The organism is Sulfolobus sp. E5-1-F (genome assembly GCF_009601705.1).
Classification (GTDB): domain Archaea; phylum Thermoproteota; class Thermoprotei_A; order Sulfolobales; family Sulfolobaceae; genus Saccharolobus.
The window spans coordinates 746,917-862,259 of sequence record NZ_CP045687.1; the positions used below are offsets into that span (position 1 = coordinate 746,917).

A 115,343-nucleotide genomic window follows, 5' to 3' on the forward strand; every position below is an offset into this window, starting at 1 on the left:
TAAAAAGTGAATAATATAACCTAGAGGGCCTTTTCCTTCCCAAACTCCAAAATGAGAAGAATGAGCAAAAGAACTAAAATACACTCCTCTTCTAATTCTAAAATCGAAAAGTTTAGAGTCATAGTTAATAGCATAAGCATCAACATCTTTTGGTTTTATTCCTTGTTTTTTAAGAAATTTAAACGCCTCCTTCAGCGAATTAATTGGTGGTTCAAAAATAGAGTGTTTATGTCTAGTAAATCTTTCCTCTTCAACAGCAAATACAAGTTTACCATCTTGAATTACTGCAACAGCATGATCGTGTTCTGGAGGCCAGTTAAAACCAATAACAATCATATTAAGTAATGGTAAATTTAATACTTTAAATTTTTCTATGAAATTTACTTTGTATAACTCTTCTTAAAAACAGCGAAATTAATGTTTATGGTTACGATATAGGAGATTCTTTGCCAGATAAGAGTGTGGACAACAATTTACTTAATTTGAAATAAATTGTGTAACTTGTTTTGAGCATGAAATAAATGGGAGTGTTCTCATGCAGTCATCTTATTCGATATCTAATTGTAAAATTATATCAGACTAGTAATTTTTATAATTACTCATCTTGATCTAGAGGTAACTACGAAACTGGAACGTACAAAATAGTCTAAGAAGCTTTATGTGCGAGAACTGCGAGTTTTTTGAGCGAGCGAATAGCATGCAGCTCGCAGTTCTCGCACAACTAATACTTATGATTTTAAGAAATTTAAATCTTAAAAGAAAGTACGAGCTAAAGGATATTGCACTAGCGTTAGCAGCATACTCCTTGGGAGTTCAGATCACGAAAATAGGAATCCCACCATCAACACTATACTACTACTTGAGGAAAGTGGGAATAAGGAGGAGAAGGGAGAAGAGACCAACATGCCCATCATGCAACTCCAACAGAGTAGTCAAGAACGGCTCATCCAGAGGGAAAGAAAAATACAAGTGTAAAGCGTGTGGAAGAACGTTTTACAACACGCTGAAGCACAGAATGAATAAGGAACAAAGGGAGAGAATCTTAAAGGAGTACTTGAACAAGATGAGCATGAGGGCAATATCAAGAGTTGAGGGAAAGCCATTAACTACGGTCTACAGCCTAATGAAGAGGATTGGAGCAAAGGCCTTCACGAGCTTAATAATATTGAGGGGTCAACTCAAGGGTTTCATGGCTAAGTCTACAGTGTTTGACGAGTTCTGGACTTATCTTCGTGTTAGGCATGGGAAGGTTAGAGCGGATCTCTGGATTTGGACTGCTCTTTCTGATGGGGTACCTTTTTACGAGTCTGGGGATAGGGATTACAAGACCTTCCGTCTCCTCTTGAGCTGGTTACCTAGGAGTGGGGTAAATTATACTGATCACTACTGTGTTTATCAAGTTCTTGATAAGCGCGTAGCTAGTAAGAAGTACACTTACATTGTGGAGGGTCAAAATTCTTGGTGTAGCTCTTGCTAGGTTAGCTAGGGATACTAGGGTTAATAGGAGTCAGAGGATGGTGGATTACAGTTTGGCCTTGTTGAACGTTATGTATCCTCACGTGTTCTCAAGGGAGATAACGCCCTTAAACGAGATCTACTTGAAGGGAATACAGTATATTAGAGATGATCTGATATAATTTTACAACTGAATATCGAATAGGATGACTGCATGAGAACACTCCCAACAATATTATATCAGCTATAAGTTGTTAACTTTATCTTCTTTTATAAGATTATAAATTAATTAACCAAATTTATTAATCTCAAAGTTTTATCTAATATGGAGATTAACAGATACTGGTCATGAATTAAAAATGATTTGACAGTTAACCTAATTTTTATTATCTATTTCAATAATGTATAAAATTTATAGTTGAAATAAGAAAGATTTATAATACCGTTTTTAAAATTAATTGCAAGGTCTCTTTCTAGAGATCCACGTATAATATCTCCTATCTTATAATTTATTTCCCCAAATCTTGGTTTTATCTGATAAAATATTCTGAAATATAAATCTACATCTTCATAGCCATTTATATATGTTTCGTCCAATAGTTCAGCTCCGATTTTTTTAACAAAACTGCTAGAGAAAACAATAAAACTACCTCCATTAACTATTTTATATATTTTCCTACATATTAATTTTAACTTCTTTTCTATTCCTTTTCTTCCAATGTCACCAAATATATCGTATTTTATTCCAAATCTCCTTCTAATATTTGATAAGTAAAATATATAACGCAATTCTAAGGGGTTGTAGCTTATTCCGGCGTATACACTATATAACATATGACTTATTAACTTACATATATATACTGGAATAGAATGATAATCTGATTGAGGAGTAAAGACAACCTCTACACCTTTAACCTTTTCCAATTCCCTAACCAAAACATCGCTTTTATCTATCATAATCATGTCGTCGTTAGATACTACTATCCATTCTGGATCTAATTTTAGAGCTTCACGTATTCCCATATTGACAGAATGTGCAAAGTTAAAATACTGACCCCTACTCTCTACAAATACAATTGATAAACCATCAAAGATTTTCCTTGCTTCGTTAGCATATTTTCCCTTAATGTCAGCAGTAGGTATAACCACAGCTACTCTTGGATCTCCATCTATAACATGAATATTAGTCTGAGCCCTTGGTCTATTTCTACTCCATTTAATTATATCTTCAACGGAATCAAAACTATCTAGGAAAGATTTTATAGAATTTGGATCCTTACTAATAAAAAGTTCATCTAAATCATTAGTCATATAAGGTAATCTGTTATAACTTTAATATATTTACAGCATTTCATGAGACTTTAAGGGAATTTAAGATTTTCATCAGACTCTTCGTCCTATCTAAATTATTTTTAGCAACTTCCTCAATTTTGAGTGTGGTCAACAATTTCATGCATTTGAAATATTTGCATTTATTATCACTCCCCTATCCACTAAATACACTTGTGAGTATAAAGAATGTTGTAGATTAGGAAGAAGGTAGAGAGCCAACTCGTTAACCTATTTGAACTCCAAGGGAAATGAAGGTCCATAGAGGAGAGCCTATGCTTTAATGTCCTTGCTCAGCGTAATCCCTCCTACCAAACGTAACCCACTTGTGCCCAACATTAAACCAGTCAAATGCATTATAAGCTGGTAAACCATCATGCAAGTAAACTACTCGATCAACCCTCTTAAAGTACTTACTAATCTCCTCAATCCCCCTCATGTTAACTAGGACAACTAACACGTGAAAACCACTCCTCAAGCTAGTGACCATGAAGAAAGGAATAGTTACAACATCCCTAACGATCTAAACGTAATAATAATTACCCCTAACGCAAAAGTCTCGTCAATGGCGTAAAGACTCAAGGATACTACATACTTAACCCTACCAAGCCTCTTATAATAGTAAAGCAAGGTGGAGTGTGGTATACTCCAAGAGGATAAGCCAGCTAGATAACTCGCTAAGCCTAACGCGATCTCCTCCCTAACATGAAATCTTGGCTTAAAATTAATATTATACTCCATTAGGATTAAAATAAGCTGGATGAGCAAGGGGATATTCCATGTTCATCATGTGCTCATCAATAAAAATCCCGTGCTCACCCAAAAAGGTATTACGCTAAATAAAAACAATTTATTTCTGTAGTAGAAGCAACTTATACAATTAATTTCAAATTAATTAAATTGTTGACCACACTCCTCTTGTTTTTACATAAATTCAACATATATCCTCACCCATAGTTTTTGTTAAAAGTATTAAGCACATTAATACTAATACTTTTCAATTTTCGTCTTATTATAGATTAGATAAAAATGTCATAATAAATCAGTAATACATAATTGTTAAAGTTATTATTGTTTAATGAATAAAAGATTTACTAGAAATAATATCCCAAGGTAAATGGTATTCCTTTTACTAAAGTGGGAATAAGTAGTTTAATCTTTTCTGATGTAGTTAACCCTGGCCTTGTTTTTCTCTCCTTAGCGATTATCTCATATTTTGTACCTTTTAATAATTTAGCATTCTTCCCGTACTTATACCACTTCCTTATGAACTGAGGAAGAGAATCGTCCTCTATATGATAAACTGCATTTGGAATAAATTGTACTTTGCCCTTGTATATTTTCATTACTTCATAATAGATTACACTATCCTCAAAAGCATTAAGCCTTTCCGCTAAACTTCTAGGAATATTTTCATAAGCCTTTAACAACAACTCTCTTTCATACATTCTGGGAATGATCCCACCTTTAATCACATCTAAGTTTTCCCTCCACTTCTTGTGAGTTATTTCCCTATCGATCGACATTATCTTATGAACTAAACCCTTACCTACTGTAATCTCACCTAAAGCAATAACTTTCTCTTCAAAACCTTTGAAGTTCTCAGAAAAATACATATCAGAGTCTAGGTTAACTATGTAATCACCTTTAGCAATTTTAGAACCATCAATTCTAGCAATTAACCTACTTCCCTTAACTTGAATAACCTTAGCTCCTTCTTTTTCAGCAATCTCAGCCGTATTATCGGAGGAAAAGGAATCTACCACGATTACCTCATCAGCGATCTTTAATGCACTTCTAACGACAAGGTGAATAGTACGTGAAGAATTGAAAGTAGGAATGATAACTGAAAGCTTCATTGAAATTAAGAAAGAGAAATCAAGTATTAATGCTTAACTAACTGTAGTAAGTTTTAATAAGTATCTCGTATCATTAAAGTATTTGTAACTTACTACTAAATTGAGTAATATCATATTATATTGCTTAAGGTATTAATTTTTACACATTCTAGATCATAATAATTAACAACGGACTCAAAAAATTTTTAGTAGGCAAATTCAATCAAGACTTCTCTAGTTATTTTTGGCTGTGTATAATTAAGTTAGAAAGGGAATGTTGCCTTGATATGGCCGTAGATTTAGTTAATTTGATATATATGATCACTTATACTTTCTAACTAATAAGTTATATCAAATTCAACATTTAGGTTGTTGGGAATAAATTTCCTTTAAATGTGAAACAAAACTGATGTGATATAGCTTATAGAATTCAACTTTTTTATATTATTAAAAGCTTATTAAGTATTTTATAATTAAAATATATAAAATTAATAATATTTCTATAATGTCTAATTCTACTAGTTCCTAGACTCTTACTACCTAGATCCTTGACCTTATTCTTCAAGATTTTTATCTCCCCTTCACTTTTATATAGTCTTATTAAAAGATCTATGTCCTCAACTCCATTTATATATAGAGGATCTAGCAGATAGTCAGTATTAATAAATCGTGAGCTAATAGTCATAAAAATTCCCCATTTTCCTTTTGGATAAATTTCCAAAACAGTTTTTGAAAGACTGAAAATCATTTTAGTTTTTAAATTATTTTCCCCTATGTATAAATAAAATGGCAATCTAAATCTATTTAAAATAGATATTCTATCGTAAAATAATTTAACGACTTCATTACTACCTTTTATTAAACGAATCATATTTGGTAATATCCATGACAATTTTACTACTTTTACTATTTGATTTTTACCTTCTCCTGCAATCATAGCTTTTACCTTTCTATTATCTTCATTGAGAATTTCGGACATCAATGAATCAACATTATCCACTTTAATGTCATCATTTGAGATAATTACATATTTCGGCTTATATTTCATTGCAATCTTTACACCTTCATTAACGCTTTTAGAGAAATTAAAATACCTTCCTCTGCTTTCCACAAAAATTAAATGATATTTCTTAAAGGTTCTTTTTATATAATTACTAAACTGGTTATTTACATCAGATGTAGGAATAACAAAAACTACTTCTGAATCTCCTTCAAATTCGTATATTTTCCTCTCTGCCTCTGGTCTATTCTTAAGCCACTCTACTATATCTTCCACGTCTTCGAATTTGTAATAAAAACTTAAGATTTTTTCATAATCATTACTGTAGTATAGCTCCTCAAAGTCACTATTATAATGCATACATATTTCCTCAAGTTTAAGTAGATTAAAATCTTTCTACGTACTTGTCCAATGTACTGGTTGAATTTGTACAAAGAGTTAAGAAGTGTTAGAGGTACATATTCTGTATCTATATCAATTGAAATAAAGAGTATAAAATTTATTAGAAAAAATATTCAAGAAATCAAGCATTACATAATTACTACAAAAATTTACTTGATGAGTTTTAGAAACGTATCTAATTCTAATTTAGCTACTAAGTCCCAGCTCTGATGAAGTTTAAGAAATTCTCTTACTTTTTCATTGTCAAACATAGAATTATATTCCTCTTCTTTCATGTTTAAAATCCTAAGTATTCGTTGTGCTATTCCATTAACATTTTCCTCTAAAAATACTGGCTCAATGTCTTTGTAAAGATATTCTAGTGTGGGTAACTTTAGTCCTATATAAACAGTTTTTAAAGATAGCGCTTCAAGTATAGCCATCGAATATGAATCTCCTAATGAAGGGATGATTACTCCTTTAGATTTGGAAATTTTTGGATAGTAATTCTCTTTATTTAGATATCCTATGAATTCTATATATTTATCTAAATTGAATTTTTTAATTAATTTAGTTAAACGGATGACATTACGATCATTGGTATTTCTATCTGCAGTTATCAATAGTTTTACTTTTTCTTTCTTTACTACCTCTTTCCATATAAATGGAAGAAGAAGAAATCCTTTTGGCGGGCTCAGTCTAGCTGCATAAATAAAATAATCCTCTTTTTTAGAAGAATCTATTATGGGAACTGTCACTGCATTACCTGGAAAGATTACATTTTTCAATATATTCTTCTTCCTCGTTAAAATAGTGTATTCAGGGTTCATAGGATTAATAGTATTTATAAAAGTAATCCTCTTAATAATATAATGAAAATAAATATTCCTTAATAAAGATCTTTTAATGGTATTTATAAGTACAGTAGCTACACTTAAATCTGGATTAGCAGATCTTTCGAATTTAAAATCTTTAATAATATCGTGCTGAAACCAAAAACCTTGAATGATAAAACCTTTATGTTTGCTCTTTAATTTACTTAATAAGAGTAAGTCCTCAATAATTTCAGCTTGAGAGTAGGCTAATTCAACATTTCCAAATCTTTGGGATATAAAATTTATTAAATTTAAAACTGAATATTTTTTTCTTTCTTCTAATAATTTAAGTATAAAATCAGGTATATTCAAATTTAACTCGAATATCTTCTCCTTTAGCCTTCTGCAATAGTTAAGGTTAACTAATGCAGGGTAGATGTTCCATCTAATTGACGGTATAAAAATAAAATCTATTTTACTTTTAAATCTTTTTAATAATTCTTCGTTTCTAACACTTCCACCTCCTTGATTTATAAGTTCTCCAATAACAACAATTGTCATTAAGGATAAACAAAGTTATAGGCTTAAAAAATTGATCATGTCTAGATATTACAATGTCTTTCATTAAATCTAAAGAAAAGCTTTCCTATATTACTTTTTTCATTAAATATTTTTCCCCTAATATATATATAATAAAGGAAAAAAACACAGGTAATACTAACATCATCTCTATCTGTTTAATACCATTATCTAAGGTTTGTTGTACAAATCCATTATAAAATATTAACTTAGTATTAGTAATATTTACCTTAAATAATATATAACCAAAGTAGTTGGATACATTAAGAATCTTTCCTCCTTCTTCAATCTGCCAACCTTGAGAATAAGGTAGAATGAGATACAAATATACGCTTTTCCCAATATAACTAGAATTTATATATGCAACATACTCAATAGGTGATATATACTTAACGGGAATTGGTTTAAGGAAATATGAAGCATTATTGGAATATAATAGTTGCGTAATATTATAATAACTTTCACTAACAAATAACATGGAAGATTTAATATTTGTAGAATAGATTTCATATAAAGAATTATTATATAAAAGTTTTATTAAACCAGATTTAGCGTATTCTTCCAAACCTTTATTTAGCTGGTCAATTGAGAAACCACTAGGCTCTGGAACTAAAGGTCCAGAACTAGTAGCTGTCTTTTCCACTATTATATCATGAACATTAAAAAGATAAATAAAATTGTTAAAATAACTAATAGCTTTAGGTGCTACATTCCCATAGTAAACATTATAGTAGAAATCATTTATTAGTGCGTACATGATTGATGACGGACTATAATAAATTCCACCTAAAATAACTATAGGCTTTAGAAATAATGGAAATATACTTGGTCCATGATACCATGCCTCTGCATTTTCAAGAAGAAATATTGGAAATATTATTACAGACATATTGTAGTTGCTATTTCCATTTAAATAATTAGTAACGCTTAGAAATTCTGTTGGCACGTGAACTATAGATTGACCTCCACCCTCTGTTAAAACATTAAAAGGGACAACTATAATAGCTAAAGCTACTAGAATAATTGATAATAGTTTGTAAACTCTTCTCTTATTTCTGACCATGTCAAATAATGCATAACTGCCAAAGCCTACAGCATATGAAAAAGCTAACCCTTCAAACGGTGATACTAATATATATTGTGTTCTTATATCTGTTAAAATTGGAAATTCGAAAAATAACTTTTCCCAAAAATGCTGAAAAGGTACATTTGGCATAGAATATAAGAAGGCAAAAATGAAAGATAATGAAAGAAAAAGCAAAATTTCACTGTTTTTACTTGTCTTCCTATTCATAAGGGAGAATAAATATAGTATTGGGATAGCAAAAGACGCAATATCAATATAAATAGGTGGAGAACCAAAGATATAATTTATACCTCTTAATGTAGCAAATAATGGAGAACCGTAAGAGTTTGATACCCAATAATAATATGAAATAAAAATGAATGACTTACTTGATGCAAATGACTTATATATAGTAAGTATTTCATTATGTTTTAGAAGAACTCCTAAAGCTAGGGTAATACCAAGAAGTGAAACTTTAAAAAATTTCTTTTCCATTAAACTTTTTATAGAATAAAACACAAGGATTGTGCCTATAAATATTGCTGTAGATAATGCATAAACTGGTATAGCATAATAATATATTAGAACCAAGGAAGGAATTAAAAGCAAAAAGAACTCTAATGTTCTTAAGAAATTCTTAGAGTTAAAAAATTTTATGAGCAAGAAAATGAATAATGGAATTGCTATATAATATATATAGATTTGTTCAAACAAATCGTCAGATATTCCCCCGGAATTTGGTCCTAACGCGAAATATAAGGTAGCTATAATCGAGGCTAATCTTGCAATTTTTGAAAATTCTCCTATAATATCTATTACCACTTCGTAAATAAGTATTGATCCAATGTAAAGAAAGAAAAATTCGTAAAATATGCTGGAATAAGGAAGATTAGAAAACAAATATATTGGAAAATTAACTAAAAATGTTTCTAGAGAAAATCCTCCTATTGTATATGTCCATGGAGAAAAGCCATATACTGAAAATTCTAAATATCTTAATTCTACCAACTGATTATTAAACGGAAAGATATTACTATCAATAGCGTATATATTCCCCAACCTCGTAAAATCAATAATTAAGATTAAATCTAGTAGTGCTAATATAATGTAATCAACAAACTTGGCATTTCTTTCACTGAGGAACTTTAACACAATAGGATATTTTAGATTTTAACTATAAAACTTATGCCAAATGATTAGTGAGTTAGCTTTAGAATTTTCACAAATTTAACACTAGCCTATAACTTAGTAGAGTGTGGTCAACAATTTAATTAATTTGAAATTAATCGTATAAGTTGCTTCTATTATAGAAATAAATTGTTTTTATTTAGCGTAACACCTTTTTGGATGAGCACAGGATTTTATTGGTGAGCACATGCCTAACAGATGGACTATTCCCGTCTAACCCAGGTTATTTTGATCCTAATGGAGTATAATATTAATCTTAAGCCAAGATTTCACGTTAGGGAGGAGATCGCGTTAGGCTTAGCGAGTTATCTTGCTAGCTTATCCTCTTGGAGGACTACATTACCGCACTTTACCTTGTTGTACTATTATAAGAGGCTTAGTAGGGTTAAGTATGTAGTGTTCTTGAGTCTTTACGGGACTAAGGTTGTTTGTGTTAGGGGTAATTATTATTACGTTTGGATCGTTAGGGATGTTGTGACAAAGGCTATTCCCTTCTTCATGGCTTGAGGAGTGGTTTTCACGTGTTAACATGAGGAGATCGCGAGTAAGTACTTTAGGAGGGTTGATCGAGTGATTTACTTGCATGATGGTTTACCAGCTTATAGTGCCTTTGACTAGTTTAATGTTGGGCACAAGATGGTTTGGTAGGAGGGATTACGCTGAGCAAGACATTGAAGTATAGACTCTCCTCTATGGACTTTCATTTTCCTTGGAGTTCAAATAGGTTAACGAGTTGGCTCTCTACCTTCTTCCTAATCTACAACATTCTTTATACTCAAGTGTATTTAGTGGATAGGGGAGTGATAATTATAAATGCAAATATCTCAAATGCATGAAATTATTGACCACACTCTAAGCATTGCTAGAAAGTTTTTAAAACCTATTATAAAAATAAAAAGGTGAATGAATCCGATAATTAACGCCCTTAAGAATCTCAGCGTGGCTACAGTTAACATCATTGTTGCACTCATATTCTTTGTGATAACTGCTAAGATTACTAACCCAGCGTTTTTCGGTAAAGTAGCAATAATACAACTTCTTGAAGTAGTCACGGTATCATTCTTTGCCTTGATTAATGCGAATATAATAACTAGGGAAGTAAGTTATATGTTTGCAAAACATGAAATAGACAAAAAACTCATTAGCACTGTCTTACTCACACCTTTAGTCGTCTCTCCAGTTTTTCTCATCCTTTTAATCTTTCCTAACTACGTTAAGCTTACAATACCTTACCTAATACTCTATCTCTTTACCTCATATGCCTCAAGTATAATGAGTGGGCTTAATAAGTATACTGAAGGGGCAATCTCTGGCATAACTTTCTTGATAATTAGGTGGGGAATCTCAATAATTGCTGTTCTTCAACAGAATATTTACTTATTTGTGGAGATTTGGTTAGCTGGTGCAATTTTCTCCTCTATGTTTGATGCTTTAGTTATTGCGAGAAGTATAGGAGGACTGCAATTCGCATTCTCTTTCTCAATTTTTAAGAAGATTTTCAAGGAGGGATTAACACTTTACTTTTCCTCAATGGCAGGATTTTTAGCTGGGCAAGGTGATAGGGTTTCTACAGCTTATCTACTAGGTTCATATTACCTTGGTATTTATCAATTTGCAGCTTTAGTTGGTGGTGTTCCTAATATGATAATGGGAGCATTAACTAACGTTTTATTACCTTCAGCCTCATACTATAAAGCTTTAGGAAAAGATGAGTTAACAATCTCTAGGTTATCTTTTAAGGTTACTGCGTTTATTACTTTCCTCCTAGTCACAGTTTCAATTCCTTTTGCTTACTTTTTCATTCCTAGGTTTTTCCCAGACTACACAAATGGATTAGAGGCAATGACTATAATACTTTTGGCTACTACATTACCTCAACCCATTAGCGCTTTAACTTACTTTCTAATAGCGTTTAAAAAGAGCTTGAGACCATTTCTATATCTTTCCGTAATTAACACTTTAACCACAGTAACAACTTCGTTCTTACTTATCCCTAGAATTGGAATAATGGGTGGTGCAATATCCCAGCTTATAGTAGCATCAATTTCTTCAGCCTTCACTTTATACTATGTACTATCTAATAAGGTATTTCACCCTACTAGGAGAGAAATTGCTGTTTTGTCACTTATACCAATTATCTTTTCTTATGAGCTTTTCATTGACCCTCCCTTCCTAGACCTGATAGTTCTTGTGTTCTTAATCATTTTCTTTAAAAAGGTTTTTACAGCAGAGGAGAAAAGAGTTGTTGAAACATTTTCGCCTAAGGTCTTTAGAGTAATCATGAGAATTCTTTTATAACTCTGGAAATGTTATCTTCTACATATTCCTAGTTATGTTTCTCTAGATCTAAAAATTCTTTATTCTTAGTACCACTTTACGTGAATTTACCTTAGACCTTAAATACTAATATTGATTCTCCTCGAAAAGATTTAAGTAATTGTAAATAGTTGAAGTGTATATAGTATAAATAATTTATACCTTTATCTTGCATTGGTAAAATTAAACGTCACATAATATACGTCATTTTCAAGAAACTACTATCCTAGGAATGCTGGTTCCGTTTAATAAGGATAGAAACTCTCCTCCATCATATTTAATCAAAAAAGAAAACTATTTTAAGTAGAATGTGGTATTGTAAATATGATATTTAGTTATGGTAAAAGTAGGATTGAAATACCAGACGAGTATGGTTATGTTTATTATGCTACCTTTATTGCTGGAGAATGGGATTTTCTGAGAGTTAATAATAATGACGTAGTCCTTGATGCTGGAGCTTTTATTGGAGATTTTACTATAAAAGTTGCAAGAAAAGCTAAGGAAGTTGTTGCTGTAGAACCTTTACCTTGGGCTTTTAAGTTGTTGAAAAGGAACGTTGAGCTAAATGAGTTGAAGAATGTAGTTCTAGTTAATAAAGCACTATATTTCACCGATGGTTTGAAGGTTAAAATAAGAGATAATGGAGTCGGTAGTAGAGTGGATGAAAAGGAAGGAGAGATCGAAGTTGATACAGTAACAATAGATTCCTTAGGAAAATTTAGTGTGGTAAAGATGGATATAGAGGGAGCTGAAAGTGAAGTATTTAAAAGGGAGGAGTGGCTAAACTATGTAAGACTTTTGGGTATTGAATTACACGGTGAAGGAAACATAGTAAGAATACCCAGATATCTTACGTCGAAAGGTTTTAGTATTAAGGAAATGACTAAGACTGATCTTATTAAAAACGCTATAAGAAATATTGTAACTCATCCTCTGGATTTCCTAAAGGCTGAAACTAGAACTAAGACTATTATGAGAACTATGAGTAGGGAATATAAAGTTCCAGCATTGTCTAATGAAAACCTTGTGAGGATAGTTTACGGTAAAAGAATTGTAAATGCAAGAAGTACGGTTATTTAATATTTCAAATTCTTGTTGATTCTGAGTTAGTTCTTAGCAACTATAAACATATGAGAAGCAAGGCTAGGGAACTTAGAAAATAATGAATCGACTTTTGCTAAAAATCCAGAGATACCATCACCCTCAACCCCATTTATTTCTAAAATTTTAAAATTAAAAAAGGATAAATAGTTGATCATAGCTCTTAAGGTAAAAGACTTTATATGACCGTTAGTTTGAGTCTTATATTTAATCCTTCCAAATCCACCCAAAAACGAGACGTCGTGGGAAAAAGGTTGATAACCCAGTAATAGAACTAGTCTATTTATCCATGATGAAAGGTTTGGAGTACTTAAAATAAGGATACCATCTTCAGATCTTAGTAATCTTTTTATTTCACTCATCACTAAATCAGAATTGTAAAGATGTTCTATAACTTCTTCGAAAATTATGACATCTATTGAAGAATTCGCTAAAGGAATTTTATCGGTATTTACATCAAGTATGAGGGGATTAATTCCTTTTTCCTTTATTTTATCCTCTGCTGCAGTAGCTATTTCTACACAATAAGCTTTATTAAAACCAAACCAAGAAACGTAATTATATAAATTCTCACCAGTCCCGCAACCTATTTCTAGGATAGATTCTTTCTTCCTAGCATATTTCCTAATCGCTTCTTCTGTTAGTTCCACCCTTTTCTTCATGTGTCGAGTCAACTCAATCTTAGCATAATGTTCTTCATAAAACTCTTTTAGTACGTCTCTTTTCTTATTCAAGGCGTATATAGAATATAAATTTGTATTTATAAACTTTTATCCAGTTAACTTTACAGCTATTACTTTTGAGGAAATTCACCTCAAATTTATGCCGTAAATTAGTGGACTCACAAGAATAAACGTTGTAACACTAGAACAATTAATACTTCTTTCGAAGAAACCTAATTTTTGGAATAAAGTACAAGTTAGAAAACTTAGAATCAGTAATAGTAATCTTATCAAGAGTTAAAATAATTAAACTAGAATAACAGTATATTATTATTAGAGATAATTTAATATGATTTTACAATAAATGTCGAATGGGATCACTAATGAGAACACTCCTTGCTGTCATTAGCTTACGCAGTAGTTTCCTGAAAATGATGTGTAGTATATAACGTTTAATTTTTCCAATATAAGGTGTATTTATGCTATTTACGCTTTAACTATTTACGATTACTTAAATCTGAAGAGAATCTATGTTAGTATTTAAGGTTTAAGGTAAATTTACATATTTAAATTAAGTTAGAAAACTCAATAGGAAAGGCTATTGAGGTTATTACATAACCTGTTGTCTAACTGACTTATTACGTAAAGATTATTGACGCATGATCTTCTTTCTATATTTCTAAAATGGATAATAGATTCCCGTAAAAATTGCTAAATATTATACTAAGATTGAGAAACGTTGTGACTCTCCTTTAGCTTAGAGTCCTATTTAGTAAAAGCAACCTCTACCATTTCCTTTACTCTTTCAAAATCACTGTTCTTGGTAAATATAATTCCTTTAAATTTAATAGAAGATATTGTCAGTAACGTCTATATTTTTACTAACAGCTAGGTTGATCGCGTTGAAATAGTCTTCATAAGAATGAATAACTAATGATGCATGTTTACTAAGTAACTCTCCTAGTATTTAAATAACTTGAAGCGTCCTAATGTTCTGTTCTTTTGAGAGGCGTTAGTTAACTTTACATATTTTTCGTAAATAAACTCTGCAAAGTTGTGAAGTACACTTTTAGTGATGACGATATCTTGAATTGAAAGTATTTTCTTACTTACTTACTTATTATTATGTTTGTATTGATGAAAATCTTCTTTCTCTCGATCTCTTCCTCTACAGACGGTTCACCTAAGAATTCAAAGAGTTCCTTTTTTGAGAAACTCATGCTTTCTCCTCTCAATGACGGTATGTTTATAACAGATAATAAAGAAAAGGCGGATGAAAAAGACCTTTTTATTATTGCAGTGCTTTATTGAGAAAATCGCTTCCTAAATAAACTCTGCCCTTATCGTCAACTTTTCTTACTTCCATTAAAAGGAGATGTTGTGTATAAAATATATAGAGAGGATAGCCCTTCATGTAAGTGATGAAATAGATCAAAGGCTTTCCCACTGGGTTAGGTTAATAATCTTTCGTTCGTACGTAAGTATTAATTAGAACCTTTGGTTCAATTTGCCTTTAACGTTAAACACTTCGTTCTTCGAAATGATGTGGTAATTACTAATATTATTCTACAAAAAGAAGTATCTAGTGGGATTCTTATCAAATGACATAGTAGTAAAGTGATTCATTTACCTCTAGGCTTTTTTCACTAGACAATTGTTTTTTATTCAGTAATGTTAGAAGCATAATTTATGTTTAAAAATGCGTTAAAGCTCAATAAAATCCGTGAGATCTACGGTTTTAGATTTACCGAAAATTTATATATTTTCGTTTCTATACTTTTCATATGCAGGATAGTAAAAAAATATATGATTTATCAACTAGGATCGCTATTGATAGTTATTTTAAGGGTTTGTCTAGTACTCAACTGGTTAAACTTGCTGAAAATATTTATTACCATTACGATAGTTATCTTGATAAGGGTAACGTTAACGCTAGTCTCCCTAATTTTGACGTTAACCTCCAATACGATAAGGAAACGCTTGCAACAATATACTCTATTGCGAGTTTTATTCTAGATAATTTACGTTTAAATAATGTAAGTTATGGAGTTTTAAGTGGAATTTCAGATTTTAAAAGGTTGAGTGCTACGATTCCCCTTAAGGTTAAGGTTAAAGAATATAATAAAGGGTTATCGAAGTCTTCTGAGTATTATTTCGTGGAGGAGGGTGATAGTGTCTATCACATTTCTAGATACGCTAACGTAAAGGAAGGTGGGGGTGAGGCTATTACTTATTGGATTCCATTTGACGTAATAAAGAATAAGACCATTATTGAAGTTCTTTCTTCAAACAGTGGTCTTTTCGATTCAGTTAATGTATTTAGTGGTGAAGAGTTTGCTAAATATAACAATTTCTTTCTATTTTTTAAAAATTCTAGTAGAAAACCTTTATCCTATTTAAATAGATTTAATTTTGCTTGGTTATCGAGACAAGAAATTAACTTCATGAAAAGCGATTGGAAGAAGTATTATGTACCCATGTTAGCTGAAATTAGCAACTTAGTTAATAAATGGGCGGTAATATATGCAAAACAGATTGGTTTTTCGACACCTTATTATGGTCTTCCGAATTTATTAGATGCTACAATTAAGGGGAACGCATCTTACCCTGTAGCTTATTTAATACCTTACTCAAAGAAAGCGAGGGATTACTCTCTACAAGGATTAACAAAGGAGATTCATCAAATTTGGATTGTATTGAAGATATTGGAAGCACGTGCTCATCAGCTTAACGAACTTAGATTAGACTTTAAACAAAGCTCGTCTGTTCCGATTTTTGTTTATGGTAATTATTCTGTCTGGCATGAATTTGATCTTTACCCTCACACAATGTGTGATGGGGAATTATGGTACAATAAGGTTCAATGGGTACAAGGAATTTATGAGAAGGTTGAGAGATGTGTGGAAGGTGGTCAAAGTATTCCGCTTAGACCAGACATTGCAATTTTACGTAATGCTAGAAGTTGTAAGGATCTGGAAAAGGGTTTGAAGGTTGATGTGATTATTGAAGCTAAGAATTTGGAATTTTCAGTATGGGAAAAGAATATTGATACTCAAATTTTGCCTTATAAATGCATATTTGATCCTAAATTAATGATCGTTGCTTCTTTACACTCCGTTCCACAAATTGTGAAACAATATTTAAATAAGCAAGGTATTTATCTCATAGAAAATGTTTACCCCGGTGGTAATGGAATGGAACAAATTTTGAAAATGATACCATAATATTGAGAGATAACAAATTCTCTAGATAGAGGAAGGTCACATTAAAAATTGTGATTATTTTTCTTCTTTATATATATATTATTAATTATTGCAGTGATATACGTACATATACACACATATAAGTATATATAATTACTATGTAAACATTAAGAAAAAATTTGAGGAAAATCTCTCACTGTAAAGTATTTGATCACTCTTCCCCATTTCATTAAAATGCTAAAAAGGAGGAAAAACAACTATTTTTCCAATTTTTCTTTCTTACATCGACATAATTGTATAGGAGGCATTCTGTTCAAATGTTCTATTTCATCCGTTATTCCGCCGTTTTTGGCTATTTCTCTATAGACAAACGCTGAGGGTCTCCAATATAATTTTTTAGTGTTATAGTCTACTTTTAATAAACCAAATTTCATCGAAAAGCCAACACCCCATTCGTAGTTATCTGTTAAAGACCAGTGCAAATAACCCCTAACGTCAGCTCCCTCATTTATTGCTCTATGAGTTTGATAAATGTGAGAAACTAAAGAGTATGGTCTTAAATAGTCGGCGTCATCGGCAATACCGTTTTCTGTGACGTAGAGGGGTATGTGATATCTGTTCCAATATTTAACAAGTACGTCGTATAATCCTTCTGGTGCCATTTCCCAACCGTTATCGCTACACGGAAAACCAGCAGCGCTTATGGAGTTCCTTTCACATCCATGACCATATCCGCTTACTCTTGTATACCCTTTTTCAGTCTTTTTTACAACAGCTCTTGTATAGTAGTTTACTCCTATCCAATCTACTTTATTTTTTAGATCATCTCTTATTATTATAGTTATTTCTTTCCCTTGTTGTTTATTAATTTCCCCTCTTATTATGGCGTCAAAAAATCTCCATCTATTTTCATATTCCGCTATTTCTACTGCTTCAATATCGTTTTCACTTTCCGGTTGAAATGAAGTGTTAGCGTAAACTATTCCAATTGGTTTCCTTGAAATGTTTTTTATGGCATCGTATGCCCTAGCGTGAGCTTGAACGAGGTTGTAATAAGCCTTTTCCCTAAGTTCTAAACTCTGTTTCACTGAGGGAATAAACGAATTTCCCCAAATCACGTTTGGCTCATTGATCGTAACGTATAAGTCTACTAAGTCGTCAAATTTCCACGCTATGTAAGCTGAGAACCTTGCAAATTCGTAAACTAAACGTGGACTTAACCATCCTGTAGGTCCAGTAAGGTCTCCATTTCTGATTCTGATTGGATCGTGTAACCATAGTGGTAAAGGCCACACGTATATGTTCAGTATAAAGAAGATTCCCCTATCTTTAATATCTTTGAATATTTCTCTATAATGATTTATTGCGTCATTACTGGCGTAGTGATCCATTTCTCTCAATATATTCTCATTTATTTCTACTTCCGTTATATCTTTTTGATTTTCTGTAACAGGTTTAGGTAAAGGTTTAGGGAAGATTCTTGACCATTCAATACCTAATCTGACTATTTTTAAATGCATTCTTTCAGCATTATCGTGAAAAATTCTATAATTCTCCCAATAATTAGGTCCATCCTCTGGAAAATCTCCGCTCACTAATCCAGAAGCTATATTCTCTTTATCGTGGACCCAAACATACCAATCGCTATTAGGATCTTTAGAACTTGAACTACCCATCTCAAATTGAAATCCAGATTGAGACCAGCCGAACTTAAAATTGGTAGGAAAACTTATCACTTTGTTCGCCTTACGATTATTATCTCTAAATTAATATTTAAGCTTATGAGAAGAAGTGTACTAGGGATTAGAGTAAGGAAGAGGAAAACGTAATTATTATTATTATTAGTATAAGCATAAGCTAATTCTCCCCTTTTACATTTTCTTTGTGGGATATACTAGTAGAGGAGATATGAGAAAAAAGAGGTACAGAATCTAAGGGGTTTAGGTATTACAAATAAGCCCAAACTTAAGGGGGAAGAAAACAGACGCTGAGAAACTTGAAAACATGGTTAATAAGGCTGAAGAATAGAAGGAGCTAGTCTCACTCTACCTCTTATATACAGATAAAACAAGAGAATTGAGGGGAACTCTCTTCCTCGTTACAAACGATGTAAGTGATGAGGGGTTGGAGAAGTTCTCAAATGGTGTCTCAGTGTTGCTCGCTATTCCAGAGTAGGGAGACTAGCTGGAATTGGTGTTGTAGGGGGATATTAAGTGTTTTTAAGAAAGTCCTTTATTGCCTACTGTGGTTTTGATCCAGTGGTAGGGTTGGGATCAGAAAGGATTTCTAAGAGGGGTAATAAGTATTTGCGTTCTACTTCCTTACTTTGACTCAGTGCTCTCGTGATCCAATTCTCAAGTTTCACGAGTCGCATGAGGCTTAAGGGTAGGCTAGGATAGTGCGTTTAGTATAATGAGGTGAAGTGACCTTCTCCTAATCACGTGAATTGAAAGAAGGCGTGGCAATTGTTAACACTATGCTTAAAGTTAGATCGAGAAATGTTTATTACTGAACTGCCCTTGTGCATAAAGCTTCTTAGACTATTTTGTATGTTCTAGTTTCGTGGTTACCTCTAGATCAAGATGAGTAATTATAAAAATTTCCAGTCTGATATAATTTTACCGTAATATATCAAATAAGATATCCGCATGAGAACACTCCGCGTAATATTAGATATAAATACATGTACGCACAAGATAATACACATGAAAGTGAGGCTAACTAGTGCGATGTCAACTTATGATGTAAAAACTGGGAATTACATGGTACAACTTAATTTTGGAGAAGTAATTAAAAATGAACCACAAATAGCAGCCAGACTTCCCTCAAGCGATGTGGATTCTTCATCTTTAAGTGAAGTGGCAGTAAATAAGCTTATTCTCATAGTTAATTTGGAGGAAGCTAAATACTTCAGAGTAGGGTCTACATGAGAGTTAGAAATTAAAGAGACTGGTTAAAACCAGCTGATGAAAGGGGATGAATAGGTGTCAATGCAAACTGAAGTTAGATCTAAGGGAACAATTATATCTCCACAACTTAATTTTATAAAGCCTAATTATCAAAATCCTAGTCCAAGTACAAATATTCCAATTTTTTATGTCTATAATATTGGGAGTCCAATTTCCTTAAGTCAGGAGTTTGATGTAACTATTCCACGTCATTCCGTTATCAATTTTGATAAAAAACTAATTTCCTTAAGTCATGAGTTTGGTATTAGTGATAAAGATGTAATTTCGATCTTAATAATGTTTCTTCATACTGTAGAGAGTGCGTGCAAAAAATACAATTGTGAAATTAGTGATTTAGGTTACGACAATGACGGTATTTATATTTTCATTAAGAGGTGTAACAATAATAAATGGGATAAGATAATTGAGGTAGTAGATATTAAATATATAGCTCTACTTAATCAGTTTGGTAAAAAAGCTGAAGATGCTAGAGGAGTACTAGGGATAATATGCGAGGATGGAATCAATGAGTAGATTAGATCCCGTAGATTATTTAAATAAACTAAAAAATTATCTAATCAAAGTTCAATGTAGTAGTTTCCTAAAAATTACGTGTAATATATACGTTTAATTTTTCCAGTATGAAATCTAAGGCGTATATATTATACACGCTTGGTGTATTAATGATTATTTAAACAACATAGACGTATTTGGAAATTAGACTCACAACGTCTAAGGATAAAGCTACTGGTCTTTTTTACTAGGTGTAACAGTAGAAGAAGAAGGAGGAGGGAGAAGGAAAAACTCGTCTAATTGCTAACTATCAATAAAACATTTCTCAATGAATTCGATAGCTGACTCTATTGCATTTTGTATATAAGTGGACTTATCATAAGGAGGATTATTAGAAGTTGTAGCTCTACAATCGAGTATATCACTAGGTCCTCTACAATTTAGTATATCACTAGGTTTTGCAATTTTCAGTTCATATACGCTCTTCTCGCCTTCTTCACTACTTACCCAATTTAACTTATCGTAAAAATCGGAGGAGTAAAAGTAAGTTAGAAGTACTATGTTGTCGTTAATGACTTTAAAGGATATATAGGACTTCCTTCTATCTTCTTTATTGTTACCATCAATTACATTATACCCAGTAGTAATGGTACCCCTTCCACGTCTGTTATCCCGGGAACTTCCTCTTCTAGGTAATCCCAAAATGTCTGTATGGAGATTTCCTCCGTGACACTTCTGACAGTCTTGATTAAAACTTCCCCATATTACTTTTTTCCAATTCGCTTTCTGTACACTGCTCCAAATTTTCTCTAAGCATAGGAATCGGTTTTGAGAATTACAACTTAAGATTTTATAACCAAGGCTTTTAGCTGATGCTACTTTTGTGTATGATGTTGGGGTGCCATTAGGAGGTATTAAATAACCATGTGTTCCAGCCTCTCTTATAATCTCTTCCAACTTCATGTTAGCACATTCAGGGTTCTGGCATCTAAATAATTCTATTACATTTTTCTTTAGATTCTCCGATATATAATTACTGTAAATATTCCTAATTATAATACTACCTAATCCTCTATCATTTCCAGAACCGACTCCACCGAAGATAAACCCAAAAATGAGAGGTATTAAGTCCTTCTCAACTTCTCCTCCATCTTTTCTTGAGTAAACTATAAGTTTTAGAGTAAAGGTCTCATTAACGAAGAAGGTATCGTTTATAATTCTCTTAATGTAGTTTTGAAGCTCTACACTTTCATCGAGTATTAATTCCCTATTTTTGGTAATTTTGTATATTATATCAGATTCCCCTTGTTTGCTCCTCGGTTGTATATATAAAAAGTATCTAGTTTTATACGCACTCTTAATTTTTTCTATTACCTTCTTTACGTCGTTACTACAATTAGCTAAACATTTATTTAATAATGTTTCGGCTTCAGTGTTCTCAGCTACTTTACGTAGTATTTTCCTTAGAGTGATCTCCGATCTGAGCATATTTGGTAATATTTCCTTAAAGAACGAAATCACATCATCAACTACTTTACGGTCATAAGGAGATGGTAAAGACTCTGGAATAACTCTAATAATATAATTAGATGCGACGTTTTGTGAACCTAAGACCTTTCCAACCTCTTCATCTAAACTTTCGTAGTCTTTGCTACCATCATTTATTAGAACTCTATACCACCACCTCCATAAAGCTTTGAACTCAGTTGGTCTAGGAGGTTCTATATACTGGGAATCTACATCATAAGGGCTACCATTATATCCTCCCATATGAGGAGATATAAGCTCAATATCAAATTCAGCAACTTTTTCCATAAAATAAATTCATCAATTACCATTATTTAAAGATTCATTGCTTGATCCTTCTTTATACACTGAGTTTTCCTTCTTCTTTAAGATTAGGAAGGTTTGAATAATAATAATAGTAGCGTAGTAATAAACTTAAAAAAGAAAAAAGAGAGACATAACAATCATAATAACTACTACTATTATTATTATGTCATCACTGTCATATCAAGGATTGAGGGTAAGGTATTGACCACAGGCTAGTGAAGAGGGTTTAAGTCAAAAGCCTTTGCGGTTGGGAATCTTGAAAGGTTAGCTTAAAAGTTTTGTGACTGAATGTGTAGTGTTTTGTAAGTTAGACTTACGTTAGGCATGAAAAGAGGAGGGAGTTTGGATAGGTTTATCACGTGGAATGCTGTTCTTTAACACTAAGAATTGTGATTACAATACTTTCCGTAGTATGCTACTATTAAAGAGATTACTACAGTGACCACTACTGTGTTTATCAGATTTTTTACAATTGTATAATAATAATAAGAAGAAGAACATTGTTGACTGTCAAGCACTCAACTGGTTATGTATCACTGATGATAATAGTTTTTCTTCCATCATAATGTAAACTTCACTGCTCGTTTTAAACTGTTGTCAGCGATAAAGAGCGAAGCTTCACCGCAATATAATCTCGAAAAGTGATAGATTATGCATTCCTATCCTTTAACGTTCATTTAGTGCTGAGAGTCTTTATGTAGAGAATTTTTAACTTCACCATAATATAATATACAACCATTATATATATAGTTCACATAATACGTTACATACCATGTCTCAATAATGTTATAAATTATGTAGTTATTCTCGTATATATGTTAAACACTAGTATATTTGATATCTTTTTGTATAAAAACTTTATAGTCATATGAAGCTTAACACTTTTAAACAATAAAACGTTCATAATGTTATGAGTAGTGGAGGATCAAGCAATAATACACAAGAAGAGTGGGAGGCTCATCATTTATTTGTACCAGTTGTAAAAAAGGAGAAGTATGAAGATCTTGATAGGGAGTATGAGAATTCCAGTATTAATATTGGACAACCAACAGATCCTAAAGTTTCAGATGTAATATCTAGTAGGGGAAGGCCGATGATCGCTAATATTCTCACACTTGTAGGTTTTGCTACGGCCAGTGAACAAAGCTACACATTGGTATTTACTGGAGATCCTTGTGACTATGTGAGGGGAGTGATTCTACCATTAAGAGATGGAGATAAGGTAAAACTTGATAAGTCAAAATATTCAGCAATTATAATTACAATAACAAATTCAAATTATGATAAACTATATATTTTGAACCGAGAAAATAGTTTATTAGATAAATTGAGAGATAAAAGGTTAATTCTAATTTTATCTAAAAATCATGAGTTAAAAGAAACTAGAATAGGTAAAGTGGATAGAGATAACTTATCTAACTTTCTCAAGAAGTTTTATGGAGGTAATACAAGTGTCAATCTGAATGATCTTACAAACAACAATAAGGAACTGGAAAAGATGGCTAAACCGTTCACTTATACTTATATTAGCTAGCAAAAAATTGCCGAGTAGTGAAAATAATGAATAATTATTATTCAAAGTCATTTCCTTTTATAATCAAAGCTATTACGAATATTCATGTTGGTAGTGGTGGTTCTATAGAAAGTGGAGTTGACCTTCCTTTTCAAAGGGATGAACTAGGATTTCCCACTATTTACGCATCCAGTTTGAAGGGTTCATTTAAATCACACCTCCTAAAAGTTATTAGTGATAACTGGTTAGTTAAGAAAGGATTGGGTTTTGAGGAGGGTGATGAAGAGGAAGAAGCTTCAAATATTGGGTTTCTTGACGCACTTCTTCTAGGCATTCCTGCTAGGTATATAGGTGATGGTTCAGATAGGTATTGGGTTTACGTTACAGCTGAGTCGATAAAAGAGAAGTTATGTAATTATCTTAAAGCGTTAAGCGAAATTTCGGATGTGACAGAAGAAGATGTGTGCAAAAATTCAACTACTAATAATAATGCGACGCCAGTTATTTTAAATGAGGAATACGTAACTGATTACTCGAAAATTGTCTTCGAGGGCTATGAAATTTACGTCTTGAAGGATCTTATTGCAAAGGCTATAATCGAGAAATCTATGATTAAGGCGAGGAGAATAAAGATTGATAGGACAACGAAAACTGTAGTTAGAGGAGGTTTGTGGACTGAGGAATACGCTCCATCAAATACCCTCTTCTTCTCAGCTTTTTTAGTTAAGCCGGATAGACCCTCTAATCATTTATCCTATATGATATATAAAAAAGTGAATTACTTAATTATTGGTGGAAAGGAAACAATAGGAAAAGGTATTGGTGAGATAATATGGATTCCAAGGACAGTAATAAGTTAGCTATCGAAGTAATGAACATTATCTTAAGTAACGTAAACAATCAAGCGATCTTACAAGGATTTAGAGGTAGAGCAAGGTCTCTTATCGATTCCTTATTAGAGGATTTTTTCAGTACTTTTGGATTTATTATTGCGAAAGCGGAAATACATTCAGAGGAAAGTCGTGAAATACTCCTTAAGCTAAATTTCTTAGATATGGAAAGGGTTAAAATGGCATTAGAAGATGTTAATAATTTAGGAAAAGAGAAGGCGGGATATCTTTTATACTTGATCGTCATTTTATACTTCTTAACTAAAACTGAAATAATAAGTGAAAAGGATATCGTGAACATGGCAATTTGTAACAAAACCACTATGGATATTTACGAGAGAATTTATGAGAATAGTGTAGTTATACAGAACTTAATAAGGAGATATTTAATAGCTGTGAAGAACCTAGCCACGGGTTTGATCGGGGAGGAATAAACATGATATTACTTTCTGCTGACCTCTCTCTTTTTTGCCCAGAAACTGGAGGATATAGTAGGAGACCACAAAACTACTTCTACAAACAGTTCGTTAGACCTACGGAAATAAAGGGACTGTGGAGATGGTGGAATAGAGTACTATATAATGGCGTAAGCTACGTTAAAAACGAGAAGATGTTATATCCCTATAATCAAATAGATGAAGAGTTCGGAGAAGTTTTAGGAGGGGTTGAAAATAAGTCCTTGTTCACAATACGAGTAGAGGAGAAACAAGAGGAAGTATCGCCTTTAGAAGTTAAGTTTGACTTAAACGTTTACGTAGATGAGGATAGAATGAGAGACGAAAATAAAGTGAGATTTGCAATTCTCTCCCTTTATGGGAGAAGAACTAGAATAGGAATAGGGAGTATTCAGATCAAGAATGTGAACTGTTACAGCGAACTCTGCTATGAAGAAGTTGCAAAAAAGATTTCTGATCTTCAACAAAGTTTGATAAATGCTGATGATATTGGAAAAGTTGTAAAAGAAATAGGAGAGGTTTCAAATTTAGTGGAATTTAAATCCTCGAGAAGTAGTAAATACCCTCTATGTTATTTCCTAGACTATGAGAACTTTCAAGTTTCTTTACAGAATTTCGTCTCTGATGATAACAAGAAATTATTGGCTAGTACTTATTATAACATACTTTCTAAAGAATTTGAGTGTAATGAAGAGGAGAGTTCATCGCGTTATTTAATGAACAAAATTTATCCCTTTAGAATAAAAATATTAAGAAATAGAATAGTTATGTATTGTCTTTCTTACACGAGGTGAAGCTATAATGTTACAAGAGATAATAGGGAAATTAAATTCTCAAAATACCCGATATAACCTTTACTCTTATTATATATTTAAGAGTATAGAGTATAACCTTTATGGGGTTATAAATAGGGAGCAAAAGGTAAAATTAGCTAAGGAATTCGGAAAATTTTCTATCTTGAATGGTGACACTATTGGAAAAATAGAGGAAATGTTTGAGAAAATATACCTAGCCTTGAAAAGTAGTGGTTATTCGATAATAGACGTTAAGATCGTTACAAGTGCTAGGACTCTTATTGGTGTTTCGGGTAACTTTTTGCGTAATATATTTGAAATTGGTCTTAACTTTGATTGGGTATATAACGTCCCTTACATTCCTGGTTCAGAGATAAAAGGTGTTATTAGAAGTAGTATTGATGATGAGGAACTGGAAAGGGAAATATTTGGTTCTGAAGAGGAAGGGATAAGTCAAGTTGGATTTACTGATGCTTATCCAATAGAGCCAGTAGGTGAAGAGTTGCTAGTCCCAGATGTTATGACACCCCATTATGTTGGTGCAAGAGATGAAACTGAGGTAAAACCTAGGCCAATTATCTTCTTAACTATTCGTGAAGGTGTAGTGTTTAGGTTTCTCATATATTATAGACAACAGGAATTAGGTAGGGAGATTTGCAGAAGGTTACGCATTGCAGTATTGCAAGGTTTAGGTGCTAGGACCTCTACTGGTTACTCATATTTTCAGTTAAGGGAAATATCGTTTAGATGAGAGGTGAAAGTAAATGGTTCGCAGGAGTAGTAGAACACAAAGTAGTGGAAGGTTACCTACATTATCTGAACTATTAGAACATAAGTTATCTGCACTATTTCACGATCCCCCTAATAAAGCATGGATGGTAGCTAAGAAAAAAGTGAAGGGAATGTCACATTCGAAATTTGGGATTAGATTGTTTAACGTAGTTACTTCTGATATGTTTCTATTTGAAAAAGGTAAAGTCGATAAGGCTGACAAATTTGCGTCAACTATGGACAGATATTTAGGGAATATAGCTTATAGGGGTGGAAGATGTTTTCCAACATCAAACATAGAGTTAAAAAATATTATCTATCCTTCTTATAGAATTGATATAGATGGCGATAGGGAAAAAGATCTGCTTGAGATATTGAAAGAATTTCATTGTTTAAGTTCTTACATAAGTAAATTAATTAGTCCTAACGACTTATTAACTTTTTACCAACTAGTTTATCTTATTTATGAATTATTTTGGATAGATAAAGGCTTTCAAAACTCCCCAGCAGATACTAGAACTCCAACTCATTCAATATTTGATCACGTTTACGCAACTGCATCAGCGATAAACTGGATTGATAGTGAGAACTACCTTTTCTTAGTAGGAATTGACGTTGTTGGTATTAATGATTTTATAAGTAAAGGTAGGAAAACAAGAGACTTCTGGGTTTCAAGCTACTTGGTTTCAGCGTTGTTGTGGCATGTAATTTTACACTTTGTTGAAGAGTATGGACCGGACGTAGTTATTTTTCCTTCTTTAAGATTTAACCAATTTTATGCCTACTACATGATAGATAAGTTGCAGAGAATTAGCGGAAACGATCCAGAAAGAGTTACAGTACTGAATTATGTTAAAGGGTTAGTTAAAAAGTACGTTTTTAACAATGATGATTCTTTTGAAGAGGATAAGTTAGGGATCCCACCTTATCCTATAATTCCAGGCAGGATTACAATGATTTTGCCGGATCTAAAATTCGTTAATGGTAAGACTGACGCGATTAATGATGAAATGGATATTGAAACGGATATTGAAAATGAATTTGAAAGTGGATGGAATATTCTGATAAATAACATTTGTAAAGTAGCAAAAGAGAAAACGGATGATCCTTTCTGGAGAATAGTTTTCACTACAATAACTACCTATGGGGACATTGTGAGAACCACACCTATAAGAATAAGAGTTAAGGTAGTTAAAGAAGTAAAAAATAGAGTCAGTCTGAGTAATAATTATTTAAATTGGAATGTTTATGATAATTTATATCGGGAATTAGTGGAAAAATTTAAGAAATCAAAACTAGTTAAAATATCACCGGAAAGTAGTTTAGATGTAGAGAAGATTATTAGTAAAAACAAAAATCTTTCCGGAAGAGGTTTCGAGTATTGTACCTCATGTAACTTATTGCCAGCTGTTTTCATAATGCCTAAAAGTAAAGAGGAGGTTAGTGATATAAGTGAAGAAGATTATGAAACTTTGCAAAAAGAGATTTCACCCGGTGAAAGATTATGCCCATGGTGCTTAATAAAGAGAGCGATCGCAACTGAACCCAGAGTTCTAAAAGTACTTCTGACTCGAAGAGATCTAGATGATAGCGAAATAAAGAAATTAAGAAAGAATATATTCATTCCTTCTACAAGTCATATATCCTCAATTCCACTATTTGAGGAATTGATCAGAAGGGGAAATGAGATCTGCAATAATAATGATAGAATTTCTGAGGAGTTATGTAATAAGGGTGGAAAACCAGAATTAATTTCCTTGTGGAAATGGTTTAATGAAGCTGTAGATAAATCTAAAATTAAATTACAAGTAAACCCAGAGGAACTGTGGTTTTCTGAAAATCCAGAGTTTAGGAGATTATTGAGAGAGAAATATTCAGTATCTACACCATCACCTTATTACGCTTTAGTTAGGGCTGACAGTGATTATTTAGGAGATCTACTGGAAGGAAAACTCACTCCTTATTTAGCTGGTATTATTGATTCAGATTATTTAAAACTGAACAATGAAAAAGAAGACGTAATAAGAGAATTTCTTAAAGAATACTTAATGAATTCAGCAGCGACTTTTAATCAGAAATTACAAAGTTATATAGAGATGTTAATTTTGGAAGCAGAAGACTCTTCTTCATGTGGACAAGAGCCCAGGGCTAATTTATTTAAATGTCTTAGTTCTAATTGCTTTAGTAAACTATCATCCGACGATGCTAAAATAAGTGATGCTATAAAAGAATCAATTAAATACTTTGCAGAAATTCTAAATAACAAAAGGATAATATTATCACCGGCTTTTCATGTCTCAATTTCAGCAGCTTTGAATAGGGCGTTGCTTTATGAAATATATTTGGTAAATAAACATAAAGGCTTTGTTATTTACGCAGGGGGAGATGACTTACTAGCCATGTTACCAGTATCTGAAGCTTTAGATTTCGTGATTGAGAGTAGAAAAGCTTTTGCAGGTATAAGAAATTCTGAAAACGATGAGGATTCAGTTATTACTCCACATCAACAAGGTTTCATGAAAATCAATAACGCAGTTTTCACTGCCCCTGCAATTATAGGAAGAACATACTCCATAGTCCTTTCACATTATGCTGATCCATTACAATTAGTTATCAGAAAGTCTTACGAATTAGTGGAAGACGAAAAGGAAATGATAATGACGATGGATAAAAATGGACAGGCTGTTCTGAAGAAAGACTTAACTTTTATTTACTATAACAACTCTCTGGCAATTATTCCTAATTCCTTTGAGAGGCCTATTCAAAATGTTGGTGAGGTATTGGAATTCATGAAGAAATTAAGGAACGAAATAAAAGATGAGAAGGGCAAGATAAGTAAAAGTCTCCTTTACGACTATGAGGATTTCAAAGAGTTAATTGGAAAACTAACTGATGAAGGAAAGGAGCATTCTCTAAATTACATAAAACATATTATAAATTCTAATTCCAGGATAAAAGGGGAAACAAGTGAAATAGTTAATGATATCGAAAAACTTTTAGATTACCTTACCTTTGAGATTAAGAAACTTGAAGGAAATGAATCCAATAAAGGAGGTAAAACAACTGTTTTAGATGAGGTAATTAAAGGGGTTAGACTATTGCTTAGTGGTGAGAAGTCGTGATAATGATTAAGATAAGAATGATCGAACCAATAATTGTTAGAGGTTCTGGTGAGTTTGGGCCATATGTGATAGGAAGCAGAAACTTTGCTGAATCGCTATTCATTCCAAGACCATCAACTATTGCAGGTATGTTGGGGAGTATATTTTTTCACGAGAACGATAATGGAACGTGGCGTGAAAAATTAAAGAAAATATTTGATAATCAAGGTATCCAAGGATTAATAGGGCCTTTAATTGTAACAGATAAGCTACTCTACCCATTTAGATTTGGCGACTCCCTAGCACTTGTGGAGAATAAAAAGGAATTGTTAGAAGTAGTTAACAGTATAATTCAAGAGACTCACGATTATTGGGAGCCTGAACTTTACTCGCTCTTTAGAAAATACTCTATAGAGAGATACTTTAAATCGATAACTAAGGTTGGAATTGCTTTAGATAGAGATAAGAAAATAACAAAGGAGAGTTACTTATATTACGAAAAATATGTTATGCCTAAAGAAGGTTTGTATTTTAGTGTTATAGTCCTAGGGGATGATAAAAACTTGTCATCATTAGATGGGAGAATTGTGAATTTAGGTGGTGAAAGAAGGGTAATTCAACTGCAAGTCACTTCACCTACAGTTTACGCTGATAAGGTTAACGATATAAATTACGTTGAAAACAAATGCGCTAGTTACGATTATTACTTAACCTTAACTCCATTAATCCTTAAAGAAAATGTTAATCCGGAGTTAATTTTAACTGGTAAGGTTGAAAAAATAAGCTTAGGTTATGATATTTCTCACGGAAAAAGGAAAGAAATGGTAAATACTATACTTGAGGGTAGTATTGTGAAGAAGGATGTCGTATTGTCAATGATAGATACAAACTACTCCTTCTTAGGTTATAACACCGTACTGCCGTTATTAACAGTTTCAGATGATCCGTGAAAAAGTTATATGATTTTATGAGCATTTAAATACAATACTAAGGTTAAGAGAGATCTAGTAAAGTCTTAGAATATATATCTTGTTGCATAATAACAACAACAGTATAAGCTTATGTAAAGAAAGGTTACATAAACCCAATTATTCTCGAAAGCGGTAGAGGAAGGTTTAGAGAAGAACAAGTTGACAAATCGGGAGTTCTCATGCAGTCATCTTATTTTCGATATATAGTAGTTTTCTTATTTTCCCTCCCTTACTAATACTAATCAATAGCTTTATCTAGAAAGTTTTTAACATTTAGATCATTTTATTAAAAAATTGTAAAGGCAAGGCTAAGAACTTTGTAAGGCTAAGACACTCATAATTGCCTTTAACTCCACTAGGTTAGGTATCAAGTAATGCATTACCTTGTGGTCTTAAAATCTTTTTAGAAAGAAATTTAATGCTTCGTTTTTATATAATATTAACTTATGATCCAAACGCCAGCCGGTAATACTGTTACCAATCCAATGGTACTATCTACTAGTAATACTAGTAATAATAATAGCTACACTCAGCCAGAATTCATTTATACTTCTCCTATTGTCCTAGATAACGAGGCTGGTATTATAGTACGCTTTAGCAATAACTGGAGTAGGATTGAGTACCATGATGCGAGAGTAGTAGTTTACAGAGACGATAAGGGAAAGATTAGCATCTTAGAGGTTGAGTATATTGATGAGGAATAGAGAAACGGAATATCAATTGTTTGAAGTAATAAATGTAAAGCCCTTAATAGTTAAGTTTAGTGTAAAGGATGAAAATATTACTTTGATGTTCTATCTGATTCCTAACTTGGTTAGGATTGAAAAAGACCAAGTTGTCTCAGTTGTTAGTTCTGCAATTTTCTCAGTATTTTCAGATAAGCCAAGATTTGATGATATGTGTGATCCTCGAAAATTCATTAACAAAACCCCAATTATTCCGGAAATTACTACAATAGATGAGGGTGGAACAGAGATTAGAGTAAACGATAAAAAAATTATTAAAATTAAAGCCAAAATAACTAACATAAATGTTTATTCAGATTTAAGAGATAATTTAGGGAATCCTTGTGTGAACGTCTCATGGATTCAATCGATAAATGTAGAATAAACTGTAGCTTCGTTGAAAATGAGTCAAAAAGAGATTTCTTGGAAGATAGAGAAAGCCCACCAAACATAAGATCGTAAACATCCCCCAGCGATCACAAATTAGTCTCAAGAATAGTCAAATTCTAGTCTTATATGTTAGGAGTTGGTATTGTTTGAGTTATTACTTTCGCTCGTCTCTATACTTATATATTGGTTTTTAAGAGTTTTATTCATGGATGTTTTCATTCAAGTGCTTAATGATGTTGTTACTGATTACGCTAAGAGTTTGGTGGAGAAGTCTAGGCAGGGTAAGAAGTTGTCTGAGCAAGACTACTTATTTCTAATGATGTATTTGAGTAGTAAGAGGATCGATGACTTGAGGCAAGATATGGATAAGAAGCTCGACGATCTGAAAAGTTACGTTGATAAGAGGTTTGACGATACTAAGGCGGAGATCACGAGCGTCAAAGAAGAAATTAAGGGCTTAAGGGATTACACGGAGAGGAAATTCGAGGAATCGAGGGCCTATACGGACAAGAAATTCGAGGAGACTAATAAGAAAATTGAGGACTTGAGAAGCTACGTGGACAAGAAGTTCGAGGAATTAAGAACATATACTGACAAGAAGTTTGAAGAGACTAATAAGAAAGTTGAGGACTTGAGAAGCTACGTGGACAAGAAGTTTGAAGAGACTAATAAGAGGTTCGAGGAGACTAACAAGAAGTTCGAAGATCTTAAAAGTTATGTTGATACTAAATTCGAGGAGTCGAGAGCTTATACGGATAAAAAATTTGAGGAGACTAATAAGAGGTTCGAGGAAATGGACAAGAAGTTTGAGGACCTCAGAAGCTACGTGGACAAGAAGTTTGAGGAGTCGAGGGTTTATACGGATAAGAAGTTTGAGGAGATGAAGTTGTATGTTGATTCTCAGTTTGTTAGGTTTAAGGAGTATGTTGATAAGCAATTTGAGCATATTGATAATAGGTTTGATGATCTACGTTCTGATATGAATTCGAAATTCGGTGAGCTAAAGAATGATCTGAACTTGATCATAAAGTTATTAGTTGGGAAAAGGGGAGGAGAGGAAGAGAGATCATCATGATCTTTCTTTCTCTAGTAGTCTTTAGAAACTTTAGGAGTTAAAATTGGTCCTACATCACATTGAGTTCAGAATAAAATCTATAATTAGTAAATGGAGACATTACTAAGGAACTTGTGTGAGAACACTATACTAATTCCTAACGAAGCGTAATATTTAACTTCAAGATAAGATTCAAAATTTCTATATTATTTATCTTATCTTTTGAATAATTCTCTAAAAACTTGTACATAGATTTATTGAATTATTTTCGTTCGGGACACTCTCTTGGGCCTATAGAAGCAAACTGAAATTACGAAGGAGATCTTAATCACCTACGAAAGATCTCATTATTATTTAAACTTAAATATTTCTAGTAATAATATATACATATGACTAAGGTTGTACATTTTTCTGCAGTAGGGACTTCTTTACTAAGGAATGCCTCTAGTGATGAAGATATTAGGAATGAGATAAAAAAACTAAATATCGAGGGATGGGAATATTTAAAATTTGACGATCCCAAACAAGATAAAATTACAGCTAATTCCTCCGAACTCAAATCGAAACTTCTCCTTTTTATTAATAAAAAAGGAAATAGCGCATCTGCTGAGATCCAAAGCATTGAACAAGCAGTTGAAAAATTTGGGCATAAGCCTGATGATACTCTTATACTTCTGTACTCTACAAATTCCGCTAATGCTCAACTCGCTGCTGAAACTATACAAGAATATTTTAATAGTAAGAAATACGAAACTCAAAATATAGTAGTCCAATCTATCAATAGTGAAGATGAGTTCGATAAAGGTCTGGCTGATTTATTGGATAAGGTAGCCTCTAAAATGATTGAGTGGAAAAATCGCGGTAGTGATATTTACGTAAACGTTACAACTGGATTTAAGGCTGAGAGTATATTCTTAGCCTTGTCAGCATTTATGATAGGTGGTAAAGTATATTATAGGTATGAGACGTTTAATGATATTATTTTACTTCCTTCGCCACCAATTATACCAGATCAAAACATTGTTAACAAACTGTCCCAGATATTAAACAGTAGTACTTATATAATATCGAAGAGTAATAGATATAATCTATCCGATGAAGATATAGAAAACTTTACAAAAAACGGAATACTAAAGGAGAAAGATAAAGATGCATACGAAATTCGAGAGTGGGTTAAGAAATTCATAGACTTTGCAAATAAGATAAAAAAGGAGACTCATTAACTTCTCCCATTATTTAAAGAAAGTCGATAATTAGAAATTTTGAGTTTTTCTAAGAATAAGAAGACTTTATAATGGAATGATCACTTAAAGAGCTACAAATTAAATAGCCCGGAGTTTTTATATAGTCATCTTATTCGACATATCGTAGTAAAATTATATCAGTTTTCATAATATACTGTACAGCCCTCAAGTATGTGCTGTTCAGTTATCTCCCTTGAAAATACATGACGTTCAATAAGGCCAGGATGTAATCCACAATTCTCTCACATAAACCTTTCAAGATCTGTCTTAGATTTCTAATGCCTTTAGCTTGAGTGAACTAATAAGTTTGTATTTTTTATTAGTGTCCAGTTGTTCTGTTCTGTAATGCCCTAACTCTTTGCGACAGTTCAATATTTCCATGATCCGAGTTTCCTTGAAGAAACGTCTTGAAATGGGAACTATCAAGGACGATTAGTCGTCAATTACTAGTCTAGAGTTTTTTATTTGTGCTAGTTCAAATCCTGAGTTAGAGAGGATATACTTACGAGATCATGAAGAGTGTTTCTTTTATAGAGAATTAGTGCAAGTCTTAATTGCTCAGGGAATATCTCAATAAGTGAAAGATTAAATTCAAAAACAACATCGCTAGCTATTCAATAAGTTTTAGTATTATTCCTCTCCTAGATAGAAAGTCTGAAGCTTTCTTGAATTCCTTATCAGCAGTTACGAATTCATCTACTTGAAACAATATTACGTAAGCTAGATGAAGTAGATCTAAGGTCTTTAGTCTAACTTCATTAGCTATAAATAATGCGTGGTAAATTAGTTCATTTAGTTTACCTAATGGTGTATCTATGACGTTGTTTATACTCTTTATACTAATGTTGAACTCGGTAAGTAGCCTAATTGCGTAAGGGAGTGGATCCTCATTCAAATTCCTTGATAAATAACTTATCAATTCCACTAAACCCAATTCCGATATTATCCCTCCAGTCTTAAGTTCATTTATTGCAAGATCTCGTCTAGGATCCTTCAATAATGGAAGTATTACCACGCTAGTATCAAAATATTTCAATACCTATCCCTTTCTGAAAGGAAATCTTCCAATCCTTTTTCAATTATTGGCAGTTTAACCTCTTTAGACTTTCTTATAATATTTTTCCATTTATTAGCCTCATTTAGACCTTGCAGTATTAGGAAGTTTAACGCTTCATTTCTAGATGAAAAAATCCCTCTAGATACCAGCTCATCAATTTCCTTTACTATTTCCTTTTTCAACCTAACGGATATTACTTCACTCACGTAGTATACTATGAATAGTACACTAATAAAGCTTTCCCTGTTATGACGCATAGGGTTTTAACTTTATGGGGGTTAAGGGGGCGAAAGTCCCCTTCCGTGAGGGATAGCCCCCTTATAGAAAGATTTTTATAGTTTTTGAAAAATACATGTAACTATGCGGAAAAGATTGGACAGAAGTGCACATTCAATTTACGTGCTTTACTACCACTATGTCCAAGTAGTCAAGTACCGCAGGAAGGTGTTCGACAATGAGGAGATCATAAATTTCTTGAAAGAAACAATTCATGAAATAAGCAAGACATTCGAAGTAGAAGTTATAGACATTAGCGTTGACAAGGATCACTTCCACATGTTGTTCAAGGCTAAGCCAACCCTTAACCTACCAAGGTATATAAACGCTATAAAGACAATAACCTCAAGGGAGATACAGAGAAAATTTCCACAAGTTAAGGAGAAGTTATGGAAGGGACACCTATGGTCCCCATCCTACTTCTTGGCAACTAGCGGACAAGTTACGTTAGAGGTTCTGAAGAACTATGTGGAGAGCCAAGGGAAAGAGTAACGTAGTACAACTATCCTTCAAGTACAAGATTTACCCGTCTAAAGAAGTAGAGGAGAAACTCCTCAGAGTAATGCAAGTTGAAGCAAAAGTTTACAACACGCTATTAGACGCAGTTACAAAAGCGAGAAGAGAGGGAAAGAAGATAACCCCAAGTGACACCCAAGCAATGATCAAGGACTTGAAAGTGGAGGGAAAGGAACTGGTATACTCAAAGGCCCTCCAAATGGTAAACAATGTATTATGGTATAATATTAGAGCACTTCACGAACTCAAGAAGAAAGGAAAGAAAGTATGCTTAGATATAAGAAGATCCTCAAGGTCATAAACTACAACCAATCTGGTTTCAAGGTTGAGGGAGATAAGCTAATTCTCTCAAAGATAGGTTCCGTAAAGGTACTCTTTCACAGACCCTTAGAAGGGAGAGTAAAGGGAGTGCTTATAGTGAAAAATGCTACAGGCTGGTATGCTGTATTTCAAACTGAGGTTGAAAAGAAACCCATGCCAAGTAACGGTAGGAGAGTTGGTGTTGACGTTGGTGTTGAGAAACTAGTTACAACATCAGATGGTATTGTTATAGAAAATCCAAAAGTGTTCGACAAGATCGAGAAGAAAATACGTCTTGTCCAACGAATATTATCTAGGAAAAAGAAAGGTTCTAAAAACTATGAAAAGACTAGGGTTAAGCTCGCAAAACTTCACGAACACGCAAAGAACGTTATGAACGATTACATACACAAGATAACTAAATGGCTAGTGGAACAATATGACGAGATTTACGTTGAAGATCTAAACTAAACAAATGGTAGAGAGACCAAAAAGCAAGACCCTTAGGAAGCATATTCTTCACTCAAACTTCTCCCTCTTCCTTCATCACCTCTCCTACAAGGCTGAAAGAGCTGGTAGGAGGGTGGTGAAGGTAGACCCAAGGAACACGTCAAGGATGTGTGCTAAATGTGGTTATGCGAGAAACGACCTTACTCTTGCTGACAGAACATTTGTTTGCCCCAACTGTGGTTGGGTGGCAGATCGTGATTATAATGCTTCTCTAAATATTCTTTGTGCGGGGTCGGGACTGCCCTTAGTGCCTGTGGACGGGAAACCTCTACTATACATTCCCTTCTCAGAGGGAGTGTATAGCAAGTTTCCCGGAAGAAGCAGGAAATCCTCATCGCGAAGTGGGGATGCTTCGTCCGCAAGGGCGGAGTAGTTCACTTGAAATATCTCGATTTGAGCATGAGGTCCTGTGATGAGCTATCTAGAGTCATAATCCTTATCATCCCTCCAACGATCATAACACAAACCTCAAGAACTCACGAACAGCTTTTCTCCTAGAAGTATGACCACGCCTAAGGGAAGCGTTACTCCTAGGAGGAACAATTACCTCAACTCCAATCTCGTAAATATCGTTGGCGTCATATGCCTTGTCCCCATAGAACCTCTTCACAACCTTCCCTTCAAATCCTTCAAAGTATTAACAGCTGACTTCACTATTTGTAACCTCAACGTTGAGGTTGTCTTTCTCTACTATTACCTCGATGAACTTGGAGTCCCTCCTCTTACCCCACTTTGCAACAACGTATTGCCCACCAGTTGTTGCGCTTATTCCAGTGCTATCAGCTATGATCTTGATTTCGTCGCTAGGTTCAGGGAAGTTTATCTCCATGTTTCTCACTCTCTCTCCCAAATTGTTGAGTAATCTGGCTTGTTGGGATTTAGCTGTCCTAGCGCTCTAAGTACTCCCTCTATTGCTCCATGAAGAGGTGGAGGAATGCGAGGAACTCGTTGAACTCCTTTGGGGCCTTATACGTCTTCTTCGCATACCGTTATCCTCAGCTAATAATTCCCATCAGTTTTGAAGATGTAGAAGGGGAATATTAGTTTATACCTTGTGATAACGTTCTCATCGTACTTGCTCTAATTTCTCATTTACTTTCTCTTACCTGAACTATAAATTTTTGTATAATTTTGAAATAACCCAGAGTGTGGTCAACAATTTAATTAATTTGAAATTAATCGTACAAGTTGCTTTTATTACAAAAGTAAATTGTTTTTATTTAGCGTAATACCTTTTTGGGTGAGCACGGGATTTTTATTGGTGAGCACTTGATGAACAGATGGAATATCCCCTTGCTCATCCAGCTTATTTTAATCCTAATGGAGTATAATATTAATCTTAAGCCAAGATTTCACGTTAGGGAGGAGATCGCGTTAAGTCTAGTTATCTAGCTGGCTTATCCTCTTGGAGTATACCACACTCCACTTTGCTTTACTATTATAAGAGGCTTGGTAGGGTTAAGTATGTTGTATCCTTGAGTGGTCTTTACGCCATTGACGAGACTAAGGTTGTTTGCGTTAGAGGTAATTACTATTACGTTTGGATCGTTAGGGATGTTGTGACTATTCCTTTCTTCATGGCTTGAGGAGTGGTTTTCACGTGTTAACATGAGGGGGATTGAGGAGATCGCGAGTAAGTACTTTAGGAGGGTTGATCGAGTGATTTAATTGCATGATGGTTTACCAGTTCTTTGACTGGTTTAATGTTGGGCATAAGATGGTTTTGTAGGAGGGATTACGCTGAACAAGAACATTAAAGGATAGACTCTCCTCTATGGACTTTCACTTGGAGTTCCAATATGTTAGCGAGTTGGCTCTCTACCTTCTTCCTAATCTACAACATTATTTACACTCAAGTGTATTTAGTGGATAGGGGAGTGATAATTATAAATGCAAATATTTCAAATGCATGAAATTGTTGATCACACTCTTCATTAAAAAGGGAAAGTAGTTTAGAAAGAACTTAACTAGTTATTAATTAGATCTTTGCTTTCAACTAACCTTTCTCCTCTATAAGGTGATACCCCTATTATTTTAGCAAAAATCTCCATAACGGAACAAACTTTATACCGTTCTCTTCTCCTTCATATTCCCACGTGACTATAATCTTCTCCCTTGCCTTAACCTTCTTAATACCCTCAATTTCACGTTTAGGTATTTCATCCTTCCCTGATGCGTAAGTAACTTGAACAGCAGTCTCGCCATCATAAAAGTCAATCTCATAATTCTCTGCCTTAAAATAATACAATTTTTTCCACTTTCTAATTAAATATAATGCGACTAAGTTCTCCATAAGCCTACCCTTTGAGTCTCCAAGGGCTATTGTTGAGATAAAGCCTGGGTCTACAACATAAACCTTTTTTGGTGAAACCATACTCTCCCTAGGTCTTTCTGTGAATCTCTCTGCTGTAAAAATTACATAAGCATTTTGAAGACCGTTAAACCACTGTTCTACAGTGTTAGTACTCATCTTTAACGCCTTTGAAATTCTAGATATTGATATCTCTGAAGAGAAGTACTTTAGTACATTAATAGCAAAAGCCTTGAACGTCTCTATTCTCTTTACTTTTATCCTCTCCACAACATCTTTGTACATTATGTCAGAGAATATGGAGAAAATATAGTCATCAGAAATCTTTAGTACTTCTGGAAAACCACCAATTTTCATGTAGTTCTCCAACTCCCTCTTTATAGTAGCTTCAGAAAGAGTAGTATAAACACCCCCAACTTCCTTCACTTTAATCCCCTTAAATCTGAGATATTCCTTAAAAGAGAATGGGTAAAGCGTGTAATCAATATGTCTACCAGTGAGATGAGTTGCTAACTCACCAGACAACATTTTCGAATTACTTCCCGTGATGATTATCCTTTTTCCAGCCTCCCTTAAACGGGATACGAATAACTCCCATCCCTCAACGTTATGTATCTCATCAAAGAGAAAATAGTCTACGTCACCAAAGAGTTCATAAATAGCCTTCTCCAATGTTTGCAGATCTTCGCTTTTTATTCCAGCCAACCTCTCATCGTCAAAGTTCACATAACCAAAGTTCTCTTCTCGAACCAATATTTCTGCTAGAGTTGACTTTCCAGACCTTCTAACACCTAAGATTGCTAGGATATTTGGAACTGATATGTACCTCTTCAAATCGGGAACATCTCTCTCGATTATCCTCTCTTTTTCAAATTTTCTCTCTAACCTAGCCCTCTGGTCTAAAAGTACTTGTCTAATTCCATTCACACTAAATATTCTCCGTGAATGTAAATAAAGGTTTTCAGTATAGTGATAAGAAACTACGTAAGACCCTTTCAGTATACTGAATAAGAGAAATTGAATAAAAAATGCAAATGAGAAAAAGTTGAGTGAATAAATCTCTACGTTCAGCCTTTTCCAAAAGGGGAATTCAAACCAAACTGCTCCTTAAAACTCTTACTTATGATTTCAATGGGATATTAATACGGGTAGACGGAAGCAAACCTTTTTCAGAAAATGTCTTTCGCATTTTAATTCCTCAACTACATTTAGGTCAAAACGATTAATTGCGAAAATTTCTAATCTGATATAATTTTACTGTAATATATCGAATGAGATGACTGCATGAGTACACTCCCCAGGAAACTACCATACTTATTAGAGATCCTCCTTCTAATTTCAGCCCTACTCTTCACCACTAAATAAAATCTGCAGTACGCAATAGAGGTTAAAGAGCACTAATATCCCCCATGACTCTAATTACTATATTCCATCTGCTGTGGTTCGGCAATGAACCTACTATAGGTCTCGCCGGTTCAAACCAGACAGTTGAAATATGCAAGATAGATCTAACTACATTTAAATTTTAGAATCTTCATCAAAAAGTATTGAGCGATACGATTAATTATAATGAAATATAGTTTCATTAGAACTTGACTTGGACTATTTATTATCAATATTAAAAGGAAAACATATTAAAATTTAGCAAATTTTATATGACCCTCCTCAGTTAAATTCGAATGTAACTCTCAAGGTAAGGCATAATCAACCTAATTTCGCTATCAATATTTCCGTTTAAATACCACTCCATTAATGGTCCTCCACTATCTCCGTGTTCATGGTAGTGCAGATCTTTTTAACTTAATGTGAGTTAGTAGGTAAATTTCGAATAGCCTTCTCTAAAAATTCTTAAGGGAGAGAAAATGAAAGTCAAATTAGCTAGAAGAGTATGGGATACCCGGAATTAGGCAAGATTGCAGAGAACAAACTCTCCATAAAATATAGAAATTAATTACAAATAATTAAGTTCAACGTAGCTTTAAAAAGGGGAAATCTCACGCTAACGGGAAGTGTTCAATCGTTGAGAGTTAAGTAATTTACTACGATGATTAGGTAGAATATCTCTTTCATCCTTTGGATAAAACTTATTAGATGGATACGTGAGACTTCATTTGTCATGAATCCTAAAATCCTACTCCTAATTCCCATACTTTTATCTATGTCAACTCTAGCCATTGCTGTTAACTCCTCATCTTCACTATACGTTATGTACCAACAATACTCGTCAACGTTACAAACTACCCCATCTCATATAACCTATAAGTATTCATCAACTGCGTATAACACTACAATATCCTCAACAGACAATGAGAGAACAATTACGTATACGAGTTACTCTTTTGACGTAAATATAGGTCCCTTAAGTAACTATACTGGGCAAATAAGTGTAAATGTGAACCCATTTAGTATAAGTGTAACATCTCAAATACCTCAATTAGCCAGAGTCTTATTAGTAGAGCCTGGATTGGTAGAAGAGTTAGTGTGGGCTGGTTTCACAAATACGTCAAGTACGGTTAGGGGATTAGCCTATTTTAACAACACTGCAACATTAGTACTACAATTCCTTAACGGTAGTAGTTTAGCTAACGTAACGTTTAACATATCTCATAGTCAGTCCAATTATCAGAAGACCATAACCCTATTGCTTCACAAGGTTAACCTAACTATGACCGGAGAATTACAACTTACTTTAACTATTCAAGGAACGCAACCTCAGAGATATAGTAAGATGGAATTCAATTATGAGGGGGTAAGTGCTGAGGCACCTTACAATACTTCAATAGCGTACTATAATGGGACTTACGTTCCAGCAATGATATGGAGTAGGGAGGTTAGTGGTCTTTTATCTACTGAGCTTACAAACTTACAAGGGAATGTGTATTTCACAGACATTGAGTTCTTTGGAGTAAATGGTACTGTTATAGGATCTGTGGACAATTCCTTCTCATCTATCTATTTCTCTCATCAAGGTTTAATATTAAATGTAACATATAACAGTGTAAGTTCAAGGATAAAGATGGTAGTAAACCCAAATGCTGAGTACTCAAAACCCTCAGTAGCTACTACTGTTTCAATAGGTGGGAATCCAGCAGTTGTAGTTGTCACTAATAGAGGAGTTGAGAGTACTGGGAATATTAACTTATATCACCAAGTTGTGGTAAATACTCCCGCTACTTTAGCTTACGTTAACACAACAACTAGCGGGGGATATGTTGTTATATTTAGCAATGGATCCTATAAGTATGTAAGTCAAGTAAATCCCAGTGTTACAGTTTCAAATATTTCTCTGGGAGGAAAAACTTATACTGCACAGGTTGTTAACATTAGCAGTAGTTCAAATTACGTGATATTCAACGTTAGTGCGGTTAAGAATGAAACATTTGCGGTTTTTAAGCAAACCAGTAATGGAATGGTGGAACTCAATCCAAATAATTACTTCATCTATAATGGAAAGATTGTAGTGTTTGACGATCCTTTAACTACATATTACATAGTATATGGATATCAACCATCCTCTCCATCTATAGGCATTTCCAATAATTTACTTCTCGTAATCATTGTAGTGGTGGTCATAGTAGCTATAGTTGCATTAGTATTAGGGCTGAGAAGAAGATAATTTCTTTAAAATTTTTTATATTATTATGGCTTTTAGTTCTATTTCATATAGAGGATAAAGGGTTTTTAATTTTTATTTATTCATATGTTCACAAAAGTTTATCTAAAATAAATTAATTTAGGATGAGCCATAGTAAATAAAAACAAATATCATTATTATGAGGTCATTTTGCATTTATATTATACTTATATGCGATTATCCTCAAAATAATAACCATTGCGTAATTTCTTAAATACTATATTATTACGGTGAATCTCATATGGATCTACTGAAAAGTGGAGAGTAGTTCACGTATAATTTAAGAATTGTGGAAAAAGTTATAACTTCTGGGGCAGAAGTAGAATTCTGGGGCAGAAGTTGTTATTTGATGAAAGGCCTAAGGAGAATAGAGAAGATTTGTTCGATAGGGAAAAAGAGATTAAAGAAATAATGAGTAACATCAACAGACCCTTAATTTTGATCACTGGAGTCAGAAGAATAGGTAAAACATCAGTACTAAAGGTAGCACTTAACGAGTTGAAAATACCTTATGTGATTATAGATTGTAGAAACTTGCGCCCTAACTACAGTAGAGGGGACTTATACTCACTTTTCTCTAACGCTTTTTCATCAAAACTATCCACCTTCCTTGACGTGTTAAGTAAGATAAGAGGAATTAGCATTCTCGGCAATAGCGTTGAACTGAAATGGAAGGGTAGAGAATACGTCAGTTTATCAGATCTCTTTGACCACTTAAATGAGAAGAGGATGGTAATAGGAATTGACGAAGCCCAAAAATTGAGGGGCCCATTATCAAATGAAATAAGAGAAGCTATTGCTCACGCTTACGATTATGACAGAAATCTGACCTTTATTTTAACTGGTTCTGAGGTGGGACTACTTCATGACTTTTTAGGAGCGGAGGATTCTAGGTCACCACTCTATGGTAGATACTATTACGAAATAACGTTAGAGAGGTTTGATAAAGAGAAGAGCCAGCAGTTTTTAAGAAAGGGTTTTGAGGAGTTATCATTAAAGGTAGAGGAGAGTGTGATACAAGATATCATTGCAATGGTTGACGGTATTCCAGGGTGGCTAACTTTTGCTGGAAATCAATATTTCAATAACAAGGATTTGAAAAAAGTAAAGGATATGGCAATAAACGTCGCTTTAAATGAAATTAACAGTTTGATCTCGATTAAAAATAACGTTTCTCCCATTGTAGCAAAGCGTTACAGAACAGTGCTAAGGTGCATAGCTAAGGGAATGAATAGTTGGAGTAAGATAGTTAATTGTTTACAAGATGAGGAAGGTAGTACGATTTCTAGTAGTGTTCTTAGTAACATTCTAAATACTTTAGAAAAACTGAGCATAATTGATGAAAATTATGAATTTTTAGACCCAGTTTATAAGGAAGCATCTAAGATGCTTAGAAACTAATTTATAATTTTAATATTTCGATATTCTAAAAATGGAATTATTTTATTTTATCGGTATATTCAGAAGTTCCATGACTTTGTACTAAGGACTCTTTTGCTAACCTACTTCTTAATAGATTTTACCTCTATGGTGAGATTATTTCATCACTCGTCAAAGGCATCTATTGCAAAATTAAACAATGAAACTAAAGGAATTGTTTGAGAATATTGATGCCTTAAAAAAGAGTATTGAGTCTCCTTAAAGAGGTTAAAGGTGAGGCTGGAGGAAGTGAGGTAGATAAGATAGTAGTTGAATGGTTAAGAATAGATAATGTGGGTTTTAGCTGGAGTTAATTACGCTAGTATTTCTGGTGTTTTTAGTACTTTATAATTTATTATTATTAATATACTATTTAGAAGGTCAGAGAAACAAAATAGACCTCCTTTCAACATTCTATTTCAAGAAAAATTTATAGTGCGGTATTACCAATATTGAATTATGAAAGAGCCTATTGGGGTTTACGATAATTGGTTTATCTCTGTTAAGTTGCATTTAGTTAAGGGCCTAAAAGACTCTAGAAAAGTTCATAATACGTTTAAGTCAAAAGTCACTTAAGAATGAACGAAATTATGGGAGTTTAACGATGCCACTACCTATAATACTAGATGAAAATACCCAAGTTGAAGACTTGATTACTGCATATGCGGAAACGTTTAATGAACGTCCTTCTATTAATCAAGAATATGCCTGGAGAAAACTCTTGGACATACTTAAAGGCCTCAATGTCCATCACCCTATCATAATGGAATATCCAATATTTGTAGAAAGAGTTGACACTATCTTTGTAGATAAAGATAAAGCCTTAGTAGTTGAGGCCAAGGGTTGGAAGAAAGTAGAACGCATTGACGACCTTACTGTAAGAGCTGATGGAGAACTTCGCTTAGATCCATGCTATCAGTTGAATAACTATGTAACTAAATTAAACACTTTCCACTCCTCAGGTATAAAGTTTGATGGTTCACTCTTCCTTTATAATACTGTGGACTACTCCTCTTCAGAATGTGAGATTTTGAGGAACTCTAACGATCTAAAGAAGAAACTTGATAACTATTCGCCGGGAGACACACAAGACGTTTACAAGATAATAAACGGGAAGTTTATATTAACTAAGGACTTTATTGAATTTGTTGCTAAAGTAAAAGAGTATTTAAAAGGGAACGTGGCTAAGGCAATTTTACCTTATGGTTTTGGTCTAACAGAGGAACAAGGATTAATCTTAAGCAAAGTTTTGAAAGCCCTTGAAGATAAAAGTGTAAAGAAGAACTTTCTTATAAGAGGTGGTAGCGGATCTGGCAAGAGCTTATTAGCTGTGACTATCTTCTTGGAAGCGTTAAGCAGAAATTATTTTGTCATCTTATCTTATAAAAATCAAAGATTACTAAACGCTATAAGATTATTATTAAGTGAAAGTCAAAGAAAGCGTAAAGAAAGTGACATTTACGGAAGTAAAGCACAAGGTTTATCCCAGTTTATCATGTTTTACTCAACGGGTTATGGATTCGGAGTGGGAGAGGATAGGTTCCCAGAACGATTAAAGGAAACCTTCGGAAGAGATGTAAGCGATATAGACTTAATTGTATTCGACGAAGCCCAAAGGATGAGCGTTAACGTAATAAAAAATTCTCCCAGAGGGAGGGTTAACGTGTATTTTTATGACGACTCTCAGATATTGATAGGCAATGAAGGAGGGACTGAAGGAAACTTTAAAAAATACTTGAATAACATAGATGAGTATCAATTAACATCATCCATAAGGGTACCTAAAGAGTATATTAGTGCAGTGAAAGGAATACTTGAAGATAGGAAAGTGAGAGTGGAAAATTATGATTTCAGAATATTTGATAACATAGTCCACATGTTAAATGAGCTGAAAAAGAGGAAAGAGGAAGGGAGGAAAGTTGCGTTAATATGTAGCTTTACGGAATCTGAGGGCGACAGCAAAAATAAGACTGATTGGAATTCGACAAAGAACATAAGGATTGGTTATCCATTACAGTCAGGATTTGAATTATACAAGAATACAGGATTAAAGATTAAGTGGCTAATGGACGAGAAAACAGAGTATCCTAAATATTGGAAAGGGGAGTTGGATCCATTAACTTACTGCGCTTCAGTATATGGAGCACAAGGATTTGAGGCCGATTATGTTGGAGTTGTATGGGGAAGGGATATGATATGGAGGAATGGATGGACTGTAAACCCAGATCCAATAACAGATTATGTAGGTCATAGGAACTCGTTGAAGAAAATAGCTAAAGAGGATAAGGCTAAGGCACTTGAACTGCTTAAAAATAGGTACTACGTTATGTTAACTAGGGGTATAAGGGGCGTGTATTTGTTCTTTGAGGATCAAAGAACCGGAGAACATGTAAGGGAATTATTCAGTTAACAGCCCCTTTCTAATAATAATATCCATTTCATAAATGATAGTGGTGGAATATAAGGGGTTAAAAATATATCTTAAGGATAAGGAAAGCCTAAACTCTTTTCTTAAAAAATATGGTATTAGCTTAGAAGAAATAAGCATCGTCAGCGTTAGCTAGGAATTAAACTATAGGTGTTATCTTATATTAGCTTAGCAACTTGCAAGGTGATATATATATATTATTTAAATCTAAAAACTTTTTATATGGAAGAGCTGAATATAATCTAATGATCGGGAAAGTGTATTCGTGCTTAGGTCCTATATATATCAAGATCGCGGAAGAAAAATGTGATGAAAATAATAAGGATGAAGTTATATCAAAATGGAAATATGCGTGCCTTATAGAGTTCTTCGATGAAGAAGGAAACTTGATAGACTCAATAGATCCCAAAGAATTATAAGAATGTTAAATGTAGCATATTAGTCGATAGCAAAGGACGTCGTAATATTTTACTACTGTTTCTAGTTTAGAGTGAATGTTTCATCTCTCCATATAAACATTTGAATCGATAAATTGGCTTAACTAGATTCCTTCTGCATATCATAAAAGAAAAGTTAATAATTTATGTAAAATGATTAGCACGTTATAAGGTTATTTAGATATTATGACAGTTTAGAAATAGATAGTACTTTACGTAAATTTACCTTAAATCACTTAAATCTTAAATATTGACATAGATTCTCTTCAATGAGATTTGAGTAACTATGAATAGTTAAGGCGTACATAGTAGGAATATACCTTAAATCTTACATAGGAAAGATTAAACATTATATACTACACGTAATTTTCAGGAAACTACTAATAGAGATTGAAGTTATTGAAGTAACTGATGACAGGGAAGAAGTTTATGAATTTATTTATGGTGGTATAGTTCCCGTGAAAGAGTTTGATATTTATGTCTAACCTACGGAGGAGTTTGATAATTTTCTTAACGAAAGTCCATTTTTGGCTAACGTATACATGAACGGAGACTTTATCATTAAGAGAATTAACGTTAATGCTGACGTAGAGAGAGTGAGGAAAATAGCAAAAGGGAGTTTGAGGAACTATGCACAGAGGGAAAACGAACAACCTCTATTGCCTACTACAACCTTATATCTCCTTGCACGTTCCCTAAGGATAGACATGAGGTTATTAGATACTGATCAAAAAAAGTGAGAGTAATTTAATCTTATTCGACTTCTGCTTATTGTTCTTTTTGTTGAAGTGAATTTTCATTGTTGAGAGTTTTTGGCGTTATCTACTTTGAACATTATTACTTGTACTAAACTGCTCTCCTTGTTGTTTTGATCTGGTACTTTTAGTCCTAAAGCTACTACTTCTTCTTCTGGCACAACTATCCTTCCACCTTTCTGTACCTTAGTTTTGAAGATTGCGTTTCTCTTAAAAAACGTTATTAAGGAATCCCTCAACGCGTCTTGCAACTGTGATATTATGTTTGAGTCAGACCTTATAGGTGTTCTAGGTTTCTCCTCATAATTCTCCAGAGGTATTAACAGAACTACGACTATATCATCTTCTTTCAAATCACCAGATTTTAGATATTCATTAGGAATAGTTATTCTCCTCCCCGTACCAATATATGCTTTAAACGTAACATTTCTAGCTAAGAGCTTCTCCATTGATTCAACCATTACTGCTTGAGAAAACGATACAATTGCCTTTACTACTTCATTCACATCTATCATATTTAGTAGAGTCTTTATCACCTCTAGGGTAGAAGCTTTGGTATTTTTCTCGCCTTGGCTCATATGCAATATGACTAAATTTGGACATTTAAACCTTTCTATGCCGAAATTTACCGAAATTTATAGTCACACAAACCAAAAAGTTCTTCATTAGTCTGACCAACACCTTTCTGGAACTCATGTAGTACTCATGTTACATAAAACTTCTTTTCGACTAAAAGAGTGCGGACAACAATTTACTTAATTTAAAATAAATTGTTTTTGTACGTGAGGTAAATAATTTTATTTAGCGTAGTACCTTTTCGGTGAGCACATAATGAACATGAAGTATTTCAGTGTTCACCCAAGTTATTTTAATCCTAGGAATATATATGGAAATAACGTGCTCAATGTCCTGCTAGAACGTTTATGAGTTTTCGATTTTCACACCTCATTGAAGATAATATTAGGAAAATTATTAATAATATTACAATACTGTTAGCTGTTTACCTAACGTAATAACCTAAAGTTTTTAACTTTACTCAATTGTGTCTTATTTTGGTTGATTCTGGCTTATAACGCCAAATTCAACCAAAAAATTTTTATTCTATGAAAACCATATATTATAATGGGGTGTTCAAATTTTACCCGTTTGTAATCCCCAATGAAGATGAACTTAAGGGTTTCTTATCTCTTATCAAAGAGTTGGAAACTCTATTCTCTAAAGTCTATCCCGTAATCTCCTTTTACGAGCCCATTATCGGACACAAGAAGAGCACTCTTGATGACAATATGATAGAGCTAATAGGAAGAAATAAGGGCCTATTTAAGGATAGTGACGTAATAGAATTTGCTGACGGGGAAACCATTAATATGATAAAAGAAACCTACACTTCATTATTTGGAATGTTTTACGACAGATATAACATAAATGAGTTTGAGATACAAAATATAGAGAAGGACTTTTCTAGAATTCGATCCCTGATTGAAAAATTGAACCCATTAAGTAATAAGGTTAGTTATTTCTTATCCTCACTAGAAAGTGTTCCGGTAGAGTATCTTCAAAGCCAAGGAATTAAAAACTTAGACCTCCGTGCGAGATATGATGATTTGGAGCTTTGGATTCAAGAGAACTTCTTATACACTGTTATGTTAAATGGAAATCCATTATACTCCTTACTTTCGAGGATAATTGATATTTATGAAATGGCAAGACCATTCGTAAACTTGTTTATTAGAAATATTAAAGAAACGTTTAAAAGTTCATATATTGCCTACCTAAGAACCTTTTATGTTAACCTAAATGATGATAAGGCTAAGATAACTTATAACAATTTGGAGTTCCCTGAAATTAAGAGAGATAAAATTATCTCACTTTTAGGACAAGGTACGTGGTACAAGGTCTTTCATCTCACAAAATTTTCACCCGATGCCTTACATCTTCCTCACCATACCCCACCTACTACTTTTCGTCGATATAGGCGATATCAATATCACCTAAATGAACCACTTGAGACAGTTAGGACGATATGGGTAAGTAATCACATACCTGAACTTCTAGGCGGAAAAAGAAACACTCACTCCTTATCTAGTCCCGCAATTGAGATAGAGGTTTATCCCTAAACCCCATCTAAGGTTATCGTTCTCTAGACTAGATAAGTTTCCTTTGCCAAAAATAGACAAATACAATTCATTTTTTATAGATGAAAATGGCTTGTGATTTTTGAATATATCTTGTTAAAGTACTGTTATATTCTCCCTTCAATACATGTAATTCATTTTTAACTCAACTTAAATTCACAGGTAACAAGTAAACAGATGTCTTCTTATACGTTCTAACTCCATAAGACTAAAGAAGCTTACTGATAATACCAATAAAATGAAAAATATTTTATTATATATTATGTTAATTTCTCTTAACGTCCAGTGAAACAAAAAGTCAGAGACAGTTTTTTACTTTTGGGGGTAGAAGTTACTTCTAGGGGTAGAAGTGCTATTTGATCCTTCACCTAAGGATAACAGAAAAGACTTCTTCGATAGAGAAAATGAAATTGAGAAGTTGAAAGGACTAAGGGCACCGATAACCTTAGTTTTAGGGTTAAGAAGAACTGGAAAATCATCCTTAATAAAGATAGGAATAAACGAGTTGAGTGTGTTCAACAATTTAATTAATTTGAAATTAATCGTATAAGTTGCTTCTATTATAGAAATAAATCCTTTTATTTAGCGTAATACCTTTTTGGGTGAGCACATGCCTAATAAATGGAATATTCCCGTCTAACCCAGGTTATTTTAATCCTATGGAGTATAATATTAATTTTAAGCCAAGATTTCACGTTAGGGAGGAGATCGCATTAGGCTTAGCGAGTTATCTAGCTGGCTTATCCTCTTGGAGGACAACGCTACCACATTCCACCTTGCTTTACTATTACAAGAGGCTTGGTAGGGTTAAGTATGTAGTATCCTTGAGTCTTTACGCTATTGACGAGACTTTTACGTTAGGGGTAATTACTATTACGTTTGGACCGTTAGGGATGTTGTGACAAAGGCTATTCCCTTCTTCATGGCTTGAGGAGTGGTTTTCACGTGTTAATTGTCCTAGTTAACATGAGGGGGGATTGAGGAAATTGCGAGTAGGTACTTTAAGAGGGTTGATCGAGTAGTTTACTTGCATGATGGTTTACCAGTTCTTTGACTGGTTTAATGTTGGGCATAAGAGGGTTTGGTAGGAGGGATTACGCTGAGCAATGACATTAAAGCATAGGCTCTCCTCTATGGACTTTCATTTCCCTTGGAGTTCAAATAGGTTAACGAGTTGGCTCTCTACCTTCTTCCTACTCTACAACATTCTTTACGCTCAAGTGTATTTAGTGGATAGGAGAGTGATAATAAATGCAAATATCTCAAATGCATAAAATTGTTGACCACACTCGCGGCTGGTTATAAAAATCTCTATAAAATTTTACTATTGACATGGGATAAGATGTAGAGACAAGACAACTTGAAAAATTTATATTGAAAACTTGAGTATTCATATCATGGTTTCAAAATGGTTTGAAACTAGGGAAGTGTTTCATAATTATTTTGACCTTGACGATTTAACTGAAAATGGTCTCAAAAGATTAATACAAAGTGTAAGAGACTTCGTTGATAAGGATAGGGTTAATATATGCATTTTTAAGGGACCAGTAGAACACTGGATAGGTTCTATTAAATATTCTATAGAGGAAGAGATAGGCTACACCATATGGGGTGATTATAAGGAAAGTTTCAAAACCAATGTCGAAAATGCATATAGAGATTCATATGCTACTCTGGGATCTGGAAAAAAGAGGACAGAGTATATAATACCTTCTCTCAATAAACTTCTAATAAGCTTTTTCTACGGGATTGAAAATAACATGCTATTAGGATTTGGCCTAGTGACGAGCATTACGTATGATATACTAAAAAGATTTAAGGGATGGAAAGAGGGTAGAGAGTTTGTTTGGGGACAAGAAGAAAATCAAAGGTATTGGACAACCCTTCCAAAAATAAAGGTCCTATATCTAAATGAATCAGTCAGAGAGAACTTATCAGACACAAGTAAGTGGAATCCCTCTGAAAAGGACAAGGAAATTCTACGTAAATTGAAAGATATACCATCGAATCAGTGTCATTACGAGCGCTTAGATAATGACAGATCTCTCATTAACTATATAAAGGATAGAATAAATGATGGTGAGGTAGAAAAAACATTATTGTTTTACGCTAATCTAGTTAATTCGAATTCATTAACGCAATCTAAAAACGAAATCAAATGCCAGATCTCAAATAATAGTTTATCTCAAGATGATGCAAATCTGGTGAAAATGGTTACTGAAGATGTAAGTGATCCAAATCTTTTGCTTCAACTATCTAAATTAGGTAATGTGCTCTATGTTGGACCCCCGGGAACATTTAAAACTACCTTGGCAAAAAGCGTAGCTAAAACAATAACCAATAGCGATGAGTGCTACTCCTTATACACTGCTAATTCACTTTGGTTTAGAAAGGATATTATTGGAGGAGAAACACTAATAAATAACACTGTTTCTTGGTCATCTGGAATCATTATTAAAGCCTACAATAAGGCTTCCAAACTACCTGACAATGCACTCTATTTCGTCATAATAGATGAGTTAAACAGAGCGGACGTAGATAAGGCTTTTGGCGACTTCTTCTCTATGTTCACCTCTTCTCTGCCAGATTACTGGAGTATTCCTTATAGTTTAATCGAGGAAATAGAATCATATCAACACACAGACAAAGAGGCTAAGCAATTTATTGAAAACTACACTCATTACAAAGACAAGCCTTTAAGGAAATTAAGATTTATAGCTACAATGAATCTAATTGACATGAGAAATTTATTTTATGTTGGAGAGGCCATCACGAGAAGATTTATGGTAGTATACTTTGACTTTAACCTAAAAAATAAAGCATCTCTCTTAGTTGATCAATATCAGTGGTTAAGAGACCTAATTCCAAAACTAGTTGAGGCTAGTGAGAAAAAGATCTACATTCCACCCTCAGCAATCCTATCTGCTGCCAAACTTTCCAATGATGCTAATGAATTCAAACAATACTTACTATATATGTTAGGAACATATGATGTGAAGAAAATTAAGAAAGTTAAAAAGATTCTAGGTGTGGACAGTGGGAAATAGGGATACAATACTATTAAATAAGGTCGGGAAATATTACTTACAATATATAGGTGTTTTCTCATTCTCTACACTATTGAAACTTTTCAAAGAAGGCAAAGAAATAAATGACGTTGATGCTACAACGATAAACTACATAAGATCTTACATTGTTTGCCTAGGAGTAAGGAGTACCATTAAAAACGCCCGTAAAGCATTACGAGATAGGATAACGTATAGAGAATTGGGAATTTCTTTTGATAGAGAAATAAGAGGACGTGTAAGTATAAGTCACAGTATTCTCAGTCTACCAAAAAGGCTTTACGCATTTTATTCGTATTTTGAAGGATATAATGCCCCGGAGTACTTTGTAATGGGAAATTTACTGAGGAGAATAATAGAAATAGCGAAAAAATACTTGGACTCTCATAATAAGGAATTATTAGAAACGTTAAGAAAGATAGCGAAAAAATTTCCCAAGGGAGAACTTAGAGAGGAGTTGCCTACAGATCCAATATGGTTAAAAAACGTTTTCAACATTTACTATATCCTTTCTACCTTAGATAAGATTAATATTGGGGTAAGAGGCGATAATGAGGCAAAAATCGTGGAGTTTATAACGTGGAAACTTTACGAGCTTTACATATTTTATCTAGTTCTTAATTACTTAAGAGAAAGAGGCAAAAGCATCAGAGGAATTAATGGAGGAATTGAAATTTCACAATGGAAAATATACTTCAACAGAAGATTAAAGAACTCTAGCTTAAACAAAGTTGATGACTTGGATAGTATCGATAAGTTCAAAGGAAGACCAGATATATCCATTCTTAACGCGAACACCATCATCATTGAATGTAAGTACTCTAATTATCTTCCTTATATTACTGCAGGTAGATTTAAGATAATGGCTTACACGTTTGAATACAATCCGGCAACAGCGATTTTAGTTTACCCTGGTTTAGAAGAAGATTCTATAGAATATGATAGTGAAGATGAGGGAACAAAATTCCTTGATAAAAAAGCCAAAGAGAAAGGATTTGTTGACTTTCAATACAACAACAAAACCCTGTATATTGCTATTATTGATCCTGCTAAGGACGATGATGAAAATATGAAATTGCTTGCTAGAATTTTGGATCAATATATTCATTAACCACCTCAAGGATCTTAACGTCACTTTTCTCTATTTTTAATCTTTCAATTATTATGTTTAGGCTCTCCTCGTCCGGAAAACTCATTTTAATTCCTTTAATTAAGGCTATAATCATGATGATCTAAACAAAAAAGTAATGGAGAGAGTTTATAGAATGTATAGGTACTTCTTTTTCATGATGGAAAAAGCATGGTTTATCAAGATTAAATAGCATAAGTCTTTATTCATCTTCTTGTATATATACACGACCTTTACGAAGATCTTAACTCTCCGAGTTTAATATGTTGAATAAACGAAATAATGGAAATCGTGCAAATGAAGGAAGGCGCTTAATAGGAAATCGACTCTCTCTATTCTTGCTCACTGATTCATTAACATTTTTATACAATATAGTATTCGTTGATCTTCCTCACTTCAATGGAGAAGCAAATAAATTTTTCCGATTTCCTTCTGGAGACCTTAAGGCATAATTTTAGTTAAGACCTACCTTAATGCTTTGGTTCACAGTCTAAGAATTACATCGTCTAATAAGTGAGAAAATCACCTTCATTCATTGAAATCGCGAGAAATGTATCTTTTTTTTAAGTGATGAGTAAAAGGGATATCAGAGAGAATATAATTATAACTCTGTTTACTTTCTTTAAAGCTCTACCATTTCCATTACTTTCAGATTTCTAAAGGCAAAATATCGCTAAACAATTAAAGGCTGGAGGCCCTCTTACTTCATAAAAGAAATGAAGAACTAGATAGCTATTCAGAATTTAACCAGTTATGGCTAAGGAATTTGATTAGTTCACAAGATAAACTGTGGTTCTTGAATTCTCTTCCAATAAGTATTATCATAACACTGTAGATGAGAGTCTAAAGAAGAAAAAATGAATATATGTTTGTTCCGAGAGATTAATAAGATGATAAAATATTATATAAAATAAATAATATAAGTGATATGTTACACTATTAAATGTTTAAAAACACTTTCTATAATATATTCTTATGGAAACTGAGTGTAATTACACTCAACCAGAAAAAACTTCAATAGAAAGTTGGAAAAAATATGTGAGTGATTGTCTAGTTCCAGTTTATGAGAAACTAAAATTGTTACAAGAATTTGGTGATTATTTAGAGCGAAATACTTTAAACAGAAGTTTAGATAGGATTGATCCTCAATTATTACCTTACTTTCTAGGAGGAGTAAATGAAAATGGAGAATATACAAAGGGCTCTCTATCTAGACTTATTAGTTACATGTATAATGAAGAGGTAGATACGAGCAAACTAGCTAATTCTATTAAGGTGGGAATGAAAAACCCATATTCGGAAGTAAATGTGAGAAAAGTATCGAGAAGTAGTTTTATTGATCTACTCAATAAGACGGTTGAAAAGTTAGAATCATTATTCCATAAAGTAAATGTAAATATTGATACTCCCTCCTCTATTGAAATAGAGAGTATTACCAAAAATGTAGATAAGTTCATGCAGACAATTAATGATTACATTTATAAAGCAAAGTTAATCTTACCAATGTACAATTATTATTCTTTTTTAATCGTAACTACTAGACATCTTCCTGCATCTATATTTCTAGATTCTTATCCTCAAGAGCTTGTAGAGAATCGCAACTTAGGGTATGATTTTCTTGGGTTAGGTATCCTTCCCATTCCTTTTATTAGCGATAAAGAACAAAGTTATAGACTGGGACTAACTGGTCATATTAGCAATTCCGTTTCTGACATCATATTCAAGATTATAGCTAATAATTTATTCATGGTTAATAGATTATATAATGTTATAAAAAACAATGAAGAATCATATTTGGTCAAAAAGCCCTTTATCGAAGAGTATTTTCAGTTTATGGTAGATGTATTAAGAAAGTCTTCCATAACAGTTAGTGCTTCTGATATCTTTTATAATTCTTATCATATGGAGATTCACTATAAACAAGATCTTTCAGTCGAAGTATGTTACTCCTCAGCTCCTTCTTATTGTGCGTATAATAGTTATCGGGCTACTTTGAGGAATTATAAAACTATATCCGATATGTACAAGGATCCCGAAATTATATCGAAATTATTTGCAAATGGATATTTAAAAATTGACGCAGGGGATACTCAAAAAGGATTCATAATTATTCTCGATAATTCATTAGGAGAAGGTGGGGTGATATATAATTGAGTGAGAGTCAACAAAGGAGAGATCCTCTGAAATATACAGAAGATGAATCAAGAAGGCAAAATAAAAAAACTAAGTCTGAAGAAATAACTGAAAAGAATGTTAGTGTACATGAATCATCTAATCCTCCTTCAATGACAGAAGATACTCAAAGAAAAATTAACTATACGGTGTGGTCTACTTCGAAAGAATCAGAGATTCCCCTAAATAAAGAGGTTAAAAATGTTAAGAATGAACCTTATCTTTCGCTACCTAAATTATCAATTCCCTCTAGATTCAATATTCCGTCAAAAGAAGTACTTAGATTTAATTACACTATTAACCTCACTAATGAGACTAACATTAATGTTTCGTCACAACAAAAAATTAAATTGAGTATTCCATCCAGTTTTCTGAAAGCGACAAGAGATAATCTAACAATTATTACTGACATGAAATTAATGAATAAAACAAGTGAAGTAAGTGAAAGGAAAGTACTGAAAATTATTCCAACAAGCTTTTGGAAAGTTTCTAATGATAGGTTGATTATAAACCCTACCATTTATCTTACTATTGCTGATACAATCAAGCCTCCTCAAAATAATCGTGAGATCATTCAGTCAGAATCAACTCCAGAACCAACTCAATCTGTGACTGAGTTTGAAGATTTCGAAGAGGATGAGGTATTAAATGGCTTATCTAAGTTTCAATGTTATGGATCATTAGTAATGGTTTATGACGAAATGAAGCAAAAAATTGAGGACAGTTTAGCAACATTGGGCGTAGAAAAGGGTGCAATTTGTGGTAAGGAACTAAAGAAAGTTACGATAACTAATTATAGTTATGAATTATCAAAAATTAAAACGGATGAAGGAGTATTCACTCTGAAACAAGACATCTGTAACGAGATTACTAAGGATCCCCTTGTAAAAGAGGAAATGGATGCCGTTATATCTAGCCTAACAGGGTACAAATTTACTGTTCTCGTTATCCCAAATTGCCTATATGAAATGTACAAACATAAGTTAGTAATGGCGGTAAAGGAGAATTTCACCAGAGAGAAAATACTGACGTTAGCCTATTTAGCATCCGGTCTTGATAAAGACATTGTGAGTGTATTGAATCCCTTTGAGTCCTTCACTGCTGTATTTCATAAATATCAAGAGGATGTACTTTCACGAGGATTAAATTTAGTTTTAAGAAGTAACCTCTCACCACTATTAAAGCCAGGTGAAAATGAATCTTCACTCCATAAGAGTTTAAAGGCAATAATACTTCTACATTTAGTAAAAAATATGAATATCGATACAAAATTTATTAAAGTAGAGGAAGAGATCAATGGCTACATTCCAGACGTTTATGTAGAGAACGAAAAGATAGTTTACGATGCTAAAACGAGTCTTGAAGTTCATCCAGATGATGAAATTAGAGATGTAGTGACAAAGTATTCTAGTTTCGCCAGTGAGATTATTGTAGTAATGAGACCCTTTCCAGTCTTAATTAACTTACCCATTATTGTTAATTTGTTGAAGGAATATAGGAAACAAAACATCAAAGTTGACGTACAAATTCCAGTTAAGGTAGAAGATAAGATAGTTCTAATGCCATTAAGCGAATTCATTAAAAAAGGTAAGGAATTTCAAAAGAGTTTAATGAGAGAAAAAGAAGAGAAGAAGTAAGTCTTGTAAATAGGTAGGGAGTATTACCTTTTTATCTACAAATGCTTTATACTTTTCTTTCACCGAATAAGAAGAATAATAAAGCCCTTTTCATTGAGTATATTTTATGGAAAAACTTGCCACACTTGGCTCAGATAAGTCAGTTACGACAATTAACGCAATAATGGCTGAACTATTGACAGATATAAAGCCTTCACAGATCACAATTTTAAGGGAATCCTCTCCTTATAAGGACATAAGGGATAGTTTAAGAAAAGCGCTTAGCTACATGGGAATTAACGCTGAGGTAAATGACATCGTTATAGGTGAAGGAGTGAAGACGTGGAAGGATAAAATCTCAGAATACGATTTTGACGTTTTAGATATAACGCCAGGAAGAAAGTACATGGCATTGACTGCTGCCAACTACTCTAAGGCTAAGGAAGTAAGATATGTTTATTTAAAAAACGAGGGAGAGGGTTATAGAATATTTGGTTATGTTCCCTTTAATGAAATAAAAATATTTAATATGAGGAGCGGGGATGAGGTTAAATTTACAGCCTTACCTCTTACTACGGTAGTAAACGAAAAGTATTCGGAACTCGATATTGAATCGTTAACAGCTTTATATAATATTCTAAGCCTTCACGGAGAAGTTAAGGTGAAACTTGGGAATGATTATATGGAGGAAAGGGAAGATGAGTTTACAGAGCTGTGTAAGACGAGAAGCGGTATGAAAGCCTTTAAGGAAGAGGAGAAGATACGTGAAATTATAAAAAAGGATGACGTATATTTCGTTGCTGACACTAACGTTTATATACAATTAGGAAATAGGATCAAGAGATTGTTTTACGATAAAGATAAGGGATTTAGGCTATTACCTGCACCCTCAGTCTATAGGGAGTTGAAGTATAAGTTAACGAGTACTCAAAAAGATCCTAATTTAGTGAAATTTAGATTGGGCTATCTAACTTTCAAGGATGGTCATCTCTCAGCCATTAGCGGATTGGAGAATAGGATTAAGGATGCAAGCTACGGAGATGTTGAATTTAAGAAAGAGGTTCAGAGATTGAAAGGTGCAATTGCTAATACCGTTTACGTTGTGACGAGAGATCAGGCTTTAGGTATATCCGTTTCATCGGAGATTAAAACAATTGTGCTTAAAACTAAGGTTGATCGACAAAAGTTCGATATGGGGGAGTTTTTACACTGCATGAGCTTCTATAGTGTCTATTCCAGTTTTAAGGAATCTATCAGAAGGGATTTATTTCTAGAGTTGGATGGAAGGAATATAGTTAAAATTACGAGTGTAGAGGAAGAAAACAAGGTTAATGTCGAAACTTTGGAACCTAAATATAATTATGCAAAAGTGTTAGAAATACTAAGAGGTGCTATATCTTGAAGGATAGTTTATTTAGCCTAGTAAGAGTGTAGTATATTGAGGGTTACTCTTATGGTAACTTTTTTCAAAGCGTGTTAGCTAAAAGTTTTCAAAGTTAATCATGAATTTATTTTGTTTTTATATGTACTATTGAGCGAAGGAAATGGTACTAATTTCAATTCTGTGTAGTTTCTTGAAAATTACGTATAGTATGTACGTTTAATTTTTCCAATGTGAAATCTAAGGCGTGTTTATACTATAAACGCTTGGTGTATTTACGATTATTTAAATCTCTTTGGAGAGAATCTACGTTAGTATTTAATGGATTTGAGGTAAATTTACGTAAGGTATTATCTGTGAGAGCCAATATGGTCTCTATTCTTTAGGAAGGTTCACCAAACTCTAAGATACTCTTTTTAGCTTTAAATTTCATGCAAATGTATATATAACAAAGTACTTCATATAGTCAATTGAAAGTTTTTTAGAAAAATTTAATAATATACTCTAACATTTAAAGTTTGGGGATCACATGTCTTCTGGCTTAAGGATCCCTGAAGAGATATATCAAAAATATGGTGATCTATTTGGAGAAAAGACCATAAATGATAGGATTGTAAGTGTTGAAAAACTGATTGAGGAGCTTGCAGTTGAGTTCTCGGATGAGATAAGGAGAGTTATAAATAAAAGGAGACAATGGCTAGAGTCAAAGGACTCTGTGACCTCAAAGGGTGCTTTTCCATCCTTCGACCAAGTTTTCGTAGATGCAGATGGAAATAGGAGAACTTTTAGGGAAATCATCCAAGGGATGATAGATAATTTCCTTGGTGTGAAGTCAGAATTGAGGTGGAGGTTAAATGATAACGTACCTATACCGAAAGATGCACATCCTCTTAATAATCCAGGATTGGAAATTACTGGTCCTTGGTACCCTCTAAGTAGGGCATATAATCAAATAAATTCAGATGTAGCGTGTGTTATGGAAGATGAGGAAGACGCCTCACCCGCATGGTACATTCCATATGGTTCTGGTAAAACAACTGCTGATGTGTGGGAGGGAAGAAAGAACGTAAAACTCTTCCTCTCCGGAAAAGCTCCAAACCCCTATTACGAAAAGGGGAAAACATATACCATAAGCAAGCCTAGGGATAAGTGGCCAACAATTTTTCACAGACTCCCTGGATTACACCTATTGGATTTCGACATAACGTTGAACGGTAAACCAGTACCAGCTATAATTGTTTCAGCCGTTATATATACCCTAAATAACTACAATAGCCTAAAGAGTGCGGGTTCTGGAGTTTATTTCTATCTACCTAAAACACAGACTCCAGATGAGGCATTGGTAATAGAGAAGATCCTCAGAAGAATTGAGTCGAAGTTAGGATTGAAGATAGGTACTCTTAAGATAGCTCTTCTTTACGAGGAGGTTAATGCGGGAAGATATTTCCCGGTAATACTGTGGATATTCAGAGAGAGGTTAATCAAATCAAATAATGGTAGATGGGACTATTTAGGAAGTTTAATTGAGATGTGGCTACAAGAGAAAGTACTTCCTGATCCTCAAAACATCACCATGACTTCCCCTAACATGATGGCATATCAAAAATATAACGCACTTATTATGTTATTAGCTGGAGCAAAGGATGGTGAAGCTGATTCCGCTCCAGTCGGTGGTATGGCTGCTGTAATGCTATATCCTCAGACTGATCCATTTGGAAGAAATAGGTACAACTTGAAGGCATTGAGGGGGATAAAGTTAGATAAGTTAAGGGAAAGGTTAATAGGGCTTATCTTCATAACGGATAAAAAAGTCGAAGGTAAAGTCACTTTAGAGGATATAATAAGCGGAAAAGTAAAGGGTAAACTTTATGACATGTTTAGACAAAGTTGGGTAGCGACTAAGGAAGAAGCTTACGTAGAGGCAGGGACTAAACCATTGAGGGCGGGATTAGAGGAATTGCAGAAGATGATCGATGCTCCAGTTAACTATATTGAAGTAGAAGGAACCAAATTGCCCACTGTGGATAGTGGTCTAACTCCAGAGGAGAGGGCGTTATTCCAGAAACTTGGTCTAATTGATGAAAGAGGAAAGATAACGCCTTGGGTTATAAGTAAGGATATGATTGACACTCCAGAAAAGCTATTGTTTAATAAGGAGTTGTGGGGTGGAAAGGATCTATGGCATGCATTGTATGACATTCCAGAGGGAGATATTACACCGGAACACGTTCAACACGCATTCTACATGGCAGCTAATTATGGTTTCCAATTATTGAATGGTAACTTGGCTGCTGCGATCGATGATTACGAATTGAAGCAAAGGTTTATGAACGATCTAGCCACATATAGAATATTCACCTCTTGGCTGTGGAGTATAATAAATAGGGATGCTAGCTTCACGAAGGATGGATACATTAAGGGACCAAAGCTGACCAAAGATGGTGTAATTCCAGCTGAGGATGTCATGAAGGTTACTAAGGGAACTAAGGTAAAGGATGTATTTGAGAAAATATGGGAGTTACACTTAGATTGGACGTATGAATTTTACAAGGAGCAAGATATGAGAGCGGCTAGGAGAATAGCTGAAACTTTTGGAAAGACGAATAATATCTCCACGGTGGAGGAAGTTTATAAAGTGATATCAAAAGCCTATAGTTCGGGACCATTTAGAGAGATGTCAGTTAAGGAAGCTGCTCAAAAGATAGCGAAGATTCTTAACGCTAACGCTTCTGAAATTGAAGAGGAGCTCATTAACTTAGCTCCGAGATTTGACAGAGCTATGGCACCAGTAATTATGGAAATATTGATGAGACAGATGTTATATCCCAAGTACATAATGAATAGCGGGAAGATTCTCTTCGTACTTTCTCCATTAGATCCAGAGAGGAGAGCAAAGGTAATGGATAGTATATTCTCGTTTAGAGCAATGGTTGAAGATAAGGTGAGGAGAGGGGAGCTAGATAAGTGGATACTGGAGTTATATGATTATATATACGACAATTATTTTTAACCAATTTAACTTCCTGTCTTCCAATAAATGTTTTAAAAAGATTTCAAGGTGACGTAGTACCCTTTTTTAACTTGACTCATTTTAACTAAAAACTTTGATTCTTCCCTAGGTTTAAGTTGGAAAAATTTATTAGTGAAGAGGAGTAAAGTTCTAGTTTCAAACTTACTAAAAAGTGTTTACTCTCTCAATTTAGCATAAAAAGGTTCTTACTATTGCTTTATAAGTCAACAGAAATTACTTTCAACTTTAGAGTACCATGAAAAGAATTTTTTCAATTGATTCTTCACGTCAACGTTAATAATAAATTCCTTAAAATATGAATACTTTTTTATACACATCAACAGGTTGACTAAAAGTATCTATATCAAAGGAAGAATAATATATACAAATTTCGTTTAAGTTTATATATTAAAAGTTGTGTATATAGATTAGGAATGGAAAAATGAACATTCAAGATAAATGGAAGGAGGAAGCTAAAAGGCTCGAATACGAGTGGTCTGAAAATCCCAGATGGAATGGGATAAAGAGAAATTATAGTGCAACAGATGTAGTTAAATTGAGAGGATCTGTTCAAATCGAATACACCTTGGCTAAGTTAGCTTCCCAAAAACTTTGGAACTTACTGAATACCGAACCCTATGTGGGAACATTCGGAGCTTTAACGGGATCACAGGCAGTTGAAATGGCTAAGGCTGGAATTAAAGCCATCTACGTAAGTGGGTGGCAAGTAGCAGCAGATAATAACTTAGCAAATCAAACTTATCCAGATTTGAGTCTATACCCGTCTAACAGTGTTCCAAACCTAGTAAGGAGGATAAATAACGCACTTTTAAGGGCTGATCAAATAGCCTGGAGTGAAGGTAGGCACGATATCGATTACTTATTGCCTATTGTTGCAGATGCTGAAGCGGGTTTTGGTGGCCCAATTCACGCTTTCGAATTAACAAAAGCCTTGATAGAGGCGGGAGTTGGAGGTGTGCATTTTGAAGATCAATTGGCTGCGGAGAAAAAATGTGGACATTTAGGAGGGAAAGTTCTGATTCCAGTAAGCGCATTTATACGAATACTAAATGCAGCGAGATTAGCTTCTGATGTATTGGGAGTGCCGATTATACTAATAGCGAGAACAGATGCGTTAAATGCTAAATACCTATCTAACGATGTAGATGACATTGATAGGCAGTTCATGACTGGAAGAAGAGCGAAAGAGGGATATTATGAGATTAAAGGAGGTATTGAATACGCTATAGCTAGAGGACTAGCTTATGCACCCTATGCTGATTTGTTATGGTTTGAGACTTCTAAGCCAGATTTAGAGGAAGCGAGACAATTTGCAGAGGCTATTCACGCACATTATCCCGGTAAGATGTTAGCCTATAATCTTTCCCCTTCATTTAACTGGAAGAAATTTATGGATGACTCGAAAATTAGTAAGTTCATGGATATGCTAGGAGAAATGGGCTATAAGTTCCAGTTCATTACACTAGCAGGATGGCACCTAATTAACTATTATACTTTCAAGTTAGCTAAAGCTTACAAGAACGAGGGAATGTCAGCGTATGTAAGGTTACAAGAATTAGAATTTCAAGCACAAGCAGAGGGTTATACAGCAGTAAGTCATCAGAAAGAAGTTGGAACAGATTACTTCGACCTTGTGTTGACTATAGCGTCTGGTGGAGAAGCGTCTACTACTGCAATGGAAGGTTCTACGGAAGCTGAACAATTCGTAGAGGTAAAGCAAAAAATATTGAAATAGGATAGGTAAAGAGTTCTTCTTTTTTAATAACTTCTTATCATTCACTCCTCTCTCAATCCATATACCACTTTACGGATCTTCATCGTGGCCTGATCCTTATACTCTGAGGAGTTCCATATATACTTCTCAGAAGTCTTGAATGAATCTTCAGACCTCACGACAAATCTTCTTTATGCGATTTAAAATGTAAAGTACAAGGTATATATAAGAAGAGAAGACTTTTTGGAAAAAATAATAATAACTTATTTAACGTCTTTTTGACTCATTATCTAAACGGACTTTTCTCTAGTTGATTCAATTATCTCTTCAATAGCAAGTGTTCTAAACCCGCTTCTTATAGCCCAGAAGTAACCTATTAAGATAACAACAATAGCCACTAAAGTATCATACGGGAAGGGAATTACAGTATATAGTCCAAAACCACCGAAGTGAGATATTATATACATAGCTAAGATTAAGTATATTACCCACCAGCCAGCGTTAATTTCCTTCTTAACATCTGGTTTTACGGACATAAGCAAGAACACCATATTTCCTATCAATAGTGCTGCGGTTATGATATAGTAAATTGCGAAGAACGTATTATTTGCTGTGCTTAATCCACTAGTCTGATAGAAGAATTCTATAGCTAAGACTAAGGTTATTACTAAGTCAGCTATACCTAATCCAATTGCTGGTCCTCTTTTAACTCCAAGCTCCTTTACTGCATAGAACAAGAAGAATATTGGTAATCCTAGGAATATACCAGTAAATACGTAGAAAAGCGTACCAAAACTCGACCAGTAAACTATTAATCCAGCTGCTAATGTGGCGATAGGGGCAATGATTGAAGCGGCAGGCAATCTGTAAGGTCTATTTAACTCTTATGCATGTTTTCTTAAGACTGCCAGACCAATACAACCCATAATATACGTTAGTACCGTAGCTGAGGAGATAAAACCTACTAAGGCATACCAAGATGGGAATGGTAGTAGAAATATTGCGTTAATTATTAGAGCTGCTATCAGTGATAATACAGGTATTTTTGTCTTCCCAATTCTTAAGAATATTTCTGGTAAGTAACCGTTAGACGCGAAAGCGTATATAGTTCTTGCAGACGTACCAGTGTAAATCCAACCAGTACCAGATGGAGAAATTATGGCATCGATTGTTAGAATTATTCCCCACGCTGCAAATAAAGCAGCTATTGGTCCTAAAACTGGTGCTGTTTTGAATAATATTAGGTAAGGAGCAGAAGATATTGCAACTCCAGAGGAAGTTATTGCGGTTTTTAAAGCTGACCAATTTCAGGGAACTACTGGAACTAGCTTTCCAGATTCATTTAAGTATAATGCACTCCAGTTGATGCCAGAGATGAAACCAACCTGGAGGAGTGTATACAATACTACTGCAATGAGAAGAGCTCCAATAACTGCAAATGGAATATCCTTACTAGGGTTTCTTCCTTCCCCACCGTATTCAACTGCTTGCCTAAATCCTAAATACGCGAATATTACACCAGTAGTTGGTATAGCGAATAGTACTGCATCTAATCCAAATATTCCACTTGGACCTCCAGCTACATATTGTGCTGAAGGAAAGAAACCATTTAATGTGAAGTTAGCTGGATGAGAGTCAAACGCTAGAACTAATACTACAGTCAATGTTGGTATTAATAATTTCCACCATCCGGCTCCATGAGTGACTTTTCCTAAAACGTTTACACCATAATAGTTGAGGAAGAAGAAAATTATTAAGAGAAGAATGGCCAATCCAATTCCTTCTGGAGTTAGAATTGTAATTGGTGCACCGTTAAAGTAACCTATAGTTGTCAATGATGGTATATAAGCAGCAATATAAGTTACTACAGCTTCTGTCTCAATTGCGGGTACTGAAACGGCTGAAAGGAAATAAGCCCACGTCATGAGATATCCTACTAATCCTCCGTAGGTGTAATGGGGATATCTTGTAATTCCGCCGCTTTTTGGTATTGCAGAACCTATCTCAGCGTATGTTAATCCAATAAAAAGTACTAATATACCAGCAATTATCCAGCTTAAAATTGCAGCACCTCCAGCATATGCTGCAGTACCTAAGGCAGCGAACAACCATCCAGAACCAATGATTCCTCCTAGAGATAAAAAAAGTAACTCAAACTTTCCTAAGGCTTTTTTAATTGCTTATCTGATTCAATACCTAAATCTTTTGCACCTTTAATTCTTTATTAGCCATAAGTAAATATAAGACCGTTAGTTTATAAATTTTAAACATTTTAGCCAACTCTATGAATATTAAGATTCAAATAAGATCCGTTATTCATTTAAACGTTTGTAAATTCGATGCATTTGGTTGAATGAATAAATTTACGCTTTCATAGAGGCTCTTAAAAAATAATTTGCGAAGAAAATGACAAAATATTATTATTTATAATATCATCATTAATTTAAATATGAACGTAATTTGCTTAAATCGAAGTCAAACTCAGGATTGACGTTATCACAATTCTACTACATTAATCCCATAAAAAAGCGTTAACCATTAAGAGAGTAGTAGAATCTAAATTGGATCTCAGTAGGATCTCATAATGTAAATCCTCAACATCTGGGCTTCAGTATCGGAATTTCTTTCATCTTGATATAAACTAAAAAAACTAGGATAGTAGTGAACTGACATTAGCCCCATTAAAATATATTATATTGTACTAAAGTAGAAGAAAAATAATACTTTTTCTAATTTAGCCTGGTTATATTTTATTTACTGCGTAATTTTAGCTAAAAATGAAATCCCCATACTGATGTAAGAGTAAATGTAATATCTACCTGTAACTCAAAGTTTCGATTCAGCCTTATTATTTATTATTGGAAATCCCTCTATTAACGTTTACTAAGGATGGTAGTAATATCTAATTACAATCGAAAAGCATTTTTAAGCGGTAAGTCTGAATTATATACATGAAGAAAAATGCCGATTATAGTTAGAAAGGTTCATAAAAAGGATGATGGTAGTACTGTTTGGATTAGGGTTGGAGAGTCTCCTCCAGTTATAAAGGATGGAAATGTGATTGATGGTGGGTTTTTCATAAGGGTTGGGGATGATAAGAGTGATAAGATAATTAGATTATCTGATCAGGAGGCTTTAGATATTGCTTATAGGATAATAGAGGCTTATAGGAGACATGTCAGGATTTACGCTAAACTAGATGAACTCTCATATGAAGAGTATAAGAGAAGGAAGGAGGTTATAAAAGATGAGGATGAGGATGAGATTGAGAAGATAGAGGAAAAAAAGAATTTAACTCCAGAAAAAATTGAAACGGAGTTAATAAAGTACTTAATAACTGTAGGAGGGGAAACAACATTAGATAAGATCAGGGAAGACCTAGGAGAGGAATACGCAGCATATTTAAAAACGATGAAAAATAAAGGAATAAAAGTTGAAGGGATTAAAGTAAAACTCGACAGTAACCTTAAAGATACTTAGATAAAAATTCTATACCATCTAGAGTGAACTACTCCGCCCTTGCGGACGGAGCATCCCCACCTCACGATGAGGATTTCCTGCTTCTTCCGGGAAACTTGCTATACACTCCCTCTGAGAAGGGAATGTATAGTAGAGGTTTCCCGTCCACAGGCACTAAGGGCAGTCCCGACCCCGCACAAAGAATATTTAGAGAAGCATTATAATCACGATCTGCCACCCAACCACAGCTTGGACAAACAAATGTTCTGTCAGCAAGAGTAAGGTCGTTTCTCACATAACCACATCTCGCGCACATCCTTGACGTGTTCCTTGGGTCTACCTTCACCACCCTCCTACCAGCTCTTTCAGCCTTGTAGGAGAGGTGATGAAGGAAGAGGGAGAAGTTTGAGTGAAGAATATGCTTCCTAAGGGTCTTGCTTTTTGGTCTCTCTACCATTTGTTTGGTTTCCAGATCTTCAACGTAAATCTCGTCATATTGTTCCACTAGCCATGTGGTTATCTTGTGTATGTAATCGTTCATAACGTTCTTGGCGTGTTCGTGAAGTTTTGCGAGCTTAACCCTAGTCTTTTCATAGTTTTTAGAACCTTTCTTTTTCCTAGATAATATTCGTTGGATAAGACGTATTTTCTTCTCGATCTTGTCGAACACTTTTGGATTTTCTATAACAATACCATCTGATGTTGTAACTAGTTTCTCAACACCAACGTCAACACCTACTCTCCTACCGTTACTTGGTAATGGTTTCTTTTCAACTTCGGTTTGAAATACAGCATACCAGCCTGTAGCATTTTTCACTATAAGCACTCCCTTCACTCTCCCTTCTAAAGGTCTGTGAAAGAGCACCTTTACGGAACCTATCTTTGAGAGAATTAGCTTATCTCCCTCAACCTTGAAGCCAGATTGGTTGTAGTTTATGAACTTGAGGATCTTCTTATATCTGAGCTTACCGACTTTCTTTCCTTTCTTCTTGAGTTCGTGAAGTGCTCTAATATTATACCACAATACATTGTTTACCATTTGGAGGGCCTTTGAGTATACCAGTTCCTTTCCCTCCACTTTCAAGTCCTTGATCATTGCTTGGGTGTCACTTGGGGTTACATTCTTTCCCTCTCTTCTCGCTTTCGTAATAACGTCTAACAACGTGTTGTAAACTTTTGCTTCAACTTGCATTACTCTGAGGAGTTTTTCTTCTACTTCTTTAGACGGGTAAATCTTGTACTTGAAGGATAGGTGTACTACGTTACTTTTTCCCTTGGCTCTCCACATAGTTCTCCTCTAACGTAACTTGTCCGCTAGTTGCTAAAAAGTAGGATGGGGACCATAGATGCCCCTTCCATAACTTGTGGAAATTTTCTCTGTATCTCCCTTGAGGTTATTGTCTTTATAGCGTTTATGTACCTTGGTATGTCAAGGGTTGGCTTAGCCTTGAATAACATGTGGAAGTGATCTTTATCAACGCTAATGTCTATAACTTCTACTTCGAATGTTTTGCTTATTTCAAGAATTGTTTCTTTCAAGAAATTTATGATCTCCTCATTGTCGAACACTTTCCTGCGGTACTTGACTACTTGGACATAGTGGTAGTAAAGCACGTAAACTGAATGTGCATTTCTGTCCAATCTTTTCCGCATAGTTACATGTATTTTTCAAAAACTATAAAAATCTTTCTATAAGGGGGCTATCCATCCGGAAGGGGACTTTCGCCCCCTTAACCCCCATAAAGTTAAAGTCAGTCATTAGTTATTAAGCAAATATATTATTATTATCGTTGATAGTATTAATTAATAGTAGTTTACGTAAATTTACCTCTCCCTTGAATCTTAAATACTGACATAGATTCTCTTCAAGAAGATTTAAATAATCAATCGTAAATACACTAAGCGTGTATAAGCATAGATACTCTTAAATCTTACATTCTAAAAATTGAACGTTATATACTATACGACATTTTCAGGAAACTACTATATGAAATTCCTTTTTTCTTCGTAGTAGATTATTTTCTATTACAATATAAAATTAATCTTCCGCAGCATTGAAAGATATAACTGTATTTAATCCCTTTTTTATAGAATATTATATTTCTCCCTTATAATCTTTATTGAATGATTTACATTCTGGGCACTCTTTCGACGACGGAAAATCTTATTATAACATCATGAAACATGTAGAGTGTGAATTATTGCATTTATGCAACTGTTTTCAACAATGCTTCAACATTGGAGGAGAGTGTAAAGAGTGTTTGGAGAAGTGATGCGACTATAGTGATTACTGATAATTTTTCCACGGATGGTACATGGGAGAAATTACAAGAGCTGAGAAAGGATTATAATTTAACATTATATAGGTTAAAATCAACTAGGGGTAAGGGTAGAGATTATTCGTTAAAGCATTGTCCTGATAACAGTATTACCACTTATTTTGATTTAGATATGAAGTACAATGAGAGTTTTCATAAGATCCTAGAATGGGCTCCCGGTGATAAGAAGACACTGGTGAATTTAATTAATGGGTTTGTTGTTAAGAGAGAGACCATATTGGAGAAAGGTGGTTGGAGGGATCTAAATAGAGCTGAGGATTGGGAGACAGTTTCTAGGGTTGGTTTCGATTATTTTTTACCTGCACTAATTCACGCTGAGTTACGTAATGAGTTAGTAAGAGAAAGGAGATATGCTAAAGGTTTAAAATATTACGTCAGGAGATTTAAAAATAAATTGGACGTTATAAGGGGTTTGGGATACAATTGGAGTGATATAAACATTGTGTACTCCCAACACTCAATTTTATATAAAATTTTTGTAAATTCCACTTCCTATATACTCGCCAAACCTATGGGGATTTATAGGAATTATAAGGAATATAATAACGGAGTCGGCACAATATTGTCAGCTCTTGATAAGATGATTGATCTTAAGGAGATAGGAGTTAGTAATAAGTACTTCATCTTTGGCGGATATTGGGGTTTCTTTCATGCGTATAATTTGGACAAGATTATTGACGAGAAATTGCCAAGGAAAGTAGGGAGAGTAATAAAGCTAATATGCAATGATAGTGGACTACGATATGTAAAGACTTTGGAGGGATTTGACATCATTAAACTCGCATCTTCTTTAAAGGATAAGCTGGAGTGTAGTAAATTCAACCTTTAGAACCCTCTTCCTCGCTTGACTGTCTACTTATCTCCAATGCCTCAGCGTAAATGAAGCCTAAAATTATCCAACCGAAGAATAGATACACAATGTACTTGTTAAACGTTGGCAAAGAGTAAAGAAAGACTGAAATGCTGACTATTGATGCAAAGATCCCAATGAATATTTCATGAATGTGCTTTAAAGCTCTCTTTGACGCAATCCTAACTAATGATGAATTTGCTGAAATGTGGACAAATAGGTTGTTTAAACCAGCTAACGCTCCAAGTATTGTAAAAGTATTATATAGTCCAAAGACATAGGTCATCGCAGTCAAAGCAGTTATAAAGACTAATCCTACAATGAGTTCAGAGTATTTCACCTTAGAGAGAGCACTAGGCATTATCTTATCTTCAGCCATTGTCTTCAGTGTTCTTGAATCAGCTAATATGTAAGTCATCCCTCCTAATGTCCCATCACTTAAGGCAATTAACGCTATTATTAATGTACCTATTAGGCCAAATCTAAACAGTAAGTAATCTATCAGGTTTCCAGTAAATTTCATAGCTGCTAAGGAGTAAAAGAAAAACGTCGCTAAGACGCCACCGAATAATAGAACTGAAATTGCTGCCTTACCTATGGTTTTAGGATTAGCTTCTCCACCTAAGGGAGCAATTGAGCCGTAACCTGTTGGTATTCCTAATCCGAATACTACAGCTGATATTAAGGTAGGTGTTATTGAACTCGGTATCGGATTGTAAAAATTCCATCTAGAATCGTAAAGAAACAATATGGAAAGTAAGGAAATTATTAAGATTTCAGCTATTGAAGCTCCAATGGCGTATTTAGCTGATACTTGTACTCCAGCGAGTACTATTGATGTTGAAATTATTCCTATTATTAATGCGTAAAACCACTGGTCATAAAATATGGAAGGCAATATTGCAGATGGTATGTAAGTTGAGATAATGGTATAAAGTACGTAAGCACCACCTGTGAGTAGGGTTCCACCATAAGCCAATCCGTAAAGTAAATAGTTCCAACCAGTATTTAACCCTAACCTAGAGGTTAAGGAGTAAAATGCATATGTATAATATCCCCCACCTCTTTTAAATCTCCCAGATAAAGAGTAAATAACTAAGCCGTTAAATAGAACTACAAGAGTCGCAATCAACATTGCAAACGGTGCTTGTGTTCCTACTTTTCCTATCATAACAGTACCGAAGGTTAGTAAGGAGATAAAGGGTGCTTGTCCACCAAAGGAGATGAAGAATACGTCCTTAAATGTTAGTTTTTTACTTCCCTTCAATTCCTCCTCTTTCTTGCTTATCTCTTCCTTCATACACTAAAAGATAGTGATACATTCAAATAAACGTTTTCGTGCTAACTCAAAGAGGAACTGATCCCATCCTAGGTTTTCCTATGAGGTTTAGGGGTATACGAGCATGAGGAACTTTATCATAAGTGACTAGAACTCAGATGGGATCTTTCTACTACAAAAAGGCTTATAAATAATTTTTCTTCTAGTATTTATGTAAGAAATAGCCATTTTCTGATGTCTAGAATTATAGACAACCTTTTATTACTATAAATTTTCCCTTTTTTGGCACTTCACAACTTCTCTAAAAGCTTTTCAAACCCCTTAACTTCTCTAAGAGGTAATCCCATACCTCCTCTTGTCACAGCTAGAACTTCAGCAACAATTGACAATGCAATCTCTTTCTCACTTTTAGCGCCAATATCTAACCCAGCTGGTATTCTCAATTTCTTTAATTTTTCTTTGTCAATTCCAGCTTGGATAAGCCTCTTCAATATTACCTCAGCCCTTTTTAAGCTCATTATTACAGCTATCTCCTTGGCTCCCCCGTAAATTGACTTCATAATAGCCCAAGTATCATAAACGTGCCTAGTTGCCACTATTACGTAATTGTCCCTTACAACGTCATCTGGAATTTGGAAAGTAGTACCCTTAATCACCTCGTCAGCCTCATAATAACTCTCCTCAGCAAAGGGATCAACTACTAAAACGTGAAAACCCATATCTTTTAGATACCTTGCTATAAATGGTGCAACATTAATTCCCTTTCCGGTACATTTACTAGCATCAACCTTGACAGTATCTCTATCGCAAAATACTGGTTCTTCCATATCCGCTTCTCTACTTGACGCAAATATGACGATCTTCATAAATTAACATACTAACTAAAGACTTATATGTATTCATTAAAACCTCAAAAGGTAGTTTCAGGTAAAATGATTAGGAACTTTTAGCAACGGGATTAAATATTAAAGATTCTCAGCTAATAAAAGTTATTAGATATAGTTTTAGAATTTTACAATAACCTTTTTTAACTTGTATCTCTATACTTCACGCTAAATTACCCGCCTTACCGGTTTCCCTCACCTTAAATCTTTTTTTAATTTATTGTCTGCTTATGCTGTAGTTAATTCTGTTTCTTCTATAGATTCAATATTAGACAAGTAGTATTATTATTTATAAAATAATTTTGGGTCTACCGTCACGGAAGGGGACTTTTGTCCCCTTAACCCCCATAAAGTTAAATTTAGGGTCAGAGCTGAATAGGATAGTGTATTTGGTATAATGAGACTTATGAACCCAAGTAACTCTCCCCTGGTCACCATGTTTTAAATGAATCCACATGTTAATGCTGGTTGATACTACGCTCAAAATTCGACCGAAACTTTTATTACTGAAGACCCTTTACCATTCATGATGAGAAGAAAGTCGAAAAACTAGAAAATCCTGAGAGGAACGAGTTCAATGAGAGGAAAGTCTTAATATGAGTAAAGTTTATTTTCTCATTTTGCCACTTCTCTTTAATGAAGATTAGGGTAGGTTTTATAGGTTTAAAAGGTGGTGTAGGGAAGACAACGATAGCATTAAATTCTGCATTATATCTTTCCAAGAGATATAAGGTGTTATATATTGACAAAGATCTTCTTTCCATGGGATCTTTAATTTTAGGATTTAATGGTCTTGGTTTTCATAAAGCGATAATAGAGGGATTAGGCAAGGAACAATATGAGTATAAGGTTAATGATAACTTAACGCTATTCAAGTTATATAGTGATCCAGTAAATGAGAGAGAGTTACACAATAAGGTTAAAGAAATGGGTGAAAGGGCAGAAAGAGCTTACGTTGATGTAGTATCTAAAGGTTACGATGTCATCATAATAGATTATGGTAGGATTTTCAGAACTAATGATCCCTTAGTGTATGATGAATATGAAATGTTCAAGAAAAATTTTTCTGACTATCTCATAGGTGGAGTAGGGATAACTGACCCTGTCAAGAATGATATTACAGATGCTGTAGAATATTTTCTAGATACAATAAATAGACTCAAAACTAAACCCTTAGCTTTCGTAATCAACATGGTACCTCAAATAGGCGATATTCAGAAAGAAATTGACCAATTAGTCAGAGAAATTAGTGAAGTCGTAAAGTGTGATATAATTACTATTCCCTTTAATGAGGAGCTGGTACAATATAACAAATTAGGAGAATTTGGAGAAATGCAAAAAGTGGGAAAGTTAATAGAGAAAATTTTATCTCAAGCGTAATAGAGATTTTTGTAACCCTTTACAAGTATTTTTCACAAAAAGGTTCATTTCTTGAAGATTTAATAGTCTAGATGACAAGTTATTTATTTGGAAATTTGCACATCTAATACATAAAAATTAGATAAAAATCATTTAGTAATGCTGTAATTATTCTTCATTAGAAAACGTTAATGGGATAATAAGAAAAAATTGCTTATATGTATCTTTTTTAAAAAAAGAGGAAATGCTTCACTCTTTAGTCATACCTTTCTTCATTGGAGGGATAATAGATATTAATATAACAATTAGTATGAACGCTATTACGATAGCAGGTATTCCGTAGATCTGGTATAACGTATATTTTCCTACGTAATTTACTATGTAATTCATTATAGTTTCTCCTGGCGTCAATTTGACGTAATTTACTGGTATTGTGATGTTTTTGACGTACGTCTGGTTATTATAGTAATAGAACATTGATATTTGAAATATGGCATTCTTCGTAACATGTATAGTAAAAGGCATTGCTATGGTTTCGTTTGGTAGTATTTGGGAGATTACGTAGAATGGTGGTGTTATCCCAGTACCATTGGGTTTTATTAGGATGTATATATTGTTAGCGTATTGGTTTCCAGTGTTTTGTATGTATAGTATTAACGTTGCTGTGTATGTTCCAGTTGTTGATCTAGTCACATTGATGAATTGATATGATACATTCAGCCTAACGAATGGGACTTCGTACACTTTCTGTGAATACGAAAACTCTCTATTATCAGCATAAAAGGTAATGTAAACGAGGTTAGGTTTTATGGTTGTAGGATACAATATATTTTCTTCGGGAGATAATTTGACTATATCTATTATTTCTTTTCCAAATTGAACAGTTATGTTATTTAGAGACACATTTCCACGATTAGATATGTTAATGTAACCGTTATTCCACATTACACTTATTGGATATACTAGAGGGAAATAATAGCTACCTAAACTTACGTTCTGAAAACCTAATGGCGTATCGAAGAAAGCATAAAGCTTGAGTGAAACATTTGAATTAGCGTAGATCGATAACGTGAAATTTGTTGTACTATTTGGAGATAAGTATGGAATAACTAATTTTTTCATAAAATTATTATAGTTGGTAATTATGGTGAGGTTAGTTATTGGAAGGTTCTCTTTATTTGCTATTGAGACATCAAGGTTATTATAACCAGGATAAACGACATTAGTAGGACTTTGAACATTTGCGTATAGAGTTGGGATTGAAGTATTTACGTTCGTTTGTAAAACGAATTGCTTAACATAATAGAGGTTATAAGGCGTTAAAAATCGTATAGTTAATGGAATATTCACATGATAAATCGGAATATCTTGAAATGGAACAAATAATTCCACTGATATGTCCTTACTCCCGTTAACATAAGATAAAGTGATGTTTTTCATGAAATATGGGGACGAGATATAGGCGTTGTAGATCGGAGATTGTGTAGTAATTCGAAAGATAACATCTTGTAAACCTTGTATTAAGCTTGAATTTAGTAGGCTAATACTAAAGCCATACGTACCATAATAGGGCAAAGTAAATGAAGTATTATAAAATGCATTATCTCCGCTTTCAGTGATCAATGAAAACATTACTGGGAAATTTAATTCATTAGGTAAACTTGAATTAACTATAGTAACGTTAAATTGCAAGTTATATTGTTGTACTTGAGAGGATAAGGGTAAAATGTCTTCTATGTAATTTCCTTCGGTAGTGTTCAGAATTCCTTGAGGTAAAAGTATCTTTACAATTAGAGCATAAGCGTTTATCCTAGTAGAGTTTAAGAACGTAATTAAGTTTACATTTATCGTTGTAAGATTATCCAAGGTGGGGATTGTCTTCCAATTAGCTGTAATCAAGTATGAAAAAGCTGGTGTTGTGGATGATGAATTTATCACTCCAGATAATACTAGTGGGAAGAGCACTAGAAGGATTAAGACTATTGATTTATACATTTTACCCCACTACTCCTCAAAATCCTTTAATATCCATCCTTGATACGCATGTATTTCTAATTCTTTACAAACTGACACAGATTTCACTTCACCTTTAGTGATAGAAACATTAGGAATAGTCTTATCATCACATAGATTTAATACTCTATTGAGATCAAGCTTTGAGATATCACTAACTAGAAGAACGATTTTCACATCTTTTCTTTTCAGTTCCTTTATCTCTTTAATATTCTCTTTATGGACATTAAGGTATATTAATGTTGATTCTTCGTATATAAAGATCAATCTTAATTCCTTCTCTAGATCCAAATAGAACGAAATTTTAATTCCATTGATTTCAACATTTTTCCTCGCGCTAATCACTTTCTGATCTAACTTTATGACCGTTTCCATTAAATAATCATTAATTAAATCGTCTTCTATTAACTCATTTTTTGAAGCTAAAATTTTATCCATTTTTCCACCTAAGCCAAATAAGTACTTCCCCTCCATTCGGAAATACCGTAATGGGTAATTGCTGCATATATAAACATGGGGAATATTACGAATAAACCGAGAATACCTAGCGTAATAATGTCAACAAAAGACATTTTATCTGGGAGTTTAAGGTTTAAGATCCCAAAAGATATTTTCATACTTAAGTAAAGACCAAAAATGAAGATAAGGAGTGAATATAATATTATAGGTATATTAAATCCAAAATAAGCTAGATGACTCCAAGACCACGCGGTGGGATTTGCCGGAACGAAAAGCGTATCTATTAATGCTAGAGCGAATGAGAATGGAGCTAATAGATATGTTAGCATATGAAATCTGTATTTACCAGGCATTTTGAGGAATAAGCCGCTCCTAATTTCTTTTATTAAATAAAGATAACCGCTCCTAGCCCATCTCAACTGTTGGTTGAGGAATTTCAAAAACGTAGGCTGAGCTGCTGATTTGGCTACTGCCGTAGCTTGATAAACTGTCTTATAGCCATTCATATTTGCGAAATAAGTCAATGCTTTATCGTCTGCTACAATTAGTCTACTCTTTCCGTAAGTCTCATGATTAAAGTCCTTTATCGTCTCCAGCAAATAGCTTCTTCTGTAAGCAGCAATCTTTCCATCAATTACATTTAACGTGCCATTTAACGCTCTAACAACTATATCCCTACTATATTCTATTATTTGTCCGAATAAATAGGGGATTCTGCCATCAGTTCTGAATAATATTGGTCTTCCTTGTACTCCTGCCACCTTAGGGTCTGCAAAAGGTTTAATGATTTCATTGATAGTATTATCCTCCATGATCGTGTCACTATCTAACTGCACTATTATATCTCCACTAGCGTTTAACCAACCTATGATTAATGCCCCACGTTTACCAACCCTTTTATTAAGGCTTATTACCTTAGCACCGTATTTTTTTGAAATATCCGCTATTTCCTTCCTCTTATCGTCATGGATTACTATTATTTCGTCTGGATTATTTCTGAAAACCGATTTAATGCATTTCTCGAAAATCTCAAGATTCTCACCGTACTCCGGAATTATTACACTTACCTTCACCTTATCTCTGGTTAAACCATTGGTATAAGGTTTGTAGCTTTTAGCATAATTGCGTAATAAGAATTGTCGAAACAAGAAGAATATTGCAAAGTTCACTGGGAAATATATGAAGACTCCGTATTCCAGCATATACAGCACATTTTCTAATTCGTATAACATATTCTCTAAATCTCTAATATTGTCAACACTTAAAGCTTATAAATCCTTATGTTTTTTTCATACGAATTATATATATAATAAGTATAAATTATGTATACCTTATAACGTAGAAAGATAATAATATTTAAATAAATAGCATTCATTCTCAATTAGTAAAGTTAACTATACAATATCCTTAATAGCATATAAGATTTTCATTTATTTACCGTAATGAGTCTATCTTTATTAGAGGAAATAGATCGTTAGGAAAGCTATATTATTGAAGTACTTTACGTAAATTTACTTCAAATCCCTTAAACCTTAATAATAACATAGATTCTATTCGAAGAGATTTAAGTAATCGTGAGTACTTCAAGCGTGGATAGTACAAATACACCTTAGATTTCACACTGAAAAAATTAAACGTTATGTATTATACGTCATTTTCAAGAAACTACTATTATTGATAGTATTGTTTACAAAAGATAATGTAAGAATCGTGAAAAAGCGAATATGAGGAGGTTTTGCCAAATTACTAAAGTTATTGGAGCTTGCAAATGTTTTATATAAAATAAATAAAGTAAATTTCCTGAGTAAGAATCATGAATAAGAGTCGATGCATATTATGCAAGCGAAACTATCTGTTTATTTTTTTAAAGGAGATTGAAATCAACTGCTGAAGACATTTAGCTAATCACCCTGACTTTATCTGTGGACTTATAATCGATTTGCAAGAATATTTTTAATAACACCATAAAATATTAAACATTAGAAGTTAAGGTCACGTAGAGCAATGCTGATATTTGATGAATAAAATTAAAAAGAAAATCACACTACCACTTGTGACAATAACAATCTTATATGCTTTTTACCAAAACAAAATAAAGTTCAATGAATAGATATAAATTACTTTTAATACAAAATGTTCAAGGGAAAAAGGAGATGACAAAAACGCTCATCTAGGTAGCCCCATCACTGAGTATTATCTAGTTTATAATAAGGGAGAAACACTCATCAATAGTTCAGATTTAGTTTTAAGATAATTTGGGCATAACAATGAGTATTTAGGTTGAAAAGAATCTTATTGTAGTGTCAATAATCATTACATACCCTTTTATACTATGAATCCATAGTATATATTGTGAGACTTCAGATTAAGGGAAAATACGTTTATGTTACCATGTGGGATAAGCAATTGAAGAAGCCTAGAAGGTTTTACTTATGTAGTGTTGACAATTTAGAGAAGTATAAGACGATAATTGAGTTCGCTAAGAAGTTGAAGGTAACGAAGGAGGAGTTAGAGGATTATCTAAATTTTTACGTAGATAAAGAATATAACCTTACCAAATTCGATTATGTTCTCATGTCCTTAGTTTTTGGTGAGATGCTATGGAGTGGAGAATCAAAGAAGCAATCAGAAAAGGAGTTAAAGTCGTGAAGAAGTTTTACCCTGACTACGCTTTAATAGGGAGAATGGCTAGGAACTTTTACGCTCCACCTGAGACTACTCTTGATGTGGACTTTTTGGTAGATTTAGATAAGGTTGAGGTTTTAGCTGAACTTATTGATTACGTGAGATCTCAGAATTATGAAATTTTCCCAGCCGAAGTAGGTCATTGGCAATATAGGATTGTTATTAAAGGGATGAGAATTGATTTGGTAAAACCTAAGGGTGTTATCATTGATCAGGAGATGATATCTAGGAGAAGAAATCTGAGGATAAAAGGTATTGGCGAAATTTATGTAATTTCCTCAGAGGATTTAGCTGTCCTTTACGTAATATCCTCCTTAGAAAGAGGTGTGAAGGATTTAATAAAGGCTAAGGATGTTATCTCCTATTCAATTGCTAGAAGGGATTTTAACGTTGATTACTTCTTACACAGATGCGATAAACATAATGTAAAGCCGCTATGCATGGAATTAATATGAAGAAAAAGCCTCACCTCGAGATCTAGCCTTAGGGAAGTGTTCTCATGCAGTCATCTTATTCGATATTTAGCTGTAAAATTATATCAGACTAGAAATTTTTATAATTGCTCATCTTAATCTAGAGGTAACCACGAAACTAGAATGTACAAAATAGTCTAAGAAGCTTTATGTACGAGAGTTGCGAGGTCCATATCGCTCACCCTCACAAAAAACTCGCAACTTATATAGGTGTATTACTAAACTGCCCTCGCACAACTAATACTTTCTATTTTTTAAATCTTAAAAGAAAGTACGAGCTAAAGGATATTGCACTAGCGTTAGCATACTCCTTGGGAGTTCAGATCAAGAAAATAGGAATCCCACCATCAACACTACTTGAGGAAAGTAAAGATAAGGAGGAGAAAAGCCAACACACTCATCATGCAACTCCAATAGAACCGTTCATCCAGAGGGAAAGAAAAATACAAGTGTAAAGTGTGTAGAAGGACGTTTTACAACACGCTGAAGCACGGAATGAATAAGGAACAAAGGGAGAGAATCTTAAAGGAGTGCTTGAACAGGATGAGGGGAATATCAAGAGTTGAGAATATAGCGTTAACTACAATATATAGCATAGTAAAGAGAGTTGGGTTAAGGGCTTTTGAGTTGTTGATTCTGAGGAGTCAACTCAAGAGTTTAATGGCTAAGTCTAAAGTGTTTGAAGAGTTCCGGACTTATTTAGGCATGGGAAGAGGAGGAGGTTTGCCAGATGGAATACCGTTCTTTGAGTCTGGGTATAGGGATTACAAGACCTTCCGTTTCCTCAGTTACCTAGGAGTGGAGTAAACTATACTGATCACTAAAAAATGAAATCCTCACACTGACGTTCTTTCCTAATAATTTAGCCTCTTTCTTTCACCCAAAACGTCACCAGCAATAACTATAATCCCCTCCTTTTTGGCTTTCAATAACACCTTTTTAGGTATAGAATTGCAGACTAGGTACATCTTTATTTGTTTCTTAGTTCCTTTTGATTCTAAAATTTTTTTCCTTACGATCAATTGCTCTATTCCATCTGTATCGCCCAAATTCTTTACCTCAAACAAACGAATTTCATCATTAGTTTCATAAAAATCGACCTCAAACTTCCTTCCCTTTTCGATAACACCAACCTCATCTACAATATAACCATGCTTAACACTAGAAGGATCAACACCATGTAATTTTAAAGCCTCTTTGTAAAGCTCCATAAGAGTCCTCTGAACGTGAATACCAGCCCTAGAAGTAAAGGATTCGAAACTAACTTTCAACTTTAGGAAGGCTTTGGTTAGTTCTTCTATTCTTTTAGAATGTTCTTCTAGAATTTTTGAGTGCTCCTCAATTCTCTTCGCTAATTCCTCCACCCTTCTGGTTAGTTCTTCTATTCTTTTCGAGTGTTCTTCTAGAATTCTCGAATGCTCCTCAACTCTTTTAGTTAGTTCTTCTATTCTTTTCGAGTGTTCTTCTAGAATTTTTGAGTGCTCCTCCACCCTTTTGGCCAACTCCTCTATTCTTTTCGAGTGTTCTTCTAGAATTTTTGAGTGCTCCTCAATTCTCTTCGCTAATTCCTCCACCCTTCTGGTTAGTTCTTCTATTCTTTTCGAGTGTTCTTCTAGAATTCTCGAATGCTCCTCAACTCTTTTAGTTAGTTCTTCTATTCTTTTCGAGTGTTCTTCTAGAATTTTTGAGTGCTCCTCCACCCTTTTGGCCAACTCCTCTATTCTTTTCGAGTGTTCTTCTAGAAGTCTATATATTTTACCTATTTCATTTTCGATGTCCCCCAATTTTTTCCAAACTGACGCTATTTGCTGGTTATTTTCTTGTACTACCTTGGCTAAAGTGACAACGCTTTCTTCTAGCTTAGTAAGTCTCTGCAAAATAATATCATTCTTAATTCTTTCGGAAATTACTGAAGTTATTTTATCAAGTAACGTTGGATTATTTAAGATTTCATTTATGATATCTTCACTCACTTGCCCAACCCTATTCATATTTATTTAGTCTAAAAGTTAAAAGTGTTATCACAGAGACTTTACAGTAAGTATTTAATTGGCTCCCAAGGATGAATCGTAACTATAAATGAAATTGATAGAAAAATATTTCATACTTTCTTAATTACATAAATTCATTTAAGGATAAAATTTGATAATTGTATATGGAACCGCAATATCTTTGTATAATTTTATATTACTTTCAATCTCTAGCTTATCCACATTACTATTCAATTTTCTTTTTCAGTTTAGATTAGTCTGGTCAGCTGCAATTCCTTAAGTAAATGGCCAGTGACTTTAATCTTATAATCATAGATAAGAGTTTTCATTTTATAATATTCTACTTTCCTATAGAAATTTCTATATTTTTCCTAGAGAAGTTTTACAGTTTGTCCATGTTATAGTAATAATGCATCTTGAAACTGTAGCTAATATGGGAAGTTTTATCATATTCAGTAATTTATGGTATCTTCTAAAGTTTAGCTATAAAGTTAGAAATTAAATGTTCTTGGAAAAACAAAAAACAATATAATCACCTATGGATGTTGAAATTTGCAAATGAAATCTTTAGGGATAAAATTAAATTATAATAGTACTTATAAATCCTGAAAATACACCGTTTAACAAATTATACGCTATTGTTAATCCTAAATATGTTTGAGGATAAGATACTGTGAAGGCGTATGGCAATAAGGAGAAGACTAAATAGGATAATCCCGTAATTAAGGCTATCTTTCTAACCTGAATTAAAGAGGATTTCTCAAGCACTGTCCTACTAGGAAAGACAAATGCTATTAATATGAGCAATACTAAAATCTGCACAATGCCCTCTGCTGGAGAATGAATTAGAGCTTCAATTGGCGAAATCTCAAAAGGGCTTGGAGGATAAAAAGCCTTAACTATTAGTGATATTATTGCCATGATTATGGTTAGGATAAAGGAGTAACCTATCGACGTTGCAATATTATAACCTAGAATTCTACTGTTGTACTCCACCACTTTGTTGTTGCCCCCTTCTGGGTAGACTAACTCTGATTAAACCGTCAGGTAAGTTCACTATAGTTGATAGATTGGGATAGTAAGGTACTCCTAGTGCCATATTAACTGATGCAGGATTTTGTTGATCAGCTAAGATCCTAGCTAATCCCATTCTAACTGCATCGGTCAATGGCACTCCTAAATCCCTTAACTGTATTATCCTTCTCAACTCTGGATCTTGAGGTAAAAGTCTAGTTATTCTCACGGATATTAGATCAACACCTATTTCCGCTAAGAATTGCTTTAAAGCTGCTGTAACTGCAGTGGAAATATCAGAGAACTTTTTGAAAACATCTGTTAAACCCACGCGATTTAAAACTGAACTTACTTCTTGATCTACTATTGGGGAAATATAGTGAGCGAGATCTGCATCTTTGAAATATAGAGAACCGAATTGGACATTGGTCACTAAGGCTGCAGGGTTCTGAACTCTAAAGTAAATTGCTGTCTCATACTCTAAAGGTACTAAATCATCAGTCTGACTAATTCCAGCTACTCTAACTTCGTGTCTGGTGGTTGAGACGAAATAAACTACTGTATCATATGGTAATGTATTATACCTAAACTTAGATAGGAAAGCTGAGACGGGATTACCGGGAGTTTGAATGTTATGACTTCCAGGGGGTAAATCTGCTGCAATTTGCCCTTGTATTACGACAATCGCCCTCTCTGTTGGTTGCACTATTATGAGTGATTTCGAAGTTATTGCCTCTTTTGGATATTTGAAAATTATGGTATCAGCTGTCATAAAACTTGAACCGTCTTCTTTTTCAGTCGAAATAACTTGGCCTCTAACAGTTAGTGACATATAGAAATAAGTACTACGAAGAGTATTTAAACTTTTTCATTACTATTTTCTAAGTTCAGGAGGATAAAATAGTTTCATCCTATCGTAAAATATTGTTCTCAAATCGTTTAATAATGGTTCGAGTTCACCAATTTTATTATCCTTTGCAAGGTCGACTATTTGCGAAGCAATATCAATCATTTTTACGTCGTGATTAACTATTTGATCCAACTCTTCTGTAGTGACCTTCCACCTAGCGTAAATATCTGCACCTCCACCTTGACTCGACATTATATAGTTTATTAGTTCTCTAATTTTAGAGATTAAGAACTCCATTACCTTAAGTTGTGGTGAAAACGGGTCAGCCGAGGCAATGAAACTTTCCTTTTCTGAGATTATCCTTATCGCTTGTTCTAACCTATCAGCAACTGCTCTCCTAACTAAGAAATCATCTTGTCTAATTAGATCCTTAGCCTTATATCCCCTATATCCCGGAATGAGTAATTGCAACTGCTCAATTGGAGTTAGTTCCCTTGGCATATTTGAATATACACCTAGGAGATTATAAAATTATTTATCCTAAAAATATTTTAGAACGATAACCATAAAAGCGAGATTTATCTCATTGTCTTTTTGTGTTAAGAAATATAATAGTAAGCTGGATAGGTACTTTTCTTCAGTTATTTTTAAGACTCAGTTGGGGAGTAATATCACTACCAATAGCCTTACTTTTCCACTTAAACTCAGTACAAATAGGACTAGTTGCCACAGCTTTTTACGTGGGTTATGTGGTTTCCTCAATACCTTGGGGTTTGATTATAGACAAAATAGGCCCAAGTAGTGCTGTGGAATACGCATCAATAATATTGGTAGGAATGAACCTATTGCTCTTCCTCTTCCTTACGAGTTACGCTATTTTACTTATAGTATATCTAATAGAAGGACTAATAACAGCTGCCATATTTCCATCTGCAATGAAAATTGTAGCAGTTAGTTATTCCAACAGCTCAAAGTTCACATTTTACGTGGCTCTAGTGGAAAGTGCTGGACCAATAACTATAATCACTTTAGGTATTATAGCTAGCTTTCTACTTCATTTGTGGAGATTTATTTACTTAATTATGGCAATAAGTTTTGGATTAATTGCAATTTTCAGCCACTTCAATAGAGTAAACGTTAATAAAACTGAAATCAAGAGGTCATTCAAGATAATCCTTGATAGGAAAATAACAATGGCAACATTAGTGAGATTAGGGGAACTGTGGTCCACATGGGGTACAACAACCTGGATTTTCCCAATGCTAGTACTTTATAGAGGCATAGCTCCAACATTCTCAGCTCTATTCCTCCTCCTTTTTGGTGTTGGTCAGTTGGTGGGGATTTTAAGTGTAGAAAGACTAGTAGAAAGGCTTGGCGATACTAACGTTATCTTGATAAATCTGATAGGATTCATCGCATTAACGTTTTTGATAATTTTCTCAAATAACATTGATATACTTCCAGAAGCTTTCTTGTTAGGGATTTTCTCGTTCTCCTATAGACCTCCAACGGATTCCTTAATAATGAAAATAGCTGGACAATCTAGTGCAGGGACTTCAATAGGTTACGCCAATGCTGTATCCCAAATTGGGACGATGATCGCTCCATCATTTGTAGGATTGACACTGTATTTAACCCATAGCTTCTCCGTTTCAATGTTAGCTCTAGATGTGGGGTGTATAATATCTATCGTATCACTTTTATCCTTGAAACATTTATAGTAGTTCTCATATAATATTTAAGCGTGAATTTAGGTAAAATCATAGGCTTAATAGTATTCATTTCAGTACTTATCGTTCAATTTGCCATCATTAATCCATTCAACGTTTTATATCAAATAACCTTAAACCAAATCAACTACACTATTATGCCGTTATTCACCACACAACCGAAAGTAAGCATAGCTATTTACAATAATCAGTTAATCTTATCTTTTAACAATACACTCAACTTCCCCATAACCTTACTAAACGTAACTGGAAAATATACTTATTTATCAAAGCCGGTAACAATTAGCCCTAATGAGGTAAAGAACATCAGTGTGGTTGTGACAAATTTGGAAATGTTTGAGAGGGCAGTTCAAGATAATTCATACAACTTAACGATAGTGATCAAGATATTCAATACAACCTTTTCACAAAGTGAGAAAATATGATAGTTAAAAAAAGAACGTTAATATTAATCATAAGCATGTTGCTGAACGTAATGGTATCATTACTTCCGGGTTATTGGTGGTATTATTCCGCTGGCGGAATAGTAGTAATTAAGGATAGCCTCTTCTCATTCTACTTAGAATTCCTTGGTAAAGAGTTAGAAATAGGTACAATAATAAACTATATTTTGTTTGCGTTTAGGTTCTATGTGATAAGTGTTTCCCTTTATTATATCTATCTCGCCTTGAAAAAGGATATAATGAGTCACTATCTATTAATAACATGGATAAGCTATCTCTATTTATTGGACCCACTTATATTTTACTTAATATTTAATTACGTGGTAGGATACGTTACTCCCACGAAATATCCGCTATTTATAATAGGAAGTCAGAACATGAGTGTGTTGTACAAAAACGTAAAAGTAACAATTCTAGTTGAAAGTTACCCCACGATCTACTATTGGGTAGCCTTTTTTGCGGGTACCTTTAACTTGATCTCAAGAATAATAAACCGGTAAGCTATCTTAGCTTTCGTAAAATATAGTCTTGTGCTTTAAGATACATCCTTGTATATAGGATTTTTCTAAAGGGAGAATAATATACTCTTAATTTTATCAAGGAAAGGAACATTAGAATTATGACCTTTATTAACTTTTTAGATATTTTACTATCACTTTCATCATGAATATAATTAATTTCAACTTCCTTAACTTTATAATGTCTACGTTTAAATGCGTAAATTAAATTAACGTCAAAAAGGAGATCGTTAATTACCAACTCGCTCAATACGCTTGAAACCTTTTCCCTATTCAGTAATTTAACACCGGCTTGGAAGTCTGAAAATTTAGCCAGGGAAGGAAAGAATATCTTCGTGAGTATTATAAATGCCTTATGTAGGAACCTCCTCTTTAATGGCATCCCAACAATTTTCCTCTTGGGAATAACTAGGTCAGCATCAGTGCTTAAAATTTTATTTAACTCCTCTTCAGTAATTGGAAAATCAGCGTCAATTAGCAAAACTCTCTGGAAATTGCTTTCAGTAATTCCTCTTTTTAAGGCTCCCCCTTTACCAAGTCTAGTCTTACTTATTATTAGCTTTGCCGGAAATTTCTTAACCACTTCTGGCGTATTATCGTTTCCATCGAATACTACAACTATTTCAGCATTAGGTAATATTGATGATATTTTATTTAACGTCTTACCGATTCTTCTTTCCTCATTTAGTGCTGGTATGATAATCGAAATCAATTTGACTAGTACTAGTAGGTTAAAAAATAAAAGTATTTTGAGCGAAGATCTATAATACTTATATAACGTATTTCATAAATAAAATAGACCAAAATAACCTATACATATTTACATGAATTGTTAATTATTCTATTCTATATAAACTTGCACGTGATCTTAAACTCTTCCATAACCTCTCTTACGACTTCATGAAACTCTGAGTTAACCAACTCACATAAGAAAGGAGAATATACAAGAACTTCCTCTAAACTTACCACTTTCATATCCAATAGGGGTTTTAACGTAACATACCAGGATAACCCCCTTACAACCTTATTATTGTCCTTTAACATTTCAAGGAAATACTCTTTCCTTTTCATAACCTCATCCAAAGATAATATTCCCCTATTGACGAACTCTGGAACACTATTCCACGCCCTATATCTCGTTCCAGTATCGTGAAATGATAAAAGTTCCAGTAGAAACTCCTTATTCCTTATGTTCAAAATAACGTAATTCCAGGCTTCGTGTTTAATATCCTTATCCTTATCGGAAAGAAGTCTCCTAATTAAATCTAAGGGTAAATTTGACGAACTCCTCAAAATATTCAGTACCTTTTCCTTCTCCATGTTCAATTACTCATTTAGTATTAGACCATTTATTTGTTACTGAACTTAATCGCCAATAATGCATGGGCTAAAGCACCTAGTTTTAAAACATCCTCATCTACACAGAACTTAGAGCTATGATTGGGATATATACAACCTTTCTTCTCATTTCTAGTTCCCAAGAAGAAGTACGTACCTGGAGCTTTTTGGAGAAACCTAGAGAAATCCTCCGCTCCTAACACTGGCTCAGTCTCAATAACTGTTGATATTGAAGATAGAATTTTCATTACCTCATCAGTCACCTCTGGGTTATTTACTGTAATTGGATAGACGTCCTCCATGAATTTGACCTCACAAGTCGCACCGTAAATTCCACATATTGATGAGACAATTCTTCTCATGTAATCCTTAGCCTTACTCCTCACATTCTCATCCAAACTTCTTATTGTTCCCTGCATTTCTGCGTCGTCTGGTATTATATTATCCTTAGTCCCAGAATGTATTGTAGTTATGGATATAACAAAGGGTTGAACTGGGTCTATTTGCCTAGCCGTTATACCGTAAATTGCGTTGGCTATTTGTAAGGAAATGAAAATTGGGTCTATGGTCTCGTGAGGAGCCGAACCGTGACCGCCTTTTCCATGAACTATAATCTTGAACGCATCTGGCGTAGCCATTATTGGACCTTTTCTTGTTGCGAATATCCCCGATGGATAACTACTAGATATATGTATACCAAATACGTAATCTACACCGTTCATAACTCCAGCCTCTATCATTGGTTTAGCTCCTCCTAATCCTCCATCCTCCTCTGCTGGTTGAAATATTAGCCTAATTTCACCGCTGATCAAATCTTTATTCTTAACTAAGAGATAAGCTCCGCCTAAAAGCATTGCTACGTGAGTATCGTGACCGCAAGCGTGCATTACACCTTTAACTTTTGATTTGAACTCTAAGTCAGTAGTCTCCTCTACTGGAAGGGCATCCATGTCTGCTCTTAACGCTACTGTTTTCCCAGGCTTATTTCCCTTAATCTTACCAACTACTGCTGTAGGTAATCCAACTCCTTCTTCTACTTCTATTCCCAATTTCCTTAACGTTTCCGCTACTAGTTTAGACGTATTATATTCTTTATAGGAAAGTTCTGGATATTCATGAATTTTCCTTCTAATTTGAATTATCCAATCCTCTATTTCCTTTACGTCACTCTTTAACTTCTCAACCAAATCCATAAGAGAATTAGTGAACTAAAAATAAAAAGCTTAATCCGTAAATAAAAGTTAACCGTAAATCTTTTCAGTTTACTGACGCGATAGGGAATAATGAATAAATTATATATGATCGTAGTTCCGATAATTGTAATAATAGTTGTAGGAGTAATCGGTGAAGTTATTTACTTACACTATCAGTCACCTAATGTTAGAACCTCAACGATAAGTGTTAATAATAATGGGACCACAACTTCGATGACCACAACAACTACTACTGTACCTACAACAATGACCTCCACTAATCCCATACCTCAACTAATTTACGTTACATCTCCTGCTAGTTCACCAACTCCAGTTTACCTAAATACCTCAACTATACCGTCATTCTATATTGAAGTAAATATGTGGAATGCTAAAACTTGGAACGGTAACTACACTATGGTCTTTAATCCACTCACTCGTACGCTATCTGTTAGTTTCAACCTAACGCAAGTTAATCCCTTAGAGTGGACTAATGGCTATCCGGAGATTTATGTGGGGAGAAAACCATGGGATACTTCATATGCGGGTAATATATTCCCAATGAGAATAGGTAACATGACGCCATTCTTAGTATCATTTTACATAAACTTAACTAAGATAGACCCGTCAATAAATTTCGATATTGCATCAGATGCTTGGATAGTAAGGCCCCAGATAGCCTTTAGTCCCGGAACAGCTCCGGGTAATGGCGATATTGAGATAATGGTTTGGTTATTTAGTCAAAACCTACAACCAGCTGGACAACAAGTTGGAAAAGTGGTAATCCCAATATATATCAATCACACTCTCGTGAACGCTACTTTCCAAGTATGGGAAATGAAGAGTGTTCCCTGGGGAGGTTGGGAATATATAGCCTTTAGACCAGATGGCTGGAAAGTCACAAATGGATACGTTGCATATGAGCCCAATTTGTTCATCAAAGCGTTAAGTAATTTCACAACCTACAACATTACAAATTACTATTTAACGGACTGGGAATTAGGTACAGAATGGGGAACCATGACTTCTAATGGTACAGCGTACTTCTCATGGACTATATCAAATTTCTCTGAAACTCTCCTCTAATTTTTAACTCTCATACGAAAACTCTAAACCTTTTTTATCTTTTTACACAAACAGTGTAACATGGTTAAATATACTAATAAGGATAGGATAGTAGCTGGAGTGCCATTGGGAGGAATTGGTACTGGAAAATTGGAGATCGACAACAAGGTCAGAGTAACCAACGTTACAATAATGAACAATTGGGGGAATCCCATTAAGCTCTTAAGAGGATTCCACTTATTCATCAAACCTAAGGATAAGAGAGGATTCCTTTTTCAACAAGACAGTGGGCTATACAAGGTAAGGGAATTCCCAAGTGAAATATTTTATGAAGGTAAATATCCAGTTGTTACAATAATGGGAAAGACTGATGATGTCGAAATAACGTTAGAAGCTTTTTCACCAATTATTCCCCACGACTTGAAGAATTCATCATTACCAGCAATTGGGATCAGTTTAAAAATTAACGGTATCAAGGATGGGATCGTAGCAATATCCTTCCCAAATATCGTTGGTAGCGTGAGTGTTGGGAGGGTAAATGAAAACATAAGAAACGGCGTCTTACATAAAAACTTAAAGGCAAATGATTACGATCCAGCAAAGGGAAATACTACTTTAATATCAAACAATGTGAGTAAAATTATAACGCAATATAACCTTAAGAAAAAGCCAAGCGAGACCACAAACTTTTGGCTATCACAATACGAAAATGAGGAGCCTTGGGTTAAATTGAATATGGGAGAGGAAATTGAGGATGATCCTCACGAAGTAACTGGTCATAGGGATGATCCAGCAAGTATTATAATATCAGAAATAGGAGTGGAAATAAGATATGTGTTTGCATGGTATTTCACTGGTAAACATGTCTATTACCCCTATGGGCACTATTACGAGAACTTCTTTAAGGATTCCTCGGAAATTGCAAAGTACTTTTTAGATAACTTTGACCAATTGAGAAAGAATGTATTTCACGACATCGTAAAAGTAAGAGAAGAATGGTTGAGAGATGCAATAATTAACAGTGCGTACATTCTCTCCTCAAATACTTGGCTAGATGAAAAAGGCAGATTTGCAATTTACGAGGCTCCACAGAATTGTCCATATTTAGGTACTATAGGTGCTTGTTATGAATTTGGCTCTCTACCAGTGATTTTAATGTTCCCAGAGTTGGAGAAGTCATTTCTGAAATTATTGATTAGTTACGTAAGGGATGACGGTTATGTTCCCCACGATTTAGGCTTTCACTCCTTAGATTCCCCAATTGATGGTACTACTTCCCCTCCAAAGTGGAAGGATATGAATCCTAGCCTAATACTATTAGTTTATAGGTACTTTAGATTCACTAACGATATTGACTTCTTGAAAGAGGTTTACCCAACTATGGTTAGGGTTATGGATTGGGAGTTAAGACATTGTAAAGGCGGTTTGCCCTTTATGGAGGGAGAAATGGATAACGCGTTTGACGCAACGATCATTAAGGGCAACGATAGTTACACCTCTTCCCTTTTCATAGCTTCTTTAATTGCAATGAGAGAAATTGCAAAGCAAGTCGGTGACAGCAATTATATTGATTTCATTAATGAAAAGTTAAGTATTGCTAGAGAAGCATTTAGAAAAATGTTTAACGGTAGGTATTTTAAAGCCTGGGATGGTGTTGAGAAGGCTTCCTTTCTAGCTCAACTATACGGGGAATGGTTTGCAACTTTAGTAGGATTAGAGGATATCGTAGATGAACACATGATAAAAAGTGCCTTGGAAAGTATTGTAAAACTAAATGGCAATGCCTCTCCCTATTGTGTCCCTAACCTTGTTGACGAAAACGGCAAGATCGTTAATTTCAGCGTTCAAACTTACTCCTCTTGGCCTAGAATGGTATTTGCAATTTGTTGGCTAGCTTATAAGAAAGGTGTCATTAATGATTTGAGCTTTTGTAAGAAAGAATGGGATAACTTGGTGAGAAACGGTATGGTTTGGGATCAACCATCAAGGGTTAATTGTCACACTGGAAAGCCGGAGATCAACTATCTGGATCATTATATAGGCAGTCCTAGCATTTGGAGCTTTTTATTCTAAATTTAATAGTTAGTTATTTTATAGGTACACGAACCTTATATCTACATATGTATACATACGGTGAGAACTAAAATAAAAAGTATTCATTTTTTAGACATATAATAGTAAACTATAATTTATGTAAAAGGTGGATAGTAATTATTATTGCTACCAATGATATGACTTACGTCAACGTATAAATATGTAATAACACTAAAGATGCAGTGATAACAAAATAATAATAATTTTCTTATTATTTGCTTTTACTCCTTCTAGATTATAATACTGTAAAAATGATAAAAACTGCCTTTTTAAATATTAACCTTGAGTATTGGTCCAACATTTTTAATTTTAAACTTCACCGTCTCTTATTCATTAAAGTCTAAAAATAGAAAGGGAAAAAGAGAGATATTATAAAAGATACTCCTTAAATCTCTTCACGTTATCTGGGTCATAAGCTGGAATGATAATATCACACTCTTTTCTCATGTAATCATAAGCTCTTAGACATTCGTAAATATCCTCAGCAATACCAATGGGTATATTCTGCTCAAAATTAGCCATTACGAAAGCTGAATCGCTTATACACCATTTCCTCTTATCGTACTCAAACCTAACTAACATAGAACTCCTATGATGACAACCTGACCATCTTACTTCAATACCCTTTACCACTTCTTGATTCTCCACTAAAACGATCCTATTCCAAGCTTCTTCAAATAAGTACTCCCTTATATATCTAGGCAGATAAATATCTCTATTTAGGAAAGGTGAAGAAGAGGGAGTTACGACATCCTCATACCATCCTTTTCTCGAAAAGTATAATTTTGCCTTTTTAAAATAGTGAATCCTCCCAATGCTGTAATCTTGAACAGGGGTAATAATGACGTGAGAAATATCATCAGTAGTAAGGTTTAATCTAACAAGGGCATTCTCAATTTTCTCTACATGTTGAAACTTACATCTATCACTTTTAGCCCATTCTCTTAAGAATTTATTTCTTAAGCTCAAATCGTCTGGTAACCCAGTATTAACCAATACGTACTCGTTATCCTCAGTTCTTAAAAGAAAGGAGTAAAATGATAACCTATACCACTTATCGAAATCTCTCATCCAAAAAATCTCCGCTCCCGGTACTTCTCCATGATCTCCAACTTGGATTATCTTTAGTAGAGAAACCATATCCTACCTAACCACTCCAAGCTTATTAATACCAACTCATACTTGTAAGGATAAATACGGTATAATAGAGTGCGACATTTTGCAGTCAGCATGAACCCAAGGAAGATAAAAAAGACTTTTACGATAAGGAAATTGAATTAATAAAGTAGCTTATCGAGAGATTAAGTAAATTATCATATTAGATATGAGGAGAGATTAAGTAAGCATTGTTAACATAGTATTAATGAAAGTAAGAGATTCTCCGTTAATTAAGTTAGTAAGAGAACTACTTCGTCCTTACTAGTTTCCCTCACCTTAAATCTTTTTTTGATTTATTGACTGTTTATCTTGTAATTAATTCTATTTCTTCTATACATTCAATATTAGATAAGTAGTATTATTTTTTATAATAGAATGGTTTTGAGTTTACCAGTTCTCTTTTTAAACATCCATCTCATACTTTGAATTGAAAACGAATTAACACTTCATATGATTTGTACTGAATTAGCAAAATTATTATCGCACTCTTGACTTAAAAATCTAATGTTAAATATTCCAAAACGTACTAGTTTATGTGAATAGGAGAGATAGGACGCTTCTAAAAAAGGTTGGAGGCTATTATCTACAATATAAGGGGATTGTAGATGTTGAAAAGTTGCTCTCGACTTTTAATGGAACTGAGGAAGTCCCTCTAGATGACTATACGCTATCATATATTTATTATTACCTTATGTACTTAATAACAGCTAGTGTAGTGAGATCTGCAGAGGACGCAAAAAAGAGTAGATTAACCTATAAAGAATTTTCAATTGAATACTCTAATGACCTATATGGTGAGTTGAATGTAGACTTAAGTATTCCGGTATACTCTATGGGTTTGGTAGCCTATCATAGCTTTACCGAGGGATATAATGCTCCAGAATATGGAATCTTAGGCTATATTATGAGAAGAATTTATTCCATTATTAAGGAAAAACGAAGTAAAATTGAAGTAAGAAAAGAGCAAATACCTCGTTACTTTAATTTTTTGGATGATTTCGACCGGACTTTTTCTCGAGTAGATGAAATCAAAGAGGAATTTCCAGATGGTTATTTTAGAGATCCTTCCTATACTGACCCAGATTGGTTATTACGAGCCTATAAAGCGTATTTTATGGCTAAAGAATTGGAGGAAATTAAGGTAGGGATAAGGACACCCAAGAAGCCCATAAACAAGAAACTAATAAAATTCATTATGTGGAAATTATATGAGCTTTATATATTCTACTTAGTGGTAAATTACCTTGAATCTAAAGGTTATGAAATAAAGAAGGAGGAAGATAAATATATAGCTATAAGAGGTAATAAGAGGTTAAGTATAATATTTAATGCTTCACTTGGCCAATCCTCTCTAAGAAAGGTTGATTATAAAGAGGATGTAGAGAAATATAAGGGAAGACCGGATATTTCTCTTACAAACGAAAGGCCGATAATTTTTGAATGTAAGTACTCATCTAAAGTTAGTTATATTACAATGGGTAGATTCAAAATTATGGCTTATACTTATGAATATGATCCTTCATTAGCGGTCTTAGTTTACCCCGGATTGGAGACTGAACAAATTAGCTTCGATAATGAGGATAATGCGACAATGGAATTGGATAAGATTGCTAGGAAGGAAAGCGGGATACTAGATTTCTTGTATAATAATCATTTACTATATATGGCTATTATAGATCCATTGGAGTTAGAAAAGAACAATTTATCGAAGCTCGATAAGATAATGAAAAAACACATATAAATACAAGATTATCCAAATCTTTTTTATGTATAATGATTGGCTAGTAGTCAGAGACAAATTCAAGAAATTACTAGACTCTCAAGATAGGGCAGAAACTTTCCTCGATTATGTTGAAAAAGGAAATTTTGTTCCTTGCTCTTTTGTAGGTGAAAAATCTCATTGGACAGAATCTATAAGATATTCTATTTATGGAGAATTAGGATATACTTTATGGGGTGTTTCGGCTAAAAATTATAGTAGCATTTTCGACAGATATGATAAAATCTATTTTGGAGACAATAAGAAGAAAAGAGGCAAGAAAAATGATACAGAGAATGAAAGTAAAATAGAAATTAAGAACGATAAAATATTGGTAGCACTTCTAAGAATGAGTGGTCTAGGTATTATTGGATTTGGAGTAGTAACGGATATCGCTAAGGACGCAATGAGGAATTTTAGAGGATGGAATGAAGATGAGAAAATCTGGACGGCAAGATTTAGAATAAAAGTGTTTTGGCTTCATGAAAGCATAAGAAAAAACTATAATGACAGTGATAAATGGAAGGGAGATAATGATAGGTTAGAAGGAACTGTTCAACAGTCAAACCGATGCTATAAAGAAGATAATACTAAAGCACTTAAAGCTTTTCAAAAATATATTTTATCGAAGAAAGAGGAAATTATATCCACTTTAGATTTTTATTCTATGTTTAGCTCCAGCACTCAGAAAGAGCACGTATCAAGTGAGATAGTTTGTAATAAAAATGCACAACCAGATCTTAATGGTTTATATATTCCTCAAGATACAGTTAAGATTATACTGAAAGCTCTACAAACTACTAATGTACTCCTAGTCGGCCCACCCGGTACTGGAAAAACCAGCTTAGCTATAAGGACTGTGAAGTCTTTAACTGGCAATAATGATAACTGTTATGAAGTAGCTACTGCCAATTCACTTTGGTTTAGAAGGAATTTGATAGGAGGAGAAAGTATAAGAGAGGGATCTGTAATGTGGAAGAGCGGGCTTTTCATTCAAGCGTACGTAAATGCTTCAAGAATAAAGGAGGGGAACTATTACGTCGTAATTGATGAATTGAATAGGGCTGACGTTGATAAGGCATTTGGAGAATTAATGACGATGTTTTCTACTCCATATCCTAGCGAATGGTCAATTCCCAATGCTCTAATAGAGGAAATTAAGAGTTATGGGGATAATATAGATAACGTAACTAAGAATTTCTTAGAAATATATGAGAAGTTAAAGAGAGAAAGTAGAGAAAATGAACCATTGAAAAGAATACGAATTATTGCTACAATAAATTTAGTCGACGCTAGAAATCTGTTTTATGTTGGGGATGCACTGGCAAGAAGGTTCGTGATAATTCACTTTGATTATCCAAAAGGAACCGAAGATTTGGATGAATTTCTTAAAAATTACATTTCTTTTAGTGAGAGCTTTAAGGAAAGAGTTAAGGATCTTGTAAAATATCTTAGAGATAATCTAAATGAAAAAGAAGATAAGGTAATAAAGTTCAATATCTCACCGGCTAGCCTAAAGACAGCGCTGGATATATATTCCCGTCTTGATGACAACAATGCTGATATATATAAGTTCGTTGAAGTTTTAAGGTCTACAATAGGGACATTAAATCCAGATAATATAAATAAATTTAATAGATTAATAGAAAAATGGAAAAAAGAAAAAGGAGGACAATAAAAAAGTTAATTCACTTATTGTTCTTCCTGTCATCTTCCTTTAACTCTTCTACTATCTCCCTCATTATCCTCTCTGAAGGAAATGACACCACTACTCCCTTTATCTTCTTTATTATCATGATAAAGAAAATATTCCAAATAAGAGGGAGGGTAAGGCTAAAGTATTTCTTAGGGAAAGGAAGTGTGCAAAATAACAGCCATAAAAGGTATTCGATATTTTCAATTTAACATAAAATTTTGATGTTGATGAGCACAAGATGTAACAATTCTAAACCATTTGCCAAGGACTTTGTAATGCAACTAAAGCACTTACCTAATGTAATTCGGAAGAATCTAAACTAAGTTTGAAATGAGTGAAATTGTTATTCATATTTAGTTGCAAGAAAACAAACAAGTCAAATGTATAAGGACATGGACAAAGTTATACCTCTTAATCCTTTTCCTCATCTACACTGTACACAATTAATTTCAAATTAATTAAATTGTTGACAACACTCCACTAATTCCTCGATAGTATTCTTTTATTGTTACTTTCCAATTTCATACATAATCATTAGTTTTCTATATAAATAAAATTTTTACATAATAGAGTGAGGACAACAGTTTCACTCATTTGAAGTTTAAATTCCCTCTTCAAACCTCTTTCATTAAATAGTAACTGTGTAACGAAAATCTTGATAAAGATTAAGAATTATTAGTTTAGATTTTCTCTTACTCCTATTAACGGCTAAATCATATGCTGAATTGAGAAATAAGTGAATGCTGTATACGACTTATACTAAATTAACAAAATTATTGTTCACAATAGAAGAGAAGGACGAAAAATTTTACGTGAATATGATTCAAATTGAATAATTCCAGATTTTAGGGACTTTTCCCATCTCATAGTATATAATAATCTTTATAACTTAGTTATATGAATATATGTTATGGCCATAATAGATGAGGCCAGAAGGGGTCAAATCACAGATGAGATGAGGGAAATTAGTAAGCTTGAGGGAATTTCGGTAGAGAAGGTAAGAAATAGAATAAGTGAGGGTAAAATAATGTTAATTAGGAACGCTAAGTATCCTAGCAAAAAACTTGTTCCAATAGGTAAAGGATTAACTACTAATGTTAACATAAACATCGGGACTTCAAGTGAAGTTGTAGACTTAGAGATGGAATTGGAGAAGGTGAAAGTCGCAAACAAGTGGGGTGATACCTTAATGGATCTATCAACAGGAGGAGATTTAGATGCTATAAGGAGGGAGATAATAAAGACATCAGATTTACCAGTAGGTACAGTACCAGTGTATCAAGTATTCATAGAGTCATTTAAGAAGAAATCCGGTGGTGCTTATTTTACTGAAGACGAATTATTAAACACCGTAGAAAAGCACTTAAAGGATGGAGTTGCATTTATGACAATTCACGCTGGGATAACTAAGGAATTAGCTATTAGGGCATTAAAGAGCAACAGGATAATTCCAATAGTATCAAGGGGAGGGGATATGATAGCTGGTTGGATGATACACAATAATTCTGAAAATCCGTATAGGAAACACTGGGATTACTTATTGGAAATGTTCAAGGAATATGATGCGGTAATTTCTTTGGGAGATGCACTAAGGCCTGGAGCAACTGGAGACGCTCATGATGAATTTCAGATTGGTGAACTCTTGGAAACCGCTAGGCTAGTGAAGAGTGCATTGCAAAAGGGTGTGCAAGTAATGGTTGAGGGTCCGGGACACGTACCGTTAAACGAAATAGCTTGGGACGTTAAGTTAATGAAGAAGTTAACTGGTGGTGTGCCATATTACGTTTTAGGTCCTTTACCGATAGATGTTGGTGCACCTTATGATCACATAGCTTCTGCAATAGGTGCCGCAATATCATCAGCTGCTGGTGCAGATCTATTGTGTTATCTAACTCCAGCTGAACATTTGGGTTTACCAACTGTCAAACAAGTTGAGGAAGGGGCAATTGCTTACAGGATTGCAGCTCACGCTGGTGATGTAGTTAAGTTAGGGAGAAGGGCTAGGAAATGGGATGATGAAGTTAGCTATTATAGAGGGAAACTTGATTGGGACAATATGATTTCCAAGCTAATTGATCCTCAAAGAGCTTATCAAGTATACACTCAGTTTGGTACTCCGAAAGTAAGAGCGTGTACTATGTGTGGTGGGTATTGTCCAATGATGTGGGCAATGGATCAAGTGAGGAAGATTGGCTCTTCATCATCCCTATAAGTACGGATTCATATTTTTATTTTCATACTCCAATACTTTTTTATGGATAAAACAGTTTTAGACGCGAGTTTAGAACCTTTAAAGGGAAAGTTAATTGCCGTAATTGGTTATGGTAATCAAGGAAGAGTACAAGCTAATATTATGAGGGAAAATGGTCTAAACGTTATTATAGGAAACATTAGGGATAGGTATTACGATTTAGCTAGAAAGGAAGGGTTTGAAGTTTACGATATAGATGAGGCAGTGAAGAGGGCTGACATTGCCTTTCTACTAATTCCAGACGAAATAATGAAGGAGATTTATGAGAAGAAGATTGCCCCAGTTATAGAAACCAAAAAGGAGTTCGTTTTAGACTTTGCCAGTGGGTATAATGTAGCATTTGGACTTATAAGACCACCTAAAAGCGTTGATACCGTAATGGTTGCTCCCAGAATGGTTGGAGAAGGTATTATGGATTTACATAAACAAGGGAAAGGTTATCCCGTATTATTGGGAGTTAAACAAGACGCATCTGGGAAAGCTTGGGATTACGCTAAAGCAATAGCCAAAGGTATAGGTGCAATTCCCGGGGGTATTGCAGTAATTTCCTCATTCGAAGAAGAGGCGTTATTGGACTTAATGAGTGAACACACTTGGGTGCCAATACTTTTTGGGGCTATAAAGGCTTGTTTTGACGTTGCTGTAAAGGAATATGGGGTATCTCCAGAGGCAGCGTTATTGGAATTTTACGCATCTGGGGAATTAGCTGAGATTGCTAGATTAATTGCTGAAGAGGGTATATTTAATCAAATGGTTCACCACAGTACTACCAGTCAATATGGAACTTTAACGAGAATGTTTAAATATTATGACTTGGTTAAAAAAGTTGTAGAGGATGAGGCGAAATATATATGGGATGGGAGTTTCGCTAAGGAGTGGACATTAGAACAACAAGCTGGCTACCCCGTATTTTACAGGCTATGGGAGTTGGCTACACAGAGTGAAATGGCTAAGGCTGAAAAGGAGTTGTATAAAATTCTTGGAAGAAAAGTAAACGATTAAACTTTCTCCTTTTCAAAAACCTTAACTGCAGAGTAGAGTGTTAGGAGTTTAGCCTTGTTACGTTTAAGGATATTTGCGTAATCCTTATTTACGTATAAATCCTTAACTTGCGAACCCTTTAAGGGAATTTTAGGTACCTTCTGTCCCATTTTCCATAAAAGATAATTGAATTTCTCCCAGTTCATACCCTTTAATCTCATCTTATTGTAAGGTAACATTGCTTGAAGGTAATCTATTACAACTAAACTACTCCATAGTGAGTTCAACTCGGAAATCGTGCCAATTGAGTACTCAACTCCCTTCTGCGTTAAAATTGGTATGTCAAAGCGTAATATGTTAAACCCAACTATGAATAGCCTTTCGAGGACTTTGCTCTTCCCACTGAAGAAGTTCAAATTATTTAATCCGATTTCATTAATTTTTCCTTTCATGTATTCATAAAATTTAGTTATAACCTCTTTTTCGTTACCTAAATCCCATTCTGTGAAGAAGTGAAAATCCTTTTTCTTGTTAGCTGGATCAATTTCCATAACTCCCACTACAATAACCTTTTCATTTTGGAAAGGTAAAGTTTGGCGAAATGTTTCAGTAGTTAATAGTAATCTCATTTAATATTCTTCTTGAGAAGAGAGTATAAAAATATATAGTTGTGCGAATGAAATTTTAACCAGTCCATAAAGATATAACGTGAATCTTAATCAAAGGGGATAATTGTGGAATTTATATGATGACAAACGTAGTCTGTTGAACGATACTGAGAGGTTTGAAAGCTTTTCCTTCAAATTATGTAAGTGGGATATATAATAGGAGTAGTAAACGATTATAGGTAAATCGATGTATGACTATAATTACTATCGTTAGCACTATAGGTACAATGGTAACTCCATTTTAATATAACGCTCTTATTATTCACTTTTACCCTTAGCTCACTTAATATTGTAAAAATGGTTAATGAATCTTATCTTTATGATATCGTAAAAAAATCAAGTAAGAATAGATACGAGAACATGAACATCGACAAACTCTTCTCTATAGTTCCGAATATAGAACAAGTCAAGTGTATAGAACGTTGTGTAAAAAACTTACTCTTTGGAACTTCCTATTTTAGAAAGTATTTTGCTTAGACCTTGTAGCAATTCTGAAACGTCTTCTATATCACTCAACATTTCATCTACCAAATCTCTAAGAATCTCATTAGCTTTTAACAATACTTCCCTACCTTTAGGAGTTATCTTAACTATTACAATTCGTCTATCCTTGTTATCCCTAACTCTTCTAACTAACCCCCTTGCCTCAAGTTTATCAACTGCTGCAGTAATTGCTGATTGAGTCACAAAGTACCTATTCGCTAAGTAAACCATTGATCTAGGTTCCTCTGATGTCGCCTTAAGTATTGAGAAGTCAAGATAAGATAAGCTCATTAACTTCCCTAACCTATTGTTGAACTCCTTTATTGAGCCTCTATAGATTTTAGCTATAGTATTCATTAATTGGAGTTTTTCATCTATTTTTTGCATTTACTACACCTCCATCTAGTTGTTCTGCAATAACTCTCCTTCCTCTTAGGGCTGAGGCAATAGCAGCAATAAACGTTAAAACTGCACTAATGTAAAATGCTTCTCTTAAGGCTATCATAAATGATGGTGCGATAGCCTCTGGAAACCAATCATGTTGTTCCATTATTGCAACAGCTTGAGCGGGTACAGTTATCCCTGGAGGTAATGACGATATGATAGTCTTCACTGGATCATATCCTAAGAACGCTGCAAATAATGCCCCTGTTACTGGTATCTTTTGCATCAATGGTGCTAACTGAGGAGCACCAGCTTGAGTTACCGCATTCGCTAATGCACTTGGCAAAGTTGAGGCTAAAGAGATGATGACTATGGTGAAGAATAACGCCATACTTAAGGTTTGACCAGTATTTTGTATTGTAGCTCTCATTCCCGATGCAGCTCCTCTATATTTAGGTGGTACAGAATTCATTATTGACGCAGTGTTGGGAGAGGCGAACATTCCATTCCCTAGTCCCATTAGGAATATTATGCCAGCAAACTCAGCGTAGTTGAAATTGTAAGGTAGTAACGTTAATAGGAGAAATCCTATACCTACGATCACCATACCTAAAGTTGCCAAGAGCCTAGCACCATACTTATCTGAAAGCCAACCACTAATTGGCCCCATAGTTACGAATCCTATCATTAGTGGTATAGTATATATACCAGCCCAGAATGGAGTTTCCTCATAGCTGTAACCATGTAATGGAAGCCATATTCCTTGTAAGAATATTATTAACATGATCATTAACCCACCATAAGCTATTGACCTCAGAAAACTAGCTAAATTACCCGCTGCAAACATTCTAATCTTAAACAATTCCAATCTGAACATGGGATACTTCACCTTAGTCTCCACGTTAATAAAAGCTCCTATTAATCCTAAACCAGCTATCATTGATCCAATTACGAATGGGTTTCCCCATCCTAGCTGAGAATCACCATATGGTAGTAATCCGTAAGTTATTGCAATAAGAATTAGAATCAAACCCAAACCAAAAGTTAAGTTACCAACCCAATCTATACCTTCACTTCTGCTTGGTGCTGAGATTTCCTTCAATTTAGCATAACTCCATATTGTACCCAATATACCAACTGGGACACTAACTAAGAATACGTATCTCCAATTTATTGTAGACAATATTCCCCCTAGTATTAACCCAACTAATGACCCAGCTAAAGCCGCAATCTGGTTTATTCCTAAAGCCTTACCTCTCTCGTTGTATGGAAATGCATCAGTAATTATTGCTGCACTGTTAGCGAAGAGAAAAGCTCCACCTATTCCTTGTACAATTCTAAACACTATTAACTCTAATGCACCTAGACTACCAGAATTTGGAGTTAAGAATAGAAGGATCGAGCCAATTGTGAATATTAAAAAACCTAAATTGTATAATCTAACCCTTCCGAAAATGTCAGATAGTCTACCAAATGACACCAATAAGGTTGCGGTAACTACATTATACCCCATTAATATCCATAGTAAGTACTGAAATGAGGTAAATGGGTTAATGTTAATTCCTCTAAATATGGCAGGAAGTGAGATTAGTGTTATTGTGCCGTTTATTGAAGCCATTAGTACTCCAATTGTCGTATTGCTTAAGGCAATCCATTTGTATTGCATAATTAGAAGGTAAATGTTTAACTATTTAATCTTTTACTCCTCACTTTATAATAAATTAATTTTTAAACTCTTAACTTTTAGATAGTAAGACCTTCAGCACACTTTTACCAATCTTATCCCCAGTGTACTTCCCCTCGAAATTATTCATCTCAACCCAAGTTCTCAAATCATTATATCCCCATCTTTTCAAAGCATCCCTAATCTGATCCTCATAATCCTTAACGTTTACCATTTCCTCCTCAACAAAAGTAGCAACCCATAAATCCAACAGTCTCTCCAAATCCCTTAAGGGATCTGGGCTATCATCAACCCTCAAATCCACGTACTTTCCTACTACTAATGGGTCAATTTCCTTCTCACTCCTTTCAACCGCTTTAACAACAATTATTGCAGCACTCTGCTTACCTCTTTTATCCCCACCCCTACTCTCACCAGCCTTTAGCGCTCTGAAAATTCTCTCATAAATCTTACCCTTACCTTCAGCCTCCTTTGCCATTGCCTCTAAAACCTCTTCCCCAGCTAATATATTACCTTGTACAGTGAAATTGTTTCCAACGATATGCCCAGCGTATGAGTAACATTCCCTTCCAGTAAAGGCCGAAGCGTTGCCCTTAGAGTCAACCACGCCAATTTGTCTCTTTTCCCTTAAAGGGTCCGACTCAGTTAGAATTCTTATAGTATCTGATGCGCTATAACCCTTTTCCAATAAAGACAGTCCATTTGTACCATATGTCAAATTAGCTAAAGCTTGCGTAGCAATTGCACCAACATTTGGTTTCAACCACGGTACAAATGCACCGACAGCTAAGAATTTACTTGCAACACCTACACCCCAGGCTTTCTCATTAGGCTCATAAATAACTATTGAGAATGTCATATCATGTATATCCTAAAACTTATATATAAGCAATTTACCTTTACGTAATGCCATTCATCTTATTAAAGAGAAGAAGTGAGTGTTCTGATACATATTCAGTAAGTAATAGTAAAGTTACACTAATATAAAAACTTTAATATTAAAAAAGAAAAAAGTTATAATTCCTTCAATACCTCGCCTAAGCTTATTTCTTGATGAGATACTATAGCAATACCGTAATTCTCTTGTTTGTTTATCCCTATCATTACGAATAAACTCTTATTTTCATAAGTGGCATTTATTGAATAGACTACAACAGTACCGTTATTATAAACAACTTTCCCTGCAACGGTAAAGTTACCTATAGTTATATTAAAGTACTTCAAAAGTTTGGTCACATTACTGAAGTTACCAGTACTCTTCAATATTAGTTGGTTATTTGATGATAGTAATTGAAAACTACCATAAGATGAATTACCATAGGCTATCACATTGCTAGAGGGGTGTGGCGCGAATACCTTCTGTGAAGTGTAAAGATACTTTAGGAGAAAAAGTGTAACGTTAACACTTGAGTTGTCATTAACAACATAAAAGTAATATCCATCAAATCCGAACGCAGTAGTGTTTTTATAATCATAGAGTAGGCTGTTATATTGGGCATATTTAAAGCCATGTTTAACTAACGTCTTGTTTATTATTGTAAAGGCGAACGAAGATAAGGGACTAGAAGCCTTAAAATAACCTATTGTGGCGTAAGTGTTATTGAACGTTATGAAGTTTACTGTACCGTTTCCGACTATTTGAGATGCTAGTGATAAAAATAGTGTTGAATTAGTGTTATTAATATAATACGAGACGAAATTGGTTACGGGTGAAATATTATATGTATGAATTTGGCCTAATGTGGTATATTGAAATGCATCAGTTTTAGGAGAATTCTGAGTAGTGTAATGTGAGTTAGCGAGAACTACGATAAACGCAGAAATCGCAACAATAATCGTTAAAATAATCGGTATCTTCCAATTCATACACTATACTCTTTTAGTTGACAAATAAACTTTTTGCAAACCCGATACAACATACGCTTTTAAACGAGGGTATATATTATTATTAAATAGCAATGATCAGTGTAAGCAATGTAGTCAAAAAGTACGGCAGTAAGCCAGCGTTAAATGATGTTTCATTGGATGTTAAGAAGGGTGAATTTGTGTCACTAATTGGCCCTAACGGTGCGGGAAAAACAACACTTATACGAATCCTACTAACTTTGATGAAACCAGATAAGGGTGAAATTCGAATCCTAGGAGAGAATCCATTCCATAACAAGAGAATTTTTAGGGAGATTGGTTATGTCCAAGAAATACCCAACTACCCACCATTTCTAACTGGAAAACAAGTATTAGAACTTTCAGCTAAGATAAGGGGAGCTGATAAAAGTGATGTTAAGAGAGTTCTAGAATTTGTGGAAATGGAGAACTTTGCTAATAACCCTGTAATTAAATACAGTAAGGGTATGGTTCAAAGAATAGCAATCGCCGAAGCCTTACTTGGGAATCCGTCTGTTCTGATAATGGACGAGCCAAATATGGGAGTTGACCCAATCTTTTCCTTAAAGACCAGGGAGATATTGAACAAACTTAAGAGGGAGAATAACGTGTCAATTCTAATGACATCTCACGAATTAGAGGACGTTAAGAAGTTGTCTGATAGAATATTCATGATATATAAGGGGAGGATAGTTTTTACTGGTACCGTTGAGGACATGGTTAAGCGGTTCTTAGGTATACAAGTTGTAATAGAAACGGACGAAATTGAAAAAGCTGAGGGAGCTCTAAAGGGGATAGAATACGTTAAAGGGGTATTCAACGAGGCGAACAAATTGATAGTCAAACTAGAGGAGGATAAAAGGGAGGAATTGTTAAGAGATTTAGTTACAAGTGGTGTTAGAGTAAAAGGTTTCTATATTGACCTAAACTTAGAAGAGGCTTACATGAGGGCGTTAAGAAATGTTTGAGATTATGATTTATGAGTGGAGAAGGGCAATAGCTAGGAAAAAGGTTATAGTACTATCCGTAATAACGTTCATCTTTGAATTAGGAATTTACATAGCAATATACTTAGCACCTTCACCGTCATTGAAGACCTTAATAATCCCCCTCTCTCCCTATTTATGGGCTCTTGGAGTACTATTACCACAAGTCCTCCTAATACACTTCTTAGCAATATCAATAGCTTCCGGATCTATGGCTGAAGAATATGAACAAGGTACAGTGGATTATTTCATATCAAAGCCAATAACGAGGTTGAGGTTTATTGTAGAGAAGTGGCTGGGTTCTTTCTCATTACTTTTAATCATTTATCTATTCATGGTAGTGATCGCCTTAATACTTTCCTCACTTTTCTTTGGAGCGCAAAGTGATCTAATACTATTACCAGAGCTCTTCTTCTCTGTATTATTTTCAACCCTAGTCTTCTTGAACATCGCCTTTGCAATAGGTGAGATATTAAGGAGGAGTAACCTATCCTTTACAATTAGTGGATTCATCCTAATAGCCTCAGTAATAATATCTAATGTGCTGATCTTCGTCTCTATATTAACGGGAAATAAGAGTTATGAGATGATTTCCGAGTACCTACCAACCTGGGGTGCAACAGAATTACCATTTATGCTTTTACAGAACACACCGTTTTCAACAATCGTGAGAGGATTGAACATATTTCCCTCAGTAAGTAATAACGTGAATTTGGCAATTTTATCAATAATTGTCTATTCCATAGTAGCGTTTATCCCTGCCTTAATAAACTTCCTAGAAAGAGATATACCAAAGAGGATAAGTTAGTGAAGTTATAAAATAGCGAGAAATTTTTTACGCTACACAATTAGAGGTACAAAAAAGCTGAAATTATATTGGGTAAATGGTACTTGAGGGATAATATCTAAATTTCTTAATAATAAGATATAGTTACGGAAATGGGATAGTTAACAGATCCAGCTCATATTTTTTGTTTCTAAGAAGTCCAGGGTTTACCTTTGTGAAATTCGTGTTTAATCCTTTTTATATAATATAATATCTCTTCATCAGAATATGAAGACACTCTATATAAGTTTCATGCTTGCGATAACAATATTCATTACGTTCACCGACTCTTCTTATTATTAATTATTTTATAATTCACTAAAAGGACTATGATGAAAAAGATACAAGCTGTAGTTAGAATGAGGAGATATAAAAAATTATTATTATTTGGCATATATTCTCCTTGTTTTTGCTCTATAATGCTTTGATTAAGGAACATCGCTATGCACTTTCCGTTTTCCTTTATATAAACGTTTTCAGATGTGGGAAGGAAAAACGTTTTTCCCTTTATCCCATCGATTTCAGTATAATTGTTAAATTTCAACAATAATTGTTTTTTAGCAATAAAAGAGTGATTAAAGTAATAAAATGGGCTAATAATTAGGTCTTCCTTAAAAGGTATGGAGTTAGTGAAGAACCTTCCATTTGCTAGCCATAAACTACCCTTCGGGAAAGTGAAAATAGTATTGTTAACAATTATTACACTAAAATTGTATAACATCTGGTCACTAGCATTACCGTAAGTCACCCAAACTTCTCCATTGTAATAGTATGCGTAACCGTTTAAAGCACTCTCACCAGTAATTGGATATCCACTATAGGCTATCGGTGGAACGTACCAACCATTATTGTATCTGTAAAACTCACTTATAGATACGTTAAAACCTTTTCCTAGGTAAGCCGTAGCACCATTCCCATATCCCACAACCACAGTCCCAGCGTCATAACCGGAGTAGACTATTCCCAAGTAATTTCCGTACAGAACCCAAGTTTTATTCAAAGATACACTACCGTTAGAGATGTAAAATGTAATTAGAAGCTTGTCACTGGTGTTGAACCATACTGTTGTTAAATTAAAACTACGGCCAACTAGGTAGTAATAGGAAAAAATATGATATGTACCGTTATAGAAAATACTATTTATATACTCCACCTCATATCCTGCTTTAGTTAAAATTGAAGGAATGATTACATTTTGAACAAAAATGTTGCTACCATTTAAATTAAGACACAAGTTTTCCTGAACTGAAATAGTGGGAGACCCGGGTTGAAGTGATATGTTATAGAGAGTAACTATGGCTTGTATTCCATTCATATTAACGTATCCAAATTCATATCCATAATCATATCCAGCGTAGACAGTAGGAACTAAAATCATTGATAGAAATAGAAGAATAACAACTATCCCTTTCATAAATATTCCTAACATGTAGTGAATTAAATAGTTTAGGTTTTCAATTAGATGCAGGTTAACAATTAGCGTATAGCGTTTACGACTTATGTGAAATCAATAGAGTTTATACTTTAACGAATTAGGTAATTTTTCTATAATTACTCAGTCTGTTAGATAAAAATTTTATGTAAGAAGATTACGAATATATACTCTGATGTATTATCACTCACTAGATCTGGTCATATGTACAACATCTATATCTCACAAAAGAGTCAAAAGCGAGTTAAATGAGATAATTAAAAAAGCTTACCTCAATATCCTTTATATTCAAGAATAAGTTCCTTAATCTAGTCTTCAATAATTTTCATGAATTTATGAGGTTTCTCTTACGACAGACTTTGTGGATATTGTTTAAGGGAGTGTTCTCATACAACCATCTTATTCGTGAACTATTAGTAAAATTATATCTATCAGATTATCCCTAAAATATATTGTATTCCTTCAAGTAGGTATCGTTTAGTAGCGTTACCTCAGAGACCATCCTTAGCGTTCTAATTCTAACATATAGGTTAAGACGATTAATTGTGAAAATTTTTAGTCTGATATAATTTTACTGTAATATATCAAACAAAATGACTGTGTGAGAACACTCCCTTATAAAATCCTATTGGAGGAAATTGTTACATACTACCATAACCATAGCTAACTTAAATCGAATAACGTAATTTTTCACGTTTTAAAATTTTTAAAAAGATTATTAACGTTAAGACAAGTACCATCTTCTCAGTTCCTCTAAATCTACTAGTTTAACGTTGCCTTCTAATTTCTCCTTCTTCGAAAAGTTCTTAGCGAAAACTACGTATTTATCTACTTCAATCCTTAACCTTCTAGTCTTATCCTCCAATTCGGCTAACACTTTATCTGGATTAACTCCGTCACTCCACTTACACTCTCCGGCTATTATCTCATCTCCTATTGCTAAAATATCAATTTCCACGTCCTTATACCATTGCCTACCTATCTTTCTAATGGAATATTTGTCCTTAATATATTCTCTGGCAACCTTTTCAAATACGATACCGAGATACTCATTATATTTTTTATCATCTAATTCATACTTCCCTTCCTCAATTAAACTCAGATTAGGATAAACGAATCTGAACCAAAAATTAGTAAAATTATCAACTATTACGTAAACCCCCTTTTTAACGTTAGTTTCCATTACAGGGATTTCCCTGGATATTAACTCTATCCTCTCAATCTTCTTCAAGTAAGAACTTACATCTCCCCCAATTTTCACGAAGTCCTTTATCTCTCCCAAAGTGTTTTTTCCTAAAGCTATTGCGTACAGTATCTCTTTATACGTAGAGATATCCCTAAATTCATATCGCAGAAGGAAGTCAACCTCATCCCTTATGAAGGAGTCAACCCTTTTCAGTTCATCGTTAATCCACTTAATGAAAGGTGGCTTAACCTTATTTAGATATAGGGGTACTCCTCCGGCAAAACCATAAATTTTTATAGCCTCGTCAATGTCAAATCCGTAATTTTTTAACGACTTAAATTTAAGCTCTTTTATTTTCATTGATCCAGTTCTCCTTCCATATAATGGGCTCTTATAAGTCAAAACATCTTCCATTACTGAAATTGAAGATCCTATAAGGATCAGCTTTGTTCTAGTATTCGAAAGAACAGTATCAACAATCCTCTGTAACGTTGATAGCATTGTCTTATCCTCCTCAATCATGTAAGGGAACTCATCTATGATTATTATTTTATCCTTTAGAAAATTGAACAGAGCCTCCCAATCCTCTTTTACATAATCGATCTCGGGAAATTTCAGCTTACAAACTTCCTTAAATTTAGGCAAATTGTTTCGCTCAGTCGCTAGATAGTAAACAGAGTTCTTCTCCATCCCCTCTATTGCCCTTAAAGCTATACTCGTTTTTCCTATTCTTCTCCTCCCGTATATTATTATTAATTCGAAGTTTGGTGAGGAAATCCTCTTCTTTAAGCTTTCAAGTTCTTCTTCCCTATCCACAAATATCATATTCACAAATATCATATTTTAGAATATGATTTTAAGCCTTACCTGCATGCTGATAGTTAGTTACCTTTGGTGAACTTTTACAAAGTTGTCCTTGGAAAGAGGTGTAAAATTTATAAATATATAATGAAATCTACTCCCTTTTACTTAAACATTTCCGTAAAATACTGTTAATTTAGCAGTAAAGTGTTTATGTAGATATCGTTTTGAAAGCTTAAAATGTTTGTATTACATATCTTTAAATGTGAAAATAAGAAAGCTCACAAAGGATAGTAACTACAATGAATTTCTGATGGATCCAATTTACTCAAGGCTAATAGAAAACATTGAAAAACTTAAGGACAGAATATTTCATTTAAGCAAGATCGTGAACTTACAAGCTTATATGGAGGGTTTCACTTTTTACACTTCGTCAAATTACAGAAGCACACCGATTGATGTTATACCTAGAATAGTTACATCAGTACTCTTCTTCAAAATTTCAAATTATTTAGTAGCTAGAAGCTATGTGCTTAATAAGTTCATAAAAGAAATATATCAAGAGGGATCAACTCCTATTCCAGACTGGATAGTAAAAACAACTCCATACTTTAGGCCGGAAATGATGGGATTCTCACCACCTAAAGATATTTACATTCACGTTTACGGTGCTGACATAGTTAGAATGAACGGCATACCATTTATTTTAGAGGACAATTTGAGAATTCCATCTGGAATATCATATTCGTATAAGGCCTTTGAATACATTGATAGGTTTCTACCAGAGTTAAAAGAAGGTTATGATAACAAGATAATTCAAATTAACGGGCTAAACTACCTTTACGACATTTTACGTTATGTAAGCAATAGTAAAGACCCTGTCATAGCTATCTTAACTGACGGTAACTACAATTCAGCCTATTTCGAACACAAGTTTATTTCCGATAAATTAGGAATAATACAAGTTGAACCTAAGGATATTTACATTAAGGATAAGGAAGTAGTAGTGAAAACTGTAGATGAGGGTGAAGTCCACGTTGATGTAATTTACAGAAGGATTGAGGATTTAGATTACCTAACGCCAGGTTTAATAAAAGCCTATTTGAGGGGTTGGGTAACGTTGGCTAATGCTCCGGGAACTGGGATAGCTGACGATAAGGCAACATTTGTATGGGTACCTTATTTGGCTGAGAGATATGGTATTAAACTAAATTATGTTAGACAACCATTAACGTTCTGTTTATACGAAAAGGAAAATCTAAAGAAAGTTATTACCCAGCCTACAAGATATGTTATAAAGAAGAGAGAGGGTTATGGTGGTATCGGCTTGGCAATAGTTAAGGATGATAATATAAACGTTTTGAAAGAGATTTATAAGGAATATGAAAACTTTATAGCGCAAGAAGTTCTCGACTTCGATACGGTAGTTTCTGTGGTTAACGATTCGTTTTATGAAACTTACGCCGATATGAGAATCTTCACGTATTATGACAAAGTTGCCAGTGCAGTTTTAAGTAGAGTTGGAATAGTGGGAAGTAGGATAACTAATAACTCCTCTGGAGGAATGGTGAAACCTTTATGGATTATAGAGTAGAATATTCAAGCATTTACGAATATGAGGCAGACGTTATATCAAATGAAAACACATTGAAGATTGTTCCATATAATGGGGATAATCAACTGCTAATATCCCATGAAGTTTACACTATACCTAATGGTTATAAAACGTCCTATATTGACATCTTCGGAAACCTCGTATATAAGGTAAAGGTTCAAGAGGTACATAAGAGATTGGAAATATACTCCAAAAGTGAAGTGAGGGTTGATAAAAAAGTGATAAAGCTTGACTACGAGTTCCCATATGACTACGGCTTTAACGAATATCTCTTACCAACGAGATTAGTTGACCCAGAACCTTTCCAAAAAGTAGCTAAGGAATTGACAAAGGGTTTAAGGACACTTGGGGAAGTAGTAGAAACGGTAATCAATTTCGTGAGGAAGAAGATCACGTATAAGCCCGGAGTTACGAACATTAACACTACAGCTTATGAGGCATTTAGTTTGGGTTATGGAGTTTGCCAAGATTATACTCATATCACATTGGGATTGCTTAGGGCTTTAGGCATTCCTGCCAGATATGTTATGGGAGTAGTTAATGATAACCCTAGGCTACTCACGCATGGATTGAAGTATTAACTCCAGATGGTACTTAGCTAGACGTTGATCCGACAAGAGGTAGGTTTTACAATCTGGGTTATATAAAGTTCGCAGTTGGTAGGGACTTCAATGACGTCAGTCCAGTGGTAGGATTTTTCGTTAGTTCTGGAAGGGGTTGGCTTAAAGAAGTGAGGATAAGGGTGGAGAGAAATGCTTCCTAAGAGTATTGCGTATAAGATTTATTGGGCTGGAAGATATTTGGAGAGAATAGAAAGCATATGTAGGATGTCCTTACTAGCAATAAATAATGGACTAGGTATAAACGCTGTTGCTAAGGAGATTGGGTTAAACGACGAGAATGAACTGATAAACTACATTAGGATGACATTTCAGTATTTTAGGGAAGACATCAGAAGTTTTGCTGATGAGAAGATTATAGTTCAAGTTAATGGTCTTGAATTCCTAATAGATTCTGATAAATCGGATCCAGAAAGTTACTTCAAGCATTTACTCAATGGAGTATATGGTATTGGAAGTAGCCTGGAGAATTTCTTCGTGGAAGTTAGAAGTGAGATAAGGATAAGATCACAGCAAGAAAATCAACCAGAATAAGATACACTTTAAAAAATATTTTAACTCTTATTTTCCTTAGATTCTCGCATGATTTTTCTTAAGTTTATCGTTTTATCGTAGTTCACTTTCCCGTTCTCAATTACTACCCCATAAACTTTTTGTGCTACATCTTGTGTAATATATTCATTTTTTACATCTTGTAAGACTAGTTCTGGATCCCTATCTAAAGGATCTCCCCAACCTCCTCCTCCGGCACTATGTAAACTTACCTTATCTCCGTACTCTAGTTTTACTGCTGCAACTTTTCTTACAACTCTAGGCTTCTCTCCTTTCTTGTAAATTACTGCGTAGTTTGGAGGACCATTAAATCCACCATTAATTCCCCATGGCGGGAATTTGGATCTTCCTATTGAGACCGTAAAATACGCTTCTTTAGATAATACTACGTAGTCCTTAATAATTCCCAGACCTCCTCTGTATTTTCCATGACCCGGACCATCTTCTGTGTTTAGACTTTCTCTTTCAACTAAAATAGGCATTTTTCTTTCATAGACCTCTGCAGAAGCTATATATGTTTCTCCATCACCGCTGGCCACTAGTGCGCTTTCTCCGTCTCTATCATTACATCCTCCCCAACCACCTGGTTGAGGTTCTACGATCGCAAACGGTTCACCCGTTTTCTCATCATATCCTCCTAAGATTGTAGCTAATATTGATAAGAAATGTCCTGCGGATAATTTGTCAGGTACGTAAGGGGCGAGTGCTTTCCATACTAAGTCTGTTGCGTATGACATTGACTCCCAGTACGTTGACGTCGGGGCCGGTTTTCTGGGATTGAATATACTTCCCTCAGGTGCTATGACTTTTAGAGGTGAGAAGAACCCTGCATTAGGTAAGGCACGAGGATCTGTTATAGCCATATATGTTTCTCTAACTGCAGAAACAGTAGCTGGTAGAGGAGAATTTATAGGCCCATTGACTTGATTAGAGCTTCCGGTGAAGTCGACAACGAACTCTTCATCAGTTATGGTAACTCTTACCTTAACGTAAACGGGATTGTCGGAAATTCCGTCATCGTCAATATAGTCTTCCGCCTCAAATTTACCTTTCGGTAACTTCGCTAGTTTCAACTTACTTAATTTAGCCCCATCTTCTATGAGCTTGTCCATAGCCTCAATTACGTTCTCTAAACCATATTTCTCAATAAGTGCATTTATTCTCCTAGCTGCAATTTTCATAGAAGCCATTTGTGCTTCCATGTCCCCTAATGTAGCATTAGGCATTCTGGAATTAGCAGATATTATATCAATTACGTCCCTATTGGGTTTTCCTCCAATGTATAATTTAATGTTTGGTAGTTGAAGCCCCTCCTGGAATATTTCCGTGGCATCTGAACTCCAACTGCCGAAGTGCATCCCCCCAATTTCACTCCAATGCCCTTTATTTACTATGAACCCGACTAATGTATCTTTAGCGAACATAGGCATAATTAATGCGACGTCATTGAGATGCGTACCACCCGAGTATGGGATATTAGTAGCTATAACATCACCTGGATTTATATCACTTTTCCATTTTTCTAATACTTCTCTTATAGTAAAGTCTAAAACCCCAGAGAATCCTGGTACTCCCGGTGCTTGTGCTACCAGACCTCTCCCCTTGGAGTCGGTTATTCCAACAGCGTAATCCAAAACCTCATAAATAACGGGACTTTTAGCGGTTCTTCCAAAGGCGTAGAACATCTCCTCAGACGCTACTACAAGACCATTCTTTATAATTTCCAAAGTGAATGGATCTACCATTGTCAGTCCCTCTCAATAATTAGATTACCATAACTATCTAGCATTCCCGTCTGCCCTTCTAGTATTAATGATGTGGAAGTTGGGTCTTCTATGATTGCTGGACCTACTACTTGGTAATTAACTGGCAAATATTCTTTATTATACACATCCCACTCCTCATATTTCCCTTCATAGAATACCTTTCTTTTTCCTATTAATGCCTTACTAATATCTGAATTATTCCTCACTATCTTCTTTAATGGAATATCCTTAGCCTTAACTACACCACTTACATGAAAGTTCACTATTTCGATTGGGCTATCTAAGGTAAATGCATATGCGATTTCATGGGCTTCGTGGAACCTTCTCTCTATCTCCTCCAATTCCTTACTTCCAATCTCCCCTGGCATTATACTGACTTTTACAGTATGTTCTTGACCGAAATATCTCATCTCAGCGTATCTTAGCATTATGATGTCTTCCTCTTTGAATCCCTCCGATACTAATATGGACCGTATTTTGTTCTCTAGTTCATTAAATTTTTCATTTATCAGATCTACACTTCTTTCCTTGTCAATCCTTAAAGGATAGGACAA

The 115,343-nt window shown here is 34.1% G+C and carries 87 protein-coding genes and 11 pseudogenes (2 of these 98 only partly in view); 57 read left to right on the plus strand and 41 right to left on the minus strand.

What is annotated here, in order from left to right; all coding sequences use genetic code 11:
• Nucleotides 1–336, minus strand: partial view of a carbamoyltransferase family protein gene (locus tag GFS03_RS04010; protein ID WP_153422620.1) — the 5' end (the start) only. It extends 1,446 nt beyond the left edge of the window; the window shows 336 of its 1,782 coding nt (coding positions 1–336); the start codon lies at nucleotides 334–336; its stop codon lies beyond the left edge, outside the window.
• A gap of 361 nt (nucleotides 337–697) precedes the next feature.
• On the opposite strand from GFS03_RS04010, the pseudogene GFS03_RS04015 reads away from it, so the two are divergent.
• Nucleotides 698–1,637: pseudogene (locus GFS03_RS04015) on the plus strand (IS1 family transposase).
• Nucleotides 1,638–1,845: 208 nt separating this feature from the next.
• On the opposite strand, the gene GFS03_RS04020 reads toward GFS03_RS04015, so the two are convergent.
• From GFS03_RS04020 to GFS03_RS04045, 6 genes and pseudogenes are all read right to left on the minus strand, one after another.
• Nucleotides 1,846–2,766 carry a hypothetical protein gene (locus GFS03_RS04020; protein WP_153422621.1) on the minus strand — a complete coding sequence of 307 codons (921 nt, stop codon included), beginning with the start codon at nucleotides 2,764–2,766 and terminating at the stop codon, nucleotides 1,846–1,848.
• A gap of 138 nt (nucleotides 2,767–2,904) precedes the next feature.
• Nucleotides 2,905–3,525, minus strand: a pseudogene (locus GFS03_RS04025) (IS6 family transposase).
• Between the two features lie 353 nt (nucleotides 3,526–3,878).
• Complete coding sequence (locus GFS03_RS04030; protein WP_153422622.1) at nucleotides 3,879–4,643, minus strand: glycosyltransferase; 765 nt, start codon at nucleotides 4,641–4,643, stop codon at nucleotides 3,879–3,881.
• Nucleotides 4,644–5,061: 418 nt separating this feature from the next.
• Nucleotides 5,062–5,982 (minus strand): hypothetical protein, encoded by a 921-nt coding sequence (locus GFS03_RS04035; RefSeq protein WP_153422623.1) that lies wholly within the window; start codon nucleotides 5,980–5,982, stop codon nucleotides 5,062–5,064.
• A gap of 191 nt (nucleotides 5,983–6,173) precedes the next feature.
• On the minus strand, nucleotides 6,174–7,379 hold the full coding sequence (locus GFS03_RS04040; protein ID WP_153422624.1) for a glycosyltransferase: 1,206 nt from the start codon (nucleotides 7,377–7,379) through the stop codon (nucleotides 6,174–6,176).
• A gap of 85 nt (nucleotides 7,380–7,464) precedes the next feature.
• The gene (locus GFS03_RS04045; protein ID WP_153422625.1) at nucleotides 7,465–9,615 is read right to left on the minus strand and encodes a hypothetical protein; all 2,151 of its coding nucleotides are present in this window, start codon (nucleotides 9,613–9,615) and stop codon (nucleotides 7,465–7,467) included.
• 195 nt (nucleotides 9,616–9,810) lie between these two features.
• Here GFS03_RS04045 and GFS03_RS04050 point away from each other — a divergent pair.
• From GFS03_RS04050 to GFS03_RS04060, 3 genes and pseudogenes are all read left to right on the plus strand, one after another.
• Nucleotides 9,811–10,487: pseudogene (locus tag GFS03_RS04050) on the plus strand (IS6 family transposase).
• A 67-nt stretch (nucleotides 10,488–10,554) separates the two neighbouring features.
• Complete coding sequence (locus tag GFS03_RS04055) at nucleotides 10,555–11,949, plus strand: oligosaccharide flippase family protein (protein ID WP_153422626.1); 1,395 nt, start codon at nucleotides 10,555–10,557, stop codon at nucleotides 11,947–11,949.
• A 342-nt stretch (nucleotides 11,950–12,291) separates the two neighbouring features.
• A complete protein-coding gene (locus GFS03_RS04060) occupies nucleotides 12,292–13,047 on the plus strand; it encodes an FkbM family methyltransferase (protein WP_153422627.1) in 756 nt (251 codons plus the stop codon).
• 26 nt (nucleotides 13,048–13,073) lie between these two features.
• Here the strand turns inward: GFS03_RS04060 and GFS03_RS04065 are convergent, their stop codons facing one another.
• The gene (locus GFS03_RS04065) at nucleotides 13,074–13,802 is read right to left on the minus strand and encodes a class I SAM-dependent methyltransferase (RefSeq protein WP_238699186.1); all 729 of its coding nucleotides are present in this window, start codon (nucleotides 13,800–13,802) and stop codon (nucleotides 13,074–13,076) included.
• Between the two features lie 1,712 nt (nucleotides 13,803–15,514).
• Here GFS03_RS04065 and GFS03_RS04070 point away from each other — a divergent pair.
• A complete protein-coding gene (locus GFS03_RS04070) occupies nucleotides 15,515–16,954 on the plus strand; it encodes a hypothetical protein (RefSeq protein WP_153422628.1) in 1,440 nt (479 codons plus the stop codon).
• 236 nt (nucleotides 16,955–17,190) lie between these two features.
• Here GFS03_RS04070 and bgaS read toward each other — a convergent pair whose 3' ends face one another.
• Nucleotides 17,191–18,669 carry a beta-galactosidase BgaS gene (gene bgaS, locus GFS03_RS04075; RefSeq protein WP_153422629.1) on the minus strand — a complete coding sequence of 493 codons (1,479 nt, stop codon included), beginning with the start codon at nucleotides 18,667–18,669 and terminating at the stop codon, nucleotides 17,191–17,193.
• A 208-nt stretch (nucleotides 18,670–18,877) separates the two neighbouring features.
• Here bgaS and GFS03_RS13510 point away from each other — a divergent pair.
• From GFS03_RS13510 to GFS03_RS04085, 3 genes and pseudogenes are all read left to right on the plus strand, one after another.
• A pseudogene (locus GFS03_RS13510) lies at nucleotides 18,878–19,310 on the plus strand (IS110 family transposase); the annotation flags it as partial.
• Between the two features lie 328 nt (nucleotides 19,311–19,638).
• The gene (locus GFS03_RS04080) at nucleotides 19,639–19,863 is read left to right on the plus strand and encodes a hypothetical protein (RefSeq protein ID WP_153422630.1); all 225 of its coding nucleotides are present in this window, start codon (nucleotides 19,639–19,641) and stop codon (nucleotides 19,861–19,863) included.
• Nucleotides 19,864–19,917: 54 nt separating this feature from the next.
• Complete coding sequence (locus tag GFS03_RS04085; RefSeq protein ID WP_153422631.1) at nucleotides 19,918–20,415, plus strand: hypothetical protein; 498 nt, start codon at nucleotides 19,918–19,920, stop codon at nucleotides 20,413–20,415.
• Nucleotides 20,416–20,697: 282 nt separating this feature from the next.
• Here GFS03_RS04085 and cmr1 (GFS03_RS04090) read toward each other — a convergent pair whose 3' ends face one another.
• A complete protein-coding gene (gene cmr1 / locus GFS03_RS04090) occupies nucleotides 20,698–22,209 on the minus strand; it encodes a type III-B CRISPR module RAMP protein Cmr1 (RefSeq protein WP_153422632.1) in 1,512 nt (503 codons plus the stop codon).
• A gap of 928 nt (nucleotides 22,210–23,137) precedes the next feature.
• Between cmr1 (GFS03_RS04090) and GFS03_RS04095 the strand changes: the two genes are divergently transcribed.
• The 11 genes from GFS03_RS04095 (at nucleotide 23,138) to GFS03_RS04145 (ending at nucleotide 34,114) form a co-directional block, all read left to right on the plus strand.
• Complete coding sequence (locus GFS03_RS04095; protein ID WP_153422633.1) at nucleotides 23,138–23,761, plus strand: type III-B CRISPR system CMR subunit Cmr7; 624 nt, start codon at nucleotides 23,138–23,140, stop codon at nucleotides 23,759–23,761.
• Between the two features lie 26 nt (nucleotides 23,762–23,787).
• Nucleotides 23,788–24,600: a type III-B CRISPR module RAMP protein Cmr4 gene (cmr4, locus tag GFS03_RS04100; RefSeq protein WP_153422634.1), complete on the plus strand. Its 813-nt coding sequence runs from the start codon at nucleotides 23,788–23,790 to the stop codon at nucleotides 24,598–24,600.
• The gene (gene cmr5 / locus GFS03_RS04105) at nucleotides 24,573–25,064 is read left to right on the plus strand and encodes a type III-B CRISPR module-associated protein Cmr5 (RefSeq protein ID WP_153422635.1); all 492 of its coding nucleotides are present in this window, start codon (nucleotides 24,573–24,575) and stop codon (nucleotides 25,062–25,064) included. The genes cmr4 and cmr5 overlap by 28 nt, the downstream gene beginning before the upstream one ends.
• Nucleotides 25,065–25,066: 2 nt before the next feature.
• Nucleotides 25,067–25,879 carry a type III-B CRISPR module RAMP protein Cmr1 gene (gene cmr1, locus GFS03_RS04110; protein ID WP_153422636.1) on the plus strand — a complete coding sequence of 271 codons (813 nt, stop codon included), beginning with the start codon at nucleotides 25,067–25,069 and terminating at the stop codon, nucleotides 25,877–25,879.
• Nucleotides 25,880–25,886: 7 nt separating this feature from the next.
• The gene (cmr6, locus tag GFS03_RS04115) at nucleotides 25,887–26,630 is read left to right on the plus strand and encodes a type III-B CRISPR module RAMP protein Cmr6 (protein WP_153422637.1); all 744 of its coding nucleotides are present in this window, start codon (nucleotides 25,887–25,889) and stop codon (nucleotides 26,628–26,630) included.
• A 13-nt stretch (nucleotides 26,631–26,643) separates the two neighbouring features.
• The gene (gene cas10, locus GFS03_RS04120; RefSeq protein ID WP_153422638.1) at nucleotides 26,644–29,772 is read left to right on the plus strand and encodes a type III-B CRISPR-associated protein Cas10/Cmr2; all 3,129 of its coding nucleotides are present in this window, start codon (nucleotides 26,644–26,646) and stop codon (nucleotides 29,770–29,772) included.
• Nucleotides 29,773–29,774: 2 nt separating this feature from the next.
• Complete coding sequence (locus GFS03_RS04125) at nucleotides 29,775–30,701, plus strand: type III-B CRISPR module-associated Cmr3 family protein (RefSeq protein ID WP_238699267.1); 927 nt, start codon at nucleotides 29,775–29,777, stop codon at nucleotides 30,699–30,701.
• Between the two features lie 467 nt (nucleotides 30,702–31,168).
• Nucleotides 31,169–31,426 (plus strand): hypothetical protein, encoded by a 258-nt coding sequence (locus GFS03_RS04130; RefSeq protein WP_153422640.1) that lies wholly within the window; start codon nucleotides 31,169–31,171, stop codon nucleotides 31,424–31,426.
• Nucleotides 31,416–31,832 carry a hypothetical protein gene (locus GFS03_RS04135; RefSeq protein WP_153422641.1) on the plus strand — a complete coding sequence of 139 codons (417 nt, stop codon included), beginning with the start codon at nucleotides 31,416–31,418 and terminating at the stop codon, nucleotides 31,830–31,832. Before GFS03_RS04130 ends, GFS03_RS04135 begins: the two co-directional genes overlap by 11 nt.
• A gap of 210 nt (nucleotides 31,833–32,042) precedes the next feature.
• Complete coding sequence (locus GFS03_RS04140; protein ID WP_238699188.1) at nucleotides 32,043–32,912, plus strand: hypothetical protein; 870 nt, start codon at nucleotides 32,043–32,045, stop codon at nucleotides 32,910–32,912.
• Nucleotides 32,913–33,280: 368 nt separating this feature from the next.
• Nucleotides 33,281–34,114 carry a putative CRISPR-associated protein gene (locus GFS03_RS04145; protein WP_153422642.1) on the plus strand — a complete coding sequence of 278 codons (834 nt, stop codon included), beginning with the start codon at nucleotides 33,281–33,283 and terminating at the stop codon, nucleotides 34,112–34,114.
• A gap of 631 nt (nucleotides 34,115–34,745) precedes the next feature.
• On the opposite strand, the gene GFS03_RS04150 is transcribed toward GFS03_RS04145, so the two are convergent.
• Together GFS03_RS04150 and GFS03_RS04155 are read right to left on the minus strand one after the other, a co-directional pair.
• Nucleotides 34,746–35,171, minus strand: a complete 426-nt coding sequence (locus GFS03_RS04150) for a type II toxin-antitoxin system VapC family toxin (RefSeq protein ID WP_238699190.1) — start codon at nucleotides 35,169–35,171, stop codon at nucleotides 34,746–34,748.
• Nucleotides 35,168–35,398 (minus strand): ribbon-helix-helix domain-containing protein, encoded by a 231-nt coding sequence (locus tag GFS03_RS04155; protein WP_153422643.1) that lies wholly within the window; start codon nucleotides 35,396–35,398, stop codon nucleotides 35,168–35,170. Before GFS03_RS04155 ends, GFS03_RS04150 begins: the two co-directional genes overlap by 4 nt.
• Before the next feature lie 154 nt (nucleotides 35,399–35,552).
• Here GFS03_RS04155 and tnpA (GFS03_RS04160) point away from each other — a divergent pair, with 154 nt between their 5' ends.
• Together tnpA (GFS03_RS04160) and GFS03_RS04165 are read left to right on the plus strand one after the other, a co-directional pair.
• Nucleotides 35,553–35,960: an IS200/IS605 family transposase gene (gene tnpA, locus GFS03_RS04160; RefSeq protein WP_153422644.1), complete on the plus strand. Its 408-nt coding sequence runs from the start codon at nucleotides 35,553–35,555 to the stop codon at nucleotides 35,958–35,960.
• Nucleotides 35,935–37,167, plus strand: a pseudogene (locus GFS03_RS04165) (RNA-guided endonuclease InsQ/TnpB family protein). Before tnpA (GFS03_RS04160) ends, GFS03_RS04165 begins: the two are co-directional and overlap by 26 nt.
• A gap of 47 nt (nucleotides 37,168–37,214) precedes the next feature.
• Here GFS03_RS04165 and GFS03_RS13515 read toward each other — a convergent pair.
• A pseudogene (locus tag GFS03_RS13515) lies at nucleotides 37,215–37,853 on the minus strand (transposase); the annotation flags it as partial.
• Nucleotides 37,854–38,004: 151 nt separating this feature from the next.
• Here GFS03_RS13515 and GFS03_RS04180 point away from each other — a divergent pair.
• Nucleotides 38,005–38,707 (plus strand): annotated as a pseudogene (locus GFS03_RS04180) (IS6 family transposase).
• A 116-nt stretch (nucleotides 38,708–38,823) separates the two neighbouring features.
• Here GFS03_RS04180 and GFS03_RS04185 read toward each other — a convergent pair.
• On the minus strand, nucleotides 38,824–40,032 hold the full coding sequence (locus GFS03_RS04185) for an ATP-binding protein (protein WP_153422647.1): 1,209 nt from the start codon (nucleotides 40,030–40,032) through the stop codon (nucleotides 38,824–38,826).
• A 1,086-nt stretch (nucleotides 40,033–41,118) separates the two neighbouring features.
• A complete protein-coding gene (locus GFS03_RS13290; RefSeq protein WP_162615037.1) occupies nucleotides 41,119–41,280 on the minus strand; it encodes a hypothetical protein in 162 nt (53 codons plus the stop codon).
• Here GFS03_RS13290 and GFS03_RS04190 point away from each other — a divergent pair.
• From GFS03_RS04190 to GFS03_RS04205, 5 genes are all read left to right on the plus strand, one after another.
• Nucleotides 41,222–42,721, plus strand: a complete 1,500-nt coding sequence (locus GFS03_RS04190; protein ID WP_153422648.1) for a hypothetical protein — start codon at nucleotides 41,222–41,224, stop codon at nucleotides 42,719–42,721. The genes GFS03_RS13290 and GFS03_RS04190 overlap by 59 nt on opposite strands.
• A 357-nt stretch (nucleotides 42,722–43,078) precedes the next feature.
• Entirely contained in the window at nucleotides 43,079–44,140 is a 1,062-nt protein-coding gene (locus GFS03_RS04195; RefSeq protein ID WP_153422649.1) for an AAA family ATPase, read from the plus strand.
• A gap of 622 nt (nucleotides 44,141–44,762) precedes the next feature.
• A complete protein-coding gene (locus GFS03_RS04200) occupies nucleotides 44,763–46,568 on the plus strand; it encodes a DUF2075 domain-containing protein (protein WP_153422650.1) in 1,806 nt (601 codons plus the stop codon).
• Nucleotides 46,569–46,831: 263 nt separating this feature from the next.
• Nucleotides 46,832–47,005 (plus strand): hypothetical protein, encoded by a 174-nt coding sequence (locus GFS03_RS13325; RefSeq protein WP_167738479.1) that lies wholly within the window; start codon nucleotides 46,832–46,834, stop codon nucleotides 47,003–47,005.
• Nucleotides 47,006–47,550: 545 nt separating this feature from the next.
• Nucleotides 47,551–47,763, plus strand: a complete 213-nt coding sequence (locus GFS03_RS04205; RefSeq protein WP_153422651.1) for a hypothetical protein — start codon at nucleotides 47,551–47,553, stop codon at nucleotides 47,761–47,763.
• Between the two features lie 56 nt (nucleotides 47,764–47,819).
• On the opposite strand, the gene GFS03_RS04210 is transcribed toward GFS03_RS04205, so the two are convergent.
• The gene (locus tag GFS03_RS04210) at nucleotides 47,820–48,356 is read right to left on the minus strand and encodes a hypothetical protein (protein ID WP_153422652.1); all 537 of its coding nucleotides are present in this window, start codon (nucleotides 48,354–48,356) and stop codon (nucleotides 47,820–47,822) included.
• Nucleotides 48,357–48,881: 525 nt separating this feature from the next.
• Between GFS03_RS04210 and GFS03_RS04215 the strand changes: the two genes are divergently transcribed.
• The 10 genes and pseudogenes from GFS03_RS04215 (at nucleotide 48,882) to aceA (ending at nucleotide 64,042) form a co-directional block, all read left to right on the plus strand.
• Nucleotides 48,882–49,895: a hypothetical protein gene (locus GFS03_RS04215; protein ID WP_153422653.1), complete on the plus strand. Its 1,014-nt coding sequence runs from the start codon at nucleotides 48,882–48,884 to the stop codon at nucleotides 49,893–49,895.
• Nucleotides 49,896–50,262: 367 nt separating this feature from the next.
• Nucleotides 50,263–50,463, plus strand: coding sequence for a hypothetical protein (locus GFS03_RS04220; protein ID WP_238699192.1), 201 nt, complete (start codon nucleotides 50,263–50,265; stop codon nucleotides 50,461–50,463).
• Between the two features lie 60 nt (nucleotides 50,464–50,523).
• A pseudogene (locus GFS03_RS04225) lies at nucleotides 50,524–51,187 on the plus strand (IS6 family transposase).
• A 123-nt stretch (nucleotides 51,188–51,310) separates the two neighbouring features.
• A complete protein-coding gene (locus tag GFS03_RS04230; RefSeq protein ID WP_153422654.1) occupies nucleotides 51,311–52,960 on the plus strand; it encodes an AAA family ATPase in 1,650 nt (549 codons plus the stop codon).
• Complete coding sequence (locus GFS03_RS04235; protein ID WP_153422655.1) at nucleotides 52,950–54,089, plus strand: hypothetical protein; 1,140 nt, start codon at nucleotides 52,950–52,952, stop codon at nucleotides 54,087–54,089. The genes GFS03_RS04230 and GFS03_RS04235 overlap by 11 nt, the downstream gene beginning before the upstream one ends.
• A gap of 993 nt (nucleotides 54,090–55,082) precedes the next feature.
• The gene (locus GFS03_RS04240; RefSeq protein WP_238699194.1) at nucleotides 55,083–56,261 is read left to right on the plus strand and encodes a hypothetical protein; all 1,179 of its coding nucleotides are present in this window, start codon (nucleotides 55,083–55,085) and stop codon (nucleotides 56,259–56,261) included.
• The gene (locus GFS03_RS04245; RefSeq protein ID WP_153422656.1) at nucleotides 56,258–57,916 is read left to right on the plus strand and encodes a hypothetical protein; all 1,659 of its coding nucleotides are present in this window, start codon (nucleotides 56,258–56,260) and stop codon (nucleotides 57,914–57,916) included. The genes GFS03_RS04240 and GFS03_RS04245 overlap by 4 nt, the downstream gene beginning before the upstream one ends.
• Nucleotides 57,917–58,022: 106 nt before the next feature.
• The gene (locus GFS03_RS04250) at nucleotides 58,023–59,297 is read left to right on the plus strand and encodes a hypothetical protein (protein WP_153422657.1); all 1,275 of its coding nucleotides are present in this window, start codon (nucleotides 58,023–58,025) and stop codon (nucleotides 59,295–59,297) included.
• Between the two features lie 508 nt (nucleotides 59,298–59,805).
• A complete protein-coding gene (locus GFS03_RS04255) occupies nucleotides 59,806–62,286 on the plus strand; it encodes a malate synthase (protein WP_153422658.1) in 2,481 nt (826 codons plus the stop codon).
• Between the two features lie 442 nt (nucleotides 62,287–62,728).
• Nucleotides 62,729–64,042 carry an isocitrate lyase gene (gene aceA, locus GFS03_RS04260; protein ID WP_153422659.1) on the plus strand — a complete coding sequence of 438 codons (1,314 nt, stop codon included), beginning with the start codon at nucleotides 62,729–62,731 and terminating at the stop codon, nucleotides 64,040–64,042.
• 269 nt (nucleotides 64,043–64,311) lie between these two features.
• Here aceA and GFS03_RS04265 read toward each other — a convergent pair.
• Nucleotides 64,312–66,239, minus strand: a pseudogene (locus GFS03_RS04265) (APC family permease).
• 743 nt (nucleotides 66,240–66,982) lie between these two features.
• On the opposite strand from GFS03_RS04265, the gene GFS03_RS04270 reads away from it, so the two are divergent.
• Nucleotides 66,983–67,501: a hypothetical protein gene (locus tag GFS03_RS04270; RefSeq protein ID WP_153422660.1), complete on the plus strand. Its 519-nt coding sequence runs from the start codon at nucleotides 66,983–66,985 to the stop codon at nucleotides 67,499–67,501.
• A gap of 61 nt (nucleotides 67,502–67,562) precedes the next feature.
• On the opposite strand, the gene GFS03_RS04275 is transcribed toward GFS03_RS04270, so the two are convergent.
• Together GFS03_RS04275 and tnpA (GFS03_RS04280) are read right to left on the minus strand one after the other, a co-directional pair.
• Complete coding sequence (locus GFS03_RS04275) at nucleotides 67,563–68,768, minus strand: RNA-guided endonuclease InsQ/TnpB family protein (protein WP_153422661.1); 1,206 nt, start codon at nucleotides 68,766–68,768, stop codon at nucleotides 67,563–67,565.
• Nucleotides 68,743–69,133: pseudogene (gene tnpA, locus GFS03_RS04280) on the minus strand (IS200/IS605 family transposase). The gene GFS03_RS04275 and the pseudogene tnpA (GFS03_RS04280) overlap by 26 nt, the downstream one beginning before the upstream one ends.
• 540 nt (nucleotides 69,134–69,673) lie before the next feature.
• Here tnpA (GFS03_RS04280) and GFS03_RS04285 point away from each other — a divergent pair.
• Nucleotides 69,674–70,648, plus strand: a complete 975-nt coding sequence (locus tag GFS03_RS04285; protein ID WP_153422662.1) for a glycosyltransferase — start codon at nucleotides 69,674–69,676, stop codon at nucleotides 70,646–70,648.
• Here GFS03_RS04285 and GFS03_RS04290 read toward each other — a convergent pair.
• Both GFS03_RS04290 and GFS03_RS04295 read right to left on the minus strand, forming a co-directional pair.
• Entirely contained in the window at nucleotides 70,638–71,969 is a 1,332-nt protein-coding gene (locus tag GFS03_RS04290; RefSeq protein WP_153422663.1) for an APC family permease, read from the minus strand. The two genes, GFS03_RS04285 and GFS03_RS04290, sit on opposite strands and share 11 nt — an antisense overlap.
• 269 nt (nucleotides 71,970–72,238) lie before the next feature.
• Complete coding sequence (locus tag GFS03_RS04295) at nucleotides 72,239–72,814, minus strand: XdhC family protein (protein ID WP_153422664.1); 576 nt, start codon at nucleotides 72,812–72,814, stop codon at nucleotides 72,239–72,241.
• Between the two features lie 654 nt (nucleotides 72,815–73,468).
• Here GFS03_RS04295 and GFS03_RS04300 point away from each other — a divergent pair.
• A complete protein-coding gene (locus GFS03_RS04300; protein WP_153422665.1) occupies nucleotides 73,469–74,212 on the plus strand; it encodes a ParA family protein in 744 nt (247 codons plus the stop codon).
• Between the two features lie 228 nt (nucleotides 74,213–74,440).
• Here the strand turns inward: GFS03_RS04300 and GFS03_RS04305 are convergent, their stop codons facing one another.
• Genes GFS03_RS04305 through GFS03_RS04315 form a run of 3 tightly spaced genes read right to left on the minus strand, consistent with a single transcriptional unit; the run spans nucleotide 74,441 to nucleotide 77,865 of the window.
• Entirely contained in the window at nucleotides 74,441–76,186 is a 1,746-nt protein-coding gene (locus GFS03_RS04305) for a hypothetical protein (RefSeq protein ID WP_153422666.1), read from the minus strand.
• A 9-nt stretch (nucleotides 76,187–76,195) separates the two neighbouring features.
• Nucleotides 76,196–76,678, minus strand: coding sequence for a hypothetical protein (locus GFS03_RS04310; RefSeq protein ID WP_153422667.1), 483 nt, complete (start codon nucleotides 76,676–76,678; stop codon nucleotides 76,196–76,198).
• Nucleotides 76,651–77,865 (minus strand): glycosyltransferase family 2 protein, encoded by a 1,215-nt coding sequence (locus GFS03_RS04315; protein WP_238699196.1) that lies wholly within the window; start codon nucleotides 77,863–77,865, stop codon nucleotides 76,651–76,653. The genes GFS03_RS04310 and GFS03_RS04315 overlap by 28 nt, the downstream gene beginning before the upstream one ends.
• Before the next feature lie 1,150 nt (nucleotides 77,866–79,015).
• On the opposite strand from GFS03_RS04315, the gene GFS03_RS04320 reads away from it, so the two are divergent.
• The 3 genes and pseudogenes from GFS03_RS04320 to GFS03_RS13520 form a co-directional block, all read left to right on the plus strand.
• Nucleotides 79,016–79,312, plus strand: a complete 297-nt coding sequence (locus GFS03_RS04320; protein WP_153422669.1) for a hypothetical protein — start codon at nucleotides 79,016–79,018, stop codon at nucleotides 79,310–79,312.
• On the plus strand, nucleotides 79,264–79,803 hold the full coding sequence (locus GFS03_RS04325) for a hypothetical protein (RefSeq protein WP_181443776.1): 540 nt from the start codon (nucleotides 79,264–79,266) through the stop codon (nucleotides 79,801–79,803). The genes GFS03_RS04320 and GFS03_RS04325 overlap by 49 nt, the downstream gene beginning before the upstream one ends.
• A gap of 224 nt (nucleotides 79,804–80,027) precedes the next feature.
• Nucleotides 80,028–80,642 (plus strand): annotated as a pseudogene (locus GFS03_RS13520) (IS1 family transposase); the annotation flags it as partial.
• A 33-nt stretch (nucleotides 80,643–80,675) separates the two neighbouring features.
• Here GFS03_RS13520 and GFS03_RS04340 read toward each other — a convergent pair.
• From GFS03_RS04340 to GFS03_RS04355, 4 genes are all read right to left on the minus strand, one after another.
• On the minus strand, nucleotides 80,676–81,794 hold the full coding sequence (locus GFS03_RS04340; protein ID WP_153422672.1) for a hypothetical protein: 1,119 nt from the start codon (nucleotides 81,792–81,794) through the stop codon (nucleotides 80,676–80,678).
• A gap of 597 nt (nucleotides 81,795–82,391) precedes the next feature.
• A complete protein-coding gene (locus tag GFS03_RS04345; RefSeq protein ID WP_153422673.1) occupies nucleotides 82,392–82,811 on the minus strand; it encodes a hypothetical protein in 420 nt (139 codons plus the stop codon).
• Nucleotides 82,792–83,658: an SPFH domain-containing protein gene (locus GFS03_RS04350; RefSeq protein WP_153422674.1), complete on the minus strand. Its 867-nt coding sequence runs from the start codon at nucleotides 83,656–83,658 to the stop codon at nucleotides 82,792–82,794. Before GFS03_RS04350 ends, GFS03_RS04345 begins: the two co-directional genes overlap by 20 nt.
• 42 nt (nucleotides 83,659–83,700) lie before the next feature.
• Nucleotides 83,701–84,177: a hypothetical protein gene (locus GFS03_RS04355; protein WP_153422675.1), complete on the minus strand. Its 477-nt coding sequence runs from the start codon at nucleotides 84,175–84,177 to the stop codon at nucleotides 83,701–83,703.
• A gap of 95 nt (nucleotides 84,178–84,272) precedes the next feature.
• On the opposite strand from GFS03_RS04355, the gene GFS03_RS04360 reads away from it, so the two are divergent.
• The 3 genes from GFS03_RS04360 to GFS03_RS04370 are packed head-to-tail and all read left to right on the plus strand — an operon-like array spanning nucleotide 84,273 to nucleotide 86,349.
• Complete coding sequence (locus tag GFS03_RS04360; RefSeq protein WP_153422676.1) at nucleotides 84,273–85,397, plus strand: MFS transporter; 1,125 nt, start codon at nucleotides 84,273–84,275, stop codon at nucleotides 85,395–85,397.
• 23 nt (nucleotides 85,398–85,420) lie between these two features.
• The gene (locus GFS03_RS04365; protein ID WP_153422677.1) at nucleotides 85,421–85,831 is read left to right on the plus strand and encodes a hypothetical protein; all 411 of its coding nucleotides are present in this window, start codon (nucleotides 85,421–85,423) and stop codon (nucleotides 85,829–85,831) included.
• Nucleotides 85,828–86,349 carry a hypothetical protein gene (locus GFS03_RS04370; RefSeq protein ID WP_153422678.1) on the plus strand — a complete coding sequence of 174 codons (522 nt, stop codon included), beginning with the start codon at nucleotides 85,828–85,830 and terminating at the stop codon, nucleotides 86,347–86,349. The genes GFS03_RS04365 and GFS03_RS04370 overlap by 4 nt, the downstream gene beginning before the upstream one ends.
• A 1-nt stretch (nucleotide 86,350) precedes the next feature.
• Here GFS03_RS04370 and GFS03_RS04375 read toward each other — a convergent pair whose 3' ends face one another.
• The 3 genes from GFS03_RS04375 to cpsA all read right to left on the minus strand — a co-directional run bounded on the left by GFS03_RS04375 (nucleotide 86,351) and on the right by cpsA (nucleotide 88,898).
• The gene (locus GFS03_RS04375; protein ID WP_153422679.1) at nucleotides 86,351–87,079 is read right to left on the minus strand and encodes a glycosyltransferase; all 729 of its coding nucleotides are present in this window, start codon (nucleotides 87,077–87,079) and stop codon (nucleotides 86,351–86,353) included.
• A 134-nt stretch (nucleotides 87,080–87,213) separates the two neighbouring features.
• Nucleotides 87,214–87,687 (minus strand): hypothetical protein, encoded by a 474-nt coding sequence (locus GFS03_RS04380; RefSeq protein WP_153422680.1) that lies wholly within the window; start codon nucleotides 87,685–87,687, stop codon nucleotides 87,214–87,216.
• A 29-nt stretch (nucleotides 87,688–87,716) separates the two neighbouring features.
• Nucleotides 87,717–88,898: a carboxypeptidase CpsA gene (gene cpsA, locus GFS03_RS04385; RefSeq protein WP_153422681.1), complete on the minus strand. Its 1,182-nt coding sequence runs from the start codon at nucleotides 88,896–88,898 to the stop codon at nucleotides 87,717–87,719.
• A gap of 90 nt (nucleotides 88,899–88,988) precedes the next feature.
• Here cpsA and GFS03_RS04390 point away from each other — a divergent pair, with 90 nt between their 5' ends.
• Nucleotides 88,989–89,984 (plus strand): GH12 family glycosyl hydrolase domain-containing protein, encoded by a 996-nt coding sequence (locus GFS03_RS04390; RefSeq protein WP_153422682.1) that lies wholly within the window; start codon nucleotides 88,989–88,991, stop codon nucleotides 89,982–89,984.
• 60 nt (nucleotides 89,985–90,044) lie between these two features.
• On the plus strand, nucleotides 90,045–92,036 hold the full coding sequence (locus tag GFS03_RS04395) for a GH116 family glycosyl hydrolase (protein WP_153422683.1): 1,992 nt from the start codon (nucleotides 90,045–90,047) through the stop codon (nucleotides 92,034–92,036).
• Between the two features lie 390 nt (nucleotides 92,037–92,426).
• Here the strand turns inward: GFS03_RS04395 and GFS03_RS04400 are convergent, their stop codons facing one another.
• The gene (locus GFS03_RS04400) at nucleotides 92,427–93,197 is read right to left on the minus strand and encodes a Zn-dependent hydrolase (RefSeq protein WP_153422684.1); all 771 of its coding nucleotides are present in this window, start codon (nucleotides 93,195–93,197) and stop codon (nucleotides 92,427–92,429) included.
• A 553-nt stretch (nucleotides 93,198–93,750) separates the two neighbouring features.
• Here GFS03_RS04400 and GFS03_RS04405 point away from each other — a divergent pair.
• The 4 genes from GFS03_RS04405 (at nucleotide 93,751) to ilvC (ending at nucleotide 99,923) form a co-directional block, all read left to right on the plus strand.
• Complete coding sequence (locus tag GFS03_RS04405; RefSeq protein ID WP_153422685.1) at nucleotides 93,751–94,956, plus strand: hypothetical protein; 1,206 nt, start codon at nucleotides 93,751–93,753, stop codon at nucleotides 94,954–94,956.
• A 25-nt stretch (nucleotides 94,957–94,981) separates the two neighbouring features.
• Nucleotides 94,982–96,652 carry an McrB family protein gene (locus GFS03_RS04410; RefSeq protein ID WP_153422686.1) on the plus strand — a complete coding sequence of 557 codons (1,671 nt, stop codon included), beginning with the start codon at nucleotides 94,982–94,984 and terminating at the stop codon, nucleotides 96,650–96,652.
• Nucleotides 96,653–97,580: 928 nt separating this feature from the next.
• On the plus strand, nucleotides 97,581–98,882 hold the full coding sequence (thiC, locus tag GFS03_RS04415; protein ID WP_153422687.1) for a phosphomethylpyrimidine synthase ThiC: 1,302 nt from the start codon (nucleotides 97,581–97,583) through the stop codon (nucleotides 98,880–98,882).
• Nucleotides 98,883–98,924: 42 nt separating this feature from the next.
• Complete coding sequence (gene ilvC / locus GFS03_RS04420) at nucleotides 98,925–99,923, plus strand: ketol-acid reductoisomerase (RefSeq protein ID WP_153422688.1); 999 nt, start codon at nucleotides 98,925–98,927, stop codon at nucleotides 99,921–99,923.
• On the opposite strand, the gene GFS03_RS13295 is transcribed toward ilvC, so the two are convergent.
• From GFS03_RS13295 to GFS03_RS04445, 5 genes are all read right to left on the minus strand, one after another.
• The gene (locus GFS03_RS13295; protein ID WP_153422689.1) at nucleotides 99,920–100,531 is read right to left on the minus strand and encodes a hypothetical protein; all 612 of its coding nucleotides are present in this window, start codon (nucleotides 100,529–100,531) and stop codon (nucleotides 99,920–99,922) included. The genes ilvC and GFS03_RS13295 overlap by 4 nt on opposite strands.
• Nucleotides 100,532–101,005: 474 nt before the next feature.
• Complete coding sequence (locus tag GFS03_RS04430) at nucleotides 101,006–101,440, minus strand: MarR family winged helix-turn-helix transcriptional regulator (protein WP_153422690.1); 435 nt, start codon at nucleotides 101,438–101,440, stop codon at nucleotides 101,006–101,008.
• Nucleotides 101,424–103,103 carry an MFS transporter gene (locus GFS03_RS04435; protein ID WP_153422691.1) on the minus strand — a complete coding sequence of 560 codons (1,680 nt, stop codon included), beginning with the start codon at nucleotides 103,101–103,103 and terminating at the stop codon, nucleotides 101,424–101,426. The genes GFS03_RS04430 and GFS03_RS04435 overlap by 17 nt, the downstream gene beginning before the upstream one ends.
• A 70-nt stretch (nucleotides 103,104–103,173) precedes the next feature.
• Entirely contained in the window at nucleotides 103,174–103,980 is an 807-nt protein-coding gene (locus tag GFS03_RS04440; protein ID WP_153422692.1) for a DUF1028 domain-containing protein, read from the minus strand.
• Between the two features lie 155 nt (nucleotides 103,981–104,135).
• Nucleotides 104,136–104,987 carry a hypothetical protein gene (locus GFS03_RS04445; protein ID WP_153422693.1) on the minus strand — a complete coding sequence of 284 codons (852 nt, stop codon included), beginning with the start codon at nucleotides 104,985–104,987 and terminating at the stop codon, nucleotides 104,136–104,138.
• A gap of 92 nt (nucleotides 104,988–105,079) precedes the next feature.
• On the opposite strand from GFS03_RS04445, the gene GFS03_RS04450 reads away from it, so the two are divergent.
• Complete coding sequence (locus GFS03_RS04450) at nucleotides 105,080–105,973, plus strand: ABC transporter ATP-binding protein (RefSeq protein ID WP_153422694.1); 894 nt, start codon at nucleotides 105,080–105,082, stop codon at nucleotides 105,971–105,973.
• Entirely contained in the window at nucleotides 105,966–106,799 is an 834-nt protein-coding gene (locus tag GFS03_RS04455) for an ABC transporter permease (protein ID WP_153422695.1), read from the plus strand. Before GFS03_RS04450 ends, GFS03_RS04455 begins: the two co-directional genes overlap by 8 nt.
• 298 nt (nucleotides 106,800–107,097) lie before the next feature.
• On the opposite strand, the gene GFS03_RS04460 is transcribed toward GFS03_RS04455, so the two are convergent.
• Together GFS03_RS04460 and GFS03_RS04465 are read right to left on the minus strand one after the other, a co-directional pair.
• Entirely contained in the window at nucleotides 107,098–108,231 is a 1,134-nt protein-coding gene (locus tag GFS03_RS04460; protein WP_238699198.1) for a hypothetical protein, read from the minus strand.
• Between the two features lie 742 nt (nucleotides 108,232–108,973).
• On the minus strand, nucleotides 108,974–110,275 hold the full coding sequence (locus GFS03_RS04465) for an ATP-binding protein (protein ID WP_153422696.1): 1,302 nt from the start codon (nucleotides 110,273–110,275) through the stop codon (nucleotides 108,974–108,976).
• Nucleotides 110,276–110,501: 226 nt separating this feature from the next.
• On the opposite strand from GFS03_RS04465, the gene GFS03_RS04470 reads away from it, so the two are divergent.
• The 3 genes from GFS03_RS04470 (at nucleotide 110,502) to GFS03_RS04480 (ending at nucleotide 113,005) form a co-directional block, all read left to right on the plus strand.
• Nucleotides 110,502–111,830, plus strand: coding sequence for a circularly permuted type 2 ATP-grasp protein (locus tag GFS03_RS04470; RefSeq protein WP_238699200.1), 1,329 nt, complete (start codon nucleotides 110,502–110,504; stop codon nucleotides 111,828–111,830).
• Entirely contained in the window at nucleotides 111,815–112,432 is a 618-nt protein-coding gene (locus GFS03_RS04475; RefSeq protein WP_238699202.1) for a transglutaminase family protein, read from the plus strand. The genes GFS03_RS04470 and GFS03_RS04475 overlap by 16 nt, the downstream gene beginning before the upstream one ends.
• Before the next feature lie 171 nt (nucleotides 112,433–112,603).
• The gene (locus GFS03_RS04480; protein WP_153422698.1) at nucleotides 112,604–113,005 is read left to right on the plus strand and encodes an alpha-E domain-containing protein; all 402 of its coding nucleotides are present in this window, start codon (nucleotides 112,604–112,606) and stop codon (nucleotides 113,003–113,005) included.
• A gap of 20 nt (nucleotides 113,006–113,025) precedes the next feature.
• On the opposite strand, the gene GFS03_RS04485 is transcribed toward GFS03_RS04480, so the two are convergent.
• Nucleotides 113,026–114,768 carry a hydantoinase B/oxoprolinase family protein gene (locus GFS03_RS04485; RefSeq protein WP_153422699.1) on the minus strand — a complete coding sequence of 581 codons (1,743 nt, stop codon included), beginning with the start codon at nucleotides 114,766–114,768 and terminating at the stop codon, nucleotides 113,026–113,028.
• A gap of 2 nt (nucleotides 114,769–114,770) precedes the next feature.
• Nucleotides 114,771–115,343, minus strand: partial view of a hydantoinase/oxoprolinase family protein gene (locus GFS03_RS04490; protein ID WP_153422700.1) — the 3' portion only. 1,479 nt of this gene lie beyond the right edge of the window; 573 of the gene's 2,052 nt are visible here — the last part of the coding sequence; its start codon lies beyond the right edge, outside the window; the stop codon is at nucleotides 114,771–114,773.

What these genes read in the sequence shown, in the direction of transcription:
- GFS03_RS04020 (WP_153422621.1), bottom strand. Translation starts at nt 2,766, where the DNA reads ATGACTAATGATTTAGATGAACTTTTTATTAGTAAGGATCCAAATTCT.
- GFS03_RS04030 (WP_153422622.1), bottom strand. Translation starts at nt 4,643, where the DNA reads ATGAAGCTTTCAGTTATCATTCCTACTTTCAATTCTTCACGTACTATT.
- GFS03_RS04035 (WP_153422623.1), bottom strand. Translation starts at nt 5,982, where the DNA reads ATGCATTATAATAGTGACTTTGAGGAGCTATACTACAGTAATGATTAT.
- GFS03_RS04040 (WP_153422624.1), bottom strand. Translation starts at nt 7,379, where the DNA reads ATGACAATTGTTGTTATTGGAGAACTTATAAATCAAGGAGGTGGAAGT.
- GFS03_RS04055 (WP_153422626.1), top strand. Translation starts at nt 10,555, where the DNA reads ATGAATCCGATAATTAACGCCCTTAAGAATCTCAGCGTGGCTACAGTT.
- GFS03_RS04060 (WP_153422627.1), top strand. Translation starts at nt 12,292, where the DNA reads ATGATATTTAGTTATGGTAAAAGTAGGATTGAAATACCAGACGAGTAT.
- GFS03_RS04070 (WP_153422628.1), top strand. Translation starts at nt 15,515, where the DNA reads ATGCAGGATAGTAAAAAAATATATGATTTATCAACTAGGATCGCTATT.
- GFS03_RS04080 (WP_153422630.1), top strand. Translation starts at nt 19,639, where the DNA reads ATGAAAGTGAGGCTAACTAGTGCGATGTCAACTTATGATGTAAAAACT.
- cmr1 (WP_153422632.1), bottom strand. Translation starts at nt 22,209, where the DNA reads ATGGAAAAAGTTGCTGAATTTGATATTGAGCTTATATCTCCTCATATG.
- GFS03_RS04095 (WP_153422633.1), top strand. Translation starts at nt 23,138, where the DNA reads ATGAGTAGTGGAGGATCAAGCAATAATACACAAGAAGAGTGGGAGGCT.
- cmr4 (WP_153422634.1), top strand. Translation starts at nt 23,788, where the DNA reads ATGAATAATTATTATTCAAAGTCATTTCCTTTTATAATCAAAGCTATT.
- cmr5 (WP_153422635.1), top strand. Translation starts at nt 24,573, where the DNA reads ATGGATTCCAAGGACAGTAATAAGTTAGCTATCGAAGTAATGAACATT.
- cmr1 (WP_153422636.1), top strand. Translation starts at nt 25,067, where the DNA reads ATGATATTACTTTCTGCTGACCTCTCTCTTTTTTGCCCAGAAACTGGA.
- cmr6 (WP_153422637.1), top strand. Translation starts at nt 25,887, where the DNA reads ATGTTACAAGAGATAATAGGGAAATTAAATTCTCAAAATACCCGATAT.
- cas10 (WP_153422638.1), top strand. Translation starts at nt 26,644, where the DNA reads ATGGTTCGCAGGAGTAGTAGAACACAAAGTAGTGGAAGGTTACCTACA.
- GFS03_RS04125 (WP_238699267.1), top strand. Translation starts at nt 29,775, where the DNA reads ATGATTAAGATAAGAATGATCGAACCAATAATTGTTAGAGGTTCTGGT.
- GFS03_RS04130 (WP_153422640.1), top strand. Translation starts at nt 31,169, where the DNA reads ATGATCCAAACGCCAGCCGGTAATACTGTTACCAATCCAATGGTACTA.
- GFS03_RS04135 (WP_153422641.1), top strand. Translation starts at nt 31,416, where the DNA reads ATGAGGAATAGAGAAACGGAATATCAATTGTTTGAAGTAATAAATGTA.
- GFS03_RS04140 (WP_238699188.1), top strand. Translation starts at nt 32,043, where the DNA reads ATGGATGTTTTCATTCAAGTGCTTAATGATGTTGTTACTGATTACGCT.
- GFS03_RS04145 (WP_153422642.1), top strand. Translation starts at nt 33,281, where the DNA reads ATGACTAAGGTTGTACATTTTTCTGCAGTAGGGACTTCTTTACTAAGG.
- tnpA (WP_153422644.1), top strand. Translation starts at nt 35,553, where the DNA reads ATGCGGAAAAGATTGGACAGAAGTGCACATTCAATTTACGTGCTTTAC.
- GFS03_RS04190 (WP_153422648.1), top strand. Translation starts at nt 41,222, where the DNA reads ATGAATCCTAAAATCCTACTCCTAATTCCCATACTTTTATCTATGTCA.
- GFS03_RS13290 (WP_162615037.1), bottom strand. Translation starts at nt 41,280, where the DNA reads ATGGCTAGAGTTGACATAGATAAAAGTATGGGAATTAGGAGTAGGATT.
- GFS03_RS04200 (WP_153422650.1), top strand. Translation starts at nt 44,763, where the DNA reads ATGCCACTACCTATAATACTAGATGAAAATACCCAAGTTGAAGACTTG.
- GFS03_RS13325 (WP_167738479.1), top strand. Translation starts at nt 46,832, where the DNA reads ATGATCGGGAAAGTGTATTCGTGCTTAGGTCCTATATATATCAAGATC.
- GFS03_RS04210 (WP_153422652.1), bottom strand. Translation starts at nt 48,356, where the DNA reads ATGAGCCAAGGCGAGAAAAATACCAAAGCTTCTACCCTAGAGGTGATA.
- GFS03_RS04215 (WP_153422653.1), top strand. Translation starts at nt 48,882, where the DNA reads ATGAAAACCATATATTATAATGGGGTGTTCAAATTTTACCCGTTTGTA.
- GFS03_RS04230 (WP_153422654.1), top strand. Translation starts at nt 51,311, where the DNA reads ATGGTTTCAAAATGGTTTGAAACTAGGGAAGTGTTTCATAATTATTTT.
- GFS03_RS04240 (WP_238699194.1), top strand. Translation starts at nt 55,083, where the DNA reads ATGGAAACTGAGTGTAATTACACTCAACCAGAAAAAACTTCAATAGAA.
- GFS03_RS04250 (WP_153422657.1), top strand. Translation starts at nt 58,023, where the DNA reads ATGGAAAAACTTGCCACACTTGGCTCAGATAAGTCAGTTACGACAATT.
- GFS03_RS04255 (WP_153422658.1), top strand. Translation starts at nt 59,806, where the DNA reads ATGTCTTCTGGCTTAAGGATCCCTGAAGAGATATATCAAAAATATGGT.
- aceA (WP_153422659.1), top strand. Translation starts at nt 62,729, where the DNA reads ATGAACATTCAAGATAAATGGAAGGAGGAAGCTAAAAGGCTCGAATAC.
- GFS03_RS04270 (WP_153422660.1), top strand. Translation starts at nt 66,983, where the DNA reads ATGCCGATTATAGTTAGAAAGGTTCATAAAAAGGATGATGGTAGTACT.
- GFS03_RS04275 (WP_153422661.1), bottom strand. Translation starts at nt 68,768, where the DNA reads ATGTGGAGAGCCAAGGGAAAAAGTAACGTAGTACACCTATCCTTCAAG.
- GFS03_RS04290 (WP_153422663.1), bottom strand. Translation starts at nt 71,969, where the DNA reads ATGAAGGAAGAGATAAGCAAGAAAGAGGAGGAATTGAAGGGAAGTAAA.
- GFS03_RS04295 (WP_153422664.1), bottom strand. Translation starts at nt 72,814, where the DNA reads ATGAAGATCGTCATATTTGCGTCAAGTAGAGAAGCGGATATGGAAGAA.
- GFS03_RS04300 (WP_153422665.1), top strand. Translation starts at nt 73,469, where the DNA reads ATGAAGATTAGGGTAGGTTTTATAGGTTTAAAAGGTGGTGTAGGGAAG.
- GFS03_RS04305 (WP_153422666.1), bottom strand. Translation starts at nt 76,186, where the DNA reads ATGTATAAATCAATAGTCTTAATCCTTCTAGTGCTCTTCCCACTAGTA.
- GFS03_RS04310 (WP_153422667.1), bottom strand. Translation starts at nt 76,678, where the DNA reads ATGGAGGGGAAGTACTTATTTGGCTTAGGTGGAAAAATGGATAAAATT.
- GFS03_RS04315 (WP_238699196.1), bottom strand. Translation starts at nt 77,865, where the DNA reads ATGCTGGAATACGGAGTCTTCATATATTTCCCAGTGAACTTTGCAATA.
- GFS03_RS04325 (WP_181443776.1), top strand. Translation starts at nt 79,264, where the DNA reads ATGGAGTGGAGAATCAAAGAAGCAATCAGAAAAGGAGTTAAAGTCGTG.
- GFS03_RS04350 (WP_153422674.1), bottom strand. Translation starts at nt 83,658, where the DNA reads ATGTCACTAACTGTTAGAGGCCAAGTTATTTCGACTGAAAAAGAAGAC.
- GFS03_RS04355 (WP_153422675.1), bottom strand. Translation starts at nt 84,177, where the DNA reads ATGCCAAGGGAACTAACTCCAATTGAGCAGTTGCAATTACTCATTCCG.
- GFS03_RS04370 (WP_153422678.1), top strand. Translation starts at nt 85,828, where the DNA reads ATGATAGTTAAAAAAAGAACGTTAATATTAATCATAAGCATGTTGCTG.
- GFS03_RS04380 (WP_153422680.1), bottom strand. Translation starts at nt 87,687, where the DNA reads ATGGAGAAGGAAAAGGTACTGAATATTTTGAGGAGTTCGTCAAATTTA.
- cpsA (WP_153422681.1), bottom strand. Translation starts at nt 88,898, where the DNA reads ATGGATTTGGTTGAGAAGTTAAAGAGTGACGTAAAGGAAATAGAGGAT.
- GFS03_RS04390 (WP_153422682.1), top strand. Translation starts at nt 88,989, where the DNA reads ATGAATAAATTATATATGATCGTAGTTCCGATAATTGTAATAATAGTT.
- GFS03_RS04395 (WP_153422683.1), top strand. Translation starts at nt 90,045, where the DNA reads ATGGTTAAATATACTAATAAGGATAGGATAGTAGCTGGAGTGCCATTG.
- GFS03_RS04400 (WP_153422684.1), bottom strand. Translation starts at nt 93,197, where the DNA reads ATGGTTTCTCTACTAAAGATAATCCAAGTTGGAGATCATGGAGAAGTA.
- GFS03_RS04410 (WP_153422686.1), top strand. Translation starts at nt 94,982, where the DNA reads ATGTATAATGATTGGCTAGTAGTCAGAGACAAATTCAAGAAATTACTA.
- thiC (WP_153422687.1), top strand. Translation starts at nt 97,581, where the DNA reads ATGGCCATAATAGATGAGGCCAGAAGGGGTCAAATCACAGATGAGATG.
- ilvC (WP_153422688.1), top strand. Translation starts at nt 98,925, where the DNA reads ATGGATAAAACAGTTTTAGACGCGAGTTTAGAACCTTTAAAGGGAAAG.
- GFS03_RS13295 (WP_153422689.1), bottom strand. Translation starts at nt 100,531, where the DNA reads ATGAGATTACTATTAACTACTGAAACATTTCGCCAAACTTTACCTTTC.
- GFS03_RS04430 (WP_153422690.1), bottom strand. Translation starts at nt 101,440, where the DNA reads ATGCAAAAAATAGATGAAAAACTCCAATTAATGAATACTATAGCTAAA.
- GFS03_RS04435 (WP_153422691.1), bottom strand. Translation starts at nt 103,103, where the DNA reads ATGCAATACAAATGGATTGCCTTAAGCAATACGACAATTGGAGTACTA.
- GFS03_RS04440 (WP_153422692.1), bottom strand. Translation starts at nt 103,980, where the DNA reads ATGACATTCTCAATAGTTATTTATGAGCCTAATGAGAAAGCCTGGGGT.
- GFS03_RS04445 (WP_153422693.1), bottom strand. Translation starts at nt 104,987, where the DNA reads ATGAATTGGAAGATACCGATTATTTTAACGATTATTGTTGCGATTTCT.
- GFS03_RS04450 (WP_153422694.1), top strand. Translation starts at nt 105,080, where the DNA reads ATGATCAGTGTAAGCAATGTAGTCAAAAAGTACGGCAGTAAGCCAGCG.
- GFS03_RS04455 (WP_153422695.1), top strand. Translation starts at nt 105,966, where the DNA reads ATGTTTGAGATTATGATTTATGAGTGGAGAAGGGCAATAGCTAGGAAA.
- GFS03_RS04460 (WP_238699198.1), bottom strand. Translation starts at nt 108,231, where the DNA reads ATGAAAGGGATAGTTGTTATTCTTCTATTTCTATCAATGATTTTAGTT.
- GFS03_RS04465 (WP_153422696.1), bottom strand. Translation starts at nt 110,275, where the DNA reads ATGATATTTGTGAATATGATATTTGTGGATAGGGAAGAAGAACTTGAA.
- GFS03_RS04475 (WP_238699202.1), top strand. Translation starts at nt 111,815, where the DNA reads ATGGATTATAGAGTAGAATATTCAAGCATTTACGAATATGAGGCAGAC.
- GFS03_RS04480 (WP_153422698.1), top strand. Translation starts at nt 112,604, where the DNA reads ATGCTTCCTAAGAGTATTGCGTATAAGATTTATTGGGCTGGAAGATAT.
- GFS03_RS04485 (WP_153422699.1), bottom strand. Translation starts at nt 114,768, where the DNA reads ATGGTAGATCCATTCACTTTGGAAATTATAAAGAATGGTCTTGTAGTA.